Origin of the sequence: Capilliphycus salinus ALCB114379 (assembly GCF_047276495.1) — a bacterium.
GTDB classification, from domain to species: Bacteria; Cyanobacteriota; Cyanobacteriia; order Cyanobacteriales; family Microcoleaceae; genus Capilliphycus; species Capilliphycus salinus.
The window spans coordinates 7,168,874-7,284,216 of the sequence record NZ_CP178543.1; the positions used below are offsets into that span (position 1 = coordinate 7,168,874).

The following is a 115,343-nucleotide window of genomic DNA, read 5'->3' on the forward strand; positions in this document are numbered from 1 at the left end:
CGAATGTAAATCTCATAGTCCGGGGTACCGTCAGCCTTCATTTTCTCATATTCCTTGGCCGCTTTGCTGCGTTCAACGGCGCGTTTGGAGGGTTTGGCTTGCGGTTGAGTCTTTCCGAATCCTTGTTTGGTTGGCATGGTTGTTAAACGTTAAATGTTATACTTTAATAAAAGTTTACAACCTTTTCAGAAATTTGTCTCCCCTCGCCTCAAGCTTGGAACTGAGACAGCAGCCAAGTGCTGACTTTACCGTGATTCATTTGGCGACTGCGGCGTAACGCTTCTTCTAAGAGTGCAATTTCTAAACCTGCAAAAACTTGAGACTGTTCAATTCTATAACTTCCTCGATTCTCAATTTTAAAGGCAATAATTTGAGCGGCTTTGACATCAATAATCCAATATTCTCCGACTCCCAAAGATTCATAAAGTAAACGTTTTTCTCCTTTATCATCGGACAGGGAAGAATAGGCAACTTCTATCACCAAATCCGGCGCAGGATAAGTATTAAGATCGATAATTGTTGCTTCCCAAGGCACAATTTCAGCTTTGGAACCGACATAAAAAGAAACATCGGGTTGTGCTTCTTCATAGCCGACTTTGCGATAAGTGCAGTTATCGTGAACATCTAAGTCTAAACCTCGAAGACTTGCATATAAATAAAGAAAGCCAATCACTGCTGCATGGTCGCGAGAATGGGGATTTCCAAGGGGAGACATTTCTAACCTCATACGTCCGTTAAAATAATAACCTCTGGCTTGTTCATAAGCCGGGTTTTCGATAGCGAAAAGGTATTCTTCCCAGGTTGCATTCATCCAAGTATCGGTTAATAATTGAGTTTTTAGCTGAGTCATAACTGTTCCATTGGAAGCAATCAATTCTATTATAACTGACGGGGAATTTTATGTAAATCATAAAAATAGAGATGCCCCCGACATCTCTACAATTAGTTTGAGTTGAAGACTAGAAACTTATCGGTGACATCACATTCCAGTACAAAAGTATGGGAATAAAAAACAAAGCCGCCAAAGTAGTTAAGGTGTAGTGCAATCGTCCGAAATTCGACCAATTTTTATTTTGCCAAACTTTGAGGGTTAAAAAGGGTAAACCTAGCGATAAAATGGCTGAAATTGGTGGGATAAAGAGCAAGGCTTTAATGATGACGGGTTTACCGTAAGCGAGTTTCCAGGGTGCAATTAACCAAAAACTCAAACCGAAACCAACTAAAAAGATAATGTACAGTAAACAAACCGCCATTGCTAACCCAGAAGGTGCTGAAAGATTCCCTTTAATTACGGTTCTCAGTCCCACTAAAACCGCAGAGAAAAAGATTAATACACAAATTCCTGCCATCCAAAGTTGAAAGACAATTGTAGCCGATGGAGACACTTTTTCAAATGCACCAATTTTTGTCCCAACGGGATTAAAAAGGTAAGTAATTTTTCCCTCTTCATCTTCTGCAAACGCCGAATATCCATCAGTATCGGCTCGTTTAAAGAGTAAAGGTTCAACGGGAATTAACTCTTTTGCTAAAACCTTTCCGGGGAAAAATAAACCGGGTGTTTCAATTCTTAAGGTGCCATTTTCATTGACTTTAACATGAACGTGTCCGAAGGGTGCCGTCAATTTTGCAAAGGTATCACGGGGATATTCAACATCTTGATAGGTTCCCGCAAACCGTTGAATATCATCTCCTAAATCTATTTTTTCCGGGTTAACTGAGGCGTTGGACTCGGGAAAATAACGGTGCAAAAATTGTTCCACAATTTTTCCGGGTGTGACGGGAGAATATTTATTAAAGGCAATAAATAAACCGACATTTTTTTCGGGAATCAAACTTAACATACTGGAATATCCAATCATATTTCCCGCGTGTCCAATTACCCGTAAATTATTAGTGACCCGTTCATGAAAACCGTATCCAGTTCCCGGTAATTTGGGATGATGAGTAAAGTGTTGCTCGTGCATCAACTCAACGGTTTCTGGCTCTAAAATTTGAGCGTTTTCGTAGCGGCCATTTTGCAGGTGAGTAATCATAAAATGTGCCATATCACTGGCTGTTGCTGACAAAGCTGCTGCTGGCGCGATATTAAGATACAAAAAAGGTAGGGGTTGAAATTCTCCCTTTTTGTATTGATAACCGACGGCTAAGTTAGAGGCTAAGTTTGAAGGTAAAGGTTGCTGAAAACTGCTATTTTGCATCGATAGCGGTTGCAGAATATTTTGATCAATATATTCTGTAAAGGGAACACCTGAAACACTTTCGACGATATAACCCGCCAGAGAAATTCCCGTATTAGAATAGGTATAAAGTTCTCCTGGTGGCCAAACAAACGGAGGCATTCGTTGGGGAAGAAATTCTTCTAGCGGTAACATTTTTTCGGGGGTATTTGCGGCGATTCCTAGCAGTCGTTGGCTGGTACCATCCGTTTGAGTCATTAAATTTGATAGGGTGACGGGTTCTTCAAAATTAGAGTCGATTTGAAACGTTTTTAGGTATTGATTAACATCAACATCTAACTGAACTGAACCCCGTTCATAAAGTTGCATCACTGCGGTATCGGTAAACAGTTTGGATAGGGAAGCAACCCGAAATAAAGTTGTATCTGCTTGTACCGGAATTTCTTCTTCAACGTTGGCGTAACCGTAGCCTTTTTCAAATACAATTGAGCCATCTTTTACCAACGAAACAACGCCCCCAGGAATATGTTGTTCCTGCATTTGTTCATTGAAGCGTTCATCAAAAAATTTGGCGATTTCTTCGGGGTTTGTCAGCTTATTAAGAGCAGGAGGAACCGTTTGGGGTTTTGGGGTGGGTTTCTGAGGTTCTGGTGATAAAAGTGGAACTTGATTTTGAGAATTTTGCGCGATAGGAATGGCTGCGAGTACACTAGAATAGGATAAAACCAGAATTAATGCTGTTACTGCACAGAGGAGAAACTGAGTAAACCGTCTCCAGTATTGAGCGTGAAAAAGACGCTTGAATTTGGAACTGTTCATAGATATCTGGATGAATTCAACCGAATGGTTTAACTTTAGAGAAAAAATCAGAGCCAGTCTTCCTACTGAGGTGAGAGAATTCCTTAAAAAGATGTTAAATTTTCTTTAGATACACTCTTTTTTGGGAATTTGACCTCTGATTATTCTGTTCTATTCATCCAGATATCCATTAACGGTCAAAAATTCGAGAGTTATTCCTCAGCAACTTATTCAACCGTTAACTTTGGGTTAGCGAGAACGAATGTTTTTTTCTTTCACCCATTCATCCTCATCGGAATCATAGCCACTATAATGCACGAAATATTTGGTTTTCTCATTTTTGACTTTGATATTTTGAATGGTGGCTTCATACCATTCGCCTTCGTTTTTATCCCAAACTTCTACCGTTTGACCGACGGAAAACCGACTGTTACTCGCCGTTGCTGCGGGTGAAAAACTGGGAGTAAAATTACCTGAAGCTGCGGGAAGTTCGGCTTGAATAGAAGCATAAGCATCGAGAATGAGTTTCCGGGTTACGGTTTGGATTCCGGTATGTTCATAATAGTTGGTCGTTTGGTCAAGCAATGCCGCCACCAAGTCTAAGTTATCATCGGCAATTTGAATAAAAGTTCCCACCTGGTCGAGAACAGACTGAGGCGTTACCCCGGTTTTTTGAACTAAATTATTCATCCAGCCTTGTATGGCGTTGAACCCTTGTTTGATAAACCCAAATTTATCCGAAGCATTATTACCGGGAATGGCGCCACTCACGGAATTGAAGACTTGATTTTGAGCGATAACACTACTATCAGCGCCATCAATCATTCCGTGAATTTTACCAATAAAATCGGGGCCTAACGGTAAAATTGCATCAATACAAACTAAGGCTTCCATCCGCATTAACGCCGCATCTTGATAGTTATTGGCTAACACCGTTGCAAAAACTTGCGGGTTCGGTTGGGGAATGCCGTTTAACTTACAAAAGGCGATAATTTCAACGGTAATTTTGAGCAATAAATCAATGGTTTGGGTTAAATCCGCTTTCGGGGTAAAATTGCTTAAAAAGGAGAGAAAACTAATTTTTTCACCTATTTTATTCGCCAAGGCTGCGGTCGCCATGACTGTATCGGCTGTATCGATGGTTTGATAAAGTTTGATCGCCGTTTGATAACCCTGTTGCGGATCGTGGTATAATGCGATTGCGCGATCGCGAATTCTTTGAATCCGTTGACTATCTGTTTCTCCAGTAATGCTGCGAATACTATTATCAAATCCGACTAAATTATTCCACTGACCGGGCATGATATAATCAAGCGCCTTTAACACTTTGACCGTAATATTATCGGTGGGAAGCGCGTCAGCTAACTGAATAATGGATTTATCCATGAGTCATTCCTCCAAAAAAACGTTCTAAAAATTACTAAGTTTTCACCCAGATGAGGCGATGACAGCCAAGTTTTCTCTCTCAAAAGACAACTCTGTTTTCCTCCCGAATCGCGAGCAGACGTTGAACCCCTCAGGGCGAAATTGAGAGAAAACTATCGCTTCAAAAGATTGAATATAGGCTGCATTGAGATCCTATTTTTCTCTACAATACATTTTAAACGATCGCTTGAGGAAATTGTAAATTTTATTTAAAGTATAACCCGATTCAATCTGTTTTATCATTATAACATCAATCTGTAAAACGATTAACCTTTAATCTGACTGACAGAAAAGTTACAAAAATCCTGTAAAATTACCCCATCTGTTATTCTGACTCACTCAACCCCATGAACTGCAACTACCTCGAACGAATTCTCACCGCTCGCGTTTACGATGTCGCCCAAGAAACGCCCTTAGAACCCGCTCCCAACCTCTCGAAACGATTGAATAATAAACTCCTCCTCAAACGGGAAGATATGCAGTCTGTTTTCTCCTTTAAATTGCGGGGAGCCTACAACAAAATGGCACAACTTCCCCCAGATTTACTGGCAGTTGGGGTGATAGCGGCATCGGCGGGAAATCACGCTCAAGGTGTTGCTTTGGCCGCCCGTCGTTTGGGAACAAAAGCGATTATTGTTATGCCTGTGACCACTCCCCAAGTTAAAATTGATGCCGTTAAAGCCAGAGGTGGCGAGGTGGTTTTACACGGAGAAACCTTTGATGAAGCTTATGACTATGCCCGCCAATTAGAAATAGAAAAAGGGTTAACTTTTATTCATCCTTTTAATGACCCCGATGTGATTGCCGGACAGGGAACAATTGGCATGGAAATTTTGCGGCAGTATCAACAACCGATTCATGCTATTTTTGTGGCAATTGGTGGCGGTGGATTAATTTCTGGAATTGCCGCTTATGTCAAACGATTGCGTCCAGAAATTAAAATAATTGGCGTTGAACCTGTGGATGCGGATGCGATGTCGCAGTCATTAAAAGCCGGACATCGGGTTAAATTATCCCAAGTCGGACTGTTTGCCGATGGGGTTGCCGTGCGGGAAGTTGGGGACGAAACGTTTCGCCTTTGTCAACAGTATCTCGATGAAATTATTCTCGTGGGAACCGATGATACTTGTGCCGCAATTAAAGATGTTTTTGAAGATACTCGTTCGATTTTAGAACCCGCCGGTGCCTTGGCAATTGCGGGAGCAAAAGCATATGTTGAACGGGAAAAAATTAAAGATAAAACATTAGTTGCAGTCGCCTGCGGTGCGAATATGAATTTTGACCGTTTGCGGTTTGTTGCCGAACGTGCTGAACTCGGAGAACGTCGAGAAGCCATTTTTGCAGTCACAATTCCCGAAAAACCCGGTAGTCTTCGCAAGTTTTGTGATTGTTTGGGAAAGCGCAGTTTAACCGAATTTAACTATCGAATTGCTGAGGAAAAAGAAGCGCATATTTTTGTCGGAGTTCAAATTGAAAACCGTGCCGATGCGGTTCAATTAATGGAAAGTTTTGAAGCGCAGGGTTTAAAAACTTTAGACTTAACCGATAATGAATTGGTCAAATTACATTTGCGTCACATGGTTGGCGGACGTTCCCCATTAGCTCACCATGAATTATTATATCGTTTTGAATTTCCCGAACGTCCCGGCGCTTTAATGAAGTTTGTCGCTTCCATGAGTCCCAACTGGAATATTAGCTTATTTCACTACCGAAATAATGGTTCAGACTATGGCAGAATTGTAGTGGGAATGCAAGTTCCTCCCCAAGAAATGGAACAATGGCAAGCGTTTCTTGATACTCTCGGTTATCGCTATTGGGATGAAAATCAAAATCCCGCTTATCAACTGTTTTTGGGATAATTCTCTGACAAAATTATGACTGATAACACCAAACTAGAAGCCTATATTCCCTATCGTCGCAGCGATATTATCGAACTCTGTCTCAAAGATGGCAAATTAAGCCGGGAAGATACTCAAACCTTTAAAGAGTTTTGTCAAATTCTATCGGCTTTTTACCACTTTCGTTTTCATAAAACCCTGGAAATTATAAAAGAGAATTACGCCGTTTTTAACCCCAATGCTGATGTTGAACCCTTAGAAGAACCCAATTTAGATCAATATAACCAAATGCAATCTAAAGTGGTTGAGGCGTTTAACCATATTTTAGAACGGGCTAATTATATTCGACTGTCAAAATCAATCGTTGATAAAGCTTTGGGACAAAAGTCTTTGATCAACTTACAAACTCACGTTGATTTTAATGACTTCGAGCAATTTCTCTGCTATTATCGGGGCGATACCACGACAACAACTAAAGTTAAAAAGTTCTTCTTTTGGGAGGAAGAAAAAACCATTGAGATTTTTGAACGGGTTGTTTTATTAATAAAATTTAAAGGAAAAGGATATTTTAGCCGCAAAGAATCCAACCCCAAAGCATTGGAGGAATTGAAATTTACGCCCGGAAAAATGTATGTTTACTTTTACAAAAATATTCCCAAGTTCGATCTTGACTTGCTGTTTCCGAATATTAAAACCAGTATGACCTGGAAAGATCGATTGTTGTTTGGAGTTCCCGCAGTGGGTGCGGCAATTCCTCTAATCTTAAGAACTTTACCGAATATTTTACTACTGATTGCTGCAATTTTACTGGTTTTCAATGCTAGAGATTTAATTCAGTCCTTAAATGTTGAACAAGATAAACTTCAAGATATCATGCCGGTTTTAGTAGCTACATTATCTTTAGGAATGGCTCTTGGAGGCTTTGCGTTTAAACAATATAATAATTACAAAAGCAAGAAAATCCAATTTCAAAAAGATGTCACCGATACGCTGTTTTTTAAGAACTTAGCCAATAATGATAGTGTCTTTCAGCGATTAATTGATATTGCCGAAGAAGAAGAATGCAAAGAAATTATTTTAGTTTATTATCATCTGTTAACGAGTCAAAATCCTTTGAACCCAGAACAATTGGATGCTAAAATCGAAAATTGGATGCAAGAAAAGTTAGGAATTGGGATTAACTTTGATATTCACGGCCCGTTAAACAATTTGCAAGAAATTAAAGGCAAAATAGAAGATAATTCCAATCAACCCGAAGTGCCGTTATTGTCCTATGATCAACAAGGATATTGTCACGTTATCCCTTTAAAACAAGCAAGAACTGTGATTGATTGGGTTTGGGATAACGCTTTTCAATATAATGGAAAAGCTTTGTAAAAAAATCGGAAACAGTCCTCAGGATGCAAAATCGGCATTCTAAACCCCTCGAAAACGGGATCAATCGGTGAAAAAGTTGGAAAACAAGCGGAGTATACAGCAATTGATAGTCAATTTTGCCATAAAAAAGCTAAATTCACAGAATCTTGACGATTAATTGTGAAAACTGCAACCATCCCAGGTTAGAATATACATTGTTGATCAATTGCAGATTGCAGTTCTGCCTAACACAGAACATTTTGATGCAGCAAAGGAGTCACAGCCCTCTTTCTAAACTGGTTATTTAACAAGCCCGTTTAGAAAAAAATCACTTGCTGAAGGTTCGTCGGCATTCTACCGCTTAGACACCCTTGTTGAGTCGAAATGGTGGCTTTTTAAAGCTGAATGTGTCAGGTTGAATCTTAAGCTGCAAATTTTTTTTCATTCAAGTCAAATCGTAAATTTCGTGCAATCTAATACTGTTAGTCAGGCGACTGTTACCGCCTCATCTCCCTCTACAAAAGAGTTACCGTTTACTCTGCAAGATGTAAAGGCGGCTATTCCCGCCCACTGTTTTGAACCCTCGGTTTGGAAATCTTTGAGTTATTTCTTTCTCGATATTTCCATTATTGCCGGCTTGTACGCGATCGCTTATAGCCTTGATTCTTGGTTCTTTTTCCCCATTTTTTGGCTGATGCAAGGAACCATGTTTTGGGCGTTATTTGTGGTCGGACATGATTGCGGTCACGGTTCTTTTTCTAAGCAAAAATGGCTGAATAATCTCATCGGTCATTTGTCTCATATTCCCATCCTCGTACCCTATCACGGTTGGAGAATTAGCCACAGAACCCATCACGCCAATACCGGAAATCTTGACACCGATGAAAGCTGGTATCCGGTTTCTGAAAGTAAATACAATCGGATGCCTTGGTATGAAAAGCTTTTCCGCTTTTATATTCCTTTATTGGCTTATCCAATTTATCTGTTTCGGCGATCGCCCGACCGTGCAGGTTCTCACTTTTCTCCTAATAGTCCCCTGTTTCGTCCTTCGGAAAAATGGGATATTATCACCAGTTCAACTTTATGGGTTTTAATGGTCGGTTTTCTCGGTTTTTTAACCTATGAATTTGGCTGGTTATTTCTGCTGAAATATTACCTCGTTCCCTATATCATTTTTGTGATGTGGTTGGATCTCGTTACCTATTTGCATCACACCGAAGCGGATATTCCTTGGTATCGGGGCGAAGATTGGTATTTCTTGAAAGGCGCTTTATCAACCATCGATCGCGATTATGGTTTTATTAATTCCATTCATCACGATATTGGTACCCACGTCGCCCATCACATTTTCTTGAATATGCCTCACTACCATTTAAAAACCGCAACGGAGGCAATTAAACCCATTTTGGGCGAATATTATCGCAAGTCTGACGAACCCATTTGGAAGAGTTTTATTAACTCTTATTTGGCTTGCCATTTTGTTCCCGATACGGGAAGCGGGGTTTACTATCAGTCCGGTTGGAAGTCGAAAGATTCCTCAAAAACAAACAAACCTGACTAACTCTATCATCTGAACTTTTTTAAGGGTGGGTATTCATTGCCCACCCTATTTAATTGGGTAAAACTTTTGTAGGGGCGGGTTCGGCAAAAATTTGTGTCTCCCATCAATAATTTATATAAACCCGCCCCATCTCCCCGAAGAAGCTTAGGAAAAATTATGTAAAATAAAGAGTAACGCCATCGGAGCGATCGCCATGACTCTCACAGTTGCAAAATGGACAATTAAAGATTATCATCGCATGATTGCTGCTGGAATTTTAGTTGGACGAAATGTTGAATTACTCAATGGTGAAATTGTAGAAATGGCACCCGAAGGCGAAATTCATGCTTATTCTAGCGATGAAGCCGGAGAATATCTGATTTATTTATTCGGCGATCGCGCTAAAATTCGCCAAGCCAAACCGATTACAATTCTTGCGAGTAATTCCGAACCGGAACCGGATATTGCCATTGTACAACGGTTGGGGCGAGATTATCGAGAACATCATCCCTATCCCGAAAATATTTATGGGTTAATTGAATATTCAGACTCCAGCTTAAACAAAGATTTAGAAGTCAAAACTAAGATTTATGCGGCTGCTGGAATTCCCGAATATTGGGTTATTAATTTACAAGCCATGCAGTTAATTGTGTTTCGTTCACCAACGGAGGATCGTTATCAATTCCAAGAAACGTTAACTCAAGGAACGATTTCTCTGTTAGCATTTCCCGATGTTGCTATTGCGGTTGAACGTTTGTTGGGAAGTTAGACAATTTTACATATAGTCCTTTAAATCTTAAAGCGGTACATCAAAGTCATCTGACATCCAAATTTTTTCTTTTAATAATCGGGCTTCACGCTTTTTTTTCGGGGGTTCGGGTTGGGGCGATGTTTGATATTCCTTTAAATCTTCCAAAGGTTGATCAAAATCATCAGACATGATAATTTGTCCAGCCCAACTCCCATAGCCATGATGCTTTTCAGTTTTTTCTTCCACGACTTCGGGTTGAGATTGCGATCCCGTTTTTGCATATTTCTCTAACAAAAAGTCAATATAGTGAACAACTTCCGTTTTCAGCGAGTCGGGAAGGGCTTCAAATTTCTCTAAAATTGTTGGTTCTATCATCGGTGTAACCCCGTCAGTGTCGAAGAACTTTTAAAGATTATTATAACAAACCCATTCAAACGATTTAACTTGAATACGCTAAACTTTATACAAACAGTTAGTAACCGAGGATAAGATTATGGTGCGATTAAAACCTTGGCAATGGGTGCTTCTAGCGTTACCCGTTGCTGCTGTTGTCATCTTCATCATGGTGACAGCAGGATATCAAATTAATCAATGGGGAATTAACTGGATCTGGGGAATTGTTACCCTAGTTTTTGTCGGTTGGCGGTGGTTGTTGGTGCGGTGGACAAAACCCGCGATCGCGCAAGTCGAAGCGGTAATGGCGGAAGTTAATAAAGATCTCGAAGCCAGTTTAGATAATGCAGAAACGCCGTTAACGGGAGATGCAGCCACCCAAAACATAGAAACCAAATTACAAGAAATTATCCAACAAACTCGCAATGATGCACCCGTTTGGGAAGACTGGGGAACCTTTTGGAAACGGTGTCAGGATGTGGTAATTACCGTTGCCAATACATACTATCCCGAAGTCAAATATCCTTTATTAAATATCTACATTCCCCAAGCTTACGGACTGATTCGCGGCACCGTTGATGATATGGATCGCTGGATGCAACAGTTATCGCCGGTTCTCAATCAAGTAACAGTTGGAAAAGCGTTTCAAGCCTATGAAATGTACCAAAAATTAGAACCTTCTGCCCGCAAACTGTGGCAAGTTTGGAATTGGGCATTGTGGGTGATTAATCCTGCTGCTGCTGCGGCAAAAGTCGCCAGCAAACGTTACAGCGATCAAGCCAATCAACAATTATTGGTAAACTTGAGTCAAATGTTGCGGGAGGCGGCGTTAAGAAATCTCTGCCGTCAAGCCATTACTTTGTATTCGGGAACTCAACTTCCTGCGTCCGTTTTTTCGACGCAAGAAACCCCAACTTTACCGAAAGCAAAAACAGCAACGCTACGAGAGATTTTTGAACAAGCCGAACCCACAGAAAAAGTTGAACAAAAACCGATTAATATTTTACTCGCCGGACGCACGGGGGCGGGAAAAAGTAGTTTAATTAATACGTTATTTCAAGCGGAAAAAGCGGAAGTAGATGTTTTACCGAGTACCGATAAAATTAAAAACTATCAGTGGGAAACGCCCACGGGTGAAACGTTAATTTTGTGGGATACTCCCGGCTACGAACAAATTAATCGCTCTGATTTTCGGGATTTAGTGTTAGATTTTCTGGGGAAAACGGATTTATTATTATTGGTGACACCCGCCCTCGATCCGGCGCTACAAATGGATGTAGATTTTTTGCAGGATATGAAAGCAGAAGTCGAAGATTTAAGAGCGATCGCAATTGTAACTCAAGTGGATCGTTTGCGTCCGGTGAGAGAGTGGGAACCGGCCTATAATTGGCAAGCGGGAAATCGTCCGAAAGAAGTTGCAATTCGAGAAGCAACCGAATATAGAAGTGAACGGTTAGGGGAGATTTGTAATAGCGTTTTACCCGTCGTTACGGGGGAGATAAACGGCAGTCGAAAACAATGGGGAATTGATGCGTTATCGATTGCTTTGGTTGAATTAATTCCGCCAACAAAACAACTGCGGTTGGCTAGATTTTTACGCAATTTAGATGCGCGTACTGTAGCCGCAGCCAAGATTATTGATCGCTATACTTTCCAAATGACTACAACTCAAGGTTTAACGGCATTACTCAAGAGTCCGATTCTTAAATATATTGCCACAATATCAACAGGTTCCCCGGCTTTGGCTTATTTACTCGCCGAACAAATTCCGGTTGAACAGTTACCTGTTGTCATTGGTAAACTGCAAATGGGATATGATTTGTTTTCCGTTTTAAATCCGGGCGAAAGCAACAATCGTCGCAATTTTGACTTGTTAACCCTCTGGCCGTTATTATTAGAAAATCCGGGTTCACCGGAACAAAATGCTTGGGCGTTTGGTCATGGGTTGGTGGAATATTGGACAAAAGATTTAACGATTGAACAATTGCGAGAACGGTTTGAATATTATTTCCAGCAAGTTAAGAGTCAAGGATAAATGATTGCAAGCTGATTCATTCTTGATGTTTTTGCACCTAGCAATAAGGCTAAACTCCTTACTGCTAAGTGATTTAATGATTGTCCATTAACTCGTGACTTCAAAACTGGCTTCAATCACTTCAGAGATTTCTTCTAACTCAGGTGTTTTATTTTCCCAAGAATTTTTAAAGGGAAGACTCGCAAAACAGCAAGATTCCCACTGACTCTGAACCGGGACTTGAAACAATTGACACAAGCCGCCCCGTCGTCCTTCCGGTTTATAGGCGCGGCAATTTTTGCAGGTCGATGGAAGAATTTTCTGTCTTTTCATTCAATATCTCCGCAGAGTTTATCATTCGATTGTTTCTCAAAACCAGAGTTCTGCTTTGTTGCATAATTTACAGTTTTACAATTATTAAAATAGTGAGATTTAAGTCGAGAATTAAAGAAAAAATTAATAAAAAATTAGACAAGGATAAAATATTACTTTTGTTTAACTGGTTATCCTTGCCTAAGTGATTATGCTGTGAAAATGCTCACAAAACTTACGGATTTCCGAAATTTTGTGAGCCAGTATAACCGGATAATTCGGCTAAATTCTCTAATCGTTGCACGCCCGAATATTGTTGACCGTTCACTACCCAGGTGGGATAACCCTTAATATTTGCGGCTTGACACAAATCGGGTTGAGCGTTTTTTCCTTTCGGATCGCATTCAATATAAGTCAGTTTCGTGACGGCTTCCTTTCCGAATAATTGCTTTTGAGTTTGACAATGGCTACACCAAAAAGCACCATACATCTTCGCTCCCACTTGAGTTAGATGTTCGGCTAAAGCGATATTAGCAGGATTAGATGCTGTGGTTACGCCGTAGGTTTCTTGACTATTTGCTTGCGGATTGTTGAGGGGCGCATAAATCGCCAAAGTCGCAATAATGGTAATCATCCCAACAATTAAACCCGTAAACACAAGCTGACCGAAATCTTCCCAAGAATGACCAACAATTGTTAACAGAAACAAGCCGATAGAACAAACAGCAGAGGCGATACAATATAAACAGAGCGATTGTATTTTAAACGCCATTAAGTACATTAAATAGCTGCTGAAAATCATCATGGAAACTCCGCCCACAAACATCAGCAACCAAGTCCAATTTTCGGCTTTTAGGCGCAATTCTTTCTGGGATTCAGGGTTAATTAACCAAGGCAAAACAGCCATTGTTCCCATCCCCGCATAGGCTAAAAATCCAAACAGCGCCAGGGGTAAACCGAAGACAACCGCGTAGGGACTCGATAACACTTTGTCACAGCCTGTTACCGGACAAGCGGCGCTTCCTCCGGTCAATTTCACAATCGTCAGATAAGCGGTAACAACGGCGCCAAAAGCGGCTATCGTTGCGATAATAAAACGAGATTTGCGTTGAATCCAAGGGGTAGAACGTTGACGAAACATAATTACGATTTTCTCTCCTCTATTGAGCCGTGTTTTCTATTTTGATGTGATATAATGGCGATCGCTAGGCCGATTAACTGGGCGATTAGATAATAGCTTTCCCATGAAAATCATCTCCCCGATTTTAACCTGTCTGATTTTAGCGGGTGTCATCAGTGCGATCGCCATTATCGCCGTACAAAATGCTACTCCGGTTTCAATTAAATTTTTTACCTTCGAGTCCATACAACTTCCGGTCGGAGTTGTTTTGGCGTTTAGTGTGGCTGTCGGCTTGATTTTCACTTCTATTTTAATTCCGATCTGGCAACGGGTCAGTTTAACAGGCGAAGAAGAATAGATCTCTGGTAGGGGCGGGTTCCCCAACAATCTATGTCTCCCATCAATAACTGATATAAACCCGCCCCTCAACCCGTTATCATCTCATACCATACACCCGACCCCTAAAACCATGTCCGGTTGATTAATGCGTGTTCTGGGGACGGGGCGGGTTTTTTTAATTTAGTAATGGGTTTCAGAGATGGTTTAGAACCCGCCCCTACATAATCATAATCGATTAGTCGGACATCATATAACACCTGTTAACATCGTTGAAAAACAACCGATAAATTATTAGCGGGCATGGGAATCGTTTCGATGTGTTTTAGAGCATGATTTTGGGCGATATCTATCACTTCCTCCAAGTCTCGAACTCCCCATTCCCGATTCGATAAACGTAGAGATTCATCGAACATTTTATTACTCTCTGCGGTGTGTTTTCCCCCTTGTTTAAAGGGGCCGTAGAGATATAAAATACCCCCATCGGGTAAAATTCGCCCCGCTCCGGCCATCAGCCCCAAACAAGCCTGCCAAGGCGCGATATGAATCATATTAATACAAACAATAGCGGTAATTGAATGATTTTCTAATCCGATTTCCTTCAATTGATCTGGTTCTTGAACCGGCCAAACAGAGGAGCGCACATCTAATGCTAACGGCGGATAAAGATTGTCTGACGGAAAATAACGTTGCCAAGCTTCAATACTTGCTCTATGATTAATATCCGGGTCAGAAGGTAGCCACTGAATCCCCTGAAGGCGAGGGGCGAAAAACGTGGCGTGTTCACCCGTTCCGCTGGCAATTTCTAAGACAATACCCTGACTCGGTAAAACCCGTTGCAACACCTCTAAAATTGGCTGACGGTTGCGTTCAGTGGCGGGGGCGTATTCTCGTAGATCTGGAGATTGATTCATAAAATGTTATCGGAGAAAAAATTGTTTAATATAAAAGAGTAACTGATTAATTTCCGATTGGTCGATAGAATGTCAAAGCCGATCTCTGAGTTGCGATGTCTATCAAGATTGTACCATTTATAAGCGGTAAATCTCATCCAATTTTCAATCAATTTTGAGAGAAAGTGAACAGCGATCGCAAAATTATGAAAGGATGTAAGAGGGGGTCATACCTACCGTCTGATCCAAACAGGGAGAACACAAAATGCCACATACAATAGTTACCGATGTTTGCGAAGGCGTTGCAGATTGTGTCGGCGCCTGTCCAGTTGCTTGTATTCACGATGGCCCGGGCAAAAATGCCAAGGGTACGGATTGGTACTGGATTGATTTTGATACCTGCATTGACTGCGGAATTTGTCTACAAGTTTGCCCCGTTGAGGGTGCAATTCTCCCAGAAGAACGACCTGGGTTGCAGAAAACGCCAAACTAATTGGTCGTTTTAATTCACTCTGGGGGCGTAAATTTTGCGCCCCTATTTTTAAGCTCAATTTACAACAGGTAAAACAACTTTTGAGGGAAAATTTCCCCCGCAGCGCAGGGTTAACGTGATAATTTTGGCATCAATTAAACGAGTTTGACTCGGAGGTTGACCCGTTCCCGGATTAACCGGATAAGCCGGAAAACAAGCCCCGCTTAAACTTAAACGGATGGCATAGGTTTGAGGGATTTTAATACAGGTGGCTTGCAGTTGAATTCTAACAGGATTTTCTCCAGATTCAACCCGAATATAACCCTGAGTAAAATTATAAACGCAGCCATCGGTTCGCACTTCAGAAAGAACCGCACAGAGATCAAAACTGGGTGTATCCGCTTCACAATAAACCTCAACAAAAACATCGCCAGCCAGATGTAAATCGGCTTTTAAAGGCGTCGAAGTATAGGTTAAAATATCGCTGCGACAGTCTAAGGCCGAACGTTCAAAAGCACCCGCAGGAAATGTGGAATGACCGCCCAAAGCCGGAACGGGTCGCCAAGGATCGTGAACGATAATATCAAAAGCTTCCGATTGAGTGATTTCCTGTTCTTCTATCTCAAATTCCGATATTTCTTCGAGTTTTATTGAGCCGGATATCGATAAATTATCATAAACTATAGTTGACTTTTCTTCAACCGCTTCCATCAGAAAACCCGCCGATTCTCTCATGCTTGCGAGTCCGGTACTCATCAGAAAATAGGAGCGATCATTTTCACCCGGCCACGAGTCAAATTCCCGCCATTGGTTACTTCCCATTTCAAATAACGCCAGGGGAGATTCTTCTAAAACTCCGGTATCTCTCCCTTTTAAAAAATAATCAAACCAACGAATTTGTAACTCATCAATGGGGTTATAAGCTTCGATTCCATAATCAATTTTTCCTACTTTTCTTCCCCAAGGAAGATGCGCCCAAGGCCCAATAATTAAATGTTGGGGATGTTGACTGCGGTTTGTAATTTCGTGATAAAAATTTAACGTTCCGCGAAGATAAGTATCAAACCATCCGCCAATATGAAGCATCGGTAAATCAACATGATCGAGATTTGGAGAAAGATTTTTCCAGTAAGAATCCGGTTGGTTGTGTTCGATCCAATCGTGATAATATGAATCGGGGGCGAACTGTTTTAAAATCTCGGGATTAGCGGGAATTGGGTCAAAAAAGGGTAAATTTCGAGAAGCTTGATAAAGCGCTAAATATGCCTTTTCATCTCCTTTTAGTCGGGCGGTTTCTGTGGCTAACTGTATCGCCCATCCTAAATTAGCTTGCAAACAAAATGCTCCCCCTTCATAGGCCCAGTCCGCATATAAATCATAACCAATCATCGCCGGACAAATGGTTTTTAAAGCAGTCGGACGGGTAGAAGCTGCATAAAGTTGGGTCATTCCTTGATAAGAAAACCCATACATTCCGACATTTCCTGAACTTCCGGGTAAATTAGCCGCCCAATTTATAGTATCTTCTCCGTCTGCAATTTCAGCAGAAAAAAGCTTAAATTCTCCTTGAGAAGTTCCCCGTCCGCGTACATCTTGAATAACGACAATATAACCCTGTTGAGCGTACCAAGTCGGATGGGCGTAAACAACCGTTGAAGCAATCGTTTTCCCATAGGGTTGTCGCATTAATAAAACGGGAAATTCCCCCGAAGCATCGGGTCGATAAATATCCGCATCCAAACGCACTCCATCCCGGGCGAATATCGATTCAGTTTGTTTAATAATTTTCATTTAGATATAATGGCAGTAGACTAGAAAAAATGATGTTGTCTAAAAATCGAACCCACCGATTATTATGGTACTTAGCTCTGGTTTCTTAGATTCTCTCCCCGCTTGGTTTGCAACGAATAATCCGGATAATCACACCCTCACCGAAGAACAAGCTTCCTCCTCTACAACTGTGTTGGCTTTTCAAGGCAATGATACCATTAATGGCTCGCAAAATGCAGATGAAATTTATGGGGGTCAACAAAATGATGAATTATTTGGACAAGCGGGTGCGGATACTTTATTAGGAAATAAAGACAGCGATCTTTTAGATGGAAGTCTGGGCGATGATTTGTTATTTGGCGGTGCCGGTTCGGATTTAATTGTAGGAGGAGAAGGCGTTGATATTTTAACTGGCGATCGCGAAGTTGATATTTATAAAGGCGGAGAAGGCGGCGATGTTTTTGTGTTGCGAACCGATCAAGCCGGACAAACTCAAGAGGTGAATTCTATCGTGTCTTTCCTTTCCGGAATTCCCGATGAAATTGAACTTCCTGATGCAATTATAACCGATTTTGACGCGGCTAATGATAGTATCGGATTAACAGAAGGATTAACCCGACAAGATCTTAGCTTTGAAACCTTTAACAGTCTGGAAACCTTTGGAGTTGGTCTTGACTTAATTATTCCGGTAATTTTGTCTAGCGTACCGTCAGGAACTGAGTTTTTAGAAAAAGGAAATATCACCATCGAAGATCTCGATCCGGATGGCGATGGAGTTCTGACCGGAACGGCGATCAGAATCGCTGGAAATAATCAGTTATTGGGATATGTCCTCAATACTGAACCAGAAGTTTTAGCGAATTTAGGAACCGATAGATTTGTGGCTTCAGAGGGATTCTTTTAAACCGAAGAAAAATGAATCATTGAAGCCGCAGCCAAACCATCAACCCGAGTCAATACTGTTAAATCTTCCTCATCTAATTCTACAGGTGTTCCCCGACGAATTAATTCCGCAAAATCTTCATTCGGAACCATAATACAGAGAGCATATAACCGAGTCGAACCTGTATTTTCAATCATATGGGTGCCAGTTGGGGGAACTAAAATGCTATTCCCGGCTTGAATTTTAACTTGTTTTCCATCGCAACTAACGACGCCTTCGCCTTTGAGAATAAAAAACATCTCAACGGCGAGTTGATGTCGGTTGGGTGGGGTTTTTCCACCGATATCAAAGATTTCCACACAAACCGTTATCGAAGTATTGGCGACATCGGGATCAAAAACCAACGCCAAGCGGTTGGTATCGTGAGGACTAATGCGATAAGCTTGGTAATCTTTCGGAGATTTGACAATGGGGATTATACAGCGATCGCTCATTTTTCGTTATCCTCATTTGTATCCGTTTCCATTGCTATTTTGACTCATTTTCCGAAAATGCGATCGCTATTTTCTCAAGTTTTATGAAGTAAAATTTTAATTTTTTGGGAATTTAAGCTAGTTTAAAAAGTTAACCGCAGATACAAATAAGCAAGAATACTTATCGCTAAAATTATAAGTTTTGTAAATTTTAAGATCGATCAAACTTGAAGTTTGACTAAAGTAGTTATCACCATACCAAACTAACTAACATCATGTATTGACAAAATAAAAAAAGTATGTATTTAACGTGACCAAAATCTAGATTTCCGAAGTTCACCCCGTTATGTAAAGATCAACTTTGAATATAACAAGTTTTTTTGAAGCTTCTGTAAACCTGTTCGATTCGGCTCACTAAAAAAGATGTTAAGAAGATGTATTGTCTTTGGTTCGTCAACAACTTATGGTTAAACCAGTTTAGTTCATCTTCAAGAATTCACCTCTAATTAACTCAAGATCACCCTGAAAATGTCTTGAGAAAAGTGTACAAATCATTAAAATAGTGGCATGAAATACAATGATACTGCCTTAGTCATTGATGATTTTCATCAAAGAAAAGTTTTTGGCAATTTAGAATCAAATCTAGATTTTCTAGAAAAAGCAAATCTTCTTAAACCCACCGATGCGATCCTAGAAATTGGAAGTGGAAATGGAAACCTCCTGAATAACTTGTATCGCCAAGGATATAACATCAGAGGAGTAGAAATAAACCCCGTTAGAATCGAAGAAAGTCAAACGCTGTATGGAAATTTACCCTTATCAAAAGTTCATTCAGAAGCTTTACCGTTTGCGAATGACTCCTTCGATGTGGTGATGAGTTTTGATGTGTTTGAACATATTCCCAACTCCGATCTCCATTTACAAGAAGTTCATCGAGTCTTAAAGCCAGAAGGCTTGTATATTGTTCAAACCCCAAACAAACTTACAAATAGTGTCTTTGAAACCATTCGATGGAAGAGTTTCACAAAATGGCAAGCCGATCATTGTTCCTTACATACCTATTGGGGAATGATTAAAAGGTTAACCAAAAATGGATTTGATTCGATAGAATTTTATGATGTTCCGACTGTCACCGACTTTTTTAAAGTTAAAGTCAAGACTTATCTGGGAGGGTTTGGCTTGGCTTCTTTAAAAGTTGTTAATCCTGATCGTTTCCCGTTGTATTTGAGAACCAATTTTTACCTAACTGCTAAAAAGTATACGTCAGTTGGAGAAGGCAATAGACAAGATAGCAATAGTTGAAATGACCAGTAAGATGGGTGACTCATTTCGCTATTTGATCAAGTTTTGTAAAGTTCAATAGGGCTTTTTTATCTCTCAAACAAAAACCCGGTTTTTCAAAAAAACCGGGTTTCTCGAATGGGGAGTGTTAATTTTTGCCCTCACCCACCTGACTAATTATTGCGATTTGATAACTCGGAATCTTTCATTTTATCGCGATCAGATGATCCATTTTTACCATTACCATTCTGATAAACATGACCATTCTGATGATGACCATTCTGATGATGACCATTCTGATGATGACCATTGCCATTGCCATTCCCATTTCCATTGCCATTCCCGTGCAAATCCTGAAAATGTCCGTTCATTTCTAGGGCGGGATTTAAGTCAGTTTCCGCCGATGATTTGCCAAACAAACTGAGTTGTAAATTTTGGGCGATCGCGTAGAAAACCGGAACAATATACAAACTCAAAATCGTAGAAACCAACATTCCACCCAACACGCACAACCCGATAGAAACGCGACTCGCCGCACCCGCACCCGTCGCCAAAGCCAGGGGAAGCACGCCAAAAATCGTCGAAAAAGCGGTCATTAAAATCGGTCGAAATCTTAACTCTCCCGCTTGCAAAGTCGCTTCATAAATAGACATTCCTTGCTGTCGCAATTGGTTCGCAAACTCAACAATCAAAATCGAGTTTTTCGTCGCCAAACCGATCAACATAATCAACCCAATGCGGCTGTAAATATTCAACTCCAATTGAGCGATCCACAGCGCCCCAAAAGCACCCAAAAGCGACAGGGGAACCGCCAACAAAATAATCACCGGATCGACATAACTTTCAAATTGTGCGGCTAAAGTCAGGAAAATAAACGCCATCGCCAAACCAAAAATTAACAGCGTCGCATTCCCCGCATCCCGAAACTCTCGCGCCTCACCCGATAAGTCGGTTCGCATCCCTTCGGGTAACACTTCATCCGCCAAGTTTTCCAAAGCGGCGATCGCATCTCCCAAACTCACACCCGCCGCCGGACTCGCTTCAATTTCTGCGGAACGAAAGCGATTAAAATGATTAATTTCCGGGGGAGTTGTGGTGGTTTTCACCGTGACCAAACTACTCAAAGGAATCATCTGTCCTTGTTCAGTTCTCACGTATAATTCCTGAAGATCATTCGGCGTGGAACGAAATTCTTTTTCACCCCGAACCATCACTTCATAACGCTGATTTCCCTGGTTAAAATTGGTAATATCTTCGCCGCCCAACATAATTTGTAGCGTTCGCGCAATATCCTGAACCGACACGCCCAAATTTCCCGCCAAAGCCCGATCAACTTCCAAAACTAACTCCGGTTTATTAATCTTTAAATCCGTGTCAACATTCACCACTTGCGGCAATTTTTGGGCTTCTTTTATAAACTCATCGGACACCGCAGCCAATTCTTCTAAATCCGTTCCTTGCAGAACAAATCTAATCGGTTGACCCCGACCCGCTCCCGGTAACGAACTGGGATTAATTGCAAACACCATCGCGTCGGTAATTTGGGAAAACTTACCAATTAATCGCTTTACAATTTCCTGCTGAGATTGACCGGGTTCGGTGCGTTCAGACCAGGGAATTAAACGGGTAAAAGCAAATCCCCGGTTGGCTTGAGAGGCGCCGCGACCAAAGCCGGATAGAGTAAAATAAGCCCTCATTTCGGGAACGTCCGCGAGGATTTCTTCGACTTGTCGAACCACATTATTTGTATATTCTACACTCGCCCCTTCAGGCGCATTAATCGGAATAAAAACCCGCCCCCGATCTTCGGTGGGTAAAAAGCCTTGGGGAATTTGTAGAAATAGCCATGCGGTTGCAGCCAGAGAGATTAAAAACACCAACAATACTATCGGTTTCATCCCCATCGCCAGCTTTAAAGAACGGGCGTAAGCCGTTTGAATTAGATTCAATCCCCATTCAATCATATCGAGGGGAATCGATAAAATTCTCAAGAAAGCATTGCGCTGTTCTCCCCGATTTGTAGGCTTAAGAATTCGCGCCGAAACCGCAGGCGCTAAAGTTAACGCCACGAAAGAAGAAACAATTACCGAACCCGCCAATGTAATCGAAAATTCATTAAATATTCTTCCCGTTGTTCCCCCGGAAAATCCCACCGGCACAAACACCGCCACCAAAACAACCGTTGTTGCGATCACCGCAAATACAACTTCTCCCACCGCATCCAAAGCCGCAGGGAGCGGTTTTAAACCCTTTTCATCGATGTACCGAACAATATTTTCTAAAACAACAATCGTGTCATCAACCACCAAACCGGTTGCTAAAGTTAGGGCGAATAACGTTAGCGTGTTGATCGAAAATCCGAGGATAAACATCACCGCCAACGCCCCAATTAACGAGACGGGAATGGTAATCGTCGGAATCAAAGTCGCCCGCCAATTTCGCAGGAAAACGAAGATAACGAGAACAACCAAAGCAATCGATAAAAACAAACTTTGCCAAACTTCATCGATAGCAATTTCCACAAATTCCGAATAGTCAACCGCGATGGTATAACTCATCCCTTCGGGAAAGTTTTTGGCAATTTCCGCCATTTTTGCTTTCACCCCGTTGGCGACTTCTAACAGGTTTGAACCCGAAAGTCTACTCACCCCCAAAGACACCGCAGGTAAACCCCGAAATCGAGCAATTGTTCGGTCATCTTGGGCGCCAATTTCCGCCCGTCCAATATCTCTTAAACGAATTTGTGAACCGTCGGGATTGCTTCTAATAATCAGGTCTTTGTATTCTTCCGGTCGCTGCAAACGTCCCAACGTTCTCACCGGATATTCGGTCATTTCTCCTTCAATTCGACCGCTCGGAATCTCTACGTTTTGTCGTCTTAACGCCTGTTCTACATCTAATGGAGTGATATTTCGAGCCGCCATTTTTTGCGAATCTAACCACAGTCGCATCGCATAACGGCGTTCTCCCCCGATAATAATACTCCCGACTCCATCAACGGTTTCGAGGGCGTTTTTGATAAATAAATCGGCGTAGTTACTCAGTTCTAAAGTGGTGAAATTTTCCCCCGAAATGGCGATCCACATGATTTGTTCATCGTCGCTGCTTTCTTTGGAAACAACGGGAGGATCGATATCGTCGGGAAGTCTTCCCACCACCTGGGAAACTCGGTTGCGAACGTCTTGAGTCGCTGCTTCTAAATCTCGTTCTAAGTTAAACTCAACTCGGATGGTACTGACGCCTTCCCGAGTCGATGACCTGAGGGTTTTTATCCCATCAACGCTGTTAACTTCGGCTTCAATAATTTCTGTAACTTCTGTTTCTACGACTTCCGGGTTTGCACCGGGATATGTTGTCCGAATCGTCACCTGGGGCGGATCAATACTCGGAAATTCCTGCACCGGAAGCCGACTATAACTGATCAATCCAATTAATATAATTAACAGGGAACAAACCGATGCAAAGACTGGTCTTTTTATAAAGAAATGGGTGAACATAATGGGTGATATCCATTGAAACTTTTACGTTGAGAGGTTAAGATGTTTTGCTCATTTCTCCCACATCAAACTTGAACAATTCTCTAATTTTTTAAGCCCGATTTTTGTAGATAAATTTATCAGTCTGATGAAATTTCCCTCAACAAATTTGGCGGTAAATAGTTTAATTAAATGGCTTTATTTAACCACTTCAATAACCGCCCCATCGGATAATTTTTGAGTCCCCGAAACAATTAATCTTTGTCCCGGCTTTAATCCCGAGATCACTTCCGCATTATCTCCCTGAACTAAACCCAATTTCACCTCTTGTTTTTTCGCGGTTAATGTCTCTCCCCCTTCGGCGATATAAATAAAGCGTTGATCGCCTTGAAAGGTAATCGCATTCACCGGCACAATTACTGTACCCGAACGTTCATTCCAAATTACGGTAGAACGGACAAACTGATTATCTCGCAGCCGTCCTTCTTGATTATCAAAGGTTGCTTTTGCCAGCAGGGTTTGAGAATTTTGATTCACCGTTGGCGAGATAAAACTAATTCTTCCGTCGGCGAGAAACTCACCTTGAGGATCGCTAATTTTTACAGGTAATCCTATTTTTAAATCCGGTTTTCGTTCAATCGGAATCGGTAAACGTAAATCAAGAATTTGATTTTCAGTTAAAGTTGTAATCGCGTCACCCTGACTCACAAAATCGCCAATTTTACCCGAAACATCTCCGACAATTCCCGTAAAAGGCGCCACAATAGCCGTTTCTTCGAGTTGCACTTCCAAAGCGCTAACCTCAGCGATCGCGGAGGCGACTTCAGCTTCAGCTTGAGCAATTTCTTCCGGGCGAGTTCCATTAATTAATTGATTCAATTCTCCTTGAGCTTCAGCAACTTCGGCTTCCACTTGAGCAATTTCTTCGGGACGCGCCCCATTTTCCAATTGTCGCAAAGCTTGACGTTCTTGTTCGACGCTGGCTTCGAGTTGCTCAATTTGAGTTTCTCGACTTTGTTGAAGTTGTACTAAACGCCTTTGGGATTCCTCCACAACCGCCTGCAAACGCCGTTGATTTTGTCGATATTCTTCCAATTCATCTTCAGAAATTGCGCCCTGGGCTTGCAAATTCTGATAACGATTAACCCGTTCATTCGCCAGTTCTAAATCGGCTTGATTGGCTTCAATTCTGGCTCGGGCTTGAGCAATTTCTTCTTCCAAACTTCCCGATCGCGCATCGGTTAAACGGGCGATCGCTTGGTTTAATCTGGCTTGAGCTTGAGCAACTTCTTCTGAACGAGTACCGGCTTCTAATTCATCCAAACGGGCGATCGCTTGATTTAACCTGGCTTCGGCTTGATCGATTTCTTCGGGACGAGTTCCCGCCCTCAGTTGCTCCAATCTGGCTCGAGCGCGAGTCACATTCGCCTGGGCGCGTCTGAGTTCGGCTTCGATACTATCACTTTTCAACCGGGCGATCGCCTGTCCGGTTCTGACCGTATCCCCCGACTCAACAAAAATGCGGGTGATCCGCCCTTCGGTTTCCGAGCGAATGTCTACCGAACGTTTAGCCTCCAACGTCCCGACAAACTCGGATTTTTCTTGTAGGGTTTCTCCCTCGATGGTGGCCAGTTTCACGGGAACTTTTCGAGCCGGGGGCGCTTCTTGACTCGCAGCTTCGACCGAGTTGGCCTGCTGAGTTTGCCACCATTTCCCCCCGACGAACCCGGCACCGAGGGCGATCGCGATCGCCATTAGCACCTGCACCCATCCGATCCCTTGGGAGGTGCTTTGGGGTTGAGGGGAGACTGTAGGGGAAACTTCGGGTTCTGAGGTTGCATCCGACCGGGTTGGGTTCAATGCACCCGAGGATGAATTGTGTTCCTTTTGATCTGTAGATTTCGACAGTGGAGCGTTTGACATAGATTTATCCAATCAGTCGTCATGGGTTTAGACGGGTAGTGCCTTTACAAAGTTTAATAAAATTTTAGAGATTTACTCATCTTTCCCGAGCATGAGATGAGAAACTTCTGATGTGCAGGGCAAAAATTGACACAGCCACTCAATTTCCGACTGTAACATCGCCTTCGCCCGATGCCAAATTGCCGCCTGATACGGGTCCGTAGGACGGTAAACGGCTTCTTCTTGATTGAGATAGGCTTGACGCTGGTAACAGACCGCTAGGCGGGCTTCTAACAGCTTGCGTCGGGACTGGGGTTCTAAATCACTAAAGAAAAAAAACTTAATCAAAAACCGCGAACGGCTTTTTACCCAGCTTTCTTGAGGCTGTTCCAGCATTTTGTACCGCAGCGCGATCGCGCCCTGAGGTCGTAATACTATAAATTTGGCGACAGGAGCCAGCATCTCCGGCTTCTTCTGCGATCACTTCCACATAACCTCGCTCTTCCAAGCGTTTCAGCAAGGGGTAAATTGCCCCATAATTGACGCTTAGGCAGTTTCCCATGAATAATTCAAGTTGCTGCTTGAGGCGATAGCCATGTAAAGGTTCTCGCTGTACAAGTCCTAACGCTGATAACTCTAACACTTCGCTGAATCTATACTAATATGATACGCTATTGAACGCTAAAAATTTTAACGCATTTTTTCTGGAAAGACAGAACCCGCAACCGGAAGCTGAGAACAGTTAACCGTTAACACCGGGTTGGTTTTTTCAGCGAACAGTTTTTTGCCGTTCTCATCTACGACTCAATTTCTTAACCGGTGAACTTCTCTATTCTACATTATGTTTTTTAGTGTTATTATTCCCACTTACAATCGCCTGCCGATTTTACAGAAATGTTTGACCGCACTCGAACACCAAAAGGATTGCTCAATTGTCGAAAATTATGAAGTCATTTTAGTTGATGATGGTTCCACCGATGGCACTTTAGAATGGTTCCAAGATCGTCAACTTGAATTTCCTCATCTTCGCTGCTGTTCTCAGTCTCATCAAGGCCCCGCTGCGGCGCGAAATTTCGGCGTTCACAAGGCAGAAGGGGATACTATTATTTTTATTGATAGTGATTTGGTCGTCACTGAAAATTTTCTCTCGGCCCATGCAGAGGCTTTAACTCGGGGTTATCAAAATAGCGATCGCGTTTTTACTTACGGTCGGGTAATTAATACTTGTAATTTTGAAAATCCAACTGCGGAACCTTATAAAATTACCGATTTTTCAGCCGCTTATTTTGCGACGGGAAATGTGGCGATCGCCCGACATTGGTTGCTCGAAGCCGGTTTGTTTGACACCCGTTTTCAACTCTACGGTTGGGAAGATTTAGAACTGGGCGTTCGCTTGAAAAAACTGGGATTAACCTTAATTAAATGCCCCGAAGCTGTGGGATATCATTGGCACCCGCCCTTTAGTTTAGAACAGCTTCCCAAATTAATCGAAAAAGAAATTCAGCGGGGAAGAATGGGGGTTTTATTTTATCAAAAACATCCGAGTTTAGAAGTCAAAATGATGATTCAAATGACAATTTTACATCAAATCCTCTGGGGAATCTTAACCGCAGGAGGTCGATTAAATGAACGGACAATGGCGGGGGTGTTACAATGGATTATTAGTCAGGGAAAACCGCAATTGGCTTTAGAAATTGCCCGAATTTTTTTAAACTGGTACAATGTAAGAGCGGTATATGCAGCCTATCGAGAACTCGAACGTTAGAACAAACCCCTTGATACTCAAGCGATCGCGTCTTTTTCAAGTGTTTAAAGTTGGGTTGACGAAGCGGATGGGCTTCATTCTCTATGTTATCTTAAATTAATCTGAAATTCCTAAGACCGAAAAACCCAAGCTCTAAGTCAATTTGAGCCAATTCACGACAACCAACCCACTTCCCCAGTCTAGCAGCAAAATTAGGTGAATTGCCAGGAGCGATCGGCGATCGCAGCTTTGAAGCCGAGAGGATTTGTTTTAAAATTCTTTACTCAACAGTAAACACTCATTGACTTGATCAAATCAAGCGTTAGAGTAGAATTCCCCACTATCTAAACTTTACACAGAATGGCTACCCTCGCAAATCAAAAACCAAAACCATCAGGTTTAGCGACTGTGCTAATCTTTTTCTCAAGCCGGCTAACCCGACTTGCAAAACGGATAGGGTTTATGAAATTCTGGACAAAAAGTTTTATGTCCAAACTAATCGTCTCATTCTTAGTCCTGTCGCTGGTAACAGGATGCAGTTTGGGAACGATCGCCTATCTGGATGCGAGATCTTCAATAATTCAGTTAGTTTTAGAAGAACTACAAACCAGCGCTACCCTCAAAGAAAAAGCTTTAAATCGTTGGTTAGAAAGTCATCGCAAAGCAACAGTTTCTTTGGCGTTACTTCCCGAAATCAAAACCCAAGCTGAAATTCTATTAACCCGCAATTCATCCGGTCCAGAATTTGCCACAGCTTACCGGGAAATGCAATCTTTAATGAGTGTCGCATTTGCCAGTCAATCCGATGTGCGAGACCTGTTGATTTTAACAGCAAATCAGGGAAAAATAATCTTTTCTACAAATCCTAACACAGAAGGTCAGTTGAGAAGCGCCGATGAATATTTTATCGAAGGACTCAAACAAACCTACGTTCAAAGCGTTTATCTTTCTCCGACAACCAACCAACCCACGTTAACCATTTCCACACCGTTATCCGGAGCAAATAAGCAAATAATCGGGGTATTAGCCGTTAACTTTAACCTAGAAACCGCCTCAGAAATTATTACCACAACCAACCCGACACGGAGCGAACAAACCTATTGGGTGAGTCGATTTAGAGTCCCGATCTATACCAATACTTCTTCTTCTCAAAAATTACCTCGCCGTTTAGAAAGCCAAGGATTAGAAGCCGCATTAAATCAAAAAAACGGCACTCATCAAGAATTAAATTATGCCGGAAAACCGATTTTAGGAGTCCATCGCTGGTTGGAACAATGGAACTCCGTTTTATTAGTCGAAAAATCCCGAAATCAAGCTCTAAAACCCGTTCAGCAATTGGCAACAACAATTATTTTGACCGGATTAAGCCTCAGCATCATTCTGGTTTTAATGATATATAAACTGGCTCGACATTTAACCCAACCGCTTTTCATCGCCACCAGTGGCGCGACTCATATTGCCAACGGAAAATTAAAGCTTGTTCCGCTCACCAGCACCGATGAAGTCGGAATCCTCGCCACCGCCTTAAACCGGATCAGCCGACAACTCTATCGCCTGCATAATGGGTTGGAAGATAATAAAAATAAAGCCGAGAAAACCGCGAAAGAAATTAAAGAAGAAAATAGCAGTTTAAACTCACAATTTTTAACTGAAAACCAAGAGATTGCCCCCGATAGCCAACTCAACAGCCAACACATTCATCAATTTTTAGAGGCGATTCCTGTAGGCGTTGTTGTACTCGATGCCCAAGGAAATCTTTATTATTCTAATCATCTTGCTCAAGAATTATTCGGCCCGGGTGCGGTTCCCCATGCCGATAGTCAAGCCGAAATTTATCCCAGTTATGTAGCCGGAACCGAGCAGATTTATGCCGAAAAAGATTTACCCTTAGTGCGAGCTTTGCGCGGAGAAAGCGTTAAAATTGATGATATTGAAGTTCATCAAGGAGAGCGGATTATTCCGATTCAAGCTTGGGGAACGCCCATCTACGATGAAGCCGGGAATATTGCCTTTGCGATCGCCGCTTTTCAAGATATTTCCGAACGCAAAACCGCCGAAGATGAACGGCAGAATTTTATCGAAGATATGTTTCAGATCAACTGCGATTTACAACTGGCTTTAGATCAAGAAGAACAACTCAATTATGTCGCCGAACGGTTTGTTCCCCACCAATTTTTAACCTTTTTGGGCTACGAAAGTATTGTTGAGGTTAAAATCGGGGATGCGGTCCAGCAAGAAATGTCAATTTTATTCTCTGATATTCGCAGCTTTACTCAGCTTTCTGAACAGATGAGTCCCGCCGATAATTTTAAATTTATTAATGCTTATCTCGCCCAGATGGAACCGGCGATTTTAGAAAATTATGGGTTAATTGATAAGTATATCGGAGATGGAATTATCGCCCTATTTGGTAGCGGTGCCGATCGCGCAGTCCAGGCGGGAATTGATATGTTAAAACGTTTGAGCGAATATAATTTAACTCGCTGTCGTCCGGGTCGTCCTCCCATTGAAATTGGAATTGGCATTAATACCGGAGATTTGATGTTAGGAATTGTCGGAGGGAAAGATCGGATGGATACGACGGTTATTAGCGATGCGGTGAATTTAGCCGCCCGTTTAGAAAAACTGACCAAACAATATCACATCCCTTTATTAATTAGTGAAAATACCTTTTTAAGTCTGCCCGATCCCACCGCCTTTTCCCTGCGTTTAATTGATAAAGTGTGTGTTTCGGGTAAATCTAAAAAAGTGTCGGTTTTTGAAGTGTTTGATGGCGATTTGCCGGAAATAAAAGATAAAAAATTGGCGACAAAAACAAAATTTGAACTGGGAATTACCTATTATTATCAAGAAAAATATCACCAAGCTACTCAACAGTTTTCAGAATGTCTGGCCGAAAATGCCACCGATGCCGTCGCTCAAATGTATTGGCAAAAAGCGATGAGTAGAATATGATAAACTAAAACCACGATAGAACACAACTGTTAAGCTCCGTAAACCCGAACATCTTTTATCCGTTCAACCTTGAAAACCCCCCTATTTTCTGATGAGTCAAATCTTTGGAGATTTTGTCGAGATTTCCTCAAGCGAAAATCAAGAATTTTTAGCGATTGGATTTTCTCCGGGTTCAATCCCCCTGCAACAACGCTGGCGAAATAATGGCTTATCCGCCAACTTTATGGCCGATTATGTCACCACCTTTTTTCCCAAAAGTGAAGAGGATTTCAGTACCCAACATCGACAGGCAGAAATTCAAAGTGCGGTGAGTTTTATCGCCAACGAACTGCTAGAAAACGCCATGAAGTTTAGCGATAACAGTTGTTCTTATCCGATTCAAATTAAAATCAACTTAAGCAGTGAATGGTTATCTTTTTGGGTGGTTAATAGTATTGCCCCCGAAAAGATTGAATCGTTCCAAGATTATATTCAAACCTTGTTAAATAGCGATCCGCAAGAAATGTATATTAATCAAATCGAAGAAAATTTAGAAGATGGGAACAGTTCCCGCTTGGGTTATCTTACCATGATTAATGACTATCAAGCAAATCTGGGATGGAAATTTGAAACCGTTAAAATGGACTCGGAAATATACATTGTCACCACCGTAGTCAAACTTGCGATTTAAGCACACTAACCCGAATACTGACCAAACGAGGATGTGATCAGCATGGACATTCAAGAGTTGAACACTGAAGAATATCAAGTTAAATATAATAACGAAAGCCGGACCATCTCTTTTGTCGGTTCTCTGAGACTGAGTGACCTAGAAGAAACGAATCCGATTGTTCAGCTACTCAACGATGTCCTGACCTTAGAACCCGATACCATTACCCTCAATTTACGGGCTTTAAAATATCTTAACAGTTCGGGAATTAATATGCTCTCAAAATTTGTGATTCAAGTCCGGCGCATCAAAACCGTTAACCTGATCGTTTTAGCCTCCAGCGAAATTCCTTGGCAAAGTAAATCCTTAAAAAACTTACAGCGATTGATGCCCAGTTTACAACTCGAAGTTGAATAAATTTAACCTAACCTCCCTTAATAAAATTGACTGCGAGTGTAGCGGGTACGCCTGAGTAAATCCTGCGCCTCTGCATTAACAGTTGTTCCCGGTTTGACCCCTTCGAGGGTATAAATAATATTAGCCAATTTTCGATTCATTACTCCAAAATCCAGATCGCTAGAGCGAGTTAACTCCCGCCATTCTGAAATTAATTGATTAGCCCTTTCCATTGCGGCTATCGACTCTTGTTCTTCATTTAACCGCCGTTTAACCGCCTTCAAATTCGATTTATATTCCGATAACTTTTCTTGCGCTTCTTGATAAGAAGAATGATCGTCAGAAACCTTTTCAAGTTGACGAATGGCTTTTTCCCACAAATCAACCGCCTGTTCCCATGTTTCCACCGGATGGGGAGGATCTTGACCCACCATTACCGCTTGAACCGCATATTGTTGAGCCGTTGCAATTAACGTTGTTCCTCTTTTTTCCCGAGTCGCGGCATCAACTTTTTGTTCAAAATCTTTCTGTGCAGTTAAAGAGCGATTTTCCGATTGACGTCCGGCCAAAGTATCCGAGGGAATTTGATCGAATAAATCAATAGCCGCCTGCCACGCCGCGATCACTTCTCTTTCCCCAGATTTCAACTTCTGATATTCTTGGCGAGCCGAACTTAACGCGGCTTCGGCAGTATTTAACCGCTTGTGAGCGTACTGTTCTTGAATAATTTTCGCTTCGATTTGCTGAATATTTTGGCGGGTTTCCTCATACTCTTTCTTGGTAAAATTCCAACTGCACTTAAACAAAGAACAATAAAATTTTGGCTCAAAATCTAAAAACCAAACCGGCAATCTCTCCAAATGTTCGTAAGCGGTTTTAATCTTCTCCTCGCCGATATCAATCTCAGCAATTGTAGTCGCAGAATCCACTAAAGTTTTCGTTTCTTCAGCCGTAGAAATCGCCTTTCCGTAGTGATAATTCATATTCATATAACTCGGAAACAGCAAAATCGGAGCCGTTTTACTGACGGGCCAGCGAATCAGAGGAAAAGGCAAATTCACAAACCACAGAAAAGCCATAACTCCCATAAAAATTAGACTTCCCCGCATCACCTGCTGGTAAACGATCGGTCTTCGGTTCGCTTGGGCCGCTTGAGTCAGCACCGGTTCGCTAAAATCGGGAAATTGATCGCCGACCAACTGACCCAATTCCTCATAAGAAAGCGGTTCGCCCTCTTGCGATCGCAGCTTCTCCAGCCGCTGCATGACAATTTTCCGACCCAATTCAGCCGCCAGGTTATCAGGAGACCCCCGATTAATTTCTTGAGTGAGAATCTTAAAAGCGCGATCGCCAAGCCGTTGCATTCACACACCCTCCGGGACTCATCTTAGAAAGGATACTTCACTCCTAAAATAGCGTATCTCATTCCAAAACACGGGGAAGTTTAACGACACATAATTAAAGTATTGGCGGAGATAAAACCCGCTACAGGTTCCACAATTTCTACCCAGTTGCGAGGTTCATTGTTCGGATCTCGAATCAGTTCGTAATCCTCAACCAAATAAACTTCTCGACCCGTCGGCACCCCTCCCACGCGAGACGAAAACCGAGAGGGCCTTTCCCGCACCGCCACACCCCGAGGTGCCGCCCGTCGGTCAATCCGACGACACAGAGAAGCGCTTTGTCGGGGCGGTTGAGAACTCACATCCTCCGAACACACCACTAAATTACTGCGTCCATCCGGATAGCCATTAGAAATAAATCCCCGGACCGGATAGGTCACTTCCACCCAAGTTCGACCTCCGGGGCCGCGAATTCCTTCATAATTGCGAAGTAAAGTCACCTCACCCTGATAACGAACCCCCCCAACCCGAGGAGAATTGGGAGTGGGTCGCTGGCGGATGGCTAACCCTTGCGGTTCAAGCACTCGGCGGCACAGATCCGCAGTCGTTTGAGCGACCCGGCCTCCTGAGGGTGAAAACTTAGACGGAGCGGCTTTTTCCTCCGCGATCGCCCCAGAGGGCATAGCGATCGCCAGCATCAACACACCAGACAGCCACCGAGATCCCGAAGACAAGCGATTCATCCGTTCAACTCCTGATACAACCCTGTTGGGGCGAGTGGGATCAATTGCTGCCATCCCACCCGCCGCCGATTTAGAATCCCTTAAAATTGTCTCAAAAAACGTAAATCGCTGGCATAAACCCGGCGAATATCATCAAGCTGATGCAAAACCATCGCAAACCGTTCCACCCCAAAGCCGGCCGCAAATCCGGTATATTTTTCAGGATCGTACCCCACCGCCTTAAACACATTGGGATCGACCATCCCGCAGCCGAGGACTTCCAACCATTTCCCCTGCCACTGCAAATCCACCTCGGCCGAAGGTTCGGTAAACGGGAAATAACTCGCCCGGAAACGAATCGGTAAATCGCCGAACATCTGGCGCAAAAACTCTTTAATCGTGCCTTTGAGGTCGCTAAACCGCAACCCTTCATCGACGGCCAACAGTTCGATTTGGTGAAACACCGCCGCATGGGTCGCATCAACGCTATCCCGGCGATAAACCCGACCCGGTACCACCACTCGCAACGGGGGTTGATGTTGTTCCATGTAGCGAATTTGCACCGGTGAGGTATGGGTTCGCAGCAAGTTGCCATCGGGCAGATAAAACGTATCCTGCATATCTCGCGCCGGATGATCCGGGGGCATATTCAAAGCTTCAAAGTTGTAATAATCACTCTCCATATCCGGCCCTGTAGCGACCGTATAGCCCAAACCGACAAAAATATCCAAAGCGCGATCGATAATGCCGTTGAGGGGGTGAATTTGACCTTGGGGGCGATAAATTCCCGGCATGGTCACATCGAGGGTTTCGCTTTGTAGTCTCGCGATCAGTTGGGCGGCTTGCAAGGCGGTTTGTTTGGTTTCTAACTCGGTTTGGATCGCCTGTTTGACTTCATTGGCCATCGCACCGACTCGGGGACGTTCGCTCGGATCGAGTTTCCCCATCGCGCCTAAAACTTTAGAAAGTTGCCCTTTTTTGCCGAAGTAGTTAATTCGCAACTGTTCGAGTTGATCGAGGCTTTGACAAGCGGTGATTTCGGTTTCGGCATTTTGACGCAGGTCTTGGAGTTGGGCGTCAATTTGGGTGATTGGGGTAGTCATATCCGGATTTTTCAGTAAACAACTTTTGAGTTTAAATCGGGGTTAACAGTGCAGATCGAATCAATTGCAATTTCAGTCGCCCAAAAATCGTAACATTGATTGATAGACAAAGACACTGACTATTTGGGATTACACCGGTTATTAAGCGCGAACCGCTTCGAGTTCTGGGTAGAATATCTTTACTGGCGCCATGTCACCTGCACGACCCTCTCAATCGATTGTATGAAACTTTTAATTAGCAATGATGACGGCATTTTTGCTCAAGGAATTCGTAGCCTTGCCAATCATCTGGCGGAAGCTGGCCATCAGGTGAAGGTGGTTTGTCCCGATCAGGAACGATCGGCCACCGGTCACGGTTTGACTCTCCATCACCCCATTCGCGCCGAAAAGGTGGAAGCTTGTTTTCATCCCCAGGTGGAAGCTTGGGCCTGTTCCGGGACGCCGGCCGATTGTGTCAAGTTGGCTTTGTTTGGTTTGCTGGACACCCCGCCGGATTTTGTTCTTTCCGGGGTGAATCACGGTCCGAATTTGGGAACGGATATTCTTTATTCCGGTACCGTTTCGGCGGCGATGGAAGGGATGATCGAAGGGATTCCCAGTATGGCCTTGAGTTTGGGGAGTTATTCGGCGCGAGAGTTTGGGGGGGCGGTTCGTTTTGCTGAACGTTTCCTCAACCAAGTCAAAGCCTCTCCTCTCCCTCAGCCGATGTTGCTTAATGTTAATATTCCTGCTGTTGCTGAAGCTGAAATTGTCGGCGTGGTAATGACTCGTCAGGGGATTCGTCGCTATATTGATACCTTTGAAAAACGGGTCGATCCCAGAGGGAAAACTTATTATTGGTTGGCCGGGGAAGTGTTAGAAGATGTTGAAGATCCACAACAGGCCGTGATTAATGATGATTTACCTACGGATGTGCAGGCTTTACGTCAGAATTATATTACGATCACTCCCTTGCAATATAATCTCACCCACACCACCGCATTAACGGACTTCCAAATCTGGCACAATAAAAATAGTGCAGATTGATATACCTTGGGATTTGCTTATAGATTCTATGCGTCGTTAACAATCGGTTTCAACTGCGGTCACACTCAACAATTCTCTCTAAAACAGCGCATTTTTATTGAACCCAAGCTTCAATTGACAACCACTAGCCCAGGGCTTCTCGGTTGTCGGTCGGTCTGAGTGGGGGAAGCCGACAGTCCGGGGTGATGGGCGCCACGTCAACCTCAAAAGGTCTCAAATTGACGTGTTGTATCCGTTTTGCAAAGCAGTTAGACTAGAGATAAAGAGCAATATTGTATGACATCACGCACGTGTTGCAAGCGTTGCTACTTTAGTTGCAAGGGGTCGTCAGTTTTGTCTATCCGAGTCATTTTAAGTTATTGTGTCTATGAACGCTGATACCTTTAATACATACTCTGTTACTTGCCCGATTTGTCATCAGACTAGCATTGTGTCTTCAATGGGGGTTTTGGGCGGACTGTTCACTTGTCCCCATTGTCACACTCATTTTGTGATTAGCAACAGTGGCCATTTTGTCCGCGATCCGTTTTGTTTGCGAAAGTGGGCGGTTGGGCAAATGTTACGGCGCCAAAGTCATCCCTTAGCGAGAATTCGTAGAGATTTATGGCTAACTCGACGTTTTCCCCTGGCGATTTTAGTCAGTGGGATTTTATTTATCAGTTTAGCGGTGGCGGCAACTAACCAATTGAGTTCCGAACAAAATACACTGGAGATACAGCAGTTAGAGTCGGTTTCCGAACCGGAATCCCCGTCTCAATCTTCCGAGGAAAATTGAGGAATTGTGATTAATTTTTAGAAGTTTTTTTAACAACTGTGAACGGTAATTTTTCAGAAGATTGAACCGATTGATTTGGGGAAAGCAGATCGGAAAACTGCTAACATCTACCGACCAAATTTGAAACGAGACTAATTTTCGGATGGGGTTGAAGCTTTAGTAATTCGTTGGCATAGATAGACTCTTTCATCGTCACTCATCTGGGTTTATTTTAGGTTGCGATTAACTAGATTGTTGATTTGTCAATGGACTCTGGACAGCAGGAATTCTCGGCGCTTTTGCTTTTGGTGATCAGCGTCCATCCCGAGACGGTACCGAGAGTTTTAACCTGCGGTCGTTGAAGTCGTTTTAAACTGGCATCATCGAGTAAAAAATAGGGGTGAGGAGAAACAGACCATTTTTGTTTTAACTCCTCATCCCCTAACGCTTTGATTTTGCGATCGCTATAAAAATTTAAGGAAGGGCGGGAGTAAGGATGAGAAGTATAAATGGAGTCTTCTACAGAAGTGTTTTGTTGAACTAATGCGGCGACGGGTTTAACGGGATAGTCTTCGGCGAGTTCCCAAACCCAATTATCGGAACTCACAAACAAAATTAAAGACACATACATTCCCCAAAATAAAACAATTAAAAATTGTCGATCTTTTCGATACAGTAACAAGGTGGTTAGGGCAAAAGTTAGCGATAATGCCGCCAAAGTTAATTGTAAATCGAACTCGGGTTGGGAAACAGCAAAAGCGGGAATTAAATTGGCAAAATACAGACAACCCAACAAACCGACAAGGCTTAAAAGCGCAAAAATTGGGGTAAATTTATCGGGTAAAGGTGCCGGTAAATCTTCCAGTTGCTTAACTTTTCCTTGCCACTGTCCGGTTTCGCGATCGCCCTCCCGCCAAACTTGGGCAAAATAAGCGCCCACCGCCAACGCCAAAGCCGGATAAACCGGGAGAACATACCAGGGAAGTTTGGTAGACATTAAAGAAATGGGAATTAAATAAACTCCCGTCCAAACTAAGATTAATTTAGCCCAACTAAAATTTCGGCTTTTCCAGGTAAAAATTAATCCGGGTATCCAAAACAGTTGCCAAGGCCAAGCATATTTTAAAATTTCCAGCAGATAATACCAAGGCGCCCCTTGATTGTTTTCTACAGAGTCCCAAATGCGCTGCCAAGATTGAGCGTTTAAATTAATTGTAAAAAACGCTTGACCGTATTCTTGCCATTGGGCAAAATACCAAAGTCCAACCGGAACCAAACCTAACAGTAAGCCAAGCCAAAGATATTTAGACTGCAACAGTCGGGGCGTATCCCAAAGTAAAAACAAAAAGGCGATCGCACCGAGTAAAATCGCCAGGAAAATACCTTTGGTTAGACATAAGAATCCAAAAGCTAATCCCGATCCCAGAGCGTAACGCAAATCTCTACGCGATCGCAACACACAACCGATCATTAAAATCAGCAAAAATAATACAGTCCCATCCAACATCGCCAAGCGTCCCTGTCGGACAACCGGAAGCAAAGTTAAATAAACCAAAGCCGAAAAAATAGCCGCAGTTCGTTGACGAAACAATTCCAAACCGACAAGATAAAGCAGAGGCACAGAAAGAGCCGTTAACAGCGCCGACGGGAAGCGGGCCATCCATTCGTTAATTCCGCCCAACCCGAAAGCCCAAGCGATGAAATTGTGAACCAGGGGAGGCTTGTTAAAATAGGCGTCACCGTGTAAAGTCGGATAAAGCCAATGGAGATCGCCTTGGGTAATTTCACGGGCAACTTGTGCGACAGTGCCTTCATCCCAGTCTCGCAGAGCCACACCGCCGAGATTGAGTCCAAACAGCAATAAAGCAATCAGCAGCAGTCCCACGATCCACAAAGAGTTAATCCAGCGATCGCGAGAATGAATCTGATTTCGAGGCCGACCTGTAGCAAAAATTTGACGGGACATACTTAAGGGAGAGAAAAGAGCAGACACAAGCGCGAGAAATACCCGCTAAAATCTACAGTGTAACTTTTGGAATCGAAAGGTTGTCAGTCGAATACCATATGGAAGTTTTAGAGATTAAACGCGAACTCGAAACGTTGTCTGAGCGCCTGGGTAAAACCCAGGACTATCTTTGACCTTCAGCTACTGAACGCCAGAGTAAAAGATTTGGAGCAAATTGCAGCCCAACCGGAGTTTTGGGACGATCAAAGCGCCGCTCAAAAAACGCTCCAAGAACTCAATGACCTCAAATCTATTTTGCAACAATATCAGCAATGGCACAAAACCATCGAAGATACCGGTGCCATTGTGGAGTTGTTGGAGATGGAAACCGATGAGGCGCTCTTAGCCGAGGCAGAATCGAATTTAAGCCGTCTCAATCAAGAATTGGAGCGTTGGGAACTCGAACAGCTTTTATCGGGTCTCTACGACAAAAATGGCGCGGTTCTGACGATTAATGCCGGGGCGGGCGGTACCGATGCTCAAGACTGGGCGGAGATGCTGCTGCGGATGTACACTCGTTGGGGAGAAGCTCACGGGTATAAGGTGCATTTGGCGGAATTGTCCGAGGGCGATGAAGCCGGGGTTAAGTCGGCGACTCTCGAAATTGACGGTCGTTATGCTTATGGTTATCTTAAGTGTGAGAAGGGGACTCATCGCTTGGTGAGGATTTCTCCGTTTAATGCCAATGGCAAGCGACAAACCAGTTTTGCCGGGGTGGAAGTCATGCCGATGATTGATGAAGGCGTGCAGTTGGAGATTCCTGAAAAAGATTTGGAAGTCACAACCTCCCGGGCGGGGGGAAAGGGCGGCCAAAACGTGAACAAGGTTGAAACTGCGGTGCGTGTGGTTCATCTTCCGACGGGAATTGCCGTTCGTTGTACTCAGGAACGTTCCCAGTTGCAGAATAAGGAAAAGGCTTTGGCGTTGCTGAAGGCTAAATTGTTGATTATTGCCCAAGAACAACGCGCCCAAGAAATCGCAGAAATTCGCGGAGATTTGGTTGAGGCGGCTTGGGGAAATCAAATTCGCAACTATGTTTTCCATCCCTATCAGATGGTTAAGGATTTGCGAACTTCTGAGGAAACGACTGCAATTGATGATGTGATGAATGGCGAGTTGGATGATTTTATCCAAGCTTATCTGCGTCAGGAAAATCAACTTGTAGCGAGTGAGTCAGCTTGAACTCGGATTTTGTTTTAGTTATAAAGGAAGGGAGGAATTTACCAATCCCTTCCAAAATTTAGATCTAAAATCTACAATCAAGTCAACTGATTTAGTTAAGAGTTGAGGAGCGAGAGGACGCAGAATGATGTCCAAGGTTTATAGTACCGATGAACTGATTGAAATTTTGAATTGTGAGCGCAAAGCCTGTTTGGATGGAGAGCGTCTCAATTTATCTGCGACTCCTGCGGTTGGGAATCCGGTGGTTGATTATTTTCTCAAGCCGGATGCCATTCAAAAGTTTACCGCTTATCAAGATTTTAAAGCGGCCGTTCATCAATATCAAGTTGATTACCAAGTTTCGGGGATTGTTTGGCGGGAAATTACCCTCAAGGGAAAAACGCTTTGTTATCCGAGAGTTGATGACCAATTGATGGCTTTACCTCAGGATATGGAAACTTTAAAAGCCGCCAAGTCTCAATTGCTTGAGTTTTGGTATGAGGTGACGGTTGACATGGATTTGTATTTGAGTTTAAATGCGGGTAAAGATTACCGTCGGGTTCATCCGGCTGAAGTCGATGCGATTGCCCAACGAACCGAATGGGCTTGTATTTTAAAGTGGGAAAAGTCCAATTTTTTAGAGGTTTTATTACAGTTGGGTTGGGGACAGCCGGGAGAGGCGTCTTATCGTCGGGGTTGGCCTCATTCGGGAAGCGAGTCCGTTCACGCGGTTAAACCCGGAAAGTCTCCGATTTGTTAATTGTTTTTTAGCCGTTCTTTTACCCAAGTTCTAAAGGTTTTTAACAGGGTAATTTCTCCTGTTATCTTGCTTTGTTCGAGAAATGGGGTAAGTTCTAGACTGGATAAAAAAGGAAAAGTTAGGCTGAATTCTGATTCTTGATAGTTTGGGTTTTGTAAGTGATAAAATTTTATAGTTTGTCCGTTGTATCTCCAGAGTTCGGTGACTCCTAATGCTGCATAAAGTTCGAGTTTGTTAATGGAACTGTGGGTAATGTCTATTTCTATCGCTAAATCTGGGGGTGGGTCAGTTTCCAAGTTGAAGGTTTGTTTGTCTTTGACTAAAGGTTCACTTTGAATATAATAACAGTTATCGGGTTCGATTCCTTTGCGTAATAATGAGCGTTTCAGTGTCATCGATCCAGCACTCTTTATTTCGATCTCCAGTTCTTCTGCTAAAATAGCCATGTACCGATCTAGCTGAACTCTTGGATTTTCATGTTCGTAGAGAGGACTCATAATTTCTAACACATCTCCATCATAAGCAAAACGATAACCTCGCTTGTCGCCTGTTTCTTTGAGTATCGCCTCAAAAGTAGACCAGCTAATATTTTTTAGAACCGTTCTTTGTTCGGGTATAGATGAAATTAAAACCATGTTGCAAGCTTCCTTTTCCCAAGCTATTCTTATAGTTTAAAACATTAAAACCCAATCGGACATGATATGATGAATAAAAAATCCTGTAGGGGCGGGTTCGGAACAAATGTATCTTTCTCCGAGATAACTTTTCTAAACCCGCCCTTCAACAGAAACGGGTTCCGAACAAATGTATCTTTCTCCGAGATAACTTTTCTAAACCCGCCCTTCAAACCGTTAATTTTTTGCTGTTTTTTTGAGTTTATATTATAGTCTAAAATCTTAGAGCGAATGTGGGCGCAAGCAAGAGCGCCCCTACGGTGGAAAATTCGGATTTTTGAATGAAATTAAAAATTACAAAAGGTTAAAATAGCAAAAATCTGAGAAACTTGTTAAGATTTGTAACGACAGCAAATCAGATTAACGAAAAATGAGCGATAAACGAGTTCTCATCTGGTATCGGAACGATTTACGAGTCCACGACCACGAACCCCTGCATTTAGCCACAAAAGCCCAAGCAGAAATCATCCCCGTATACTGCTTTGACCCCCGACAATTTGGAAAAACCTCCTTTGGTTTCCCAAAAACGGGAGTATTTCGGGGTCAATTTTTACTCGAAAGCGTAACAGATTTACGAAACTCCCTCAGAAAATTGGGAAGTGATTTAATTGTCCGTTACGATTTCCCAGAGACGGTTATTCCTGAAATCGTCAAACAATTAGAAATTGATGCAGTTTACTACTATCGGGAAGTCACCTCAGAAGAATTAGCCGTTGAAACCGCATTAGAAAAAGCGTTAAAACCGTTAGGCGTAGCGTTAAAATCCTATTGGGGTGCCACCCTTTACGATATTGATGATTTACCCTTTCCCGTTAACAGAGTTCCCGAAGTTTTCACCCAATTTCGGAAACAAGTTGAGAAAAACGGTACAATTTACGCCTCATTTCCCACACCCAAACGTTTACCGAGTTTACCGAAAATTGAACCCGGAGAATTGCCGACACTGCAAGAATTAGGTTTAGAAACTCCCCAGTTTGATGAACGAGCGGTTGTAAAATTTCAGGGCGGAGAAACAGCCGGAATTGCGCGGTTAACCGATTATATTTGGGAACAAGATTGTTTGAAAGAGTATAAACAAACCCGGAATGGAATGTTGGGGGCGAATTATTCTTCTAAATTTTCTCCCTGGTTGGCGCTGGGATGTTTATCCCCCCGGTTTATTTATGACCATGTACAGGATTATGAAGAACAACGGGTAAAAAATGATTCAACTTATTGGTTAGTTTTTGAGTTGCTGTGGCGGGATTATTTTCGGTTTATTTGTCTAAAACATGGCAATAAAATCTTCCGTCTGTCCGGGTTGCAAGGGGTTCCCATTCCCTGGAAAAAAGACTGGGAACGCTTTGAACGTTGGCGTACCGGAACCACAGGTTTTCCCCTCGTTGATGCGAATATGCGGGAAATTGCAGCAACGGGTTTTATGTCGAACCGAGGGCGCCAAAATGTAGCCAGTTTTCTGACTAAAAACTTAGGAATAAATTGGAAAATGGGGGCGGAATGGTTCGAGTCGCTGTTAGTTGATTATGATGTTTGTAGCAATTGGGGAAATTGGAATTATACCGCAGGTGTCGGAAATGATGCGCGAGGTTTTCGGTATTTTAATATTCCCAAACAGGCTAAAGATTATGACCCCAATGGCGATTATGTTAAGCATTGGTTGCCGGAATTGGCGGGTTTGCCGGCGTCAAAAGTTCACGAACCTTGGAAGTTACAACCCGTTGAACAAAAGCGGTTTGGTGTACAATTGGGGGTGGATTATCCTAACCCTGTTGTTGATTTGATGAAGTCCGTTCAAAGCAATCAAAAAACCTATGAGGCGGCTTTAAATAAAGCTAAACGTCCTCTGGGATAGGAAGTAATTTAGGATTTTCCACTCGATATAATACAAGAAAATACAATTAGCTAAACGTTCAAAAACCCGGTTTCTCTGAGAAACCGGGTTTTTCAGTCTGAAACCCTTACAGCGTCAGCATTTGACGGACTACAGTCAGCAGACAACTCAAAAATTTCAGAAGACCACTTGACAACTTTGTATTACGTGTGTAGGGCGGGTTTATGTCGGTGATGGGGTGGGAGACATACATCTGGACCGAACCCGCCCCTACAGAGGATTAAAAACCCGGTTTTTCAGTCCGAGGATAATTTCCTGAAACCCTTACAGCGTCAGCATTTTACAGACTAGAGTCAACCGAAAACTCAAAAATTTCAGAAAACCACTTGACAAGTTTGTATTATGTATGTAGTATGTAAATAACGCTTAAGACAAGCGAGGTGAAATTATGGTTCATATTCGGTTTGAAGGTCGTTCCTACGACGTTAACGAAAATCAACTTGAAATTACAAATCAAATGACTGATAACGCCATTAAACAACGGGTGGCGAAATATTTAGAAGTGAAATTTGATCGCCTTAATTTATACGTGGTTGATCATCGCCCAAGTGGAGATTTGATTATTCGTCCGGAAGCAGTTTACGGTTAGGTCTTTTATCTTCTTTATCCCTTTAAAAGATCGCTTATTCCTCTTTCAACTGTTCCCGAGTTTAATCAGATTCTCTCCACAAACTCGGACAGGAAACAGGCAATTCTGGAGGAGGGATTAACATGGCGATCGCATTAGAAAAAAAAGTCTATAACTTCGTTACATTAACGGCGAGTGTTGTGATCACATCGATGGGATTTAATGTGGTTTCATCGCTGAATTCTTACTCCAACTATACGCCCGAGAATGTAATTAAAGAAGCGGTAGAGTTGAATGTTAAATCGTCCAACCGACGCCCACCGACAGAACATGATGGCGGTAGTCGTTGGGTATCAGAGAATAAAAATAACCCAAATTTGAGAATGAAAACCAACTAAATTTTTGCATTATTGTCAATTGTTGATTCACTTCGTACCCTAACTCAAGAAGCTTACATACTAGCTCAATGGTAGAGCATTCGTCTATAGAACGATTGGTAGCAGGTTCAACTCCTGCGTATGAACAACAGCTTTTTTGACTTGTATGAAGTGCTTTCAACTCCCGTCCCGTATCCCGATCAAAACAGCCTACATCCATTTACCTAATAGGTGAAAAATAAAAGGTTCCTGCTGTTTAAACTCATACGGGACTCTCAAAAACCCGAAGAAACTCTAACTCAAAAATATCAAGTTGAGATTGGGTTTTTTAACCGACTATAAATTTAGAAAAAAATGGCGATCGCCGCACCCCAACCCGATAAGCTTACAAACTTAAGTTGATAAACTTGATCAGTTCAAAAGCTTATCAAACTTGTGCGGTTCATATAAAATTTTTAAAACTTATTCAATAGTTTTAATTCTGTGGCGATTGCCTCCTCAAAATTCCAAGGAGGTTGGTAAAATGGTAATGAATACAGCCGAACGTGATTTACGTTTAGAAATGCTAAATAGCTTGTTAACAACTCCCCACCGGAAGTTAGAACAAGTTGCAGAAATTCATCAATTAATTGTTGAACTTGACCCCATTTTTTACGGTCATTTGGCGGTTTGGTATCAACAAAACGGAGATGTTCGCGATCATCAAGAAGTGTTCATTGCTCATCTGTTAACGAGCGATATTAATGAACACCGAGATGCGGGTTTTATGATGTTACAAGAACTACCCCCTTATCAAGTTTCACGGGTGGTAGACTTTATGAAAATTCATCGGAATAAATTACCCCGTTCCGCTCGAACTGCTGTCCGTCGTTATCTCGAAAAACGCGAACAAAATATTAATTTATTTGACCGGGCTGCAATGCGGGGACGCAAAGCGATGAAGCATCTTTACGCCAGTTTGCACATCAAACCGAGCGAACGGGCGAATGCAATTTTGTTTCGAGAAGAACCGCCAGAAGGGTCATTAGCTGCGGTCATTAAGCAGTTAAATAAAGCAGAAACCTCCCTCGAACAAGCGCGTTTAATTGTTGAATTTAACATTCCTTACACCATCGCTGTGGGAACAATTAAACAGCTTACACCCCCGGTTTTGGTGGCGTTAATTAATTCGATGACTCCCCAAGAGGTGATTAATAATCTCAAATCCCTTAAAAATCGGGGTGCGATGGATAATCCCCAAGTCAAAGCGTTAATTGATGACAAGTTAGAACAGGCAAAAAATAGCAATCGCGTTTCTGCTTTTAAAGCAAAAGTTGCGGGAAATGTCGCCGAATTTGACACGGAAACCGCAGCAAAATTAGAACAAATTACCAACGAACAAGTTAAGCGTCGGGGTGCGATTACCAAACCCACTGCTTTGTTTGTGGATAAGTCCGGTTCTATGCAAAATGCGATTGAAGTTGGGAAACAATTGGCGGCATTAATTTCGGGGATTACTCAAGCGGAATTGTATGTTTTTGCCTTTGATACAATCCCCTATCCGATTGTTGCCAAAGGTCAAGAATTAAGTGACTGGGAACAGGCATTTAAACACATAAAAGCCGATGGAGGAACCAGTATAGGCTGTGCGTTAGAAGTGATGCGGAAAAAGCGTCAACTCGTCGATCAAATTATTTTGGTGACGGATGAAGGAGAAAATCAAACGCCTTATTTTCCCACCGTTTATAAGCAGTATTGCCGCGAATTGGGGGTAATGCCGAACGTGATTATCGTCAAAGTTGGTTATACAAATCATTGGATTGAACGCCAACTCAAAAATCAACAAGCCCCCGTTGAAACCTTCACCTTTGCGGGTGATTATTACTCGCTTCCGAACTTGGTTCCGATGTTATCTCGTCCGTCTCGGTTAGAGTTGTTGATGGAAATTCTAGAGACTGCTTTACCTGTACGGATAAACAAGTAAAAAAACAGTTGGCATTATTCATTATAATGATGGGTAATGCTTTTTTATTCGCCGTTTATCTAAAAAATTTAAGGGGATTAAAAATGGGAATTCATAACCCAAAACGTTTGGGTGAGTTGTGGGATAAAACTCGACTGGATGTTATTTTAGATGAGATTAACGCCATTAGCGATAAAGTTGTATTATCGGGCGGATGGGCTTGGCATTTTATGACGCCAGAAAATCATATCGAGTACAAACACGCTCACGATCATAAAGATGTCGATATTTTTGTTAAACCCGAAAATTTTGCTGAATTAATTACTCAGTTAAAACAACGGGGCTACGACAAAACTTGGACGAGATTTGATCGTTTACCTGGTTCTGAGACGTTCTCTCGTTATACGAAAATTGTTCAGTTAGACCGGGAAACAATTAAGGTTATTCTTGACGTTTTTGTTGGGAATGTTCCTACTGTAAACGTGAGAATTTTTACGCTCGTAGAACCGAAGTTTTTGTTGTCTTTATATGGCGTTAAACATAGTAGCGATCGCTGTTTTGCGGTTAAAATTGCTTCTGAACTTTTACAACAGGGAATCAACCCCATTGGACATTCAGAAATGGCAAATTATCAACCGTTTTTATCTCAATACTAAATTCGATGAAACTGCGAACCGAATCCTACCTTAACCAAGTTCAAAAATGGCCGCAAATCGGTTATCATATTTTGGCACAATTTGATGAAACATCGGTGATTGTTTATCAAGCTTACCGTTCCGAAATTGGTGATTTTGCGGCAAAACATGGCTATTTTGGCGGTGAATTTCGCCTCAACCGGATGAGTTGGATTAAACCCAATTTTCTCTGGATGATGTACCGTTCGGGATGGGGAACCAAAGCCGAACAAGAAGTCATTTTAGCGGTGAGAATACAACGAACTGCTTTTGATGATATTTTAAAAAATGCCGTTCATTCTAGCTTTATTCCTCACATCTATTCAACCCAAGAAAACTGGAAACAAGCGGTTCAAAATTCCGAGGTGCGTTTGCAGTGGGACCCGGATCATAATCCCATTGGAGACAAATTAGAACGCCGTGCGATTCAATTGGGACTGCGAGGGGAAGTTTTAAAAAAATATGCTCAAGAATGGATTGTTGAAATTGAAGATATTTCTAACTTTGTTCGCGAACAATATCAAGTTATTTGCGGGGGAGATTGGAGGGATTTAATAACTCCGACTGAAACCGTTTATCCCGCTGCTTCTGTAGAAGTTGCTCAAAAATTAGGACTTTCCAAACTTGACAAAATCGGATATAATAGTTGATATTGATTGCTGTTGTAGAGAATCATGCCAGCTTTAGATCTCTATCACGATGCTGTTAAAAATGCCTTAATTAAAGAGAATTGGACAATTACTCACGATCCCTTGCATTTGAGATGGGGAACTAAGGATATGTATGTAGACTTGGGTGCAAAACAACTACTCGCAGCCGAACTAGAAGACCGAAAAATAGCCGTTGAAATCAAAAGCTTTATCGGTTATTCTGATGTTGAAGATTTGCGAAATGCAGTTGGACAGTTTGTGATGTATCGTGCTGTTCTTCGTAAAACAGAACCGAATCGTGCATTGTATCTAGCTGTCCGTGAAACTACTTATAAGTCTACTTTTGAAGAACCAATAGGTCAACTTTTAATCGAAACCGAAAACCTAAATTTATTAATTTTTGAACCCAAAAAAGAGGTGATTGTTCGATGGATACCTTAAACCATGATAGACAAATCATTAAACAAGTTTTAGCTGCAAACGCCAAATTTTACACCCATGATGAGGTACAATACAAATTAGTTGTTGACTCCGAAACAGACAGTTATTTAATCATTAGTTTGGGATGGGATGGAGTTAAGCGAATACACAGTTGTATGGTTCACTTGGATATTATTGAGGGTAAAATTTGGGTTCAACGGGATGATACAGAAGATGGAATTACACCGGAATTAGTAGAAGCTGGAATTCCCAAAGATCGCATTGTTTTAGGGTTTCATCTTCCGGATGTTAGACCCCATACGGGGTTTGCATTGGCGTAACCTCTCAATAGGAGAATCGCTTAACCTAAAGATAATATTGTTTACCTATATAACTTAAATATAATCTTTGTAAACCTTCCGAAGTTGGCTAAAATGTTGATGTAGTTGGTTATATCGAGTCGAATTAAACCCTAACTACCGTGTTAAAACCTATTAGATCAATCGGAATTTTCACCCTGGCGCTTCCCCTAGTCGCTATTTTAGCAGCCTGTGGAGAAAATAAACTAGAAGCCTGTCGCATTTTGGAAATAGAAGATGCAGAAGCGGAAGTCGATTTCGGCGATGTGGATGTGGAAAGAGGCGAAGTTGAAATGATCTGTGGAGGTGAAGCGGTTGTCGATGTCACTTGGGGAGAATTTAGAGGTAAACTGGGTATTGATCCGGGTCGTTATCAGAATAATTTTAGACAATTTGAACAGCAAGTTTCTTGTTTTAAAGAAGATCGGGGTAAAAATGTTGTCTTTTGTCGTCGGGGAAATTCTAACGAAATGGTCAGTCTAAATTTTAGTTATGATGATTAGAAACCTGATTGTAGGGGCGGGTTCTGTACAGATGTATGTTTCTCATCAATAATCTATATAAACCCGCCCTCATATAATTATGGTGCGTCAATTTCTCTGATTTTTTTTCAAGAATTTCAAGATTTAGGGTTTGACGCACTTCACAACTGTCGTGATTGTAGGGGCGGGTTCTGTACAGATGTATGTTTCTCATCAATAATCTATATAAACCCGCCCTCATATGATTATGGTGCGTCAATTTCTCTGATTTTTCTCAAAAATTTCAAGATTTAGGGTTTGACGCACTTCACAACTGTCGTGATTGTAGGGGCGGGTTCTGTACAGATGTATGTTTCTCATCAATAATCTATATAAACCCGCCCTCATATGATTATGGTGCGTCAATTTCTCTGATTTTTTTTCAAGAATTTCAAGATTTAGGGTTTGACGCACTTCACAACTGTCGTGATTGTAGGGGCGGGTTCTGTACAGATGTATGTTTCTCATCAATAATCTATATAAACCCGCCCTCATATAATTATGGTGCGTCAATTTCTCTGATTTTTTTTCAAGAATTTCAAGATTTAGGGTTTGACGCACTTCACAACTGTCGTGATTGTAGGGGCGGGTTCTGTACAGATGTATGTTTCTCATCAATAATCTATATAAACCCGCCCTCATATAATTATGGTGCGTCAATTTCTCTGATTTTTTCTCAAAAATTTCAAGATTTAGGGTTTGACGCACTTCACAACTGTCGTGATTGTAGGGGCGGGTTCTGTACAGATGTATGTTTCTCATCAATAATCTATATAAACCCGCCCTCATATAATTATGGTGCGTCAATTTCTCTGATTTTTTCTCAAAAATTTCAAGATTTAGGGTTTGACGCACTTCACAACTGTCGTGATTGTAGGGGCGGGTTCTGTACAGATGTATGTTTCTCATCAATAATCTATATAAACCCGCCCTCATATAATTATGGTGCGTCAATTTCTCTGATTTTTTCTCAAGAATTTCAAGATTTAGGGTTTGACGCACTTCACAACTGTCGTGATTGTAGGGGCGGGTTCTGTACAGATGTATGTTTCTCATCAATAATCTATATAAACCCGCCCTCATATAATTATGGTGCGTCAATTTCTCTGATTTTTTCTCAAAAATTTCAAGATTTAGGGTTTGACGCACCCTACAACAAAGAAACCCGGTTTCTAATTTAACCGAGTAACGCTTTGACCTTGTTCATAATACCATCGGGATCAATACCTTGATGGGGATATTGTTCCCACAACCCGCCAGAACCTTCGTGATAAGTTGCTAAACTGGCGAACTTCGGTGAAAAACCCCGTTCTAACAACCAAGTTCCAAAACGGCTACCGAGTCCGGTTCGACGGTTAAACGCTTCAACAACAACAACCATTGGAGACTGACCAATTTTTGCCATCATTTCTTCATCAACAACATTCAACGTCGCCTTATTAATTAAACCGACATCAATTCCTTCTTGTTTGAGGCGTTCAACCGCATCGAGAGAACGGTACAAAGCATCTCCAAAACTAACAATATATCCGGCCGTTCCTTCGCGGATAATTTCATCTTTTCCGGGAGTAAACTTGTATCCTTCACCGAAGAAATTACCGCCATCGGTATTCAAAATATAAGGCACTTTTGAACGAGTTGAGAAAATAAACCGCAACCCCGGATCGGAAAAAACCGCCTCAACACAAGCCTTCATTTGGTTGGCATCTGCGGGGAAATATAACCGGGTTTCATAACCATCATCCAAGCCATTATCGGCGAACATATTATTCAAACCGAAGTGACAAGTATTATCGGCCATGTCATCAATACCGGAGTGGGAAAAATGGCAAAGCAAGTTAGAATAATTCAACCGCGCCATTGTAATTTCAGAAATACACATTTCTAAAAAGGCGCTGAACGTGGCGAAAATTCCTTGTTTGCCTTTTTCCATTCCAAAACCTGCGGCAGCCGAGAGGTTGCCCCGTTCCATAATTCCGGCTTTAATATAAATCTCGGGGAACGCTTCACCGATCGCTTTTAAACCGCAAGAACCCTCTAAGTCACTATCAATACACATGACTTTTTCTTTGCGTTCGGCGTCGTTCATTCCTTGCAAAACCGAAACCACCGCTTCACCAAATACATTCCGGTTCGACCCAACTTTATCACTCGAACCCATAAAAGTATAGGTTTGTTTGGGCTTTTCAATACTCTTGAGATAGTCTACCGCAGCAGTTCTACCTTTTGCTTCTAAGTATTTAATCGCCTTATCAACGGGAACAACATCGTGACCGTGTTCGGACCCTTCTATTCCTTCTATTCCAACAGCCATCGGACGTTTATTCACCACAGCAACCGGCCCGTCAGTATTCACGGCTTCGCAGATACGACGGTAGAGATCATCAATATCTTCGCCGTTTCCTTCTAAGATTTTCAGTCCGTGACCTTCCAAAGTTTTCGCAACACTAAAACCGGGAATATATTCAGAAGGATGTCCGGCAATAGTAACATCATTGTCATCAATAATTAGCTTAACGTTGAGGTTTTGAGAAACGGCCAAGCGTGCGGCTTCGGCGTCGTTTCCTTCCTGTTGTGACCCATCGGAACCCAAACAGAAAACCGTTTTATTGGGGTTCGCCCTCGCCACACCGTTAACATAAGGCCACATATGACCCAAACGACCGGAACTAAATTTTACCCCCGGTGTGAGTCCAAGTTCGGGGTGTCCGGGTAGGGTAGAACCGGCCATGCGATAATGAACGAGTTTCTCAGCCGGAAGTTCGCCCGCTAGCGTCGCCATCAAGTATTGAGTCGCGACTCGGTGTCCGGCTTCATCAAAGAAAATCGGTACAAATTTATCCGGTTTACCTCGGAATAGCGCATCGAGGATCATCACTTCCGGTACCGTATCATAAGGACCGCCCGTGTGACCGCCAACGCCTCTGGCTGCACCCGTCGCCGTGAAAAATACGATAGTATCGCGACAGAGTTGGATGTTGGCTTTGAGGGTTTCTCTCTGTTCGTCGGTTAGGGTAGAGTTGGCGGGGTCGAGTGAGAGGGGTTTGTAGGCCCCGAGGTCTATCGGAAAAGTAGCTTGAGTGACTGTCATCGGTAATACTTTATACGTTGGGTGAGTGTTTGGTCTTCGATAGAAGCAATTAACAGCAGCAATCGACTTTAATTAAAGCGTATAGATTTGGGTGACGTCTGCCAACCCTCTCAGTAAAAGTTAGGGGTCTCCTCGAAGGGGTAGTGAACTGCTGCTATTAGAAGTTTACCGTTATTTTGAGATTAAATACTATTGGATTTTGTACCTAATACCGCAACTGCCACTCCGGTTAAAATCACAATAGCACCCCCTAACACCGCTACTGAGGGAATTTCTTCAAAAAAGACATACCCCAAACCGCTCGCCCCCACCGGTTCAAATAATATTGCTAACATCACTAAAGTTGGAGAAGTCCGGTTAACCGCCCAACTAAAACTTGTATGTCCGACAAGTTGCGGTAAAATTGCCATTAAGATTAGGTAAACATACACTAAGTTCGGATAGCCGCTATAATTTGTTCCGAAGAAAAACGGTAACGGTAATAAAATTAAGGCGGCAACGGTATAAGCAACGGCTACATAACCGCCTATTTTAAATCCTCTTTGTTGGGCTTCTCGTCCGAAAATTAGATAAAAACTAATTGCCCAAGCGCCAATTAAAGCCAAACTATTTCCCAACGTCGGATTTTGACTCGCGTCTGTTGTATTTCCGTCTCCCAAAGCAATGATTATCCCGCCCGTTAAAGCAATAATTATCCCCAATATTGTTAGTTTTGACGGTTTCTCTTTTAACCAAATTGCCGATAAAATTGCCACCCAAATGGGGCTGGTTGTCACTAATGTTGTCGAAGCGGCGATTGAGGTGTAAGATAAAGATGTGATCCAGGTGGCAAAGTGTAACGCCAAACAAACCCCCGCTATTGCCGCATAAAATAACGCTCCGGGTTCTAGCGATCGCCAAGTTATTTTTCGCCAAGTCGGAACCAAAAGTAACGCCGCAAACGTTAGCCGGGAAGCCGACATCACCAAACTAAATCCTACACTATTAATCTCGGCGGTTGCTGTTGCCAAACGGACTAAAATTGCACCCGTCGAAACGCCAATTACTCCGATAAATACCACAAAACCGACTAACCAGGGCGAAGTAGAATTAGAGTGTTGCATAAAAATCTATTATCAAAAAAACCGTAGGGGCGGGTTCGGCCAAAATTTATCTTTCTCATCAATAATCTATATAAACCCGCCCCCCTTAATGTTAACTTCTCAATTGTTGCATAAAAATCTATCATTTATTCTCAAAAAAACCGTCGGGCGGGTTCAGTCCAAATTTATATGATATCCGGTTAATTAATATTGTTATGGGGGTGGGGCGGGTTGAAATCAATCTCGGAGTGGTCGTCAAAATCAATCCTGAACCCGCCCCTACAGCATGATTGTTGATTAGTGGGATATTAGGGGTGGGGCGGGTTGAAATCAATCTCGGAGTGGTCGTCAAAATCAATCCTGAACCCGCCCCTACAGCATGATTATTGATTACTCGGATATCATATAACTTCTCAATTGTTGCAGAAAAATCTATCATCTATCATAATATTCCTAGAAACCCGATTTCGCGAAAGTTACCGGATTTCTGAATACATTGTACAGGTTGAAAATTTATCATGGTTTCTACCGTTTTAATTACTGGCGCCTCTCAAGGAAGTGGGAAAGCAACCGCTTTACTGTTTGCTAAAAAAGGTTATAATGTCGTGTTAACAGCCCGCAATTTAGAACGTCTAGAAGCGGCTGCAAACGAAGTCCGAAATCTGGGCGGTTCGGCGTTACCAATTCCGGCAGATGTGGGAGAAGTTCAACAGGTTAAAGAGTTAGTTGAAAAAGCCTTAGATGCTTACGGAAATATTGATGTTTTGGTGAACAATGCCGGAATTTGTTTGACGGGTTCAATGGCAAAAACCACCTTGGAAGATTGGCAACAAATAATGAATACCAACTTCTGGGGTTATATCCATACCATTAACGCCCTTTTACCCCATTTTCTCGAACGAAAAAAAGGAACTATTGTTAACGTTGGTTCCGTTGGGGGAAAAATGCCCGTACCCGATATGACGGCTTACTGTGCGAGTAAATATGCTGTTACCGGACTAACAGAAACTTTGCGTTTAGAACTCGCTTCAAAAGGGATTCATGTCTGTGCGGTTCATCCGGGAGTTATTAACAGTAATTTCATGGAAAGAGCGCAATTTCGCGGCGAAAATGATAGCGAAGTTGAACAGCGTCGCCAACAAATGCAAAGCCTGTTAGAATCTTCTTTTGTTAGCCAACCGGAAGATATTGCTAAAGCCATTTGGGAAGCGGTGGATCAGAAAAAATCAGAAACCGTTGTCGGGTTGACGTCGTTTGCAACAGAAGCCTATCGGTTGTTTCCGGGGTTAATGCAGTTTATAATGGGTCAAGCCCAAAATCAGCGAAAATAAACTCAGTTCGTTGTCGCGCTTTAGCGCAAGAAAAGGACTAAAATTCAACAACAAGCAGTTAATTCGTTGTTGTGCTTTAGCGCAAAAAAGAAGGACTAAAGTCCAACAACAAGCAGTCAGTTTGTTACAATGGAAAAAGAGAGAAACAATCAAGTTCGTTATCGGGGGGTTTTGAGTCACCAGATGTAAAGTTGGGTTAAGAAAAGATGACTTAACAAAGAATTCCGTTTAACTTAACGAGAAATCGGTCAATAGGTCATTGATCTGTTGGCGAGAAACGGTGCTACTATAGACCTATTCTCGCTCTTGGTACTCAACATCATATTGTATTATGGCTCAGTATTTACTTAGCTTCTTTGCTGCATTAGTGATTGGGGTGGTGTTTAATTCCTCCGTCAAAGTCGTCAGTGGTGGAGATCAAGCCATTGTCGAAGGTTTAAATGGCCGCCACCGCACCCTAAAACCCGGAGTTCGTTATATTATCCCCTTTTTGGAAAAAGTCGTCCACTACGACACCACACGGGAACGGTTTATCGACATCAAACCTCAGGAAGTGATTACCGGGGATAATACTCCCTTAACCATTGATGCCGTTGTTTATTGGAAAATCGAAGATATCGAGAAATCTTACTATAACGTTGAACAAGTTGAACAATCAATTGCTAATTTAGTTCTGACAACCCTGCGAGCAAAAATTGCTACAATTGAGATGAGAGAACTGTTCTCGTCAATTAATGAAATTAACGATTTGCTCCTGAAAACTTTAGACGAAGCCACAGACAACTGGGGAATTAAAGTTATTCGGGTTAACCTCCAAAGTGTTACCCCGCCTGCGGCAATTATGAAATCAATGGAGCAGGAAAAAGCGGCAGAAAACAAAAAACGGGCTGAAATTAGTATTGCTCGCAGCGAAGCCGAATCAATAGAAATTTTGTCTAAATCTCTACAAATTCCGCCCAATAGTCGGGAGTTTATTCAATATTTGATTGCCAAACAATACGTTGAAGCTCATCAGAAATTAAGTGCAAGTAACAATTCCAAAATTATCTTTATGAATCCCGGTCAACTTAATGAAGCACTGGGGAACTTAATGGAGGAAGATCTCGAAAGTTCTCCCCGAGATAGTTCGGGGTCTAGAAAATTGAAAATCGTCAAGCCGGATATGAGCAAAAAACCCGATGATAATATCGGCAATAGCGCCAGCTAAATCCCCGTGAATTTAGGAGTCAAGACGATGGCCGCAACTCGAACAAAAGCGGTCTTCTGGCTTAACAGAAGCACCACATTGACTACAAAAATGTCGGGTGGGATGGGTTGATTGTTCGGGAGAATTCAAACGCATTTCCATATTTCCCATCCGCATTTCCATCGGCTCCATTTTCATCGGTTCCATCGGTTTCATCGGCTCCATTTTCATCGGTTCCATCGGTTTCATCGGAGACATTGTGGCGTTGGGAATACTAGAAACTTGTTGCAGTTGTAGCATCTGAGATTGATTTGTCGAAGGTGGATGATTTACCATCCCCATGCTATTTCCCTGCACATTAATATAGTATTTTCCCTGTGCCGTTTCAATTTCAATCGTAATTCCCCCGTTATGACGGTAAACCTGAGGAGGAGAAGTCCAACTTCCGGTGGTAAAACTGCTACTGGACTGCTGTTGTTGTCCGGGACTGCTGGTGACTGTCGTAACAACGGTTTGGTTGGCTTGAGAATCTAAGTAGACTTTCTGAGTTGAACTCAGTTCGCATAGATAAGCCATATTTGCCCCCTCTTGAACTTCACATCTAACTCAATTATAGTAAAGTCAGGTCAATTCCAATCAGACTTTCTTAATTATTGTGTTATAAATTTAGCCCAAAATAGAGAATAAATTCATCAACTCGAATTTTTGACCGCTCCTCAAGTCTCCTAAAAAAATTGCGATCGCCAATTCGCGAAAATTAAAATAACCTAAAGGCGCAGTTTTTGGTAAACTCAAAAAATGCCTCTGTTTGAACGAGCGATTAAACCATGAGTCAAGCAATTGAACAGCTACAATCGGAATGGAATGAGATTAAAGCACAACTCGATGAAATACAAGCTGAATATCGGGCTTTATGTGACAAACGTTCTTGTTTTTACGGGATGCTAATCTTTCCCAAAGACAACTCCCCAGAGGCTCAAGCCGAATTCGATCAACAATGTCAAACTCAAGTCACCCAATGGTCAGTGAATTTACCCGACTTAGAGCGAGAGATTAAAGCAATTCATTTAAAAATGAAAAAAATTCAAGCTAAACTCGCCGTTAAACAAGCAAAAATTTATGAATTGCAGGCGAAAGAAATTTGGTTGGAATTAGGTCAAAAAGCGCGAACCATTAATCAATTATCGCAGCAAATCAAACAGGAAGTTCAAAACTTTTGGCAATTTTCTCATAGTTTTCAACCCCGTTATCAAGATTGGCTACCCGAACCCCCTCAACTCGTTTACCGCGATCAAATTCCAACCGTTCCCGTGATTCAAGAAACGGAAAATGGGCTAGAATTAACCCATCAAGAAATTAATTTAGAGAAAGATTGAGCGCCGAGTCAATGATTAGGAAACGAATGATCGCCTTATTTTTAATTGTGGGTTCTCTCATCGTTATCGGCAGTTGGAAAACCGACATTTATAATATTTTAGTTTTCCGAGACTCCCCTATTTTTCTCTCAAAAAAAGCCAGTGTTGAAGCGAAACCCAAACCTGAGAAAACCCCTTTATTATCCGAGGTGCAACCCGCAAATTCTCCGCCAAATCCAGAAATAGACCCCGAACAAATTTGGAGTCATCTCGAAAGCCTAGTCGGAGAACGTTATACAGAAAATCATCGGGAATTTACCCGCAATTATTTAATCAAACAACTCAAACAATTTGGACTAACTCCTACCTTGCAAACCTTTGAACAAGGTGTTAATATAGTTGCTAAAACACCCGGTAACGATCCTCAAGCTCCCACTCTATTAATTGGCGCTCATTATGATACCGTGCCGAACTCACCCGGTGCCGATGATAATGCTAGCGGAATCGCCGTAATCTTAGAAGTCGCCCGGTTGTTCGGTTCAAAATCAACAGCAAATTCCTTAGAAATTGTATTTTTTGACCAAGAAGAACCCGGACTTTTAGGAAGTTTAGCCTTTACCATTCGCCCCGAAAATATACAAAATTTGCGCGATGTTATTATTTTGGATATGGTCGGTTATGCCTGTCGAGTTGAGGGCTGTCAACAGTATCCTCCCGGCTTAAATGTCGCACCTTTATTACAGGCAAATGGGGTAACTTCTCCCAACAAAGGCGAGTTTTTAGTCATCGTCGGAGAAGCCCAACACCGAGACTTGTTAGCATCATTTCAGGGGATATCTTCTCGCTTATCCAAACCCAATTTACCCCCCGTTGTTCCCTTACCCATCCCCTTAAAAGGCCTACTCACCCCCGATGTTTTACGCAGCGATCACGCCCCCTTTTGGTATCAAAATATTCCCGCCGTCTTAGTAACAGATACCGCCAATCTCCGCTCGCCTTATTATCATCAACCCACCGATACTTTAGACAATCTTGACCGAGAATTCCTGATGGGTTCGGCTCAAGTTATTGTCAATGTGGTGACTCGTTTATTAGAATATTAAATAAAAATTGGGACAAAATTGGGACAAAATTCAAGCGTTGACCATTCACCCAAACAATTAACGGATGAACCCCCGATATAAACTGAAAATCGTCTGATATAATAAGTTCACTCTCTAAAAAGGTAGGCTCTCTCTTTAGCTTTCTGATTCGGCAAACTTGACCCGTGAGATGAACATTCAACTCACACCAAAATTCTCCCGGATGGAAACAATTAATCATACACTCATCGAGACTTGACTCATGAACACAAAAGAAGACCTCCGCCAACTATTACTCGATCTCGACAACCGAGGTTATAAAGCATACAAAGATATTCTCGGTACTTACGAGTTTGATGACTTTACCCTAATTATTGATTACGTTCAAGGCGATCCCTTTGCCGCCCCCAGTAAGTTTCGAGTTCATATCCCGCCCAACGTCGCAAATTTTCCCCCCGAACTCTACAAAACCTCCATTCGAGAAATAGCTTTACGAGACTACCTCACCCGCCAATTTGACCGCAGTAGCCGAGATATTAGCAGCCGTCGGGGGACCGGAAAAAGCGGGATGATTGCGATTACAAAAATGGGACAAGAAGTCTTAGAACGCACCTCAGCCCGTTTTATTTATATTGCCCCTCCCGCACCCAAACTCACCGGCGGCAACCCCGCTTTACAACGGGCTAAACCCATGCCTTCCACCAAAGAAAAAGGCATCGAAATGCGCTTTTTTGTCGGACTTCCCGCCCGAGGACGACAAATTTTAGGGCGGCAAGCAGCGGCGATGATTTGTGATGATATTCCCCTAATTGTTGAACGTTCTCTTAAATATAAAAACCTCGATCCCGAAGTTTGTAAACGGCACGTTGAAACCGTCGAAGATAACGACTGGTTGCGTCAACAACTCGCCGAAAAAGGATTAGTTGCTTTCATTCCCAATGGTGCCATTTTACCCCGGCGCAGCGGCGTTGATTCCCGACCTCTACAAACCGATGTGGTCCCATTTCAATCGCCCGCATCTTTAGAAGTAGAATTTAATCGCCCCAATTCCGGCGAGATTAAAGGCTTAGGAATTCCCAAAGGAATTACCTTGATTGTTGGCGGAGGATATCACGGGAAATCAACCTTACTTCACGCCATAGAATTGGGCGTTTATAATCATATTTATGGCGACGGACGAGAATGTGTTGCCACCAGTTCCGATGCCGTGAAAATTAGGGCCGAAGATGGTCGCAGCGTTGCCGGGGTTGATATTTCTCCTTTTATTAATCAATTGCCTCAAGGACGCTCTACCCTAGAATTTACCACCGAAAATGCCAGCGGTAGTACCTCCCAAGCGGCGAATATTATGGAGGCTTTAGAGGTGATTGTTCGCCTCACAAATGACTCCGCTAACAAGGGGAATTCTCCGGTTTTATTAGTTGATGAAGATACCGCCGCCACTAATTTTATGATTCGCGATCGCCGAATGCAAGCCCTGATCGCCAAAGAACAAGAACCCATTACCCCATTTATTGATAAAGTTCGCCAACTTTACACCGATTATGGCGTGTCTACAATTTTAGTTATGGGGGGAAGTGGCGATTATTTTGATGTCGCCGATACGGTGATCGCAATGGAGAATTTTCAACCCCAAGAATTAACCGAAAAAGCCAAAGAAATCGCCGCCGAATTTACAACAGGTCGGACCACAGAAGGCGGCGAACAATTTGGTCATATTCGACCCCGAATTCCCATCCCAGACAGTTTAGATCCCAGTCGCGGACGGCGAGATGTCCGGGTGAAAGTTCGCGATATCGATGAAGTCACCTTTGGAACCGAAGATGTTGATTTGTCCGCCGTTGAACAGCTTGTTTCAAAAGATCAATTACGGGCGATCGCAGCGGCAATGGTTTATGCTAGAAAACAATATATTAATGGTGAATATACTCTGTCTGAAATTTTAGATCGAGTTATGGCCGATATTGCCGAAAAAGGATTGGATGTTATTACCCCTTTTCCTCAAGGAGATTTAGCCATGTTTCGACGATTTGAACTCGCCGCCGCTATTAACCGAGTCCGAACATTAGAAGTGAAATCTACACAAGAAATGAAATCTGTACAAGCAGTTGAATCTGTAGAAGAAACCGAATCTACACCTGCACCAACCCCGAACGAAGAATCCTAAAGGCTAAAATATAGAGGCGTTGTCTCCAACGTCTCTATCGAAATCTCAACAATAGCATTCAAACAGAAAATTGATGATAACTCAAAGAATTACTCCGCAATAAAACAGAATTTTGCTGTTGCGTTTTAGCGGTAAAATTAGCCGAAACTTGAGTAAAACCCCAGTAAGTTACTATTCCCATCAACCAACCTAATATTAAAAAAATTGCCACAGAATTATTAGTTTTATAGATGTGTTTTTTGGGTTTTAATGAAGATTGTAGTCGGGAAGAATGAGAACATTTGGAAACATTTCTAGATTGTAGAGGAGATGGTTTTGAGCCGGTTCTTAAGCGTTCAAGTTCTTGCTGTTGTTTGTATTCTGCCAAGCGTTGTGCGCGTTCCCATTGCATGATTTGAGCATACACCGAATAAGAACTTCTGCTGTTATCCTCCATAATTACCTCCCTTAAAAATTGTGAAATAATTGGCGATTAATCATCAATACTCTTTATACCAATTCTTTATGAAGCTGCATCTAATTGATCCCCCCGGCTATATCCTTCGGATAGGCAACGCCTTCGCCACCCCCCTTTCAAAGGGGGGATTAAGGGGGGATAAGGGAATCGTCAAAAGTTGCATGATTAGAAAGAAATGATATTAGCCTAAAATTTTTAACTGACCCGATTGCAAAAGTTCAATGATTAAATTGATATTTTGTAAATCTTCCGGTAATAATTCTTGAGTACCTCGAATAAAAAGAACCAACGTTTGTAAGTCAGAGCGAGTCATTTGATTCGTTGCGAAGATTGTTTGAAATATAGATTGAACCGAAGCCTGAAGTTGAGCATTTAAGACTTCATCTGTCATCTTGCATTTTCCTTCCTCTGCTGTTATTATTCAATATATCTTTTGCGATATTGGATTGAATTCACCTAACCGGGTGATCTTCGCGACTTGAGTGAGCGAACACACAAAAAAAAATAGCTCGGAGCCAAAAGCCAAGGCATCCAAGCTATTTTGAGGTCGTCATCATGTTTCGGATTTACTTTCTAACTTACCGACTCCTAGACCCCACCCACATCACCCAATAGAGTGATTGTGGCAAAATTGGCAATTCTTACCCCTTAAAGCAGCGGTTTGCGTAAATGCCAAGCCGTCGCCTGTTCGTAAGCGTAAGCCACTTCAAACAGTTTCGCCTCACCCAACACCTTCCCAATTAACTGCATACCGATGGGAAGTCCCTGTTCGTCAAACCCACAGGGGAGACTTAAACCCGGTAAACCCGCCAAATTCACCGGAATCGTCATCAAGTCCGACAAATACATACTCAACGGGTCGGAGGTTTTTTCACCCGCCTTGAAAGCCGTTGTCGGCGCCGTCGGACAGACCAACACTTCCACTTGAGAAAACGCCCGTTCAAAGTCCTGTTTAATCAGGGTTCGCACTTTTTGGGCTTTGAGATAATAAGCATCATAATATCCCGCCGACAGCGCATAGGTTCCCACCATAATCCGCCGTTTGACTTCCGCCCCAAACCCTTCGGCACGGGTTTTACAGTACATATCAATTAAATTTTCCGCATCGGGACTGCGAAAACCGTATTTCACCCCATCGTAACGGGCTAAGTTCGCCGAAGCTTCCGACGGTGCAATAATATAATAAGTGGGTAAACCATAGCGGAAACGGGGACAAGAAATCACCTGAATTTCGGCACCCAACTCCTGCAACGTTTCCACCGCCTTCGTCACCGCTTTTTCAACAACCGGGTCCAAACCTTCCCCAAAAGTTTCTTTGATGACACCTATTTTAACGCGACTTCTGGGTTTGAGCGTCGGTTTCAAAGCCGAGAGATAATCCGGGATTTGAACATTTAAGCTGGTGGCATCTTTAGGATCATAACCCGCGATCGCCTGTAATAAAACCGCCGCATCTTCAACGGTTCGGGCCAGCGGGCCAATTTGGTCTAAAGAAGAGGCGTAGGCCACCAAACCGTAGCGAGACACCAGCCCGTAAGTCGGCTTCAGACCCACAATACCACAAAAAGAAGCCGGTTGACGAATCGAACCGCCCGTATCCGAACCCAGCGCCACAACGCATTCATCCGCCGCCACCGCCGCCGCCGAACCCCCCGAAGACCCGCCCGGAACCCGTTGTACATCCCAAGGATTTGCGGTAACTTGATAGGCAGAATTTTCGGTGGAACTCCCCATCGCAAATTCATCTAAGTTCGTCTTCCCGACCATTATCGCCCCCGCTTCGGCCAACTTTTGCGTTACCGTAGATTCGTAAGGCGGGACAAAATTCTCTAAAATCTTGGATGCACAGGTGGTTCTAATTCCCTGAGTGCAGAGGTTATCTTTAATGCCGATGGGAATTCCGGCCAGCAAGCCGATTTCTTCTCCTGCGGCAATTTTAGCATCCACTTGTTGGGCTTGCTGCAACGCTCGATCTGCTGTTACACATAAAAAGCTGTTTAATTTTGAATCCAGTTGCTCAATGCGGTCTAACGCCTCTTGGACGATTTCTACAGCCGAGCGTTCCTTGTTAACCAGTTGTTGGTGCAACTCGCAGATGGACGCCATTCCCTATCCTCGCGTGTGTTAGTTTCTATCGATCAGAGTTTACCAAAAATAGGAGATGATTTTCCTGTAAATCGATTTTTCAGGGCAATTGTATAGATGACTTCATCGTTTTTTTGCCTCATCCTCTCGTTTCCAAGCCGGTTGGTGGAAAATCAATCACATTCTACAACATCCATTACCCAGTTGAACAGATCGAGTTTCAAATTAATCTTGATTTTTGCTAAAATTCCGAAAATTAAGTCCCGATCTCCCAGTTATTCCTCGTTAGAAAGGAGGAATTCCTAAAGAATATCAAAACTATTTCTAATCCCCGAATTAGCTGATCATTGAGCGTTCATCATTATTATAGCCAGCTTATTTATCTAATAAACGACAAATTAATTCACCCGCTCCATTTTTCTCAAACCGTTTTATCTTTCCCGAGCTATCAATTTTAGTCCGTCTGCGACAATTATAAATTTCAACAGGTGTTTTTTTGCCGTTAATACTCACAGACGCTCGATATTCCCAATGATATTTGGCGCTGCGTTTAATACTGAGAATACAAATTTTATTGTCATTGACAGTCCGACACATAGACGCTTGAACCGGTTGGGTAAACGTTAACGAAAAGTAGATTGAGAGTAAAACCGTTATCAAGAATTTCACCATAGATTCTTCAAAAAATAAGTTTACAGCTATTCTACCTTGTTTTTATGAAATTCTAAACTTTCGGGCGGGTTGATTACAGTTATCAGTTATTAGGGAACAGTTCAATAATTGATAATTAATAATGGATAATGGAGAATTACCTCGACCATTATGAAGAGGATTGATAGAGAGGAAATAATGGATAAGGAGAGGTCTTAAACCTCATTAATTAATGATCAATTATCAATTGTCAATTATCCATTGATAAGGTACATCCCAAAAACCCGGTTTCTTTGAGAAACCGGGTTTTTCAAGGCATCATCTGGGTTTTTGATTTTAAAATATAGAGTTTAACAGTCAGTTATCGGGGCGGGTTTATATAAATTGTTTCTTAGAAAATATAGATTAATTCGGAGGCGCGCCCCTACAAAAGTTTTAAATTCCTTTATTCCTACTTGTCAGAATGCAAAAATAATGGTTTGCTAGAGTTGACCGAACTGACCTCTATTTTTTCTAACCTATGTCTAACCCAACCCCGAAGCAAATTTTAGAAACACTGCTTCCTTATCTGCGAGTTGCAGCCGGTTATGCGCGTCAACTTCAACCCCTTATTCGCGCCCTTCCCGCTAAAGACGGAGATAACTTTTTCGCCGAAGCACTAACCGACGCAGACTTATCTATTCAAACCTTAGTTGAAGTCGCTTTGTTAGGAACATTTCCGAATATTCGTTTCTATGGAGAAGAACATGAACAGTCGGGAAATACAAAATATTTTCGCAGTATTGAACTCGGAGAAAAAGGGGATTATTTAGTTACCCTAGACCCTATTGATGGCACTAAATTTTATATGGACGGACACAACAACTATCAAATTATTCTCACCGTTCTTAACAGCGATGAATTTGAAGCCGTGTTAGCCATTTCTCCCGCTTTAAATACTTATTATTATGCGCTGCGAGGAGAAGGAACATTTACGGGTTCTCTCGAAGACGACTTAAACGCTTGTGTTCCGGTGAAATTAGACTCATCCGAACCGATTATTTTGTTGGGATGGGGAATGAGTCAATATAAACCCCTTTTACAAAAATATTATGATGTCATTGATGTTGGAAATGATTACAGTTTAGAAACTCAAATCCCCAACCATAACGGCATTTTAAGCGGTTGTATTTGCGGGGCTGTTACGCGATCTGCTAAATTTATTGATGGGGCTGCACTGGCATTTTTAGCCCAAGAAGCCGGATGTATTGTTACCACCCACGATGGCAGTTCTCCGCCTCCTTTAAACGCCTGTGAAAATTATAGTCGTCCCGGTTTATTGGTGGCGGCTACGGAGTCGGTTCACCGACATTTATTGGAAGCTGCAAAAACTCTAAAAAAGGCTTAGATTAGATTCAATTAAATCTTGAGTCGGACGTTTGGGCTGTAAGTTTGGGGCGCAATTTAGGTTGAGTTGGGCGCAAGTGTAAAGCAATTTGGGCGCAAACAGCAGCGCCCCTACATTTCAATTAATATGCTACGATAAAAATTACACGAATAGATTGAAAATATAGAACCGAATAATATTATGACAATTGCTCAAGACTTGGAACGTTCCCAAGAAGAATGGGTAGAAATAGAATATCCCCCGAGTGACTTAGAAAGTCAGGAGCCGCCTTTGGAAAGTTATTTACATCTACAACAACTTTTGTTACTGCTAAAATGTTTAGATTGGCTGTGGAAAGATAGACAAGATTATTTTGCTGCCGGCAATCTTACTATTTATTATAGTCCGAATCAAAAGAAATCTGAATACTTCCGAGGACCCGATTTTTTTGTTGTCTTGAACACCGAACGCAAACCCCGAAAAAGTTGGGTAGTTTGGGAAGAAGACGGAAAATATCCTCATGTTATTATCGAACTATTATCCAATTCAACCGCTAAAGTAGACCGGACAGAAAAAAAACAAATCTATCAAGAAATCTTCCGCACTCCCGACTATTTTTGGTTCTCTCCAGATACCTTAGAATTCCAGGGTTTTCATTTAGTAGATGGCAAATATCAAGACATTTACCCCAACGAACGGGGGTGGCTTTGGAGTCAACAGCTACAACTTTTTATCGGTATTTATGAACAAAAATTGAGGTTTTTTACTCCCGAAGGCGTCTTAGTTCCCACACCCGAAGAAGCCGCACAAACCGCACAAAAAAGAGCCGTTACAGCCGAAGAAGCAGCCCAAACTGCACAACAACAATTAGAACTTGAACGACAACAAAAAGAAAAACTAGCCGCAAAACTTCGAGAATTAAACATCGACCCCGATACCTTGTAAGATGAAATATTATCATCCCAAAAACCCGGTTTCTTTGATCAACTCTTTTGACTTATTCCAAAAACCCGGTTTTTCTTCGCAACCGAGTTTTGATTCTGACTCCCTTCTATATTATTCCAAAAACCCGGTTTCTTTGAGAAACCGGGTTTTTATTGGCAAAATCTCGCTAAACTAGAAATAATTCAACCAGCGCTTAAAATACTTTTTCCCCAACACTCCAACTATGACCGTTCTTTCTCCCCAACTACAAAAAACGTTATCAACTCCCCTCAAAATTGGTACGGTTGAGGTAAATAGTCGGGTGCTTCAGTCGCCGTTATCGGGTGTAACAGACTTGGTATTTCGGCGCTTAGTGCGGCGATATGCGCCCGAGTCAATGATGTATACTGAGATGGTTCACGCTTCCCAAGTTCGCCATCTCGATGAACTTCCGCAAATGATGGAAGTAGACCCCAACGAGCGCCCTATCAGTATACAACTGTTTGACTGTCGGCCGGATTTTTTAGCCGAAGCCGCCCAACGAGCGGTACAAGAAGGCGCCAATACCGTTGATATTAACATGGGCTGTCCGGTGAACAAAATTACCAAAAAAGGCGGGGGTTCCTCGCTGTTGCGACAGCCAGACGTTGCCGAAACTATTGTACAATCTGTAGTTAAAGCCGTAGATGTTCCCGTAACCGTAAAAACCCGTATCGGTTGGGATGACAACGAAATTAATATTCTTGATTTCGCCAAACGCATCGAAGACGCCGGCGCCGCCATGATTACCATACACGGACGCACTCGCGCTCAGGGTTATAATGGTAAGGCAAACTGGGAATGGATTGCTAAAGTTAAGCAAATTCTTTCTATTCCCGTGATCGCCAATGGTGATATTATTTCAGTGGAAAGCGCTCTCAATTGTTTGCAGCTAACCGGCGCCGACGGGGTGATGTGTTCGCGGGGAACGTTGGGATATCCGTTTTTGGTCGGGGAAATAGACTCGTTTTTGAAGACGGGAGAAATTAAACCCCAAGCCAATATTATTGAACGTCTCGAATGCGCCAAAGAACATCTCAAGGCTTTAGGAGAGTATAAAGGTCAGCGGGGAATTTATCAATCTCGCAAGCACATGACTTGGTATGCTCGGGGGTTTGCGGGGGCGAATGAACTTCGTAACCAGTTAGCGAAAATAGAGTCTGTAGAGCAGGGTTGTGATTTAATAGATCGTGCGATCGCTATTTTTTAAGGAACAGGGGACATGGGAAAGAAAAAATCGTTTTTCCCAGAAATTTCGCGATTTTTTTTTCGGCAGACCCCCTTGACTTTTTCGGGCGGCTTGGGGTATTATTTTACATAATGGGATGGTTGTGAAAAAAATATTTTTGTCAACCCTCGATTATACTAAATATTACTTCTAATCTATCAGAATCAGCCGCCCTTTGTCAACCCTCACACACCGGCGAATCTGAGATCAATAGAAAGGGAAATAGGGTCGAGTAAATAGGCTTTCCCCAAATACTCCGATTGCCCGATCAATTCCGAGTTTTGTATAAAGTTCACGATCGCGATCAACTTTAATCTATTAAAATGACACGAGAATGAGTGAGCGATCGCAAACGTTTCACAAAGCACTGACCACAGAAGATTGACAGGGCGACTATGGAATCACTGAAAGGACGAGATTTCCTGAGTTTGGCTGATGTGAGTATTGATGAGTTGTACTCGCTGCTAGGGTTAGCGTCGCAACTCAAGTCAGGAATGGTAAAAGTTCAACGAAATAAAGTGTTGGGCTTGATGTTTTCCAAAGCTTCGACGCGCACCAGGGTTAGCTTTACCGTAGCAATGTACCAGTTGGGCGGACAAGTCATTGACCTCAACCCGAGCGTTACTCAAGTCAGCCGGGGCGAACCTCTGGTCGATACGGCGCGAGTGTTGGATCGTTATCTTGATATTATCGCGATTCGCACCTTTGAGCAAAAAGATCTTGAAACCTTCGCCGACTATGCAAAAATTCCCGTTATTAATGCTTTAACCGATCGCGAACATCCCTGTCAAGTTCTCGCCGATTTAATGACGGTTCAAGAATGTTTTGGCAAGCTCTCCGGTTTAACGTTAAGCTATTTTGGCGATGGTGCCAATAATATGGCGCATTCGTTACTTTTGGGTTGTGCAATGGTGGGAATGAATGTGAGAATAGCCGCTCCCGCCGATCATCAACCGAATCGTGATATAGTCGATCAAGCGGTTGAAATTGCCCAAAGCAAAACAGAAGTTACCGTTACAGACGACCCCATCGCAGCGGCAAAAGATGCCCACGTTATCTATACTGATGTTTGGGCGAGTATGGGTCAAGAAGAAGAAGCCCGAACGAGAATTCCCGTTTTTCAACCTTATCAAGTTAACGAACAATTAATGGCAAAAGCGGCAAATAATGCCATTGTTTTACACTGTTTACCCGCCCATCGAGACGAAGAAATTACCGACGCTGTTATCGAAGGAAAACAGTCACGAGTTTGGGACCAAGCCGAAAACCGAATGCACGCCCAAAAAGCATTACTCGCCGTTTTATTGGGATAATTAAAAAACCCATTTTCGGGGAGAGTTCCAAACAGTTTTCAGTAATCCCTCATGTAGGGGCGGGTTCTAAATTAATTTATGTTTTCCCACTCTCAACTGATATAAACCCGCCCCGGAGTCAGAATTTAACACTTTTGCCTAGAAAATAAAAAACCCGGTTTCTTCTACGGCGCACCGAAAATAGACTTCGGTGTATTGTAAAAGAAACCGGGTTTTTGGCTTGATTTAACACGAAACTGGATTTTTGAGGATAAATTTCCTTATTCCTGTTGAGATTTAATATTTTCCGCAAACCCAAAATTCACCGTAGGCGGTTCCAAGTTGGGAACGATAATATCGATCCCAGGCGGTAACGGCGGTAATTTCGGGCTACCGGTATTCGCATCAAAGGTTTCTTGGGGTAACGCCGCAATAAAGCTTTGTGGGGGTAACTCTGCCGATCGCATTGTATTCAAAAGTTGAGCCAAAGCAAATTCGAGTTCATTTTGCGGGTTCACCGCTACCCAACCCTCACTGGTCAATTTCCGCAATTCAAAGTGTAAATGAGGCCCGGTAGACATCCCCGTACTTCCCACACGTCCGATCACTTCCCCCTGTTTAACCCATTCTCCGGGTTGTACAAACAATTCCGATAAGTGAGCATAAAGGGTTTCGTGAGATTTGGCTTTGTGATCGACAATCACCGCCAGCCCGTAACCGCCCAACCAGTCGGCGATGGTCACTTGACCCGAATAGGAAGCCACCACAGGCGTTCCCGTATCCGCCCCGATATCAATTCCGGTGTGGAAACGACCGATACCCAATATCGGATGATTTCGCCAACCAAATAACGACGTAATAGGCGCCGGAATACTCAACGGAAATAATAAATTCGTGTCGTTGTTTCCCGGAACCGCAGGCGGTCGCATCGTGCGATTATAATAACTCATCCCGGAATTGCTCATCCCACTCACGCTCACCGGGCCAACTTGAATCGGACTCAAACCCGCCACCGGGACCTGACTGGGCGATGCCCCATACCATTGGGGTGCGGGAGCCGGGGCGCTTTGCCAAGTTCCGCCACCCGCACCATAATAGGAATTGCCGGCGTAGCTGTTATCATTGCCGACATAAACGTTATTGTTATTAATTGAATTGCTATTTCTAACCAGAGGATTTCGGCTACCGCCCATATCCCCTGCGATCGCCGGAGGATAAGCCGGAGGATAAGGGAGATAATTACCATCTGCGGTGTAAGCCGGACTTTCAACGGGTAAACAAGCCCCATCGGGAACACCACCGCCGACGCCGACCGCAAATTCGCATCCGGTGGTTCGTTCGGAGAAAATGACGGTATCGGGGGATTGATAACCGCCTGTTGCCCCAATATTATATTCGGTTTGATCGATATAATTGTTTCCCGGTGGCTCTACATTCGAGTTTTCCGCTTGGGGAGACATCACGGGAGGCGTCGCAACGGGTTGTTTACCCGGAAGAACCAAGCCATCATTTTCGGGGGGAATCGTTGCTTCTTTAGTCGGTAATTCGATGGGTTTAGAAGGCGGAGGAACAATCGTCGGAATCTCCAACTGGGGCGGTTCGGCGTAGTATCTATCTACCGATGGAGGATCGGTCGCCGCCGGTTCAGGATAATAGGGTTCGGGTGCAGAGTAACTGTAGCCTCCCGTTGGCGCTTGATAATCCGGTGCGGGTGCGGGTGCGGGTGCGGGTGTCGAATAGTACCCCGATTGAGAATCGTAACCTCCCGAAGAATAACCATAACCGCCACTGGGTGCAGAGTAAGCTTCCGGTGCAGAATAACTGGGTGCAGAGTAACTGGGGGCGCTGTAACTGGGAGCGCTGTAACTGGGAGCGCTGTAACTGGGAGCAGAATAAGATTCCGGTGCGCTGTAACTGGGTGCAGAATAGGACGCACCCGTATCATAGGGTTGGGAGTCTATCGGAATCGAAAATTCTTGCGTGGCGATCGCACTACCGCCGAGCATACCCAAACTGGTCACACAGCCCAACCCTAAAATAGCTGAACTGCCTGCAATTAAACGAGAGCGTATTTTACCGATATCAGTCCGGGTAGATGATTGTTGTCGCTCGTTAGCACAATCTAAAGATCGAAGGCGTTGGTTAGAGTACCGAGATTCCGTCATTTTCCTCACACAACCGATGTGGATAGGTCAAGTTTTGATATGAAATGATTCTTCTGAACCATAGCCAAGACTTATTTTACCTGGCTCGATGCAAATTTCTTGGGCTTTATTGGCATCATCGGGTTTAAGCATAACCCGGAGTTCGCCGTTTGCATTGACTCCCACGATGACACCGCATCGCTGTGCTACTTTCACTTGCGACCCAATACAGGTTAAAAGCTGCGAGTAGGATTTTAACAAAGATTCTATTCCTACCGTTGATAACTGCCACAAACCAATTCTTAATCCTTGTAAAATCAGTGCGGCCAACATCTCTAACGAGTACACCCTGGGCGGATCGGGACTTTGAGCTAAGTAGGTTTGCAGGTTAATTCCCGTTTCGGGGATGGAGTTTGCCCAATTGATGCCGACCCCGATGACAGCTTGAATAATCTGCCCATTGCTCACCTTAGTTTCTGTTAGGATACCCCCTAACTTACGTTCTGTCAGGATTAAATCATTCGGCCATTTTAAACGAACGGGAATGTCATAATCTCGCAGAATTGTTGCAATTCCCCAAGCACTACAGAGGGTGAGTTGAGCTTGTTGACTGGCTAAAATTTTGGGATCGTAAGCCAAAGACAAGTATAACCCACCTTGGCTCGATTGCCATTGTCGTCCCCATTGTCCCCGCCCTGCGGTTTGTTGACTCGCAATCACGACGGTTCCCGCTTTCGCGCCGGTATTGATTAAATTCCACAGGGTTTGATTGGTCGAAGCAATACACTCGAATACCTGTATATTTAATTCCAAAAGCGGGGTGTTCTCGGTTGGGGCGAATCCCTGTAAGGTTTCTAAAGCGGCTTCTAAACGTTCACAATTGAGGGTCACGGTGGAATTAGAGTAAAATTCTTGGCTAAGATGAAAAGACTTGCGTTCGGACACCCAAATTTAACACCTTTTCCTATGTATAGTTGGTACTGGCATCAATGGCAAGATTTACCCTATCTCAAATGTAGTTTGCTCGATTCTTGGCCTCACGGTTTTTTTAGCCGCCATTTTAACCCCCGTCCTCCCGAGTCCTTGGTCGCCGTTTTAGAACCCGATGCTGCGGCTTATCGCGTTAAACAGGTACATGGGAATTTAGTCTTAAACACAGCCAATATTTCCCCTTTACCCTCGACAGACTCCACAGACTCGCCCGAACTTCTCGAAGCCGATGCCATCTTCGCCCAACATCCCAAACAAGCAGTTTGGGTCGCCAGCGCCGACTGTGTGCCGGTTTTAATTGCCGATACCGAAACCAAAAACGTCGCCGCCATTCATGCCGGTTGGCGGGGAACGGCGCTTAAAATTTTACCGCAAGCGATCGCGCAGTTTCAAGCGGCCGGCAGTGAATTAATTAACCTGCGAATTGCCCTCGGACCCGCTATTTCTGGGGATGTCTACCAAGTCTCCTCCGATGTCGCCCTCCAGTTGGGGGCCACGATTTTACCGATAGAAGCCACAACAGGCGTCGAGGAGGCGTTGGCGGCGCTGTTTGACTTGGCGGAGTCTCCGGTAAAACCGGACCCCGAACCCGATAAAGTCCGGGTTGATGTGCGTCGGGTGAATGCTTTACAGTTGGAGCAGCTTGGCATCAGTTCCGAACAGGTGGCGATTTCGCCCCATTGCACCTACCAGCAACCGGAATCTTTTTTTTCCTATCGCCGAGACCATCTCAAAAACGTTCAGTGGTCGGGAATTGTCAGCGTTGAGTCTTGAGAGCGACCCACCCCGAACGCCCCATCTTGAACGTCAGCTTGTATACTGGTCATTATGGACGAAATAGGTCTATTTTTACGGGTAAACTCCTTAAAGCGATCCTCTATATTGGGGGTGATCGCGTTAAGCTTAAATTAGTTAGAGAGAAAATTTAACAAACTGCGATGAGTGAGCAAAGTCCCTATGAACAGCTTGGGGTCACGGTCGATGCCTCCTTTGATGAAATTCAGGATGCACGCAATCGCCTCAGAGAACAATATAGTGGTGAGCGTCAGCTTGTTGAGTCCATTGAAGCGGCTTACGATGCTATTTTGATGGATAGACTCAAATTGCGTCAGGAAGGAAAAATTAAAGTTCCCGAACGCATCCGTTTCGCAGAGGAACGGGTCCTGCAAAAACAAAAAGCTTCGACCACTGTACAACAGTCTAATTCTTCCCAACCGCAATGGTTGCAGCGAATGCTCGATACTCCTACCCGCTCTGATGTTTTATGGACATCGGCGATGTACGGGGGATTGAGTGTTTTGACTCTTTATCCAGAAATGAATATTCAGTTGTTGCAACTTCCCCTGGCGCTCGGTGTCGGTGCGGGTCTCTATTTTCTTAATCGTAAAGAAAATCAATTTGGTCGGGCTGTGTTATTGACCGTTTCGGGTCTGATTATCGGCTTGATTTTGGGGAGTTTACTCAGTCCGATGGGGGGTTTATTGGAACCCGAACGGTTTATTACGTTGGTCACTTTGATTGTTTTATGGTTGGTTAGTTGTTTCCTCAAATAGTCTGCTAGTGCTTAAGTTCAACTGGAAAGTCTGAAGTTTTCCTTTTTTGGCGGTGGGAAACTTCGGGCTTTCTCGTTTTTGGTTGGGTTTTTATGGGTTTTCGGTTGGGTGGCGCTGCATTGGACCGAAATATTCTATATTTCTACAAGTGGGGTGGGTTAAACTCCTCATCTGATCATCGTTGAGCAAAAACGCTTCAAAGTTGACCCACCCCACTAAATACATTATGATATCGAAACACTTTTTGGACCGAAATATTCTATATTTCTAGAAAAAGTGTACTTAAAATTTTTTTTGGCGTGATGAAATCAATCAATCGTTTGAGATGGGTAGCTTTCGGCGCGGCTGTATTTCTCAGCGCTCACCTGTTCTCGACTTCCCTTGCTTTCGGTTGGCTCACCGCAAATCCCGCGATCGCCAGGACTCCGATTAATGATCAGGTTTCCTCTATTGTTATTTTAGCAGAAGATGGCGTTTTACAAGCGGATGTCCGGCAAGAATTTAATCAAAGCAGTCAAACTCCTTTTAACGCTCATAATTTTACAGGATTGGCGGGTCAATCGGTCACGATTACCGTAGAAAGTTCTGATTTTGTTCCGACTCTAATTTTACTCGACCCTCAAGGAGAAAAAATCGGTGCGAGTGGTCAAATTAGCCGCAATCAATTTAAGTCGGAACTGAAAGCTAGTTTAAATCAAAATGGCGTTTATACTCTCCGAGTTGGCGGGGAAACGTCTACAATAACATCCGGGAAATATTCGCTCAAAATTGCCAATTTAGAACCGCTATCGGTTTCTACAGAAAATCAAGACAATCAAAAACCGCCCTCAGTTGAAAATCAGAACAAACTGCAAAATTTAGAAGAAGAATTTCAACGCTCGGAACGATTTACATTATTAGCCCAAGCGGATCAATTTTACCGCAGTGGAAATAAAGCCAAAGCCGAACAACTGTATCGACAAGTTAAACAACCCTTTGAAGCCGAAAAATACTATCAATTTATCCGACCCGTTACCAATCCCAAACAGTTAATTCCCGAAGCGCAACCCCTATGGATCGAAGCCCAAGCGGTTTGGAAAGAAACCAGCGATCTGAGTTTATTACAGAAATTTGTTCAACAACATCCCGAATTTATTCCCGGTCATTTGCTCCTTTCTGAAGCTTATCAAAAACAAGATAAAACCGAATATTCTTTGAAAGTTTTAGAACAGGCAACCAGTTTATTTCCCGATGTTTACGAACTCATTATAGCACAAGTTCAAGCCTTAGAAGCCGATAGAAAATATTTAGAAGCATCTCTGGCGGCGCGTCAATTTACCCTGATAAAACCGGAACATCCCGAAACCCCCGCTTTACTCGAAAGTGCAGATAAGAACTTAGAAAAATTTCAGGGAAGATTGAAAGGACAAATGGTGAGGCGGGGAATTTTAGGAACTGCGGTTCGAGTAGGAGGATGTGTTCTTTTGGGCGGATGTAACCCCGTTGGTGCCGTTATCGGAGAAGGGGTAAAAATGGGTACACTTTTGGTACAAGGAGAGTCAGGAATTGGGAATCAAATTGCCGGAATGTATAAACGGGAATTACCCATTGTTCAAGAAGGTGCTGTCGTTGACTACGTGAACGAATTGGGAAATAAAATCGCGAAATACATGGGAAGAAATGACTTTGATTATGAATTTTATGTCGTTGACGATGAGGCGTTGAATGCGTTTGCTTTACCGGGAGGGAAGGTTTTTGTCAACACCGGAGCGATTTTAAAAACCAATTCCGAGGCGGAACTCGCGGGTTTATTAGCCCATGAAGTCAGTCATGCGGTGCTTTCTCACGGGTTTAAACAAGTGATTACCAGCAATATTTATAACAACCTGGGAGACATTGTGAATGCGGCTTTAAACAATACGGTTCCCCTCGGGAATATTATTGCCAATTTGATTAGTTTAGACTACAATCGCGACCAAGAACGACAGGCGGATTTAGTCGGAACTCGGGTATTAGCAACCTCTGGATATGCTGCGGATGGCTTGCATAATTTGATGATAACCTTAGGAGAAGAAAACGGTTCTCGGGGGGGTTTATCGTTCTTTGCGACGCATCCGGCGACCGGTGAACGGGTGGCTTATATTGAGGAATTAATTCAACGCAATGGTTACAACCGTTATGGGTTTGAAGGCGTAGAAAAACACGCCCAAATTCAAAAAGAAATCGGCAAACTCAATAAGAATCTCGAAGAAACAACTTAATTCAATATTTTTAGTAGGGGCGCATGGCAATGCGCCCTAAACTCGCTTATATGATGTGCGGGATTAATGGGTGTTATGACAGAATGATTGTTGATGAGTCGGATATCATCTTACTGATGTCCTAAACTTGCTAATATTATTAACAAAATTGAGGTAAATTTTATGATAAACTAAACCCTTGATGACCTCGATTAATAAATTGGTAATGTCTAATCTTTCGGACGAAGATTTAACGGCAATTCAAGACATCCATGAAAAATGGATTTTAGCCGAAAAACAGGGTAAGAGTATAGACGTGCTTCAATATTGTACTGAAGATGTTCGATGGATGGTGCCAAACTCAAGCATTTTAGAAGGAAAAAAAGCCGCTTCTTCCCTACTGAACGATACCTCAAGCGATATTATTGATATTAGTTTGGGAGAAGTTGAAATTAGCGGTTGTGGGAATATCGCCTACAAAATTTGTGAATACAAAACCCAATTTAAACTCAAGAGTAGCGAAGCAATAGAGGAAGTTTCAGGAACACATTTATGGATTCTCCACAAACAAGAAAATCAACAATGGAAAGTCGCATTAGTCACTTGGCAATTCTCAGCACCAGAATAAATAATCCCAAAGGATTTTATCCCCCCTCGCCCTTTTGCAAAGGGGGGAATTTCTGTTATTTATATTAAACTGTTGCGGGGACGGCGACAGATTTTGATGGGGTTCGTTTTCCATTCATCATCATTTTAATACCCCCAACAGGCGACAACGTTACTCCCCGACGTGCGGGTTTAACCGGAGTTTTTTCGAGTAAAGTTAAGTCATAATCCCGCAAAATTTGAGCCAGCGCCAACTTCATTTCAAACTGCGCCAACGCCATCCCAATACACTGACGCACACCCGCACCAAAGGGACAAAATTCGTAGGGAGAAAACTTGCGCTCTAAAAATCTTTCGGGTTTAAATTGTTTGGGTTCGGGATATAAATCTTCCCGGTGATGAAGTAAATAAATACAACCCACCAAAACCCCTCCTGCTTCTAATTGATATCCCATAAATTCGGTTGGTTCTTTGACAACTCGGGGAAAAGTTAACATTCCTACTGGATAAATTCTCAGCGCTTCATTGCAAACTGCGGTTAAATAGGGAAGCCGGAAAATCGTCATAGGGTCGGCATTTTCGGGCAAAGTTTCTAACTCTTGAATCAACTTTTCATAAACTTTTGGTTCTCGATAGACCCAATACAACGCCCAAGCCATTGCGGTGGCTGTGGTTTCGTGACCCGCAAACAGCAAAGTTAACAATTCATCCCGCAATTCTTCATCGGTCATCGGCTGTCCGTCTTCGTCCCGCGCCGCCATCATTAAACTCAAGATATCGGTGCGATTTTCATCCCAATTTTGACGACGTTCTTCGATTTCTGCAAACAATAACTTATCAACTTTTTGGCGGATGCGTAAAAATCGCCCCCAAGGACTCCAAGCACCCCAGTCTTTTTGTAGGGCGGTAAAAAATAATAAACTGGAACTCACGGGAGAATCTGTTACAGCCAGTAATGAGGTGATTAATTGTTTTAATTCGTCATAGCGCGACCCTTCGTAAATCCCAAAAACCGCCTGTAAAATTACCGCCAACGTAATTTCTTGCATCGTGTTTCGGGCGATAAACGCTTGACCCGGTTTCCATTTGGCGGCGGCTGACCGAGTGATTTTTTGGATTAATTCGCCATAATTTCGCATTCTTTCCCCATGAAAGGGAGGCATTAATAATTTCCGCTGTCGTTTATGGCGATCGCCATCTAATAGAATAACAGATTGATCGCCGAGTAGGGGTCTTAAAATCCCATTAACTGAACCGGGGGCAGAAAATTCTTTGGTATCGTGAGTGAGTAACTCTTGAATTCCTTCGGGACTATTAACAAAGATTAGTCCGCCTTTGCCGGTGACGGTGGTTTTGAAAATGTCCCTGTCTTCTTGGACGTTGGTTTCCATATATTTAACGGGATTGAATACCCATTGGAGTCGTTGAACTAAGGGATGAGTTTTAATGCCTTTTAATGTTTTCATGGTTGTTGAGATGGTGTTTGTTTAATCAGCAGTAATTGGGGAAAATGTTAAAGGTTTGCCTTTTTATGTTTTAACGGATTATGACGGTTATGGGTACTGCACAATGAAAATTTCTTGAAAATACCGACTTAACCGGGGTTTGACTGCTGTTAATTGTGCCATTTTCTCGATTGTCACAGGAATCACCATTCTATTTGTCTTCTTAAGTGTAGTATAAAATACTGAATTGGCTGCTCATGCTCGATTTCCTTTTATCCCTCCTCACCCCACTTGGCAGCGCCCCCTTTCCCCGCATCAGTCCCAACGTCTTGTTCATTAAAATAAAATAGTTCTGCTTTTCGGTGAGGTTAGAAGCGAACAAAAAAACATCACGAATCAACAATTAACCCTTTCAAAAGAAATCATGCTAGACCAAACAAAAACCCCCTTACTCGAAACGTTAAAGACCCTCGCCAACCAACCCCACGCCGCCTTTTATGCACCCGGACACAAACGGGGAAACGGCATCAATTTGTTATTACAAAATGTCTTGGGTTTACAAGTCTTTAAAGCCGACTTACCCGAACTTCCCGAACTCGATAATTTATTCGCACCCGAAGGCGTTATTGAGTCAGCACAACAACTCGCAGCAGCAGCATTTGGAGCCGAACAAACGAGGTTTTTAGTCAACGGTTCAACCGGGGGAATTATCGCTTCTATTTTGGCAACTTGCGGAACGGGCGATAAAATAATTTTGCCGCGAAATGTTCATCAATCTGTTATTTCTGGATTAATTTTATCGGGAGCAATCCCCCTGTTTTTACAACCCGAATATAATCCCAACTGGGATTTAACTTATTCTATCACTCCCCAAGCCGTTGAAACCGCATTAAAACAGCATTCCGATATCAAAGCCGTCTTAATTGTTTACCCAACTTATCAGGGAATTTGTGGAAACATTCAAAAAATTGCAGAAATTACCCATCAATATAATATCCCGCTTTTAGTTGATGAAGCGCACGGGCCGCATTTTTATTTTCATTCCGATTTACCCACAGCCGCCTTAACAGCAGGTGCCGATTTAGTTGTACAATCAATACACAAAGTATTGGGAGCAATGACCCAAGCTTCCATGCTGCACGTTCGAGGCAATAAAATAGACCGAAATCGTTTAAATCAAGCCCTACAAATGATACAATCGAGCAGTCCGAGTTATCTATTATTAGCGTCTCTCGATGCCGCCCGCCAACAGATGGCAACCCAAGGCAAAGAATTGATGACTCAAACCCTAAACTTGGCAAAAAAAGCGAGACTATCGTTAGAAAAGATACCCGGAATTTCCGTTCTAAAATTACCCGAAATCAAAACCGATTCATTTGCAGCCTTAGACCCAACCCGCCTCAGTGTAAACGTCTCAGACTTGGGATTAACCGGTTATCAAGCCGATGAAATTTTGCATCAAAAATTAGGAGTAACCGCCGAGTTACCCAATTTGAAGCATTTAACCTTTATTATTAGTTTGGGAAATACAGAAGCCGATATTCAACACCTGACAAACGGGTTTACAGAACTATCAACCCTCAGCAATTCTTCAACCCTCAGCCCCCAGTTTCCGCTTCCGCCTGTGTTTTCTCCGATTTTGAAAATTTCCCCTCGCGAGGCGTTTGAAGCCGCCAGCGAGCCGAGAAGCATCGATAGTTGTGTCGGTTGTATCAGCGCCGAAATCGTCTGTCCCTATCCGCCCGGAATTCCGATTATAATGCCCGGTGAACAGATTAGCGCTTTGGCGATCAATTATTTACAGAAAGTTTTGTCAGTTGGTGCGACAATAACAGGATGTAGCGATTCGAGTTTAGAAACTCTCAAAATATGCAAGCTATAGCGCCGAAGCACTCTTACAACAGGCAACAGGCAATCATGCGCTTAGGCAAGAGGCAAGAAAAAGCCCGTATAGTCAGGATTTTGGCTATTTTTCGTTCCGTGCATTTGTAAATATACGACTTCCGAAGCGCTTTATTAGCAAAATAAAAGAATCGAGAGCGTCTATTCTAAGAGATATATTCCTAATTCCCAGTTAGTTTTTCTATGCCTTCCCAACTTTGGCCCTACGTTACTCCCGGTATACCCGACGAACTGTTTGAACGTTTACCGGGTATTCCGATGAGTAAACGAGAAGTCCGCATTTTGTTAATCTCTCATCTGCAACTCCAACCCGACTCTATCGTTTGGGATATTGGCGCCGGTACGGGAACCATTCCGGTAGAAATTGGTTTATTATGTCCTCAAGGTCGAATTGTAGCCGTCGAACGAGATCCTGATGTTGCGAGTTTAATTCGTCACAATTGCGATCGCTTCGAGGTGGATAATGTAGAAGTTGTGGAAGGAAGCGCCCCGGACTGTCTGCAAAATTTATCATCGGTTCCCCATCGGGTTTGTCTGGAAGGGGGGCGGGATGTTAAGGCGATTTTAGCCGAAGCCTGGAAACATTTGCAACCCGGAGGTCGAATTGTTGCCACAGCGTCTAATTTAGAGAGTCTCTACGGTATCTCCGAAGGGTTCGCCCAGTTACAGGTTCGTAATGTTGAGGTTGTACAATCTTCGATTAACCGTTTAGAACGTCGGGGAGGAAGTCAATCTTTTGAAGCGATTAACCCGATGTTTATTCTCAGTGGGGAAAAACTCGATTAGAGAAAATTGTAACTTGTGGGCAGAATACCGTCATACTAAATGTTAGGGGATTCAGGGGCTTAACCGTTTAATCCCGCATTATGCCATATCATCAGTCCTATGTCTTGGTCTCGCGTCTTTAGTGGAATTGTTGCCATCACCGTCGCCCTTGCAATGATACTGTGGGGGGGATGGTACTTTACGATTGGCTTTGGGATAATTATCTATCTGGGTCAACTGGAATATTTTCAGCTTGTCCGGGCCAAAGGTATTGAACCGGCGGGGAAAACAACCCTGGCGGTGAGTCAAGCTTTGCTGATTACGGCAGCTTTTGCACCCAGTTTAGTTGATGCGATGTTTGCTTTGGCTGGAACATTGATTTGTTTTTATCTGTTATTTCAGCCCAAACTCTCTACAATTGCCGATATCGCTTCCTCAATTTTAGGGCTATTTTATGGCGGATATTTGCCGAGTTATTGGATTAGATTGCGAGTTGGAATTGAACACCCTTCGCTGTTAGTTAGCAGCGCTATTGTTAATCCTCAGCTTAACCTCGATTGGCATCAAGTTTGGACTCATCCCGGTACGCTGCCGGTGGGATTAACTTCAACTTTACTGGCGTTTTTGTGTATTTGGGCGGCCGATATTGGGGCTTATATTGTGGGTAAGTTTTTTGGGCGGACTCGTCTATCGGATATTAGTCCGAAAAAAACGGTGGAAGGGGCTGTGTTTGGCGTTCTTGGCAGTGTGGCGGTGGCAATTACCGGGGCTTGGTATTTGAAATGGCCTGGTTTTCCCGTGTCGGGGGCGGCGTTGGGTTTATTAATTGGAATTGCCAGTTTACTCGGGGATTTAACCGAGTCGATGATGAAACGGGATGCGGGGGTGAAAGATTCTGGACAGTTGATTCCGGGTCATGGAGGGATTTTGGATAGGGCGGATAGTTATGTGTTTACGGCGCCGTTGGTTTATTATTTCACCACGTTGTTGTTACCGATTCTTTCTCGGTTATTCTGAATTGATTTTTCTGGGAATTCAAAACCTTGTGGGAATTAAAAACCCGGTAACTCATCAGAAACCGTGTTTTTGGGGTTGGTGCGTCAAAGGGTTAATTGGGTGTTGAGTTAGCCAACTTTAAGGAAATTTGACGCACGCTACAGTAATTATTTTGTAGGTGCCTTTTGTAGGGGCGGGTTCAGTAAATATCTTTAACTAATACTCCAATATTGACAGAAACCCGCCCCATGCCAGAAGCCATAAAAAACCCAGTTTTGATAGTTTTTCGGGTTGGTGCGTCAAAGGGTTAATTGGGTGTTGAATTAGCCAACTTTAAGGAAATTTGACGCACGCTACAGTAATTATTTTGTAGGTGCCTTTTGTAGGGGCGGGTTCAGTAAATATCTTTAACTACTACTCCAAGATTGACAGAAACCCGCCCCATGCCAGAAGCCATAAAAAACCCAGTTTTGATAGTTTTTCGGGTTGGTGCGTCAAAGGGTTAATTGGGTGTTGAATTAGCCAACTTTAAGGAAATTTGACGCACCCTACAGGTTCTCTACTACTCCAATATTGACAGAAACCCGCCCCATGCCAGAAGCCATAAAAAACCCAGTTTTGATAGTTTTTCGGGTTGGTGCGTCAAAGGGTTAATTGGGTGTTGAATTAGCCAACTTTAAGGAAATTTGACGCACCCTACAGGTTCTCTACTACTCCAATATTGACAGAAACCCGCCCCATGCCAGAAGCCATAAAAAACCCAGTTTTGATAGTTTTTCGGGTTGGTGCGTCAAAGGGTTAATTGGGTGTTGAATTAGCCAACTTTAAGGAAATTTGACGCACCCTACAAGTTCAAAAAGGGGTTAAGGATGAACTTGAATTTGTCCTTGAAGTTCTAAAACTTCGGGAGTGATGTTTAATTGTTCGATATAGACATCTGTTCCCAGGCTAATAGTCATGTTTTCTAAATCCCAATATTGTTGCTGAGGAAGTTCTAAACGGCTAGAAGTGAGTAACAATTCTTGAGGACTAGCAAGGAGTAATTCGGTTTGAAAGCCAAACGGAATTAATTCACCGCTTGAGGATAAAATATCTGCTGTCAGTCGCAGTTGATTTTGGGCGGGAAAGACCATTTGCAGATTTTGCAAACCGTCAATCTGATTTGGGAAAGAAAAATTGCGGTTTTTTGTACTTTGGGATTGAATCAGGGGAAGAAGGAACCCGGCGATCGCATTAATTAGCAAAGGCGACTGCAAAGAGGTGTTAAAATCGGGGTAGAGCAGAGAAATTTGACAGTCAACCGGAAAAGGTTGGAGCAGTTTTAGAGGCTTGCCTTTGAGAACTTGACCGATATTAATGTGAATACCAGAGGCGCACAAATGAACTTGGCTGAGGTGCAACCCCCGGTAGATGGCAGAGGAAGCCTCAACTGTGACCTGAGAAATATGACCGGTCAGAATGGAACGATTATTCCCCGAGATGTGAATCTCTAAAGCATCTACCTGTTCAGCTTGTTTTCGCAGCCAGACCTTAACCGCCCGTGATAAAACCTTGCTAACCAGTTGTTTGGATGTCGCCTGAGTTGAAGCGATAGATTGAGTTTGCATTTTGCTAATTCCAGTGTAAACATCTGATGGTTTCTGTGGAGAAGTGGGTGAAGTCAGCAAAAAAATTCTTCCGTAGCAGACCTGTGAGGGGGTGCGCGACTACAAACCCGATACGGCCAACGGTTTGAGCGAGCGGAAACGTTTGAGTTGAGATTGCGTAGGAAGAATTACCGATTGCTGTAAGATTTGTACATAGTTTACCAAATTGTGCCAAAATTTAGCGTGGCAAGTCGATGAGAAGCTGTCTACGCCATTGTCAGGACTATGGATGAAAGGCTCCAAAAAATCATGGCGAGTTGGGGAATTGCCTCTCGCCGCCAAGCAGAACAAATGATTCTTGCCCAACGGGTGCGAGTCAATGGTAACATTGCTCATTTAGGACAAAAAGCCAATCCGTCATACGATTATATAGAAGTAGATGGGAAGCCAATCAAGCCCTCTCATCGACCCGTGCCAATCTACCTTTTATTAAATAAACCGACTGGGGTGGTTTCGACCTGCGCCGACCCAAGCGGACGGCGAACGGTCATCGATTTGTTACCTCGCCAACTCCGGATGGGAAAGGGGGTTCATCCGGTGGGACGTTTAGATGTAAACTCCACTGGAGCGTTACTGTTGACCAACGATGGTGAACTGACCAATCGCCTCACCCATCCTCGCCACCATGTCCCAAAAACCTATGAAGTTTGGGTAGAAGGTCATCCGCCGGAATCGGTGTTAGAAGCATGGCGAGTTGGGGTGATGTTGTCGGGTCGAAAAACACTACCTGCTCAAGTCAGACGGCTAAAACACCGAATAGGTTCTCAAACGCTCTTAGAAATTGTATTGTTTGAGGGGAGAAATCGACAAATTCGCAAAGTCGCCGAGCAACTGGGCTACCCGGTGGTTAAACTCCATCGCAGCGCCATTGGTTCAATTCAGCTTAATCGGCCTGGAGAACCCGAATTAGCATCCGGTCGCTATCGACCCCTAACCCCGTCGGAACTAGAATTTTTACAAACTCAGGTGAATCTCTAGCATCAATATGCCAAAAATCTTCTCAATCACTTATATAAATACTAAGGAGTCGTGCGTATGAAAGTGAGTTTACCGTTCTCAATGGTTAGAAAAAACTTGGCAAATAAAAATCGTTCAAGAATGACTATCGAACAAGCTCAGAGATTACTTGAGGTAGGTCAACAACTGCGTCAAACTCGCGAACATCATTCTCTGTCGTTGGATATGGTGGCCGCTTACACCATGATTCGCCGCCATTTGCTCCAAGCTTTAGAAGAAGGTCAAGTCGAAAACTTACCCGAACCGGTTTACACTCAAGGCTTAATCCGACGCTATGCCAACGCTCTCGGACTCGACGGCGAAGAACTGGCGAATTTCTTCCTCCCCGAACCGATAATTCCCTCCATCGAATCTAACACCTGGCTGTTGCCATTACCCCAGTTGCGACCCACCCATCTCTATCTCAGTTATATCCTGTTAATTTTGGCAACAATGCACGGCCTGGTCTACTTGATTAAATCTTCCCCCCAAGTGGAAGTCCTGCCCGAATCTACTCTAGCTCAAGGTCCGGCAACCAGTACCACTCAATCGGTGAGCGTTTCGACAGCCAACAATTCTACTGGCAATCCGGGCCAGTTGGTGTTACAAGCGACACAAACCGACCTTGAGAACAACTCCTCCAACTCCGGTTCAACCAACCCAAATCCGGTTAACCAAACCGTTGAAGTGGGAATTGTGGTTAAAGATGAATCCTGGGTTTTGATCGAAGTGGATGGAAAAACCGAGTTTCAGGGAATTTTATCGGGCGGAACCCAACGAACTTGGAAAGCCAAGCAAGAGTTAGTTGTCGTCGCCGGTAATGCCGGTGGGGTGATGGTGACGGTCAATAACGGCGAAAGCCGACGCCTGGGAGAACCCGGTATGGTCGAAGAGGTGGTCTTTAAAGCCAACCACCCCCAACCGAAAACGCCCAACTCTAACTCTTAGTCAGCAGTCGGCGCGAATTGTCCTTGAGATTGATCCTCCTGACTCACCCCTCCTCACACTTATCGGGGTAGTCGTCCGTAAGTTTCGGTTAACAATCTCAGGCGCGCGCGAAGTTCATCGGTAATGGCCCCGGGTTCAAACCGCCAAGCCCAGTTCCCTTCCGATGTACTCGGCTGATTCATCTTGGCCTCGCTTCCCAAGCCCAAAACATCTTGTAGGGGAATAATCGCTTGATTGGCCACCGATGCCAATGCCACCCGAATCAAATCCCAATGAATGCCGTGACCCATCGTTCCGCCCGCATAACTGATTACCCGCGCCTGTCCCTGCAAGGAGCGTTGATTGAACCAGCCCACTGTCGTGTCATTGTCGTGGGTGCCGGTGTAAACCACCCAGTTGGGCGTGGTGTAATTGTAGGGAAGATAGGGATTATCAGGCCCGGAATCAAAGGCAAATTGTAAAATCTTCATGCCCGGAAGTTCAAACTTATCCCGCAACGCTTCGACTTCTGGGGTAATTAAACCCAAGTCTTCGGCAATAATCGGCAATTTACCCAGCCTTTCATTTAACAGATTAAACAGGGCTTCTCCGGGTGCTTCGATCCAGCGGCCGTTAATCGCCGTTGTTTCGCCTTGGGGAACCGCCCAAAACGCCTGAAGTCCTCGGAAGTGGTCAATCCGCATAATATCGACACAATCTAAAATCGATTGCACTCGCTGTAACCACCAGTTAAAGCCATTTTGTTGGACTCGTTCCCAGTTGTAGACCGGATTTCCCCACAGTTGACCTGTGGCGCTAAAATAATCGGGCGGAACTCCGGCCATTAACGAGGCTTCTCCGGTTTCGCCATCCAAGCAAAAGATTTCCGGGTGAGACCACACATCGGCGCTATCGTGGGCGACATAAATCGCCACGTCTCCAAAAATTTGAATTCCCTGATCGTTGGCGTATTTTTTCAGGTGAGACCACTGACGGAAAAACTCAAATTGTAGGAATTTGTGAAAGAAGATTTCGTCAGCCAGTTTGTCGCGCCATTGTTGGATGGCTTCCGGTTTGCGCCGTGCAATATCTTCGTCCCATTTGTGCCAACTTTCCCCATCATGGGCTTCTTTAATTGCCATGAATAGAGCGTAATCATCTAACCAGTAGGATTTATTGCGGCAAAATTCCTCGAATTCCTTTTCTTCTTCGGTCAGGGTTTCTTTGAAATTTTTGCAGGCGATTTTAAACAGGTTCCATTTGAAGGCTTTAACCCCATCAAAATCGACTTTTTCGGTGTCAAATACGGGTACGTTCGCTACATCGGTTTCGGTGAGTAATTCTTGCTCTAATAACAAATCGGGGCTGATTAATAGCGGATTTCCCGCCATCGCCGAATAGGATAAGTAAGGTGAATTCCCAAATCCTGTTGGGCCAAAAGGCAAAATTTGCCAGAGTTGTTGTCCACTATCTCTCAAAAAATCAACAAATTGATAGGCCACCGGGCCAACATCTCCGATCCCATATCGACCGGGTAGTGAGGTGGGGTGAAGCAAAATACCGCTAGATCTTGGAAATGGCATGATAAACGCAACTGCAACTGTAATAAATACCTGAATACTTTAAAGGATCGTTGGCTTTGAGACATCCAGCTAATGGTCTAATTTTACTGGCTGATTTGCTGGACACAGTCAGTCCGTGTCCGTTTAGATCCTTTATTCATCTTACTCCTGTTCGAGACCGTCGTTAATGGTGATATCCCAAGATCTTTTTCTGGCGGGTAAGTTAATCCTGTGACTCTCATCGGGGAAAAATCCTCTCGATCTCCCCTTCAATTTCTATCAATTAATATTTTTTTTCTAAAAAAATCCAATTTTTAATAGAAATAACGGCCTTAAAAACAGATTCTATTTTCTTGATTCACCGACAAAATTAAAACAATGAAACAAGAATGAATAAAAGATGATTCATCTATGAAAAATGGCTAAAAAGTTGAGAAAATTTTTGCTTTTTGAGGAAGTTTTAGGTATAGTAATAACATCCGAGCAAATTTTAAGAATCTACACTCTATAAAATCTAGCAACAATATTATGTTAACTGCCTTCACAGCCGGACTCTTACTGATTACCCTCTCGGAACTCGGAGACAAAACCTTCTTTATTGCAGTAATTCTCTCGATTCGCCATTCTCGAAAACTGGTTTTTATCGGCGTTACCCTGGCTTTAGCCCTAATGACAATTTTATCCGTTTTTGTCGGAAAAATTGTATCTTTTCTTCCAGAAGTTTATATCCATTTTGCGGAAATTATCCTCTTTTGTGCCTTTGGGATTAAACTCTTGTATGATGCCAGCAAAATGAGCGCTAAATCCAGCAAAGATGAAGAACAAGAAGCGGTAGAAGCGGTTGAAAAAAGTCGGGGAAATTTTCCCAAACGTAAAACTTCATTGGGGATTATTTTAGAAGCATTTCTGTTAACCTTTACGGCAGAGTGGGGCGATCGCACCCAAATTGCAACCATTGCGTTAGCGGCGAGTTATCAGCCCTTGGGGGTGGTTTTGGGCGCTACTTTAGGTCATAGTATTTGCGCGGCAATTGCAGTGATTGGCGGGCGATTAATCGCCGGAAAAATTTCTGAACGGATGATTACGGCAATTGGAGGTTGTTTGTTTATTTTATTTGGTTTAGTCGCCATTTGGGAAGGAGTCGGAACACAAACAATTTAACAGTCACCAGTCACCATATGCGGGTATCTCCTTCGGAGACGCTGCGCGAACGGCAGTTGCTCCGATACGGAAACCGCCAAGTCCGCACTGCCGAACCCGTCACCAGTCACCAGCGCAAACTTGCGACCCGGCGGAATAGTCGGTAGCAAAGTTTGCAAGAGAGTGTTTACAGTTTACAGTTATCATCTAACCTGACACCTAGAGATTAAAAAACCCGGTTTCTTCTAAAACTTTCTGAACTTTCTGATGGGTATTCTAAAATAAACCGGGTTTTTGACTTCTTCTAAAACTTTCTGAAATTGGCGATGGGTATTGTAAAATAAACCGGGTTTTTGGCTTCAATTTTAACGGTTAGGTCGTTGAATAATTGTCTCAATTACCCGCCGTTTAGCTTGAGTATCAATCCCAATTAAACGGACATAATCATTGGGATGTTCCGACAGACAGCCCTCAATTGCATCCATAATATCCGATTGATGATTGCTATCAACCATTGAACAAGTTTTCCAAGAACCGGTTTTAAAACGACGGGGGTCAGCATATTCTAAACCAACTCGATATCCGCCCTCTAAAATGTGTTCAATTTGTTCGAGAACTTCTAAACTGAGTTTGGTTGTAACCGCCCGACCTTCACTAATAAAAGTTGACCCTTTGCTATCCCCTTGCATGACTGCGGTGACTTGGCTGTTAACCGCATGAGGCGGCATAATGGGATTATAAGGAAGATGAGGTTTTTGAGTATAATTGGTGGTTTTTTGAACCGTATTTGAGGGTTTTTGCGGTTGGGTTGCTTCGGGATGAAAGATACGATATTGGTTATATTCATCAACCAATCTTAACTCTTTAATACGTTGTTGTTCCCTCACCATTAGATGACCCATTTCTAACAAATGAGAAAAGTTAAAATTGGGTTTTTTAAATTCTGGCGGTTTTTCGACACTGTTAACAATTCGCTTGGAAATTTTATCAATTCCAACTTGACTGATAAACCGTTGAATCTGTTCGTCGTAAATTCGCGATCGCAATGCGCTAAAAAAGTCAATAGACTGTTCGGGAAATTCTTGAACTAACTTGATTATATCTTGTTTTAAGAGTTCTTTTTCAAAAATTCCCTCAACAATTTCTGTGCGTTCTTCGGCGGTCGGTTCCCAGTAGAACTTTTCCATCCGTCCATCTCGAATTAGGGGCGCATAAAGCGTTGAAAAATCATTTCCCGTGACAATAATGGGAATGCGTTGTAACGGGGTTTCGTCGTAACTTCCGGGTAGCTGAACATTGGTCGGATTATCCGCAATATTCATTAAAGTGGCGTTGACTAACTGAGTATTAACGGTGTATTGAGTTCCCGAGTCAAAACGTCCGGCGCCCGCATCAATATCATTAATAAACAACGCACACATTTGACCCCTCACCCGGCTTTGTTCCGATGCTTCCCGATAGCGAAGTCGAATTAATCTTGAAGGGTCTCCGGCGTCTGGACTTTCCAATTCTCCACCGGAAATGGTAACGGGTTCAAATCCCATTTTCTCAAATACCAATTCACATTGAAAGGTTTTTCCTTCTCCCTTGCGTCCGTGAATTCCTAAAATCAGGGGAACTCGCAAGTTAGAGATGTTTAAAAAGTTTTTGGTGATATGAACGGCTAATTTGTCAAGAAACCTGGGAGAGATATAATAAGACATACAAGGAGTAAGATCTGATTTGCCAGTCTCATTTTAAGATAAAACTGACCTTTTGAATTGCATTTAATTAAATTTTTGCAGCTTTACCCGTCAGTTCTTTCAATGTTTGTCTGTCCCTCAAGCCAATTTAAGAGGGTGTTCTAAGGGTTTGGGTTGAGGTAAAGGTTTACCCTCCTCTTGAGATTCTTGAACCAGCAATTCTAACACCTCTTGAGCATTATTTAATGCTTCTTCATAGGTATCACCATGCGTATGGAATTGTTGGGTTGGAAAATCAGGTAAATGCACTAAGTAACACCGATCTTCGTTTGACCACTGAATCACAATTGTATAATGAAGTTTCATTCATCTCCTCCTTGCTGTTCTTGAACTTTTTTCAACATCTCTAGTTTACTATTGACTTATTTTTCTATATAAGGTTTTGCATCATCTCCATCTTTTCCTGAAATAGTAATAGGTTGATCGGGGAGTAGAGGATGAATCCATCTGCTGTGACTACCCTTAGCGGATCGATAAATAAATCCAGCTTTTTGTAAGAGGCTTTTTAGTTCTCAAATTTTTTTAGGCATGACCAAGCATTTTGATATAAATTTTAGCATAGATTAATTAGTTTTTTCAAAACGGATTCCGAACAAAAGAAACTATGGTCTAACACAATCGAAGGATTTATTTTTTATATACAACGGTTAGCACAACCTCAATTTAGAAAAAATCTGTCAGAATAGAAAGAGTGTAATTTTCAAAATTTATAGATTTTTAGCTTATGTGCGGACGATTTACTTTAACCTGTTTAGGCGAACAACTTGCCGAAATATTTCAGTTATCAGAAGTTCCCGAAATAACGCCCCGTTATAATATCGCTCCCACCCAGTTGGTTGCAACAGTTAGCATCAATTCAAAGTCGGAAAAACGACAGTTAAACTGGATGCGTTGGGGGTTAATTCCCAGTTGGGCGAAAGATCAAAAAATGGGTGCAAAATTGATAAACGCCCGGGTCGAAACCGTCGCGGAAAAACCCTCATTTCGCCAAGCCATTCGCCAACGACGCTGTTTAATTGTCGCGGACGGGTTTTATGAATGGCAGAAAATAGAAGACCAAAAACAGCCCTATTATTTGCACGTTGAAAATCATCAACCGTTTGGGTTTGCGGGACTTTGGGAACGGTGGAAATCACCCGAAAATGAAGAAATTATTTCCTGTACAATTTTAACAACAGAAGCCAATAACGAAGTTCGTTCCATTCACCACCGACAACCGATTATTATTCCCGAAAATAATTATTCTCAGTGGCTTGACCCCCAACTAACCGAACCCCAGGAAATTTTACCTTTATTAACCTCTCAACCGCCTTTAAACTACTATCCCGTTAACGCCGTTGTCAACAACTCCCGCCACGACCAAGCGGACTGTATTGAACAAAAGGGATGAAAAATCTCAAGAATTTGTCATAATAAATAAAGAGCAAATCACAACAAGGAAAGCATATGACCTTACCAAACGGCCCCCAAACGCCTCGGGTTCTCAGACTGATAAAATTTGTTGCTCGTCCTATCGATTATTTAGAAGATTATTATCAGCGTTACGGCGACTTTATTCGCGTTGGAGATTCGGCAACTCCCCTAATTTATGTAAACCATCCCGCCGGGATTGAAAAGATATTTACCGGAAATTCTGAACAGTTTAGAACGGGAAATGCTGGAGGGGTATTACTCTTATTGCTGGGAGATAACTCCGTTTTTATGGTGGATGGAGAACGTCACCAACGTCAGCGCAAACTGTTAATGCCTCCCTTTCACGGCGAGCGCTTAAAAACCTACAATCAGCTAATTTGTGAGATTACCAAACAAGTGATGTCGCAAGTTAAAATCGGTCAACCGTTTCGAGTGCGGGCTGTCATGCAGGATATCACCTTAAGAGTGATTTTAAAAGCCGTTTTTGGACTGACCGAAGGCGAACGTTATGAAAAATTGCGACATCTTTTAAGTGCGATGATGGAGTCTATTGGTTCTCCTTTGGCTGCGACTTTAATGTTCTTCCCGATTCTGCGTCAAGACTGGGGAAACTGGAGTCCTTGGGGGCGTTTTTTGCGCTACAAACAGCAAGCCGATGAAATGATTTATGCCGAAATTCGCGAACGAAAACAAAAGAATGATTTTTCCGGCGATGATATTTTAACGCTGTTGATGTTGGCGCGAGATGAAGCGGGAGAAGCGATGACCGAAACCGAACTCAGAGATGAATTAATGACCTTATTAATAGCCGGACACGAAACCACAGCTTCTTCTTTAACTTGGGCGCTGTATTGGACGCATTATTTACCGGAAGTCAAAGATAAATTACAGTTTGAATTGGCAAATTTGGGGGAAAATCCAGACCTGGGTGAAATCGCTAAACTTCCCTATTTAACAGCCGTTTGTAATGAAACCTTGCGAATTTATCCCGTTACAATAACATCCGGCGTGCGAGTGTTGAAACAGCCCTTAGAAATGGGCGGTTATTCTTTTGAAGCCGGAACAGTATTATTTCCCTGTACCTATTTAGTTCACCAACGGGAAGATATTTATCCCGAACCCAAAACATTCAAACCCGAACGCTTTTTACAACGGCAATTTTCCCCCTACGAATTTTTCCCCTTTGGTGGGGGTCATCGTCGGTGTATTGGGAGTGCAATGGCCCTGTTAGAAATGAAGTTAGTTCTGGCAACTATTTTATCAGATTGGCAACTGAAACTTCCCAACAATAAAGCCTACAAACCCGTCCGTCGGGGCTTAACTTTATCTCCCCCCGCTGAATTAAGTTTAATTGCCCAAAATCGTTTAAACTGAATTCCATAAAAACAGTCTAACTTCTATTCGGGGTGAGGAGGAAAAAATTAAAACCGGATATTTTCAACGGACTCCCATTTGATTTTTAGAATTTTATTTCTAAAAATGTAGAGATTTGTCAGAGAACGTTTTACAATATCAGAAAAGAGAAATTTTCATCTATAGGCTGTATGGATACAAAAGCATTTAGAAGAACACTGCAAAAATCGGAATCCTATCACCGCAAAGGCTTCGGACACGAAGAAGAAGTCGCGGGCGTCATGCAGTCGGCTTATCAAAGCAGTTTAATTCAACAAATTCGCGAGAACAATTACACCCTCCAACGGGGAAATGTTACCATTCGGTTAGCCGAGGCGTTTGGCTTCTGTTGGGGCGTTGAACGGGCGGTGGCGATGGCCTACGAAACCCGCCAACATTTTCCCACAGAACGCATCTGGATTACCAACGAAATTATTCATAATCCTTCGGTGAATCAACATTTGTTGGATATGAAAGTAGAATTTATTCCGGTTATCGAAGGACAAAAGGATTTTTCCGGGATTGGTCTCGGAGATGTTGTGATTTTACCCGCTTTTGGGGCAAGTGTACAGGAAATGCAGCTTCTCAATGATAAAGGCTGCAAAATTGTTGATACCACTTGTCCTTGGGTTTCTAAAGTTTGGAACACGGTAGAAAAGCACAAGAAAAAGAGTTATACTTCGATTATTCACGGCAAATATAAACACGAAGAAACCGTCGCCACCAGTTCTTTTGCAGATAAATATTTGGTCGTGTTAAACCTCGAACAAGCCGAATATGTTTGCAATTATATTTTGAACGGGGGAAACCGAGAAGAATTTCTCGCCAAATTTAAACACGCTTATTCGGAAGGATTTGACCCGGATAAAGATTTGGAATGCGTCGGAATTGCCAACCAAACCACGATGCTGAAAACCGAAACCGAACAAATAGGCAAACTGTTTGAACGGACAATCATGCAGAAATACGGCCCCGACAAATTAACCGAACATTTCCAAAGTTTTAACACGATTTGCGACGCCACACAAGAGCGTCAAGATGCCATGTTGGGTCTAGTTGCAGAAACTCTTGATTTAATGATTGTTATTGGCGGTTTTAATTCTTCCAATACAACCCACTTACAAGAAATGGCAATTGAACGGGAAATTCCATCTTATCATATTGATAGCCCAGAACGAATTATTTCCGGCGATCGCATTGAACACAAACCCTTAGGAAAAGAAATCGAAATTGCCGAAAATTGGCTACCGGATGGCGAAATTGTGGTCGGAATTACTTCGGGTGCTTCCACTCCCGATAAAGCCGTCGAAGATGTCATCGAGAAAATTTTTGAGCTAAAAAGTAATGCAGTTGCAGTCTAAAACCCCCTCAGTTCATCAGTTCGTAGTAGTGCTTTAGCCCACCAAAAAAGCTGAAGCCCAACGACAACCCAGAAACCGAGTTTCTGATCAAAAGAAACCCGGTTTCTCAACTTATCCATTGGCTTTTACTCTTGAACTTCCGACTGTTCTTGTTGTTGCTGTTGTTTGCGTTCCTTGGTTTCTTTTAAAGCTTCTGCTTTTAACTTTTTAGAAGCTTTTAAAAATCCGGGAGCTTTTTCCATCGGTTCGCTTAACTGTTCGGTAAATCCAAACACATCCCGACCGGGAAGAAACTTAGCTTTAATCTGCACAAAATAGGTTTGACCTTGCTGTTCTTTTTCAAGTTTGGGATTAAATCTAAAGGGTCTAACGGGCGAATCTTTCCACAAAATCGGAATATGAGAAGCTTTCATAAACTTAACTTTCTTCGCCGCATCCGCTTCTTTTATCCAATTTAATCTCTCGGTATTAAAGTTCCGAAACACCGAAATACAAGGCGTTCTACAAACGGGAATAAATTGCCACAATCCTGAAAATTTGAATTCAAAATCTTGCAGTTCACTGTTCAACTGACTTTTCGACGCTTGAGACCCGACAAATCCGACCAGTTGAAAAGCGACTTGATGGGGTTGCTCTTTTTTCGGAAAGTGTAGAATTTTAGGATAAACAATTAACCTTAACGTTGTATTTCCTGTGGTTTCAATTTCTTTTTTCAGCGCATCATAGGCTTTCTTGCGTCTGTTGGGAATGTAAAACAACCGATATTCTTTATTGCCAATTGTGACAACCGAACGTTCTTCAGTTAACGTTACCTCTCCCTTAATGATGCCAATTCCTTGAAAATAAGCCTGAACTTTTTCTTCTTCAGAAGATTCCGATTGAGAGTCTGCGTTACTTGGAGTGCGGTCCGGTTCGGGAACCGATGGAGAATCCGAATCTTTGACCGTCGGGCTAGTTTTCGGCTTCTTATTGATAGATTTTTCGTCGCTCGATTTCAACTCCTGATTAACGGTTTCAGGCGTTGATGTTATCGATGATTGACTAGACCGCACAATTTCAATCGGTTTCGGTTTTCGATTTTGTTGTTTTTGAGGTTGAACCTCGGAAGATTTGGGTGCAGTGGGCTGAGGTTTGGGGGCGGTTCGCTGAGGTTTAGGAGTTAATGCAGGTTGAGGTTTTTCTTCAATTTTATCACCGGATTCGCCGCCAGTCTGATCGGCTTGCAACTTCGCCAGCAAATCTTCATACATGGCTTTGGTCTTGACATTTTTAGCCGTTTTGATTAACTGTTTAATTTTTTCGATTTGCTCTGACATTGTGATATCCTATAAATGAGCCAACAGTTCTAGTTTGGATTTAAAAACTCCATTCAACATACTGAGTATTATTGAGATTGGAAGCGCTGAAAGCGTCAGCTAGGTAAAATACTTAACTGTTCAGCCATATTAGCTTAATATTAGAACTTCTTACCAAAATTGAAGAGAGCCAACGGGCTAAAAACCGAAGCCATAAGTCTCCGCCACCCCACCCGCTTGGCAGAAGTGGCGTCGTCAGACTTAACAATCTGAAGATATCTAACTCCAGATAGTTGAGGCTCGAGACAATCTTATGGATTTTTAACAATTTTGCCGCTCACAATCGCCAATACCCACCCAAGAACTTGATTTTATCCCATCTGATCCACTATAGAACTCTTTTTTCCAGATGGGAGCGTTATGTTTGAGGGTATCAATCGCATATTGACAGGCTTCAAAGGCTTCTCGACGGTGGGGACAACCGACCGCCACCAACACGCTAATTTCCCCAATGGATAAGCGTCCGATGCGATGATGAATGGCAACCCGCCTCACATCCGGCCAATTTTGACGAATTTCGGCCGCGATTTGTTCAAACACCTTGAGGGCCATCGGTTGGTAAGCTTGGTATTCCAAAGCTTCCACAGATTGACCCTGAGTGTTATTGCGAACCATACCACTCATCACCACAACGGCACCGTTAGCCGGTTCATCGACCAAGGCGTAAATCTCCTCTACGGACAGAGGCGCGAGAGTAATGGCAAAATCGTCTGAAGATGAGACGGATTGATCGGGCGCTTGAATGGTTAAACTTGAATTGAACATGATTGCTATCGTTAACATCTGTCTATCTGTTTTTAAACAAATAGCCTATTGCAACGATAACTGATTATTTATCGACTGACTTGCAAATCGGAACTGATATCAGAGTTTGACTGTTGCTGAAGTTCGCTTTCTTGTTTGGCAATCTGTTCGTCGGCAATTTCCAAAAGTTCCGGTATTGTTACGAACCGATAACCTTGTTTTTTAAGTTCGGCAATAATATCCGGTAAAGCTTTTACGGTCTCCGCCCGATTTCCGCCCCCATCGTGTAGCAAAATAATCCGACCCGGTTGCGCCGAACTGAGAACATTTTGTTTAATACTAGAAGCTGAACTTCTCCAATCTTTAGAATCGGAAGACCACATAATATTAACGTAGTCTCGGCTAAAAGCGTAATTAACTAAACCGTTATCTTCCACACCTCCGGGCGGGCGAAAAATTGTTGTATTAATTCCAACCAATTCTTCAATCAAATTCGCCGTGTCTTCAATCTCTTTCGCCGCAGCAGAATGATTGTGATAGTGATAGCGATGATTCCAAGTATGATTGGCAATTACATGACCCTCGGCCGCGACTTTTTTGCCAATCTCTTTGAAATTATTTAAGGCTTGACCCACGACAAAAAATGTCGCTTTAATATTGTTTTCTCTTAAAATATCTAAAATTTGTTCTGTTGTTGTCGGCCAGGGGCCATCATCAAAGGTCAGCGCGATTACTTTTTCATCGGTATTGAGATCGATATATTTAACCGTTTTGCCTTTGAAACGATCCGGTATGGTATTATCAAATCGTTGAGCTTTTAAACGAGTCATTGCAGTTTGTACGCCTTCAACTCGTTGGGCAATCCCTTGTCCGACCGGGGGTAATTCTCGGGGATTAATTGCAGATGAGGGGACTGCCGGTCTATTCGACTGTTGACTTTCAGAGGGTTTCTCACTTTCAGAAGAAGGAGAAGGTTTTTCCTCCATTACAGGCGGTACAAACTCATCGGAAGACGATTTTTTCTCCGGTGTTTGAGTTGATTCTGGACTCGGCGTGACCCTCTGCGGTGAAGACTGGGGAACAGATGGCATCACTTGACGAGTTGTCCGCAAATTCCAAGGCAACATCACACCAATCATAAAACTTGCCACTGCTGAAATCAAAGCAAAACGGGATATCCGCTGCTGTTGCTGTTGCAGGCGTTTTAAACTCGCGTTTTGTACCACGTCATTTCTCCTTCACACCAATAAACTTAACCTCAAGGAAAATTCCTTGATTGAAAACTCCGATTCACCCCAATCTTGTCCGGAAAAAGGAGTGTGCATAGCATATTTTGTCAAAAATGTCAAGACAAAAAATTCTATCTTTCGAGGGTTGCACCCTCAAAAGCAAATCACTCCTCTAAGATATTAGGGCAAATTTGGGTTAATCTGTCAAAATTTTAAGTTAAATGACTGGTTTTCTGGTGATACAGACGAATAATCTGCTCTGTAACCTGTTCTATCGTCAAGCCGTCGGTTTGAATTTCAATCGCATCGGGGGCTTTTCGCAAAGGAGCAATAGAGCGAGTGCTATCTTTGTGATCCCGTTCGGCAATTTCCTGTTCGATCTGTTCGAGACTAATATCAGCCAGACCTTTCTGCTGTAATTCCAGTTGGCGGCGCTGCGATCGCTCCTTAACCGAAGCCGTTAAAAAAATCTTCAATTCCGCATCGGGAAAAACATAAGTCCCAATATCCCGCCCTTCGGCGACCACGCCCCCGGTACGCCCGTAAGCTTGTTGTTGCTCAACCAAACACTGACGCACAACCGGTTGGGCCGCGATCGCCGAGACATTAGCCGTCACCTGAGAAGAACGAATTTCGGCCGTCACATCCCGACCATTAATCAAAATCCCAAGCGGGTCTTTTTGAGGAACCAATTCAATTTGACACTGATGAACCAACTCCGCCACCGCCGGTTCATCCTCGATGTCAATCCCACTTTCAAGCACCAACCAAGTCACCGCCCGATACATCGCCCCGGTATCGAGAAACAACAAATTCAACCTTTCGGCCACTTGGCGAGTCACCGTTGACTTTCCCGCACCCGCCGGCCCGTCGATCGCCAAAATCGGTTGGCGGTTGCGTAAAATCAGATTATCAATCAAACGTGTAGTATTCACCCTCGCCGCGATCGCCAACAGTCCAACCTCCTCAACTTTTGTTAACGGTGTCATTGTATCGGGATCGACAAGCTGCAAATACTCCAATTTCACCTCGGGCGTGGTCGCCAGTTCAGCCTCTACCGCCGCAAAAATCGCGATCGCGTCACAATTCCCATCCAGAAAAACCTGCTTCCCTTTGCACAAAGCCCGGTAGAGTACCGCAGCCTGTTGCTGCTGTTGGGGAGTTAAATATTGATTGCGAGAACTATAAGCCAGTCCAGAAGCGTCTCGAACAATCTTACAAGCGACAATTTCAATCGGCCAGTTTAAATCCGTGACCATGCGTCGAATAATCGCCAACTGTTGGGCATCTTTGCGGCCAAAATAAACCCGATCCGGTTCAATAATATTAAAAAACTTGGCTACAATCGTCGTTACACCGGGAAAATGCCCCGGTCGAGTAGGCCCACACAACACCGCCATCAAACTCGACGGGGGAACAACAGAGGTTTGAGGTTGAGTCTGTTGTTTTCCTTTCGCCTGTTGAGATCGCCCGAAAATTTCCTCTGCATTCGGCGCAAAGACCAGATCGACCCCCGCCTGTTTGCACAGCGATAAATCGCGATCGAGAGAACGGGGATAGCGATCTAAATCCTCCTGCGGCCCAAACTGGAGAGGATTGACAAAAATACTGACCACAACAATTGCATTTTCCGATCTGGCCCGCTCAATCAAACTCAAGTGACCCAGATGTAGACTGCCCATCGTCGGGACAAATCCGATGGTAGCCTGGGTCATCTTTGAACGATGAAAGTTCAAGTAGCAGCGGACGGCTGCAATTGTAGTAAACAGGCGCATGACACAACCAGGCAAACAGTAATCGGTTAACACTAATCAGTGAACCGTTTTTTCTCCCAAGAGTCAACCGTTTTGTCGGGACGGATCGGCTAAGATGTTTCTGTTGAATAACTGAAGTTTAGACTCGCTCAGACTTAATTCTCTAGCACAGAGATTTTTGGGGGGAAACTTCTTTTCTCACTTGAAAACTTTATACCAATTATCGGAAGTCAAAGACCGGGCTTGCATCCCGGTTGATTCCCGCCAAAATTGGGCGGATTTGCCTAACATGGTATAAGAATAAAAAGAAAACACTTCATTATTTGTTTCAAAGCCGTGCCAAATCGGAGTTCTTTCCTGACCCTACTTCTGAGTCTCAGTGTGTGGAGTATTCCCAGTCCGGCGTCGAGCCAAGCACTGATTCCTTACACTTTGCAACTCAATCCCGAACAACTCGAACAAACAGGCTTAGGCTTGATTGAAGAAGCAGCCCAATTAACTCGATTTCAACAATATCAACTGGCCCTCCCCCGAGCCGAACTCGCAACACAGCTTGCTCCGAAAAGTTATCAGACTTGGGCATTACTGGGTAGCCTGTACATTCAAGTCGATCGCATCGATGAAGGAGTTACAGCCCTCGAACAGGCTCAAAAACTCGATCCCGAAAACGCTCCCGTCCGCTTTGTTTTGGGGGAAGCTTACTTTCGCAAAGGACAATATCAACAGGCCATCGAGCAAATCGAAGCCGGTTTGAAAGTCCGTTCCGATGTTCCCGGTGCGCTTTTTGATCTCGGGAATGCTTACTATATGCTCGGTAAATATGACCGGGCGATCGCCGAGTATGAAAAAGCATTTGCTCAGGAAAAAAATCTTTGGCCGGCGGTGAATAATATTGGTTTAGTTCGCTACGAGATGGGAGATGTCAAAGGAGCGATGGAAAAATGGCAAGAAGCGATCGCGATCGACGAAAAAGCCGCAGAACCGATCTTAGCAATGGCAGTGGCTTTGTATGCCCAAGGTCAACGCCGCGAAGCCCTAGCAATGGGAGAAACAGCCCTCGAACTTGATGCTCGCTATGCCGAGATCGAATTTCTCAGAGAAAACCTTTGGGGCGATCGCTTGATCAACGATACCCAAAAGTTTCTCAGTACCCAAGAGATGCAAGAAACCATCGCCCAACTGGAAAACTCACCTGCATCGGTTTCTCCCTAAGGGAAATGGCGATCGCAGCCGATCGCCTCGCGGCACGGGATCTGTGCTTGAAGAAAACATCCTTCTAGTCTTTGATAATAACAAAACTCCTCTCACTCCTCCGGTAGGAGTGACTTAATCTTGTCAACAAACTGCTGATGATCGATCACGGGTTTAGAAATATAATCATCGGCGCCACTTTGAGCCAGGAAATCTTCGCGATCGCCAGCCATAGCATGGGCTGTCACCAAGATAATCGGCAGCTTGGCCGTTTGAGGATCACCTTTGAGTATTTGAGTAATTTTAATCCCATCGATCGCCTTGCCCTCGTAGACACTGCGAGCCAGGGATACATCCATTAAAATCAAATCCGCCTCGCGAGAGCGAGCCATTTTGATCACCTCATCGACATTTTCTGTGTGCTTCACAGCTAACCCGCCCCGTTTTGTCAGGATTTTAGAAAAAACACGAGCATTAACCGGATCGTCTTCTACAATCAGAACGGTCTTCATCTGGGTCTCCCGCTGGACAAACTCTCCGATAAATCAACGATGTGTCATCATATCATGCTCTTTTCGAGCAAAGAAGAACTTTAAGTTCCTCTGGTTGGACGGCAAGTCAGGAAGACTCCCATCCAATTTTGGCAAACTCAGTTAAAAATTGCAGTTTCCCCTCGACTGATCATAACTTGAAAGCCGTCTTAGCTGAGTTGGAGACCGAAACAGGTCCTTTAACTTTCTGGCTTACCCTGTCCCCAATTTTGACAGGAGAGTTGACAACACTTTAGGTCTTGCTCAATCTTAGAGTCAACTGCCCCACCCACGAGGGGATGGGGCTTGTAACTAACCGAGAGAATCGGTTGAAACATCTGGCATATTGACTGATGCCTGCTCCTCCGTCCCGAGGGTAGAGGAGAGAATATAGTCATCTCTAACATTCAAAGCCGCGTTAAGATCCGCGTGTGTTTGATGTCCACAATTTTTGCAATAGAATCTGGATTTCTGACGATTTGTTCGCCGAATGTGCTTACAAATATTGCATTTTTGCGAGGTGTAACGAGGGTCTTGGTAAGTCACTTGCTTACCCAATGCTTCGGCCTTGTAAGTCAGAAATTGTTCTTGTTGGTAAAACGACCAACTTCCCAGCCATTTATTAATTTTCTTCCCCCGTCGCTGGGTGCGAATACTCGACAAGTCTTCTAGTACAAAAACTGCTATCCCTGGTTGGTTGGCTAGCTTTTTACTTACACAATGATTCGTGTCCCGCATGAACCGCTTCTCGCATCCAGACATTGCTTTTAAGCGACGCTTGGCGCTACGAGTGCCTTTTTGCTGGAGTTGACGACGATTGTATAGGTAACGTCTTTGTACTGCCCTGATCTGGGATGAACTAAAGAATTGCCCGTTACTGGTAACAGCTTGGTGATACAGTCCTCGGTCAATTCCTTGAATTTCCCCTTCTACTTGCTCTGGTGTTTCTGTTTCAAAAACCAGCCTCACCCAAAACTGTTTATTCTGCTTTGAGTAAGTCAGTGTAGCCACACAAAATTCCCAAGTTTCAAAGACTTCTTGGAAGTATTCCGGCACATTTAAGATGAGCTTTTCACGCTTGCCAATGCAACTAAGGGTTAGCTGATGTCCTCTTAGCGTCATGGTGCGCTTGTCGTAGCGCAATCCTGATGTCGGCTTTTTTCTGGGATACCGCTTGAACTTGGTAGCTTTGACTGCCTCCATTGCATTATCCCGAACCGTTTGCAGTAGTGCAGACGGTACATCCGGGTACTGCAATCTGATAAGAGCATACATTGTTTTGTGAGCCTTGTTTTTGTTGTACGTCCGTTCTTTCAATGCCCAGTCAACGTGCTGATTAAAGATGTCAGCACAAAACCCCATCAGGGGTAAAAACCTCTCATGGGGCAAATCGACGGGGATGGAAACGGTACGTTTCATCGGTGGTGGTATTACCTCCAAATCGTGATTATATTTAGAATAGCACAAACCTTATATGTTCAACGGGTAAACACCAATCTATGAAAATACTGTCTTCTTCCCACGCTCAACACTGTCTTGAATACCACATCATCGTAGTCCTAAATACCGCCCTTTACGTTCTTGAAGGCGCGGTAGAGGTGACAGGTACTCTGGCTTTAAAAGCCAGAGACGGCACGCACAAGAACCCCGAGTCGAGTTAAAACGTATTATTGGCGAAATCTGCAAGACCTATAACTGGACACTTCACGCACTGGAAATCATGCCCGATCATGTTCATGTATTCGTGCAAGTTGATCATATGACTGCTAAGAGTCGAAATTGCCAAAACCATGAAATCCATTTCTGCTGTACATCTGTTCAATACATTTAAAGAACTTAAAAAACGCCGATGATCGGGGGTCGGCGATGGGTCGCGAGGGTACGTTTTACTCGTCTGTGGGTGGAGCCTCGGAAAAGGCAGTACAACAGTACATTGAAACTCAAAAACAACGAGGTCATACAAAATCAATCGGCATCGAACCCATCCATTTTGTCGTGCTTTCATCCCCGTCCCTTGTGGGCGGGGATGAAAGCACGATTAATAAAACACTTTTGCTGACAAAAGACTGGGACGCTTGGTTTTGTACAAAACTTGCCCATCAATTTCTGTCTCAACAGTCAGATCTCAAACCATTGAGATGAGTCAGATCTACCACCCGAGAGCGCGCGCGCCTGATAAGATTAACCACCAACAGAAGAACGAAAAATGCCTAAAATGGCGGTCTTGATTTTCAGTTTCGACACGGAAGCGGAAAATTTGATCTCGGGTTTAAAACTTCTCTAACCTCTGACCAATCAACCGTTTGAATGCTCAGACTGAGCGATCAAAGTCGCTGAAAATTTCAAATCTGGAGATCTACACTCCATAATAGGGAAACAGAGTGTGTGAATGCATTCACATTCAACCCCTTTTTGATCTTGAACTTCTCTTTAGACGTGCCGGGGCGCGTCTAAACCCCCGCTAAACTCTCAACTTGATTCCTCATGGCTAGACAATTAAACCTACTCTCCGGGCAAGTCATCGCTACCCCACTCCATACCGAGATGCAACAGTCCTATCTCGAATACGCCATGAGTGTGATCGTAGGACGAGCCTTGCCCGATGTCCGCGATGGCTTAAAACCCGTTCACCGCCGCATTCTCTATGCGATGCACGAGTTGGGTTTAACGCCCGATCGCCCCTATCGCAAATGTGCCAGAGTCGTCGGTGATGTTCTCGGAAAATATCACCCGCACGGCGATCAATCGGTGTATGATGCCTTGGTGCGATTAGTCCAAGACTTTTCCAGCCGCTACCCCCTGCTGGCAGGACATGGGAATTTTGGTTCGGTTGATAACGATCCCCCGGCGGCGATGCGTTACACCGAAACTCGCCTCGCTCCCATTGGCAATGAAGGCTTACTCACTCAAGTCGGGGAAGCGACGGTTGATTTTATTAGTAATTTTGACAACTCCCAACAAGAACCGACGGTTCTTCCGGCCCAGTTGCCGTTTTTACTCCTCAATGGCAGTTCGGGTATTGCGGTGGGCATGGCCACCAATGTTCCCCCCCACAATTTGGGAGAAGTTGTAGATGGTTTGATTGCTTTAATTGATGATAGCGATCTTGGCGATGATGCCTTAAGAGAAATTATTCCCGGCCCCGACTTTCCCACCGGCGGCGAAATTGTCAGCACCGACGGCATTGCCGAAGCTTACACCACCGGACGGGGTAGTATTGTCATGCGGGGGGTTGCCAAAATTGAACAGGTTCCCACCGCCCAACGTCGCCGCACCAAAACGGCTATTGTTGTCACCGAGTTACCCTTTCAAGTCAATAAAGCCAGTTGGATCGAGAAAACTGCCAGTCTGGTCAATGCCGGACGCTTGGACGGAATTTCTGATATCCGCGACGAAAGCGATCGCGAGGGCATTCGTGTCGTGATCGAACTCAAGCGGGAAGCCTCTCCCCAAGTGGTCTTACATCATCTCTACCAACAAACGGACTTAATGTCCAAATTTGGAGCGATTTTTCTGGCGTTGGTAGACCAACAACCCCGACAGTTAAGCCTCAAGCAAATTCTCCAAGAGTTTCTCAATTTTCGCGAACAAACTCTGATTCGTCAGTATACTCACGAACTTGAAGCCGCTACTCATCGCTGTCACATCGTTGAGGGTTTGCTCAATGCTTTGGGTAATTTAGACGCCGTGATTGAGATTTTGCGAAATGCTCCCGATGGCGGCACGGCTAAAATTCACCTGGAAAATGATTTACAATTGAGCGATACTCAAGCCGATGCTATTTTAGCGATGCCGATGCGACGGCTCACCGGCTTAGAACGACAAAAGCTTCAAGAAGAATTTTCCGAACTCAACCAACAAATTCAACAGTTGCGACGGTTGCTTGATGAACGTTCCGAGTTGATGAAGGCTTTAAAGAAAGAATTGCGATCGCTCAAGCGTCAATATGCCGATCCCCGACGCACCCGCATTGTGGTTCAAGATAGCGAAGATCAACCCTCTCAACCTAGCCGCACTTCCGCCAACAAGTCGAAAAGAAAGGGTTCTTCGACTCGCGATCCGGAAATTTTACAACCGGTTGCGCCGGCCGAAGAAGAAACGTTTCTCGAATTTACCCATCGCGGCTATGTTAAACGTCTTTCGGCAAAAACCGGAGACTCCAAAAGCCGCAGTAAATCCGATCCGTCGGAGATCACGGTTGAAGAAGGTGACGATTTTACCGTCGGCAGTTATCTGACCACAACGGGTCAGAGTTTGGCGATTCTCACCCGCACCGGTAAGGCTTATCCGTTGAATGTGGGCGATATTCCCACCACTTCCGGGCGATCGCGAGGAACGCCGTTAATTACTTTACTCCCGCCTTCGGCAACCAAAGATGCTCCGATGAGTCTTCAAGAACTGATTTTAGCTCAATTTATTGGGGCCGAACATACGGATAAAACCGATGTGATTTTGCTGACGCAACAGGGGAAAATTAAGCGGTTGTCTCTAACTGAGTTAACCGATCTCACCAATCGGGGGATTACAATTATCAAGTTGAAAGATCAAGATGAACTGGCCTATGCCAGTTTAACCCGTCCCGGCGAACAGGTGATTTTGGCAACATCCGGCGGACGACTGTTGCGTTTACCGGTTAACGATGAACAGTTACCCCCGATGGGACGCACCGCCCAGGGTTCCCAAGTTACCCGTCTACGCAAACAAGAACGGTTGGTTAGTTGTGTTACCGTAGCGCCCAAAGCCGGTTTATTATTGGTTTCCCAACAGGGGTTTGCCAAGCGTATTTCTATAGAACGTGTCCGTTTAACCACTCGCGGCGCCATTGGTACTCAAATGTTCCAGTTTAAGAGTCAAAAGGATGCGCTGATCGGTATGGTATCGGTTAACTCGAATCAAGAGGCTTTTCTGATTACCAGCGAAAATCGTATTGTTCGGTTTTTGGTCGATGAAGTGACGCTGAAAAGTGAGGAAGCAACCGGCGATCGCTTATTTAAACTCAATCCCGGAGAAACGATTATTGGGGTTCGCGATCAATTATTAATTCATCATCCTTAGCAGTAAACAGTTTTTCAGTAACCAGTGTACAGTGAACAGTACCATGCTACTGATAATTGATAACTGATAACTGGTCACTGATAACTGATAACTGATAACTGGTGACTGTAAACTGCCTTTTGATCGCTAAACTCAATTTGGTTTAACTGATGGCTCAGGTTGTTTTAGAAAATATATATAAAACGTTTTCGGCTGCGGTTCGGGTGCGAGAAACCGACGAAGAATCCGTTTCGACTCCCGAACTGTTAACGTCTTCTGGGGCGGTTCTCCGACGAATTAATCTCACCGTTAATGATGGTGAGTTTATGGTGTTGGTCGGGCCGTCTGGCTGCGGAAAAAGTACGTTATTACGGTTAATTGCGGGCTTAGAATCGCTGACGGCGGGTAATATTTGGATCGGGAAAACTTTGGTTAATGATTTACCCCCAAAAGCCCGAGATATTGCGATGGTTTTTCAAAATTATGCCCTTTATCCCCATTTGAAGGTTTATGATAATTTGGCGTTTGGATTGCGGCGGATGGGGGAAAGTTTGGGGGAAAATCAAGAATTGAACTCCGACCAACAGCAGGATTTTTCTTCGCTTCTCCGCAGGTTTTCTGAGGAGGCTTTAGTTGTAATGACGCGATCGCTTAAGCCGGGTTTGCGTTATTTTTCGGATCGGGAAAAGGCGATCGCTGCCAGAGTGTTGGCGGTGGCTGAATTATTACAAATTGAATCGCTTTTGGATCGATATCCCAAGCAACTTTCGGGGGGACAAAAGCAACGGGTGGCGTTGGGACGGGCGATGGCTCGCAATCCCCAGGTTTTTTTAATGGATGAACCGTTATCGAATTTGGATGCTAAATTACGGACGGAAACTCGCGCTCAAATTGTGGAGTTGCAGCGTCAATTGGGAATTACAACGATTTATGTGACTCACGATCAAACCGAAGCGATGACAATGGGTTCTCGAATTGCGGTGATGAATCGGGGTCAAATCCAACAGGTGGCTAAACCCCTGGAGTTGTATAACCGTCCGGCGAATCGATTTGTTGCGGGGTTTATTGGTTCTCCGGGGATGAATTTTTTAACGGTTCAGTTTTCTGCGCCGCTATTAATTGTTCATCCTTTGTTTCGTCTGACTTTACCGGAACGATGGGGTTTTAATCTCAAAGCTTATGACGGTCAATCGTTAATTTTGGGGGTGCGACCGGAACATTTGAAAATGGGTTGCGCGGCTCCCCGAAATTTACCCGTACAGGTGGAACGGATTGAGGTTTTAGGACATGAAACTCTGTTATCGGTTCGTCCTTATTCGCGAGAGGAGAGTTCTTTTTCCTTAATCCAATTGCGGGTTCCGGGAGAGGTGAAAGTCAATCTCAAAGATCAAATTTGGATTGCGATCGCCGTTGAGCATATTCACTTATTTGATCCGCAGACAGAACAGGCGATTTTTCCTCGCTAATTCCCCAGGTAGATAGGGGAAACTGATGAGCCTGTTTTATCTGTTCCTTAGGACTTATATATGAAAAAATTGTCTCATTTGACTTGCAATTTCTTTACAACTTAGTTACATTTATTTACAGAGAGCAATAAGTTTCAAGAAAGGAGATTGCACAATGGAAACTCAAAATCGTATACCCCAAGGTCAAAATCGTCAACAATGGAACTGGGGCTTCACACCAGGAGCAGAAACTTGGAATGGTCGCCTTGCGATGATTGGCTTTATCTCTGCCGTAATCGTCGAATTGGCTTCTGGACAAGGTTTATTACACTTCTGGGGCTTGATGTAAGCTAAATGTAATGGAAAATAGCCCGAAAAGGGTAAACCCCATTACACTAGCTTTAGAATCGAGAGGCTTTAAGTTAGCCAGAAATCATAACGTAGAAGAATTTTAACACAGCTTGGGGGGTTTTAGAATCACTCTCCAGCTTTTTAATTTTTCCACAAAAAAGAGGGCAAAGTTGAAACAACGTCCTGACTTTGCCCATTCACGCCCGAGACGGCTTTAACCTTATGGGGAAATATTTTGCTTCTGTCTTGATGGAGTTAGAAGGGGACAATCCTAAACCTAGCGGCGATGGAAAGGTAGCCGGGATTGACTTGGGACAGAAGGATTTTGCAATTGTCAACGATGGAATAAAGACCTCTAAATTTGTCAACCCGAGACATCTATCAAAACAGGAGCGCAACCTAAAAAGGAAGCAGCAAAAATTAGCGAGAAAACAGAAAGGGAGCAGATCTAGAGAAAAGGCGAGATCGCTTGTTGCTAGAGTTCACGAACGAATTAGAAATGTTCGTCAAGACTACTTACATAAGCTGTCAAGGAAGCTTGTTGACGAGAATCAAGTCATCGTAGTCGAAAGTCTAAATACTAAGAGCATGGTTCGTAACCAAAAATTAGCCAAAGCAATTTCTGATGTAAGCTGGGGAACCTTTGTCAATTTCTTATCCTACAAGCTTGAAAAAGAAGGTAAGTTACTGATAGAAATTAACCGATGGTTCCCCAGTTCAAAACTTTGCTCAAACTGTCATTTTCAAGTCGGTGAAATGCCGCTAGATGTTAGAAGTTGGCGTTGCCCAAACTGCGGCACTCACCATGATAGAGACGAGAACGCCGCAATAAATATCAGAGCAGAAGGTATCAGAATTTTATCTGTCTCGGGAACCGGGACAGCTGCTGAGGTCGGGGAAGTAAGACCAAAGCCGGGACGAAAGTCTAAGCTAAGGCATTCCCCTGCGAAGTCAGAAGCCCACACCAAAAGCGAATAGCGTTGGTGCTGGGTAGTTCACCGAATGTATTCTTTTAAGATGCTGTTGCGGTTGGGATGGCGCAACTTTCTGAGAGCTTTTGCTTCAATTTGACGAATCCGTTCCCGAGTCACATTGAAGATTTGACCAATTTCTTCAAGAGTCTTCATGCGACCATCATCTAACCCGTAGCGCAAGCGTAAAACGTCACGTTCGCGGGGACTCAGGGTATCTAAAACACTTTCGAGATCTTCGCGCAGTAGGTTTTTAGAAACCTGATCTTCGGGAGTTTCTCCATCGGACTCAATAAAATCGCCCAGGCGAGAATCTTCTTCTTTACCGATGGGAGTTTCCAAAGAGATGGGGAGTTGAGCGGATTTGGCAATAAATCGCAGCTTCTCAATGGTCATTTCCATGCGAGTGGCGATTTCCTCTTCCGTCGGTTTGCGACCCATTTCTTGGGAAAGCAATTTTGTGGTCTTTTTAATCCGAGAAATAGTTTCGTACAGGTGAACCGGAAGCCGAATCGTCCGAGATTGATCGGCAATCGCCCGGGTAATGGCCTGACGAATCCACCAGGTGGCGTAGGTACTGAACTTGTAGCCTTTTTCGTGATCGAACTTTTCGGCGGCCCGAATCAATCCCAGACTTCCTTCTTGAATTAAGTCTTGGAATGATAAACCTCGGTTCATGTACTTTTTGGCAATCGAAACCACCAAACGCAGGTTAGACTGCACCATCTTGTCTTTAGCCCGTCTTCCCAAGAAAAGACGGCGGCGGAATTCGGGTAGGCCCATGTCTACTGCACTTGCCCATTCCTTATCCTCGGGTTCGCGATGGTTATGTTCGATTAATTTTTCGCGAATGCGCTCTAACTCAAGTAAATCCGCGATTTTACGGGCCAGTTCAATTTCTTCATCGGCTCGTAACAATCGAATCCGACCAATTTCTTGAAGATAGAGTCTAATCGAATCCTCGGTGTAATGTTTTTTCTTCGCCTGAGTCCGACGACGTGACTTAGCAACTCCATCCGACTTGCTTTCGTCTTCATCATCAGATTGAGATTCTAGATAGTCTTCATCTTGACTCTCATCCTCTTCTAGCAAAAAGTCAAATTCATTTTCCGGCGGGGTTTTGGTTGAGTTTTGAAGCAATTCTATCGGTTCCATCTCCGGCTGAATGGGGGTTGCGAGTCCGGTGTTCGTCTGGATCATGCCGCGTTCCTCATGCTCCTCAATGCAAGAATCAATCACTATAAACAATTAGTAGGTTTGTCTATTTCTAGACAGTTTAGCCAATTCTAACCGCAATTGCGGTGGGATTGGGATGCCGACTTCAAAGGGTGAACTCGACTTCACTCTGATTTCGACCAAAGTGTTTAAATAACACCGATTGGTGTGGGCAAAGTTGCAGTTAGACCTTTTTGATTGTAGCCTCTCTTACAAAAAATGCACGGGGTTGCTACAAATTCAAGGTTGCTAGGGGGATTAAAAGTGGAAATTCCTCAGATTTACCAGTTGGGTCTCAGCGGTAGAAACCCTCAGCATTTTCGGGTTAAGCGCATAGCGAGAAGGGTAATGGTTGTCATTCTTCGACACATACTGACTTTCATCTTTGGTGATGATCGGACTGTTTTTCTGATTTTTCCCTGGATAGGAATTGGCGATTGCCTGATGGCTGAGGTTCTCCGGGGTAGCTGTTTTGGGATTTTTGATTGGTGCCGGCCGCGTTTTTTTCAGCCTGTGACATCATCTTAACCCAACCAAGACAGCTTACTGTGTTAACCTAGCCCATCCATTCGGGAACGTGAATTGATTTTCACAACTTACAGAAAAAACTGTCTGAACATAAGTCCTTTTTTGTACGTTAACTCAAATCTCAAAAATTGGAGCCTACTCTAATGTTAAATCAAGTTAAGCTAATGACGTCAAATTCTCAGAAAAATCTTTCAAGTTGTTATATTGGTTTAAACTTCAACAAGCAAACCTAAAGATTACATAGAATATACATCTCTTTACATTCAGTCTGTTAATAATTACCCTATGGTTAGAGAAAAACAAAGAATCTATAGCGCTGGCGGTTAGCGTTGATTTCGGGTGCGGGGGTTAACCCAATCATTCAATCCTTCACCCACCAAGGATAATCCCACCACCATCAACGTCAGCGCCAACCCCGGAAAAAAAGCCGTCCACCAAATCCCGGTGGGCAGAGCCTCCAGCGCCAACCGCAAATCATGGCCCCATTCCGGGGTCTCAGGGGGTAGTCCCAACCCCAAAAATCCCAAACTTCCCAAAGTTAAAATCGAGTCGGCCGCATTCAGGGTAAACAAAACCGGTACACTTTGAATCACATTCAAAAACAAGTATCGCGATAACACGGTCCAAGTATTCGCCCCCATCGCTTGGGCTGCTTCAATAAATAATTCGGTTTTGACGCTGGTTGTATGATTGCGAACCACCCGATAATATTGGGGAACATAAGCAATACTTAAAGCGATAGCCGCATTAAAAATCCCTCGTCCAACCACAAACGCCAAAGTAATCGATAATAACAGTCCGGGTAAGGTATACACCGCATCCATCAAAAACAGTAAAACTCGGTCTAATTTCCCCCCCAAATAGCCGCTAACCAACCCCAGAGGGACCCCGATAATCAAACTTAATCCCGTCGCCAATAGCAATACTTTCCACGCCGCAGCAGCGCCAAATAAGGTTCGGGAAAACACATCATAACCCTGACCGTTGGTTCCAAACCAATAGTCTACTCCAGGGGGTTCGTGTATGGGGTTTGATAGAAATTCCATCGGATTTTCAATCCATCCCCAAGCTAAAAAAACCGGAGACAATAGTGCCATCAAAATAAAAATCAAGGTTATTCCCAAACCGACTAACATCATGCGAGTTGAAAGGTTTGGGTGTTTCCAGAGGGTGAGAAATTCTACAAAGCGAGATTTAGCCGCAGTCATTGACCAAAAAACAGATGAGTTCGAGATAATTGTCTCATAAATTGATAAATTTGCAGAGGTACACCGATAGGAGATTAGCAGTTGATTTCGGCGATGCGAGTCAGTCCTGGGTGTGGCGCATACGACTGTAGCAGAACTTAACACATTCTGTTGAATTTGACTAAGAAAATCACCTTTTCCAGTCAAGGATTAACTATGATGATAGTAGAGAACAAAAGGGAGAAACCCAGGAGCGTCATTATGATTGAAATCATTGGCAATCAACCGGATAATGTTCTCGCCTTTACGGGTCACGGTCGAGTCACTGGAAAAGACTACGAGTCTATTTTAATTCCGGCTGTAGAAAGCAAGTTAAAAGAACACTCCAAAATTTGCTTACTTTATCATTTAGGCGAGGATTTTTCTGGGTTTAATCTTCGGGCTTTATGGGATGATATCAAAGTGGGTCTTCAACATCCAAGAGCTTGGAAAAAAATTGCCGTTGTATCTGATAATAAATGGGTAATTGGAATGACAAAAATTTTCGGTGTGATTATTCCTTGTCCTGTAAAAAGATTTGATGTTCATCAGTTAACTGAAGCAAGTGAATGGCTCAAAATTTAACTATAAAAGGGGTTAATTTAGCAGAGAATTGGAGCTTGATTTTAGAGGAATTAGCCCTAGAATTAAAGTCTTGCTCCCCATTGGGAAGTCTGTAATGTTGACAATTCGGTTGATTTATCGTGATTCACTGACTTCATTTTTGATGAGGTCGGTGAATTTTTTTCCGGATTAATCTCAATATTTCAGGAATAATTGTCGGTGAAACTGTAGTAAAAGCTAACTTTAAAACCAAGCTTTGGTTTTGACTTCTATCCAACCGAAACATGAACAAACTTAAACGCCTCTGTTTTTATCCCTGGTCATACTTATTGCTTTTTTCTCCCTTATTCTTAACCGGATGTCAACTCAATATTTCCATTCCTGAACTTGAAGAAATGTCTCCTTTTGAGAGTAGCAACCAAGCCTCTTTTGTCATGCAAACCCTGACAACGGGACAACAGGCTTATTATCAAGCTAACGGTCGTTTTGCGAGTTCCTTAGAGACGCTTTCTTTAGATTTCAATATCGAAACGGCAGAATATCATTATAAACTGATTACAGTGGGCGATTCGGCTCAAACTGTAGTGATGACCGCCAGCGCCAAAACAGAGGAACTTCCCAGTTATGCGGGGGTGGTGACAGTCGGACAAACGGAAGGGGGAGTGATGGCGTTTGCGAACATCTGTCAAACCGATGAACCCTCCACCGAACCTCCCCCCCTTGCAACCACACCTATTCCCGGTGAAGGCTTGAAATGTCCTCCCGGTTCGAGTCCGGTGCGTTAGGCTAAAACAAAATCAACTTCGTCGGCGCCATCGGCTTCCCCTTGACCCGATGTGATTTTTTCGCCATTGACTTCGACCGCAAAAGGAGTATTATCTAAACCCGACATATTGTAGTCTGTTTTGTCGGGTGTATATCCGACACTGGCGATCATTTTACGCCCCGCATCGGTATATTGAAAAGCCATCATTTGGTTTTTATCTTTTTCGTTATCTCGCGCCCAAATGACCATGTATTGTCCGCCTTGATAGTCAAAAACTTTGGGCGAACGAGAGGGTACATAACGCCCCGGAGAACCAAAGCTTGCATCTAAAAACGATTGTACAGAATCATCTTGGACAACCGCATAACTGACTTGTTCGGGAGGGGTTTCTTCTTCGTTAACATCTCCTTCACTTTCGTCGGGGGCTTCTTCTTTGTTGCGGTTTCTGAAGTAATCAACTGCCATTTTTGTTCCAATTGCACCGACGGTAGCAATACCTGCACCAGCAAGAATCTTGCGAAGTCTACTCATAGTCTTTTCTGTGGATATACAATGGTTTTGTTGGCATCGATTGCAACCAACTTAAAAGATTGTATCAAACTTTGCAGAAAAAATCGCATTTTTTTGTTGAGAAATCTTTCAACGGGGCGGACTTTTTTCTTTCGTCGAGTGGATTAGAACTTTGGCCAATCTGGGAGAATTTTTAGGATTTTTTTATCTTTCCGCAACCGTTAAAGCCTACTCGCTGTATTTTACGGCTGTCCCACTGGCGGCCACCATCAACATACTTCCTCCGCCACTAGAGTTAATGGTTTCGTAATCTAAATCTATCCCAATAATTGCATTTGCGCCTAATGCGAGTGCAGCTTGTTGCATTTCTTTGATAGCTGTTTCTTTGGCTTCCCGCAAGGATTTTTCATAGGCGGCTGACCTTCCCCCCACCACATCTCGAATGCTGGCAAAAAAGTCTCGAAAAACGTTGGCTCCTAAAATCGCTTCTCCGCTAACAATCCCACAGTATTGGATAATCTGTTTGTTTTGGAGTGTGCTGGTTGTGGTTAAAATCATAAGCCGTTTTAACACCCATTTTTGCTTTCTCCTTATTTTAGAATTGAAAGCGCAAATTGTCAATCGATTTAGAGGCGAAATCAACGGTTTAAATTTTAGGGATTGAAAACGTCCATCCCAACTCAAACTAATCCCAACTCTGCCTTAATTTCAGTTAAGGGTCTTTCCCAATTCTCCTCGAACCGATAACTTAACAAAAATTGGGCGGTTTTTCCGAATTCTCGACCCCGACGAAGATTAGCAAAAATTTGCGGAATTTGTTGGGGGGCTAAAATGGGATAAAGCAGCCGTGCCATCACAAGGGAAAGTTTTAAAGTCCGGCTGTAGTTTTGTTCGGCAGCAAAGGCTAAAACCCCGATTTCTCCGGCGTAACTGGTATCAAAATCTAACAGCACATGAAACAAATCGTGAGTGATAGAATACCGCAGCGAAAATACATTTTTTTCGGCTATTCTGCTCACTTCCGGGCTAATTTCAAAGGGCTGAAGGTTGTTAATTTTCATATGTTGGGCGTACTGATAGCCCAAGGTTTCCGGTGGAAGTTGACTCAGTTTTTCTAAGTCGATTTTGGGATGATAACCGACCACCGACCGCATTTTTGATTCGAGTTTGGGGTTGAGTTTTACCCCAAAGGCTTCGGCTTTGAGAATGGCAACATCTCCTAAATAATCAGTATTTTTTGCGAGTTTAATAACCTGAAAAAACGATTTGATGTCCGGTTTCATTGGAGCATTCTCCCGCAGTTATAATAAATTCAGTTTCGGCTACTTGTTTCGGTTCTCCGGTTGATTGAAAATTCTATCAAACCAGTTTAAAAATCGTTCAGAGAGTCTGTATTCTCCGTTGACAATTTCATCGGAAATTACTAAAACACCGAATAGAATTGATAAGGTTAAAAATTCCATCGCTTGCTATCAAAGTTGACTTTATAGGATCAACTATCACCGAAAAATTGGGGTTAGACCAGGGAATATCGGAAAGTTAAGCGGAAAGTTAAGCGGGGAGAAGTTTATCCAGACAAAACCCCCAAAGACAGGAGTTAAGCGACTATCGGTAACTTCAGATTCTAAAGATTCGGGAATTTAGGTTAAACTAAATAAGCGTGACTAGGGTTTAGTCATCTGTTTCACCCGTAAATAGCAGGGAGCGAACTCAGTTAACTCTGTCGATAAATTGACTGGCTAAAAACCATCAATTACTGCTATCCTAGCTAACGGGTAACTGATACCTGTTATCTGATTTGTGATCAATGAGTCAGCAAAAGTCCAGACGCCGACGAGGGGTAATTTTAACAGCAGTTGGCTTGAAGCGGTTAAACACAGCTATTCAAGAGGCTGAGGTGTGGGAAAATGACGGAGAACGTTACACCTTAGAAAGCCTTTCTTATCGAATTGGTATCGATGCAAAAACCGTTTCTAAGGTTTTGGATGGTCAAATTGCTATCGATAAAAGAACGCTACAACGTTGCTTTTCTAGCTTTAATTTAGAACTCGATGAAGCCGACTATACAAAGCCTACACCAACCAAGCTAAAACGTCAACCCTTCCCCTCTCCCGCTTCAATTTTGACTCCTCAATCTAATCGGATTTTACCGGAAAATAACAAAACAAAAATAGATTGGGGTGAAGCGATAGATGTTTCTAATTTTCACGGACGCCAGGAAGAATTAAACACGTTAAAACAGTGGATTGAAATTGATCGCTGTCGGGTGATTGCAATTTTAGCAATGGGAGGAGCGGGAAAAACAGCGCTTTCGGTAAAATTAGCCGAACAATTACAAAATCAGTTTGATGCGGTAATTTGGCGAAGTCTGAGAAATGCACCGCCTCTATCTTTTATTGTAGACGATTTTCTGCAAATTTTATCGGGAGAAACCGACAAAAAATCTTTACTCATTCGTTCTCATTTTTCCGAGGAAAGTTACAGTTTTTCGAGCCAAATTTCTCAACTTTTAGAACAACTTCGTTCTCAACGATGTCTGCTAATTTTAGATAACTGGGAAACCCTACTTCGCAGCAGTGCGGGAACGTCGCGGGATATGGTCGGAGTTCACCGAGAAGGGTGGGAAAACTACGGGGAATTATTGCGTTTATTGGGAGAAACAAATCATCAAAGTTGTTTGCTATTAACCTCCCGAGAAAAACCCGCAGCTATCGCAACTTTAGAAGGAGAATATTTACCCATTCGCACGCTACAACTGACGGGTTTACCCTCAGAAACCGCCCGAGAAATTCTCACCGCCAAAGGGTTAAAAGGACAAACAGAAGATTATCACCGTTTAATTGAACGTTATCAAGGAAATCCTTTGGCTTTGAAAATTGTTTCTACAGCCATTCAAGATACTTTCGCCGGAGAGATTCAAGAATTTCTAACTCATAAAACCATTGTTTTTAACGGAATTAGAACCCTCATCGACCAACATTTTCAACGCCTGTCAAACCTGGAAAAAGAGTTAATCTACTGGCTGGCTATTAACCGCGAACCCATATCTTTATCAACCTTACAATCCGATTTAATTTTCCCGGTTTCGACGAAAAAACTATTAGAAGTGTTAGAATCTTTGCAGCGACGTTCCCTTTTAGAAACTCAACTGGCGGGTTCTTCTTCCAACCGCAAATTAACTCAATTTACCCTACAACCGGTAATTATGGAGTATGTCACAGATCGCCTCGTTGAACAAGTCGCCGAAGAAATAATTAATCAAAACTGTCATTTATTTAGAACTCATGCGTTAATACAAGCCACCGCAAAAGATTATGTTCGAGAAACTCAAATTAAACTGATTCTCGTTCCGTTAATAGCCGAACTTCTGACCCATTTAAGAACTCAAACCGCCATTATCGAACACCTCGATAAACTCCTCAAACAAGAACAGGAAAAACCCTTAAAAGAACCCGGATACATAGCCGGAAATATTCTCAATCTTTTTTGTAATTTTCAAATCGACTTAACCCAATATGACTTTTCTAATCTTACCATTTGGCAAGCCTATCTGCAAAATACACGCTTAACTGATGTTAATTTTAGCGGATCAGATTTGAGCCGTTCTGTATTAGCAAAAACCTTTGCACCCATTACAACAATTGCTTTAAACTCAGATGGGTTAATCTTAGCAACCGGTCATTTAGATGGCGAAGTTTATCTGTACAAACTCGAAACCGATCATAATTTATCTGTGGGGTTAAACTTTCACACCCAACAGGGAATCGTTTGGTCAGTTGCAGTTAGTCCGAATGGTAAAATATTGGCAACCGCAGGGGAAGACTTTACAATAAAACTCTGGGATATCAAAACAGGTGAATGTCTAAAAATCCTCAACCAACATACAAACTG

At 43.2% G+C, this 115,343-nt stretch carries 98 protein-coding genes, 1 tRNA gene and 3 pseudogenes (2 of these 102 running past the window's edge); 58 read left to right on the forward strand and 44 right to left on the reverse strand.

Going from position 1 to position 115,343, the window contains the following annotated elements; genetic code table 11:
• The 4 genes from ACL6C3_RS29130 to ACL6C3_RS29145 all read right to left on the reverse strand — a co-directional run.
• A protein-coding gene (locus ACL6C3_RS29130; protein ID WP_413163487.1) for an HHL1-like protein crosses the window boundary here: on the reverse strand, window positions 1-137 show its 5' portion. Its footprint begins 289 nt before the window's first position; only the first 137 of its 426 coding nucleotides appear in the window; it begins with the start codon at window positions 135-137; its stop codon lies beyond the left edge, outside the window.
• 71 nt (window positions 138-208) lie between these two features.
• Complete coding sequence (locus ACL6C3_RS29135) at window positions 209-850, reverse strand: Uma2 family endonuclease (RefSeq protein WP_413163488.1); 642 nt, start codon at window positions 848-850, stop codon at window positions 209-211.
• A gap of 109 nt (window positions 851-959) precedes the next feature.
• On the reverse strand, window positions 960-2,996 hold the full coding sequence (locus ACL6C3_RS29140) for a serine hydrolase domain-containing protein (protein ID WP_413163489.1): 2,037 nt from the start codon (window positions 2,994-2,996) through the stop codon (window positions 960-962).
• A gap of 228 nt (window positions 2,997-3,224) precedes the next feature.
• On the reverse strand, window positions 3,225-4,361 hold the full coding sequence (locus tag ACL6C3_RS29145) for a Tudor-knot domain-containing protein (protein ID WP_413163490.1): 1,137 nt from the start codon (window positions 4,359-4,361) through the stop codon (window positions 3,225-3,227).
• A gap of 386 nt (window positions 4,362-4,747) precedes the next feature.
• Between ACL6C3_RS29145 and ilvA the strand changes: the two genes are divergently transcribed.
• From ilvA to ACL6C3_RS29165, 4 genes are all read left to right on the forward strand, one after another.
• Entirely contained in the window at window positions 4,748-6,259 is a 1,512-nt protein-coding gene (gene ilvA, locus ACL6C3_RS29150) for a threonine ammonia-lyase, biosynthetic (protein WP_413163492.1), read from the forward strand.
• Window positions 6,260-6,274: 15 nt separating this feature from the next.
• Entirely contained in the window at window positions 6,275-7,615 is a 1,341-nt protein-coding gene (locus ACL6C3_RS29155; RefSeq protein ID WP_413163493.1) for a TMEM143 family protein, read from the forward strand.
• A gap of 445 nt (window positions 7,616-8,060) precedes the next feature.
• The gene (locus ACL6C3_RS29160) at window positions 8,061-9,155 is read left to right on the forward strand and encodes a DUF3474 domain-containing protein (protein ID WP_413163494.1); all 1,095 of its coding nucleotides are present in this window, start codon (window positions 8,061-8,063) and stop codon (window positions 9,153-9,155) included.
• Window positions 9,156-9,348: 193 nt separating this feature from the next.
• The gene (locus ACL6C3_RS29165) at window positions 9,349-9,903 is read left to right on the forward strand and encodes a Uma2 family endonuclease (RefSeq protein ID WP_413163495.1); all 555 of its coding nucleotides are present in this window, start codon (window positions 9,349-9,351) and stop codon (window positions 9,901-9,903) included.
• Between the two features lie 27 nt (window positions 9,904-9,930).
• Here ACL6C3_RS29165 and ACL6C3_RS29170 read toward each other — a convergent pair whose 3' ends face one another.
• The gene (locus ACL6C3_RS29170) at window positions 9,931-10,260 is read right to left on the reverse strand and encodes a DUF2281 domain-containing protein (protein ID WP_413163496.1); all 330 of its coding nucleotides are present in this window, start codon (window positions 10,258-10,260) and stop codon (window positions 9,931-9,933) included.
• Window positions 10,261-10,378: 118 nt separating this feature from the next.
• Between ACL6C3_RS29170 and ACL6C3_RS29175 the strand changes: the two genes are divergently transcribed.
• Window positions 10,379-12,313, forward strand: coding sequence for a GTPase family protein (locus ACL6C3_RS29175; protein ID WP_413163497.1), 1,935 nt, complete (start codon window positions 10,379-10,381; stop codon window positions 12,311-12,313).
• Window positions 12,314-12,400: 87 nt separating this feature from the next.
• On the opposite strand, the gene ACL6C3_RS29180 is transcribed toward ACL6C3_RS29175, so the two are convergent.
• Together ACL6C3_RS29180 and ACL6C3_RS29185 are read right to left on the reverse strand one after the other, a co-directional pair.
• Window positions 12,401-12,625, reverse strand: a complete 225-nt coding sequence (locus tag ACL6C3_RS29180) for a hypothetical protein (RefSeq protein WP_413163498.1) — start codon at window positions 12,623-12,625, stop codon at window positions 12,401-12,403.
• A gap of 214 nt (window positions 12,626-12,839) precedes the next feature.
• Window positions 12,840-13,745, reverse strand: a complete 906-nt coding sequence (locus ACL6C3_RS29185; RefSeq protein ID WP_413163499.1) for a vitamin K epoxide reductase family protein — start codon at window positions 13,743-13,745, stop codon at window positions 12,840-12,842.
• Window positions 13,746-13,848: 103 nt separating this feature from the next.
• On the opposite strand from ACL6C3_RS29185, the gene ACL6C3_RS29190 reads away from it, so the two are divergent.
• Complete coding sequence (locus ACL6C3_RS29190; RefSeq protein ID WP_413163500.1) at window positions 13,849-14,082, forward strand: LapA family protein; 234 nt, start codon at window positions 13,849-13,851, stop codon at window positions 14,080-14,082.
• A 241-nt stretch (window positions 14,083-14,323) separates the two neighbouring features.
• Here ACL6C3_RS29190 and ACL6C3_RS29195 read toward each other — a convergent pair whose 3' ends face one another.
• Window positions 14,324-14,974, reverse strand: a complete 651-nt coding sequence (locus ACL6C3_RS29195) for a DUF938 domain-containing protein (RefSeq protein ID WP_413163501.1) — start codon at window positions 14,972-14,974, stop codon at window positions 14,324-14,326.
• A gap of 244 nt (window positions 14,975-15,218) precedes the next feature.
• Between ACL6C3_RS29195 and ACL6C3_RS29200 the strand changes: the two genes are divergently transcribed.
• The gene (locus tag ACL6C3_RS29200) at window positions 15,219-15,446 is read left to right on the forward strand and encodes an indolepyruvate ferredoxin oxidoreductase subunit alpha (protein ID WP_413163502.1); all 228 of its coding nucleotides are present in this window, start codon (window positions 15,219-15,221) and stop codon (window positions 15,444-15,446) included.
• A gap of 54 nt (window positions 15,447-15,500) precedes the next feature.
• Here the strand turns inward: ACL6C3_RS29200 and ACL6C3_RS29205 are convergent, their stop codons facing one another.
• Window positions 15,501-17,216 carry a CocE/NonD family hydrolase gene (locus tag ACL6C3_RS29205; RefSeq protein ID WP_413163503.1) on the reverse strand — a complete coding sequence of 572 codons (1,716 nt, stop codon included), beginning with the start codon at window positions 17,214-17,216 and terminating at the stop codon, window positions 15,501-15,503.
• Window positions 17,217-17,280: 64 nt separating this feature from the next.
• Here ACL6C3_RS29205 and ACL6C3_RS29210 point away from each other — a divergent pair, with 64 nt between their 5' ends.
• On the forward strand, window positions 17,281-18,099 hold the full coding sequence (locus tag ACL6C3_RS29210; protein WP_413163504.1) for a calcium-binding protein: 819 nt from the start codon (window positions 17,281-17,283) through the stop codon (window positions 18,097-18,099).
• On the opposite strand, the gene ACL6C3_RS29215 is transcribed toward ACL6C3_RS29210, so the two are convergent.
• Window positions 18,096-18,572, reverse strand: a complete 477-nt coding sequence (locus tag ACL6C3_RS29215) for a cupin domain-containing protein (protein ID WP_413163505.1) — start codon at window positions 18,570-18,572, stop codon at window positions 18,096-18,098. The two genes, ACL6C3_RS29210 and ACL6C3_RS29215, sit on opposite strands and share 4 nt — an antisense overlap.
• A gap of 546 nt (window positions 18,573-19,118) precedes the next feature.
• Between ACL6C3_RS29215 and ACL6C3_RS29220 the strand changes: the two genes are divergently transcribed.
• Window positions 19,119-19,853, forward strand: a complete 735-nt coding sequence (locus ACL6C3_RS29220) for a class I SAM-dependent methyltransferase (RefSeq protein ID WP_413163506.1) — start codon at window positions 19,119-19,121, stop codon at window positions 19,851-19,853.
• Window positions 19,854-20,005: 152 nt separating this feature from the next.
• Here ACL6C3_RS29220 and ACL6C3_RS29225 read toward each other — a convergent pair whose 3' ends face one another.
• The 3 genes and pseudogenes from ACL6C3_RS29225 to ACL6C3_RS29235 form a co-directional block, all read right to left on the reverse strand.
• Window positions 20,006-23,329, reverse strand: a complete 3,324-nt coding sequence (locus ACL6C3_RS29225) for an efflux RND transporter permease subunit (protein ID WP_413163507.1) — start codon at window positions 23,327-23,329, stop codon at window positions 20,006-20,008.
• A gap of 177 nt (window positions 23,330-23,506) precedes the next feature.
• Window positions 23,507-25,231 (reverse strand): efflux RND transporter periplasmic adaptor subunit, encoded by a 1,725-nt coding sequence (locus ACL6C3_RS29230; RefSeq protein ID WP_413163508.1) that lies wholly within the window; start codon window positions 25,229-25,231, stop codon window positions 23,507-23,509.
• A 72-nt stretch (window positions 25,232-25,303) separates the two neighbouring features.
• Window positions 25,304-25,853 (reverse strand): annotated as a pseudogene (locus ACL6C3_RS29235) (PadR family transcriptional regulator).
• A 198-nt stretch (window positions 25,854-26,051) separates the two neighbouring features.
• Here ACL6C3_RS29235 and ACL6C3_RS29240 point away from each other — a divergent pair.
• The 4 genes from ACL6C3_RS29240 (at window position 26,052) to ACL6C3_RS29255 (ending at window position 30,975) form a co-directional block, all read left to right on the forward strand.
• Entirely contained in the window at window positions 26,052-26,975 is a 924-nt protein-coding gene (locus tag ACL6C3_RS29240; RefSeq protein WP_413163509.1) for a glycosyltransferase family 2 protein, read from the forward strand.
• A 465-nt stretch (window positions 26,976-27,440) separates the two neighbouring features.
• Window positions 27,441-29,909: an adenylate/guanylate cyclase domain-containing protein gene (locus ACL6C3_RS29245; protein WP_413163511.1), complete on the forward strand. Its 2,469-nt coding sequence runs from the start codon at window positions 27,441-27,443 to the stop codon at window positions 29,907-29,909.
• A gap of 91 nt (window positions 29,910-30,000) precedes the next feature.
• Entirely contained in the window at window positions 30,001-30,579 is a 579-nt protein-coding gene (locus ACL6C3_RS29250; RefSeq protein ID WP_413163513.1) for a slr1658 superfamily regulator, read from the forward strand.
• A 42-nt stretch (window positions 30,580-30,621) separates the two neighbouring features.
• Window positions 30,622-30,975, forward strand: coding sequence for a slr1659 superfamily regulator (locus tag ACL6C3_RS29255; protein ID WP_413163514.1), 354 nt, complete (start codon window positions 30,622-30,624; stop codon window positions 30,973-30,975).
• 17 nt (window positions 30,976-30,992) lie between these two features.
• Here the strand turns inward: ACL6C3_RS29255 and ACL6C3_RS29260 are convergent, their stop codons facing one another.
• The 3 genes from ACL6C3_RS29260 to pheS all read right to left on the reverse strand — a co-directional run bounded on the left by ACL6C3_RS29260 (window position 30,993) and on the right by pheS (window position 34,122).
• The gene (locus ACL6C3_RS29260) at window positions 30,993-32,318 is read right to left on the reverse strand and encodes a hypothetical protein (RefSeq protein WP_413163515.1); all 1,326 of its coding nucleotides are present in this window, start codon (window positions 32,316-32,318) and stop codon (window positions 30,993-30,995) included.
• Window positions 32,319-32,398: 80 nt separating this feature from the next.
• Window positions 32,399-33,094: an SH3 domain-containing protein gene (locus ACL6C3_RS29265; RefSeq protein ID WP_413163516.1), complete on the reverse strand. Its 696-nt coding sequence runs from the start codon at window positions 33,092-33,094 to the stop codon at window positions 32,399-32,401.
• 26 nt (window positions 33,095-33,120) lie between these two features.
• Window positions 33,121-34,122 carry a phenylalanine--tRNA ligase subunit alpha gene (gene pheS, locus ACL6C3_RS29270; protein ID WP_413163518.1) on the reverse strand — a complete coding sequence of 334 codons (1,002 nt, stop codon included), beginning with the start codon at window positions 34,120-34,122 and terminating at the stop codon, window positions 33,121-33,123.
• A gap of 222 nt (window positions 34,123-34,344) precedes the next feature.
• On the opposite strand from pheS, the gene surE reads away from it, so the two are divergent.
• Both surE and ACL6C3_RS29280 read left to right on the forward strand, forming a co-directional pair.
• Entirely contained in the window at window positions 34,345-35,148 is an 804-nt protein-coding gene (gene surE / locus ACL6C3_RS29275; RefSeq protein WP_413163519.1) for a 5'/3'-nucleotidase SurE, read from the forward strand.
• A 439-nt stretch (window positions 35,149-35,587) separates the two neighbouring features.
• Window positions 35,588-35,923, forward strand: coding sequence for a hypothetical protein (locus ACL6C3_RS29280; protein ID WP_413168432.1), 336 nt, complete (start codon window positions 35,588-35,590; stop codon window positions 35,921-35,923).
• A gap of 226 nt (window positions 35,924-36,149) precedes the next feature.
• On the opposite strand, the gene ACL6C3_RS29285 is transcribed toward ACL6C3_RS29280, so the two are convergent.
• The gene (locus tag ACL6C3_RS29285; protein ID WP_413163520.1) at window positions 36,150-37,868 is read right to left on the reverse strand and encodes an ArnT family glycosyltransferase; all 1,719 of its coding nucleotides are present in this window, start codon (window positions 37,866-37,868) and stop codon (window positions 36,150-36,152) included.
• Between the two features lie 98 nt (window positions 37,869-37,966).
• On the opposite strand from ACL6C3_RS29285, the gene prfB reads away from it, so the two are divergent.
• Both prfB and ACL6C3_RS29295 read left to right on the forward strand, forming a co-directional pair.
• Window positions 37,967-39,089, forward strand: a protein-coding gene (gene prfB, locus ACL6C3_RS29290) for a peptide chain release factor 2 (protein WP_413168433.1) whose coding sequence is annotated in 2 segments (ribosomal slippage) — window positions 37,967-38,038 and window positions 38,040-39,089 — 1,122 coding nt in all. Because the reading frame shifts where the segments join, the coding sequence is not laid out codon by codon here.
• A 127-nt stretch (window positions 39,090-39,216) separates the two neighbouring features.
• Entirely contained in the window at window positions 39,217-39,828 is a 612-nt protein-coding gene (locus ACL6C3_RS29295; RefSeq protein WP_413168434.1) for a hypothetical protein, read from the forward strand.
• Here the strand turns inward: ACL6C3_RS29295 and ACL6C3_RS29300 are convergent.
• Window positions 39,825-40,463 (reverse strand): Uma2 family endonuclease, encoded by a 639-nt coding sequence (locus ACL6C3_RS29300; RefSeq protein ID WP_413163521.1) that lies wholly within the window; start codon window positions 40,461-40,463, stop codon window positions 39,825-39,827. The two genes, ACL6C3_RS29295 and ACL6C3_RS29300, sit on opposite strands and share 4 nt — an antisense overlap.
• Window positions 40,464-40,872: 409 nt before the next feature.
• Between ACL6C3_RS29300 and ACL6C3_RS29305 the strand changes: the two genes are divergently transcribed.
• The 10 genes from ACL6C3_RS29305 to ACL6C3_RS29350 all read left to right on the forward strand — a co-directional run bounded on the left by ACL6C3_RS29305 (window position 40,873) and on the right by ACL6C3_RS29350 (window position 47,886).
• Window positions 40,873-42,354: a DASH family cryptochrome gene (locus tag ACL6C3_RS29305; protein ID WP_413163522.1), complete on the forward strand. Its 1,482-nt coding sequence runs from the start codon at window positions 40,873-40,875 to the stop codon at window positions 42,352-42,354.
• Window positions 42,355-42,781: 427 nt separating this feature from the next.
• Complete coding sequence (locus ACL6C3_RS29310) at window positions 42,782-42,982, forward strand: hypothetical protein (protein WP_413163524.1); 201 nt, start codon at window positions 42,782-42,784, stop codon at window positions 42,980-42,982.
• 122 nt (window positions 42,983-43,104) lie between these two features.
• Window positions 43,105-43,359 (forward strand): hypothetical protein, encoded by a 255-nt coding sequence (locus ACL6C3_RS29315; protein WP_413163525.1) that lies wholly within the window; start codon window positions 43,105-43,107, stop codon window positions 43,357-43,359.
• A 54-nt stretch (window positions 43,360-43,413) separates the two neighbouring features.
• Window positions 43,414-43,482, forward strand: a tRNA-Tyr gene (locus tag ACL6C3_RS29320).
• 379 nt (window positions 43,483-43,861) lie between these two features.
• Window positions 43,862-45,301, forward strand: coding sequence for a vWA domain-containing protein (locus ACL6C3_RS29325; RefSeq protein WP_413163526.1), 1,440 nt, complete (start codon window positions 43,862-43,864; stop codon window positions 45,299-45,301).
• Window positions 45,302-45,309: 8 nt separating this feature from the next.
• On the forward strand, window positions 45,310-45,936 hold the full coding sequence (locus ACL6C3_RS29330; protein ID WP_413163528.1) for a hypothetical protein: 627 nt from the start codon (window positions 45,310-45,312) through the stop codon (window positions 45,934-45,936).
• Window positions 45,937-45,941: 5 nt separating this feature from the next.
• Complete coding sequence (locus ACL6C3_RS29335; protein ID WP_413163530.1) at window positions 45,942-46,604, forward strand: DUF4291 domain-containing protein; 663 nt, start codon at window positions 45,942-45,944, stop codon at window positions 46,602-46,604.
• Between the two features lie 24 nt (window positions 46,605-46,628).
• A complete protein-coding gene (locus ACL6C3_RS29340; protein WP_413163532.1) occupies window positions 46,629-47,045 on the forward strand; it encodes an element excision factor XisH family protein in 417 nt (138 codons plus the stop codon).
• Window positions 47,033-47,365, forward strand: coding sequence for a XisI protein (locus ACL6C3_RS29345; protein WP_413163534.1), 333 nt, complete (start codon window positions 47,033-47,035; stop codon window positions 47,363-47,365). Before ACL6C3_RS29340 ends, ACL6C3_RS29345 begins: the two co-directional genes overlap by 13 nt.
• 140 nt (window positions 47,366-47,505) lie before the next feature.
• Window positions 47,506-47,886 carry a hypothetical protein gene (locus tag ACL6C3_RS29350; protein WP_413163536.1) on the forward strand — a complete coding sequence of 127 codons (381 nt, stop codon included), beginning with the start codon at window positions 47,506-47,508 and terminating at the stop codon, window positions 47,884-47,886.
• Between the two features lie 1,195 nt (window positions 47,887-49,081).
• On the opposite strand, the gene ACL6C3_RS29355 is transcribed toward ACL6C3_RS29350, so the two are convergent.
• Together ACL6C3_RS29355 and ACL6C3_RS29360 are read right to left on the reverse strand one after the other, a co-directional pair.
• On the reverse strand, window positions 49,082-50,995 hold the full coding sequence (locus tag ACL6C3_RS29355) for a transketolase C-terminal domain-containing protein (RefSeq protein ID WP_413163538.1): 1,914 nt from the start codon (window positions 50,993-50,995) through the stop codon (window positions 49,082-49,084).
• Window positions 50,996-51,177: 182 nt separating this feature from the next.
• Window positions 51,178-52,098, reverse strand: a complete 921-nt coding sequence (locus ACL6C3_RS29360) for a DMT family transporter (RefSeq protein ID WP_413163539.1) — start codon at window positions 52,096-52,098, stop codon at window positions 51,178-51,180.
• Window positions 52,099-52,595: 497 nt separating this feature from the next.
• Between ACL6C3_RS29360 and ACL6C3_RS29365 the strand changes: the two genes are divergently transcribed.
• Together ACL6C3_RS29365 and ACL6C3_RS29370 are read left to right on the forward strand one after the other, a co-directional pair.
• A complete protein-coding gene (locus ACL6C3_RS29365; RefSeq protein ID WP_413163541.1) occupies window positions 52,596-53,408 on the forward strand; it encodes an SDR family NAD(P)-dependent oxidoreductase in 813 nt (270 codons plus the stop codon).
• A 331-nt stretch (window positions 53,409-53,739) separates the two neighbouring features.
• Window positions 53,740-54,615: an SPFH domain-containing protein gene (locus tag ACL6C3_RS29370; protein ID WP_413163543.1), complete on the forward strand. Its 876-nt coding sequence runs from the start codon at window positions 53,740-53,742 to the stop codon at window positions 54,613-54,615.
• A gap of 12 nt (window positions 54,616-54,627) precedes the next feature.
• Here ACL6C3_RS29370 and ACL6C3_RS29375 read toward each other — a convergent pair whose 3' ends face one another.
• Window positions 54,628-55,170, reverse strand: coding sequence for a zinc ribbon domain-containing protein (locus ACL6C3_RS29375; RefSeq protein ID WP_413163544.1), 543 nt, complete (start codon window positions 55,168-55,170; stop codon window positions 54,628-54,630).
• 251 nt (window positions 55,171-55,421) lie between these two features.
• Here ACL6C3_RS29375 and ACL6C3_RS29380 point away from each other — a divergent pair, with 251 nt between their 5' ends.
• The 3 genes from ACL6C3_RS29380 (at window position 55,422) to ACL6C3_RS29390 (ending at window position 59,198) form a co-directional block, all read left to right on the forward strand.
• Window positions 55,422-55,970: a hypothetical protein gene (locus ACL6C3_RS29380; protein WP_413163546.1), complete on the forward strand. Its 549-nt coding sequence runs from the start codon at window positions 55,422-55,424 to the stop codon at window positions 55,968-55,970.
• An 11-nt stretch (window positions 55,971-55,981) separates the two neighbouring features.
• Window positions 55,982-57,052, forward strand: coding sequence for a M28 family peptidase (locus ACL6C3_RS29385; RefSeq protein WP_413163548.1), 1,071 nt, complete (start codon window positions 55,982-55,984; stop codon window positions 57,050-57,052).
• A 241-nt stretch (window positions 57,053-57,293) separates the two neighbouring features.
• On the forward strand, window positions 57,294-59,198 hold the full coding sequence (locus ACL6C3_RS29390) for an ABC-ATPase domain-containing protein (RefSeq protein ID WP_413163550.1): 1,905 nt from the start codon (window positions 57,294-57,296) through the stop codon (window positions 59,196-59,198).
• Between the two features lie 58 nt (window positions 59,199-59,256).
• Here ACL6C3_RS29390 and ACL6C3_RS29395 read toward each other — a convergent pair whose 3' ends face one another.
• The 4 genes from ACL6C3_RS29395 to ACL6C3_RS29410 form a co-directional block, all read right to left on the reverse strand.
• Window positions 59,257-59,634 (reverse strand): hypothetical protein, encoded by a 378-nt coding sequence (locus tag ACL6C3_RS29395; protein WP_413163551.1) that lies wholly within the window; start codon window positions 59,632-59,634, stop codon window positions 59,257-59,259.
• A 202-nt stretch (window positions 59,635-59,836) separates the two neighbouring features.
• Window positions 59,837-60,046 carry a hypothetical protein gene (locus ACL6C3_RS29400; RefSeq protein ID WP_413163552.1) on the reverse strand — a complete coding sequence of 70 codons (210 nt, stop codon included), beginning with the start codon at window positions 60,044-60,046 and terminating at the stop codon, window positions 59,837-59,839.
• 257 nt (window positions 60,047-60,303) lie between these two features.
• A complete protein-coding gene (gene gatA, locus ACL6C3_RS29405) occupies window positions 60,304-61,761 on the reverse strand; it encodes an Asp-tRNA(Asn)/Glu-tRNA(Gln) amidotransferase subunit GatA (protein ID WP_413163554.1) in 1,458 nt (485 codons plus the stop codon).
• A 354-nt stretch (window positions 61,762-62,115) separates the two neighbouring features.
• A complete protein-coding gene (locus ACL6C3_RS29410) occupies window positions 62,116-62,412 on the reverse strand; it encodes a hypothetical protein (protein WP_413163556.1) in 297 nt (98 codons plus the stop codon).
• Window positions 62,413-62,911: 499 nt separating this feature from the next.
• On the opposite strand from ACL6C3_RS29410, the gene ACL6C3_RS29415 reads away from it, so the two are divergent.
• The 4 genes from ACL6C3_RS29415 to argF all read left to right on the forward strand — a co-directional run bounded on the left by ACL6C3_RS29415 (window position 62,912) and on the right by argF (window position 67,261).
• Window positions 62,912-63,778, forward strand: coding sequence for an inositol monophosphatase family protein (locus ACL6C3_RS29415; RefSeq protein ID WP_413163558.1), 867 nt, complete (start codon window positions 62,912-62,914; stop codon window positions 63,776-63,778).
• A 180-nt stretch (window positions 63,779-63,958) separates the two neighbouring features.
• Window positions 63,959-64,702 (forward strand): Uma2 family endonuclease, encoded by a 744-nt coding sequence (locus ACL6C3_RS29420; RefSeq protein WP_413163559.1) that lies wholly within the window; start codon window positions 63,959-63,961, stop codon window positions 64,700-64,702.
• Window positions 64,703-64,925: 223 nt separating this feature from the next.
• Window positions 64,926-65,930, forward strand: a complete 1,005-nt coding sequence (gene dusB, locus ACL6C3_RS29425; RefSeq protein ID WP_413163561.1) for a tRNA dihydrouridine synthase DusB — start codon at window positions 64,926-64,928, stop codon at window positions 65,928-65,930.
• Window positions 65,931-66,343: 413 nt separating this feature from the next.
• On the forward strand, window positions 66,344-67,261 hold the full coding sequence (argF, locus tag ACL6C3_RS29430; protein ID WP_413163562.1) for an ornithine carbamoyltransferase: 918 nt from the start codon (window positions 66,344-66,346) through the stop codon (window positions 67,259-67,261).
• Between the two features lie 260 nt (window positions 67,262-67,521).
• Here the strand turns inward: argF and ACL6C3_RS29435 are convergent, their stop codons facing one another.
• Window positions 67,522-69,405 (reverse strand): peptidoglycan DD-metalloendopeptidase family protein, encoded by a 1,884-nt coding sequence (locus ACL6C3_RS29435; RefSeq protein ID WP_413163564.1) that lies wholly within the window; start codon window positions 69,403-69,405, stop codon window positions 67,522-67,524.
• A gap of 27 nt (window positions 69,406-69,432) precedes the next feature.
• Window positions 69,433-70,329 (reverse strand): biotin--[acetyl-CoA-carboxylase] ligase, encoded by an 897-nt coding sequence (locus tag ACL6C3_RS29440; protein ID WP_413163566.1) that lies wholly within the window; start codon window positions 70,327-70,329, stop codon window positions 69,433-69,435.
• Between the two features lie 21 nt (window positions 70,330-70,350).
• Between ACL6C3_RS29440 and pgeF the strand changes: the two genes are divergently transcribed.
• The 4 genes from pgeF to ACL6C3_RS29460 all read left to right on the forward strand — a co-directional run bounded on the left by pgeF (window position 70,351) and on the right by ACL6C3_RS29460 (window position 74,774).
• Entirely contained in the window at window positions 70,351-71,148 is a 798-nt protein-coding gene (gene pgeF, locus ACL6C3_RS29445; protein WP_413163567.1) for a peptidoglycan editing factor PgeF, read from the forward strand.
• Between the two features lie 164 nt (window positions 71,149-71,312).
• Window positions 71,313-71,927, forward strand: a complete 615-nt coding sequence (locus ACL6C3_RS29450; protein ID WP_413163569.1) for a CPP1-like family protein — start codon at window positions 71,313-71,315, stop codon at window positions 71,925-71,927.
• A gap of 302 nt (window positions 71,928-72,229) precedes the next feature.
• Entirely contained in the window at window positions 72,230-74,167 is a 1,938-nt protein-coding gene (locus tag ACL6C3_RS29455; protein ID WP_413163571.1) for a M48 family metalloprotease, read from the forward strand.
• Between the two features lie 205 nt (window positions 74,168-74,372).
• Complete coding sequence (locus ACL6C3_RS29460; protein WP_413163573.1) at window positions 74,373-74,774, forward strand: YybH family protein; 402 nt, start codon at window positions 74,373-74,375, stop codon at window positions 74,772-74,774.
• A gap of 64 nt (window positions 74,775-74,838) precedes the next feature.
• Here ACL6C3_RS29460 and ACL6C3_RS29465 read toward each other — a convergent pair whose 3' ends face one another.
• Complete coding sequence (locus tag ACL6C3_RS29465; RefSeq protein WP_413163575.1) at window positions 74,839-76,218, reverse strand: cytochrome P450; 1,380 nt, start codon at window positions 76,216-76,218, stop codon at window positions 74,839-74,841.
• Between the two features lie 403 nt (window positions 76,219-76,621).
• On the opposite strand from ACL6C3_RS29465, the gene ACL6C3_RS29470 reads away from it, so the two are divergent.
• The 3 genes from ACL6C3_RS29470 (at window position 76,622) to ACL6C3_RS29480 (ending at window position 79,881) form a co-directional block, all read left to right on the forward strand.
• On the forward strand, window positions 76,622-78,079 hold the full coding sequence (locus tag ACL6C3_RS29470; RefSeq protein WP_413163577.1) for an aminotransferase class I/II-fold pyridoxal phosphate-dependent enzyme: 1,458 nt from the start codon (window positions 76,622-76,624) through the stop codon (window positions 78,077-78,079).
• A gap of 203 nt (window positions 78,080-78,282) precedes the next feature.
• Window positions 78,283-78,885, forward strand: coding sequence for a precorrin-6Y C5,15-methyltransferase subunit CbiT (cbiT, locus tag ACL6C3_RS29475; protein ID WP_413163579.1), 603 nt, complete (start codon window positions 78,283-78,285; stop codon window positions 78,883-78,885).
• A 99-nt stretch (window positions 78,886-78,984) separates the two neighbouring features.
• Window positions 78,985-79,881 carry a phosphatidate cytidylyltransferase gene (locus ACL6C3_RS29480; protein WP_413163580.1) on the forward strand — a complete coding sequence of 299 codons (897 nt, stop codon included), beginning with the start codon at window positions 78,985-78,987 and terminating at the stop codon, window positions 79,879-79,881.
• 842 nt (window positions 79,882-80,723) lie between these two features.
• Here ACL6C3_RS29480 and ACL6C3_RS29485 read toward each other — a convergent pair.
• Window positions 80,724-81,467: a DUF2993 domain-containing protein gene (locus ACL6C3_RS29485; RefSeq protein WP_413163581.1), complete on the reverse strand. Its 744-nt coding sequence runs from the start codon at window positions 81,465-81,467 to the stop codon at window positions 80,724-80,726.
• A gap of 264 nt (window positions 81,468-81,731) precedes the next feature.
• Between ACL6C3_RS29485 and ACL6C3_RS29490 the strand changes: the two genes are divergently transcribed.
• Both ACL6C3_RS29490 and ACL6C3_RS29495 read left to right on the forward strand, forming a co-directional pair.
• Entirely contained in the window at window positions 81,732-82,484 is a 753-nt protein-coding gene (locus tag ACL6C3_RS29490) for a pseudouridine synthase (RefSeq protein WP_413163582.1), read from the forward strand.
• An 81-nt stretch (window positions 82,485-82,565) separates the two neighbouring features.
• The gene (locus tag ACL6C3_RS29495; protein WP_413163584.1) at window positions 82,566-83,450 is read left to right on the forward strand and encodes a helix-turn-helix domain-containing protein; all 885 of its coding nucleotides are present in this window, start codon (window positions 82,566-82,568) and stop codon (window positions 83,448-83,450) included.
• Between the two features lie 59 nt (window positions 83,451-83,509).
• Here the strand turns inward: ACL6C3_RS29495 and malQ are convergent, their stop codons facing one another.
• Window positions 83,510-85,012 carry a 4-alpha-glucanotransferase gene (malQ, locus tag ACL6C3_RS29500; RefSeq protein WP_413163586.1) on the reverse strand — a complete coding sequence of 501 codons (1,503 nt, stop codon included), beginning with the start codon at window positions 85,010-85,012 and terminating at the stop codon, window positions 83,510-83,512.
• Window positions 85,013-85,519: 507 nt separating this feature from the next.
• Here malQ and ACL6C3_RS29505 point away from each other — a divergent pair.
• Window positions 85,520-86,152 carry a TMEM165/GDT1 family protein gene (locus tag ACL6C3_RS29505; protein ID WP_413163588.1) on the forward strand — a complete coding sequence of 211 codons (633 nt, stop codon included), beginning with the start codon at window positions 85,520-85,522 and terminating at the stop codon, window positions 86,150-86,152.
• Window positions 86,153-86,496: 344 nt separating this feature from the next.
• On the opposite strand, the gene ACL6C3_RS29510 is transcribed toward ACL6C3_RS29505, so the two are convergent.
• From ACL6C3_RS29510 to ACL6C3_RS29520, 3 genes are all read right to left on the reverse strand, one after another.
• Entirely contained in the window at window positions 86,497-87,834 is a 1,338-nt protein-coding gene (locus ACL6C3_RS29510) for a ribulose bisphosphate carboxylase small subunit (protein WP_413163589.1), read from the reverse strand.
• 117 nt (window positions 87,835-87,951) lie between these two features.
• On the reverse strand, window positions 87,952-88,179 hold the full coding sequence (locus ACL6C3_RS29515) for a type II toxin-antitoxin system HicB family antitoxin (protein ID WP_413163591.1): 228 nt from the start codon (window positions 88,177-88,179) through the stop codon (window positions 87,952-87,954).
• Window positions 88,180-88,235: 56 nt separating this feature from the next.
• Window positions 88,236-88,352: a type II toxin-antitoxin system HicA family toxin gene (locus ACL6C3_RS29520; protein ID WP_413168435.1), complete on the reverse strand. Its 117-nt coding sequence runs from the start codon at window positions 88,350-88,352 to the stop codon at window positions 88,236-88,238.
• 245 nt (window positions 88,353-88,597) lie between these two features.
• On the opposite strand from ACL6C3_RS29520, the gene ACL6C3_RS29525 reads away from it, so the two are divergent.
• The 3 genes from ACL6C3_RS29525 to ACL6C3_RS29535 all read left to right on the forward strand — a co-directional run bounded on the left by ACL6C3_RS29525 (window position 88,598) and on the right by ACL6C3_RS29535 (window position 92,039).
• Complete coding sequence (locus ACL6C3_RS29525) at window positions 88,598-89,263, forward strand: SOS response-associated peptidase (RefSeq protein WP_413163593.1); 666 nt, start codon at window positions 88,598-88,600, stop codon at window positions 89,261-89,263.
• A gap of 56 nt (window positions 89,264-89,319) precedes the next feature.
• Window positions 89,320-90,660 carry a cytochrome P450 gene (locus tag ACL6C3_RS29530; RefSeq protein ID WP_413163594.1) on the forward strand — a complete coding sequence of 447 codons (1,341 nt, stop codon included), beginning with the start codon at window positions 89,320-89,322 and terminating at the stop codon, window positions 90,658-90,660.
• A gap of 170 nt (window positions 90,661-90,830) precedes the next feature.
• Entirely contained in the window at window positions 90,831-92,039 is a 1,209-nt protein-coding gene (locus tag ACL6C3_RS29535) for a 4-hydroxy-3-methylbut-2-enyl diphosphate reductase (protein ID WP_413163596.1), read from the forward strand.
• A 125-nt stretch (window positions 92,040-92,164) separates the two neighbouring features.
• Here the strand turns inward: ACL6C3_RS29535 and ACL6C3_RS29540 are convergent, their stop codons facing one another.
• From ACL6C3_RS29540 to ACL6C3_RS29555, 4 genes are all read right to left on the reverse strand, one after another.
• Entirely contained in the window at window positions 92,165-93,355 is a 1,191-nt protein-coding gene (locus ACL6C3_RS29540; RefSeq protein WP_413163598.1) for a hypothetical protein, read from the reverse strand.
• A gap of 300 nt (window positions 93,356-93,655) precedes the next feature.
• Window positions 93,656-94,159, reverse strand: a complete 504-nt coding sequence (locus tag ACL6C3_RS29545; protein WP_413168436.1) for a molybdenum cofactor biosynthesis protein MoaE — start codon at window positions 94,157-94,159, stop codon at window positions 93,656-93,658.
• Between the two features lie 68 nt (window positions 94,160-94,227).
• Window positions 94,228-95,364 (reverse strand): polysaccharide deacetylase family protein, encoded by a 1,137-nt coding sequence (locus tag ACL6C3_RS29550; RefSeq protein ID WP_413163600.1) that lies wholly within the window; start codon window positions 95,362-95,364, stop codon window positions 94,228-94,230.
• Window positions 95,365-95,579: 215 nt separating this feature from the next.
• Window positions 95,580-97,142, reverse strand: a complete 1,563-nt coding sequence (locus tag ACL6C3_RS29555; protein ID WP_413163602.1) for a bifunctional pantoate--beta-alanine ligase/(d)CMP kinase — start codon at window positions 97,140-97,142, stop codon at window positions 95,580-95,582.
• Window positions 97,143-97,457: 315 nt separating this feature from the next.
• Between ACL6C3_RS29555 and ACL6C3_RS29560 the strand changes: the two genes are divergently transcribed.
• Window positions 97,458-98,333 (forward strand): tetratricopeptide repeat protein, encoded by an 876-nt coding sequence (locus tag ACL6C3_RS29560; RefSeq protein WP_413163604.1) that lies wholly within the window; start codon window positions 97,458-97,460, stop codon window positions 98,331-98,333.
• A 92-nt stretch (window positions 98,334-98,425) separates the two neighbouring features.
• Here the strand turns inward: ACL6C3_RS29560 and ACL6C3_RS29565 are convergent, their stop codons facing one another.
• Together ACL6C3_RS29565 and ACL6C3_RS29570 are read right to left on the reverse strand one after the other, a co-directional pair.
• Window positions 98,426-98,824 (reverse strand): response regulator, encoded by a 399-nt coding sequence (locus ACL6C3_RS29565; RefSeq protein ID WP_413163606.1) that lies wholly within the window; start codon window positions 98,822-98,824, stop codon window positions 98,426-98,428.
• 330 nt (window positions 98,825-99,154) lie between these two features.
• Window positions 99,155-100,261 (reverse strand): RNA-guided endonuclease InsQ/TnpB family protein, encoded by a 1,107-nt coding sequence (locus ACL6C3_RS29570; RefSeq protein ID WP_413163608.1) that lies wholly within the window; start codon window positions 100,259-100,261, stop codon window positions 99,155-99,157.
• A 235-nt stretch (window positions 100,262-100,496) separates the two neighbouring features.
• Between ACL6C3_RS29570 and ACL6C3_RS29575 the strand changes: the two are divergent.
• The 5 genes and pseudogenes from ACL6C3_RS29575 to ACL6C3_RS29595 all read left to right on the forward strand — a co-directional run.
• Window positions 100,497-100,673 (forward strand): annotated as a pseudogene (locus ACL6C3_RS29575) (transposase); the annotation flags it as partial.
• A gap of 653 nt (window positions 100,674-101,326) precedes the next feature.
• Window positions 101,327-103,897, forward strand: coding sequence for a DNA topoisomerase (ATP-hydrolyzing) subunit A (gene gyrA, locus ACL6C3_RS29580; protein WP_413163610.1), 2,571 nt, complete (start codon window positions 101,327-101,329; stop codon window positions 103,895-103,897).
• A 149-nt stretch (window positions 103,898-104,046) separates the two neighbouring features.
• Window positions 104,047-105,342, forward strand: a complete 1,296-nt coding sequence (locus tag ACL6C3_RS29585; RefSeq protein ID WP_413163612.1) for an ABC transporter ATP-binding protein — start codon at window positions 104,047-104,049, stop codon at window positions 105,340-105,342.
• Between the two features lie 154 nt (window positions 105,343-105,496).
• A complete protein-coding gene (locus tag ACL6C3_RS29590; RefSeq protein ID WP_413163614.1) occupies window positions 105,497-105,670 on the forward strand; it encodes a chlorophyll A-B binding protein in 174 nt (57 codons plus the stop codon).
• A 227-nt stretch (window positions 105,671-105,897) separates the two neighbouring features.
• Window positions 105,898-106,650 (forward strand): annotated as a pseudogene (locus ACL6C3_RS29595) (RNA-guided endonuclease InsQ/TnpB family protein); the annotation flags it as partial.
• Between the two features lie 17 nt (window positions 106,651-106,667).
• On the opposite strand, the gene rpoD reads toward ACL6C3_RS29595, so the two are convergent.
• Together rpoD and ACL6C3_RS29605 are read right to left on the reverse strand one after the other, a co-directional pair.
• The gene (gene rpoD / locus ACL6C3_RS29600) at window positions 106,668-107,843 is read right to left on the reverse strand and encodes an RNA polymerase sigma factor RpoD (protein WP_413163615.1); all 1,176 of its coding nucleotides are present in this window, start codon (window positions 107,841-107,843) and stop codon (window positions 106,668-106,670) included.
• 866 nt (window positions 107,844-108,709) lie between these two features.
• Window positions 108,710-109,594: an ABC transporter permease gene (locus ACL6C3_RS29605; RefSeq protein WP_413163617.1), complete on the reverse strand. Its 885-nt coding sequence runs from the start codon at window positions 109,592-109,594 to the stop codon at window positions 108,710-108,712.
• Window positions 109,595-109,834: 240 nt separating this feature from the next.
• Between ACL6C3_RS29605 and ACL6C3_RS29610 the strand changes: the two genes are divergently transcribed.
• On the forward strand, window positions 109,835-110,197 hold the full coding sequence (locus ACL6C3_RS29610) for an STAS/SEC14 domain-containing protein (RefSeq protein WP_413163619.1): 363 nt from the start codon (window positions 109,835-109,837) through the stop codon (window positions 110,195-110,197).
• A gap of 263 nt (window positions 110,198-110,460) precedes the next feature.
• Window positions 110,461-110,961, forward strand: a complete 501-nt coding sequence (locus tag ACL6C3_RS29615) for a type IV pilin-like G/H family protein (RefSeq protein WP_413163620.1) — start codon at window positions 110,461-110,463, stop codon at window positions 110,959-110,961.
• Here the strand turns inward: ACL6C3_RS29615 and ACL6C3_RS29620 are convergent.
• From ACL6C3_RS29620 to ACL6C3_RS29630, 3 genes are all read right to left on the reverse strand, one after another.
• Window positions 110,958-111,473, reverse strand: coding sequence for a hypothetical protein (locus tag ACL6C3_RS29620; protein WP_413163622.1), 516 nt, complete (start codon window positions 111,471-111,473; stop codon window positions 110,958-110,960). The two genes, ACL6C3_RS29615 and ACL6C3_RS29620, sit on opposite strands and share 4 nt — an antisense overlap.
• A gap of 207 nt (window positions 111,474-111,680) precedes the next feature.
• Window positions 111,681-112,010, reverse strand: coding sequence for a heavy metal-binding domain-containing protein (locus ACL6C3_RS29625; RefSeq protein ID WP_413163623.1), 330 nt, complete (start codon window positions 112,008-112,010; stop codon window positions 111,681-111,683).
• Between the two features lie 122 nt (window positions 112,011-112,132).
• Window positions 112,133-112,735: a Coq4 family protein gene (locus ACL6C3_RS29630; RefSeq protein ID WP_413163625.1), complete on the reverse strand. Its 603-nt coding sequence runs from the start codon at window positions 112,733-112,735 to the stop codon at window positions 112,133-112,135.
• Window positions 112,736-113,259: 524 nt separating this feature from the next.
• Between ACL6C3_RS29630 and ACL6C3_RS29635 the strand changes: the two genes are divergently transcribed.
• On the forward strand, window positions 113,260-115,343 hold the 5' portion of the coding sequence (locus tag ACL6C3_RS29635; RefSeq protein WP_413163626.1) for an NB-ARC domain-containing protein. Its footprint extends 1,627 nt past the window's final position; the window shows 2,084 of its 3,711 coding nt (coding positions 1-2,084); the start codon lies at window positions 113,260-113,262; the stop codon falls past the right edge of the window.

What these genes read in the sequence shown, in the direction of transcription:
- ACL6C3_RS29135 (WP_413163488.1), bottom strand. Translation starts at nt 850, where the DNA reads ATGACTCAGCTAAAAACTCAATTATTAACCGATACTTGGATGAATGCA.
- ACL6C3_RS29140 (WP_413163489.1), bottom strand. Translation starts at nt 2,996, where the DNA reads ATGAACAGTTCCAAATTCAAGCGTCTTTTTCACGCTCAATACTGGAGA.
- ACL6C3_RS29145 (WP_413163490.1), bottom strand. Translation starts at nt 4,361, where the DNA reads ATGGATAAATCCATTATTCAGTTAGCTGACGCGCTTCCCACCGATAAT.
- ilvA (WP_413163492.1), top strand. Translation starts at nt 4,748, where the DNA reads ATGAACTGCAACTACCTCGAACGAATTCTCACCGCTCGCGTTTACGAT.
- ACL6C3_RS29155 (WP_413163493.1), top strand. Translation starts at nt 6,275, where the DNA reads ATGACTGATAACACCAAACTAGAAGCCTATATTCCCTATCGTCGCAGC.
- ACL6C3_RS29165 (WP_413163495.1), top strand. Translation starts at nt 9,349, where the DNA reads ATGACTCTCACAGTTGCAAAATGGACAATTAAAGATTATCATCGCATG.
- ACL6C3_RS29170 (WP_413163496.1), bottom strand. Translation starts at nt 10,260, where the DNA reads ATGATAGAACCAACAATTTTAGAGAAATTTGAAGCCCTTCCCGACTCG.
- ACL6C3_RS29175 (WP_413163497.1), top strand. Translation starts at nt 10,379, where the DNA reads ATGGTGCGATTAAAACCTTGGCAATGGGTGCTTCTAGCGTTACCCGTT.
- ACL6C3_RS29180 (WP_413163498.1), bottom strand. Translation starts at nt 12,625, where the DNA reads ATGAAAAGACAGAAAATTCTTCCATCGACCTGCAAAAATTGCCGCGCC.
- ACL6C3_RS29185 (WP_413163499.1), bottom strand. Translation starts at nt 13,745, where the DNA reads ATGTTTCGTCAACGTTCTACCCCTTGGATTCAACGCAAATCTCGTTTT.
- ACL6C3_RS29190 (WP_413163500.1), top strand. Translation starts at nt 13,849, where the DNA reads ATGAAAATCATCTCCCCGATTTTAACCTGTCTGATTTTAGCGGGTGTC.
- ACL6C3_RS29195 (WP_413163501.1), bottom strand. Translation starts at nt 14,974, where the DNA reads ATGAATCAATCTCCAGATCTACGAGAATACGCCCCCGCCACTGAACGC.
- ACL6C3_RS29200 (WP_413163502.1), top strand. Translation starts at nt 15,219, where the DNA reads ATGCCACATACAATAGTTACCGATGTTTGCGAAGGCGTTGCAGATTGT.
- ACL6C3_RS29205 (WP_413163503.1), bottom strand. Translation starts at nt 17,216, where the DNA reads ATGAAAATTATTAAACAAACTGAATCGATATTCGCCCGGGATGGAGTG.
- ACL6C3_RS29210 (WP_413163504.1), top strand. Translation starts at nt 17,281, where the DNA reads ATGGTACTTAGCTCTGGTTTCTTAGATTCTCTCCCCGCTTGGTTTGCA.
- ACL6C3_RS29215 (WP_413163505.1), bottom strand. Translation starts at nt 18,572, where the DNA reads ATGAGCGATCGCTGTATAATCCCCATTGTCAAATCTCCGAAAGATTAC.
- ACL6C3_RS29220 (WP_413163506.1), top strand. Translation starts at nt 19,119, where the DNA reads ATGAAATACAATGATACTGCCTTAGTCATTGATGATTTTCATCAAAGA.
- ACL6C3_RS29225 (WP_413163507.1), bottom strand. Translation starts at nt 23,329, where the DNA reads ATGTTCACCCATTTCTTTATAAAAAGACCAGTCTTTGCATCGGTTTGT.
- ACL6C3_RS29230 (WP_413163508.1), bottom strand. Translation starts at nt 25,231, where the DNA reads ATGTCAAACGCTCCACTGTCGAAATCTACAGATCAAAAGGAACACAAT.
- ACL6C3_RS29240 (WP_413163509.1), top strand. Translation starts at nt 26,052, where the DNA reads ATGTTTTTTAGTGTTATTATTCCCACTTACAATCGCCTGCCGATTTTA.
- ACL6C3_RS29245 (WP_413163511.1), top strand. Translation starts at nt 27,441, where the DNA reads ATGTCCAAACTAATCGTCTCATTCTTAGTCCTGTCGCTGGTAACAGGA.
- ACL6C3_RS29250 (WP_413163513.1), top strand. Translation starts at nt 30,001, where the DNA reads ATGAGTCAAATCTTTGGAGATTTTGTCGAGATTTCCTCAAGCGAAAAT.
- ACL6C3_RS29255 (WP_413163514.1), top strand. Translation starts at nt 30,622, where the DNA reads ATGGACATTCAAGAGTTGAACACTGAAGAATATCAAGTTAAATATAAT.
- ACL6C3_RS29260 (WP_413163515.1), bottom strand. Translation starts at nt 32,318, where the DNA reads ATGCAACGGCTTGGCGATCGCGCTTTTAAGATTCTCACTCAAGAAATT.
- ACL6C3_RS29265 (WP_413163516.1), bottom strand. Translation starts at nt 33,094, where the DNA reads ATGGCAGCAATTGATCCCACTCGCCCCAACAGGGTTGTATCAGGAGTT.
- pheS (WP_413163518.1), bottom strand. Translation starts at nt 34,122, where the DNA reads ATGACTACCCCAATCACCCAAATTGACGCCCAACTCCAAGACCTGCGT.
- surE (WP_413163519.1), top strand. Translation starts at nt 34,345, where the DNA reads ATGAAACTTTTAATTAGCAATGATGACGGCATTTTTGCTCAAGGAATT.
- ACL6C3_RS29280 (WP_413168432.1), top strand. Translation starts at nt 35,588, where the DNA reads ATGGGGGTTTTGGGCGGACTGTTCACTTGTCCCCATTGTCACACTCAT.
- ACL6C3_RS29285 (WP_413163520.1), bottom strand. Translation starts at nt 37,868, where the DNA reads ATGTCCCGTCAAATTTTTGCTACAGGTCGGCCTCGAAATCAGATTCAT.
- ACL6C3_RS29295 (WP_413168434.1), top strand. Translation starts at nt 39,217, where the DNA reads ATGTCCAAGGTTTATAGTACCGATGAACTGATTGAAATTTTGAATTGT.
- ACL6C3_RS29300 (WP_413163521.1), bottom strand. Translation starts at nt 40,463, where the DNA reads ATGGTTTTAATTTCATCTATACCCGAACAAAGAACGGTTCTAAAAAAT.
- ACL6C3_RS29305 (WP_413163522.1), top strand. Translation starts at nt 40,873, where the DNA reads ATGAGCGATAAACGAGTTCTCATCTGGTATCGGAACGATTTACGAGTC.
- ACL6C3_RS29310 (WP_413163524.1), top strand. Translation starts at nt 42,782, where the DNA reads ATGGTTCATATTCGGTTTGAAGGTCGTTCCTACGACGTTAACGAAAAT.
- ACL6C3_RS29315 (WP_413163525.1), top strand. Translation starts at nt 43,105, where the DNA reads ATGGCGATCGCATTAGAAAAAAAAGTCTATAACTTCGTTACATTAACG.
- ACL6C3_RS29325 (WP_413163526.1), top strand. Translation starts at nt 43,862, where the DNA reads ATGGTAATGAATACAGCCGAACGTGATTTACGTTTAGAAATGCTAAAT.
- ACL6C3_RS29335 (WP_413163530.1), top strand. Translation starts at nt 45,942, where the DNA reads ATGAAACTGCGAACCGAATCCTACCTTAACCAAGTTCAAAAATGGCCG.
- ACL6C3_RS29340 (WP_413163532.1), top strand. Translation starts at nt 46,629, where the DNA reads ATGCCAGCTTTAGATCTCTATCACGATGCTGTTAAAAATGCCTTAATT.
- ACL6C3_RS29345 (WP_413163534.1), top strand. Translation starts at nt 47,033, where the DNA reads ATGGATACCTTAAACCATGATAGACAAATCATTAAACAAGTTTTAGCT.
- ACL6C3_RS29355 (WP_413163538.1), bottom strand. Translation starts at nt 50,995, where the DNA reads ATGACAGTCACTCAAGCTACTTTTCCGATAGACCTCGGGGCCTACAAA.
- ACL6C3_RS29360 (WP_413163539.1), bottom strand. Translation starts at nt 52,098, where the DNA reads ATGCAACACTCTAATTCTACTTCGCCCTGGTTAGTCGGTTTTGTGGTA.
- ACL6C3_RS29365 (WP_413163541.1), top strand. Translation starts at nt 52,596, where the DNA reads ATGGTTTCTACCGTTTTAATTACTGGCGCCTCTCAAGGAAGTGGGAAA.
- ACL6C3_RS29370 (WP_413163543.1), top strand. Translation starts at nt 53,740, where the DNA reads ATGGCTCAGTATTTACTTAGCTTCTTTGCTGCATTAGTGATTGGGGTG.
- ACL6C3_RS29375 (WP_413163544.1), bottom strand. Translation starts at nt 55,170, where the DNA reads ATGGCTTATCTATGCGAACTGAGTTCAACTCAGAAAGTCTACTTAGAT.
- ACL6C3_RS29380 (WP_413163546.1), top strand. Translation starts at nt 55,422, where the DNA reads ATGAGTCAAGCAATTGAACAGCTACAATCGGAATGGAATGAGATTAAA.
- ACL6C3_RS29385 (WP_413163548.1), top strand. Translation starts at nt 55,982, where the DNA reads ATGATTAGGAAACGAATGATCGCCTTATTTTTAATTGTGGGTTCTCTC.
- ACL6C3_RS29390 (WP_413163550.1), top strand. Translation starts at nt 57,294, where the DNA reads ATGAACACAAAAGAAGACCTCCGCCAACTATTACTCGATCTCGACAAC.
- ACL6C3_RS29395 (WP_413163551.1), bottom strand. Translation starts at nt 59,634, where the DNA reads ATGGAGGATAACAGCAGAAGTTCTTATTCGGTGTATGCTCAAATCATG.
- ACL6C3_RS29400 (WP_413163552.1), bottom strand. Translation starts at nt 60,046, where the DNA reads ATGACAGATGAAGTCTTAAATGCTCAACTTCAGGCTTCGGTTCAATCT.
- gatA (WP_413163554.1), bottom strand. Translation starts at nt 61,761, where the DNA reads ATGGCGTCCATCTGCGAGTTGCACCAACAACTGGTTAACAAGGAACGC.
- ACL6C3_RS29410 (WP_413163556.1), bottom strand. Translation starts at nt 62,412, where the DNA reads ATGGTGAAATTCTTGATAACGGTTTTACTCTCAATCTACTTTTCGTTA.
- ACL6C3_RS29415 (WP_413163558.1), top strand. Translation starts at nt 62,912, where the DNA reads ATGTCTAACCCAACCCCGAAGCAAATTTTAGAAACACTGCTTCCTTAT.
- ACL6C3_RS29420 (WP_413163559.1), top strand. Translation starts at nt 63,959, where the DNA reads ATGACAATTGCTCAAGACTTGGAACGTTCCCAAGAAGAATGGGTAGAA.
- dusB (WP_413163561.1), top strand. Translation starts at nt 64,926, where the DNA reads ATGACCGTTCTTTCTCCCCAACTACAAAAAACGTTATCAACTCCCCTC.
- argF (WP_413163562.1), top strand. Translation starts at nt 66,344, where the DNA reads ATGGAATCACTGAAAGGACGAGATTTCCTGAGTTTGGCTGATGTGAGT.
- ACL6C3_RS29435 (WP_413163564.1), bottom strand. Translation starts at nt 69,405, where the DNA reads ATGACGGAATCTCGGTACTCTAACCAACGCCTTCGATCTTTAGATTGT.
- pgeF (WP_413163567.1), top strand. Translation starts at nt 70,351, where the DNA reads ATGTATAGTTGGTACTGGCATCAATGGCAAGATTTACCCTATCTCAAA.
- ACL6C3_RS29450 (WP_413163569.1), top strand. Translation starts at nt 71,313, where the DNA reads ATGAGTGAGCAAAGTCCCTATGAACAGCTTGGGGTCACGGTCGATGCC.
- ACL6C3_RS29455 (WP_413163571.1), top strand. Translation starts at nt 72,230, where the DNA reads ATGAAATCAATCAATCGTTTGAGATGGGTAGCTTTCGGCGCGGCTGTA.
- ACL6C3_RS29460 (WP_413163573.1), top strand. Translation starts at nt 74,373, where the DNA reads ATGTCTAATCTTTCGGACGAAGATTTAACGGCAATTCAAGACATCCAT.
- ACL6C3_RS29465 (WP_413163575.1), bottom strand. Translation starts at nt 76,218, where the DNA reads ATGAAAACATTAAAAGGCATTAAAACTCATCCCTTAGTTCAACGACTC.
- ACL6C3_RS29470 (WP_413163577.1), top strand. Translation starts at nt 76,622, where the DNA reads ATGCTAGACCAAACAAAAACCCCCTTACTCGAAACGTTAAAGACCCTC.
- cbiT (WP_413163579.1), top strand. Translation starts at nt 78,283, where the DNA reads ATGCCTTCCCAACTTTGGCCCTACGTTACTCCCGGTATACCCGACGAA.
- ACL6C3_RS29480 (WP_413163580.1), top strand. Translation starts at nt 78,985, where the DNA reads ATGTCTTGGTCTCGCGTCTTTAGTGGAATTGTTGCCATCACCGTCGCC.
- ACL6C3_RS29485 (WP_413163581.1), bottom strand. Translation starts at nt 81,467, where the DNA reads ATGCAAACTCAATCTATCGCTTCAACTCAGGCGACATCCAAACAACTG.
- ACL6C3_RS29490 (WP_413163582.1), top strand. Translation starts at nt 81,732, where the DNA reads ATGGATGAAAGGCTCCAAAAAATCATGGCGAGTTGGGGAATTGCCTCT.
- ACL6C3_RS29495 (WP_413163584.1), top strand. Translation starts at nt 82,566, where the DNA reads ATGGTTAGAAAAAACTTGGCAAATAAAAATCGTTCAAGAATGACTATC.
- malQ (WP_413163586.1), bottom strand. Translation starts at nt 85,012, where the DNA reads ATGCCATTTCCAAGATCTAGCGGTATTTTGCTTCACCCCACCTCACTA.
- ACL6C3_RS29505 (WP_413163588.1), top strand. Translation starts at nt 85,520, where the DNA reads ATGTTAACTGCCTTCACAGCCGGACTCTTACTGATTACCCTCTCGGAA.
- ACL6C3_RS29510 (WP_413163589.1), bottom strand. Translation starts at nt 87,834, where the DNA reads ATGTCTTATTATATCTCTCCCAGGTTTCTTGACAAATTAGCCGTTCAT.
- ACL6C3_RS29515 (WP_413163591.1), bottom strand. Translation starts at nt 88,179, where the DNA reads ATGAAACTTCATTATACAATTGTGATTCAGTGGTCAAACGAAGATCGG.
- ACL6C3_RS29525 (WP_413163593.1), top strand. Translation starts at nt 88,598, where the DNA reads ATGTGCGGACGATTTACTTTAACCTGTTTAGGCGAACAACTTGCCGAA.
- ACL6C3_RS29530 (WP_413163594.1), top strand. Translation starts at nt 89,320, where the DNA reads ATGACCTTACCAAACGGCCCCCAAACGCCTCGGGTTCTCAGACTGATA.
- ACL6C3_RS29535 (WP_413163596.1), top strand. Translation starts at nt 90,831, where the DNA reads ATGGATACAAAAGCATTTAGAAGAACACTGCAAAAATCGGAATCCTAT.
- ACL6C3_RS29540 (WP_413163598.1), bottom strand. Translation starts at nt 93,355, where the DNA reads ATGTCAGAGCAAATCGAAAAAATTAAACAGTTAATCAAAACGGCTAAA.
- ACL6C3_RS29545 (WP_413168436.1), bottom strand. Translation starts at nt 94,159, where the DNA reads ATGTTCAATTCAAGTTTAACCATTCAAGCGCCCGATCAATCCGTCTCA.
- ACL6C3_RS29555 (WP_413163602.1), bottom strand. Translation starts at nt 97,142, where the DNA reads ATGCGCCTGTTTACTACAATTGCAGCCGTCCGCTGCTACTTGAACTTT.
- ACL6C3_RS29565 (WP_413163606.1), bottom strand. Translation starts at nt 98,824, where the DNA reads ATGAAGACCGTTCTGATTGTAGAAGACGATCCGGTTAATGCTCGTGTT.
- ACL6C3_RS29570 (WP_413163608.1), bottom strand. Translation starts at nt 100,261, where the DNA reads ATGAAACGTACCGTTTCCATCCCCGTCGATTTGCCCCATGAGAGGTTT.
- gyrA (WP_413163610.1), top strand. Translation starts at nt 101,327, where the DNA reads ATGGCTAGACAATTAAACCTACTCTCCGGGCAAGTCATCGCTACCCCA.
- ACL6C3_RS29585 (WP_413163612.1), top strand. Translation starts at nt 104,047, where the DNA reads ATGGCTCAGGTTGTTTTAGAAAATATATATAAAACGTTTTCGGCTGCG.
- ACL6C3_RS29590 (WP_413163614.1), top strand. Translation starts at nt 105,497, where the DNA reads ATGGAAACTCAAAATCGTATACCCCAAGGTCAAAATCGTCAACAATGG.
- rpoD (WP_413163615.1), bottom strand. Translation starts at nt 107,843, where the DNA reads ATGATCCAGACGAACACCGGACTCGCAACCCCCATTCAGCCGGAGATG.
- ACL6C3_RS29605 (WP_413163617.1), bottom strand. Translation starts at nt 109,594, where the DNA reads ATGACTGCGGCTAAATCTCGCTTTGTAGAATTTCTCACCCTCTGGAAA.
- ACL6C3_RS29610 (WP_413163619.1), top strand. Translation starts at nt 109,835, where the DNA reads ATGATTGAAATCATTGGCAATCAACCGGATAATGTTCTCGCCTTTACG.
- ACL6C3_RS29615 (WP_413163620.1), top strand. Translation starts at nt 110,461, where the DNA reads ATGAACAAACTTAAACGCCTCTGTTTTTATCCCTGGTCATACTTATTG.
- ACL6C3_RS29620 (WP_413163622.1), bottom strand. Translation starts at nt 111,473, where the DNA reads ATGAGTAGACTTCGCAAGATTCTTGCTGGTGCAGGTATTGCTACCGTC.
- ACL6C3_RS29625 (WP_413163623.1), bottom strand. Translation starts at nt 112,010, where the DNA reads ATGATTTTAACCACAACCAGCACACTCCAAAACAAACAGATTATCCAA.
- ACL6C3_RS29630 (WP_413163625.1), bottom strand. Translation starts at nt 112,735, where the DNA reads ATGAAACCGGACATCAAATCGTTTTTTCAGGTTATTAAACTCGCAAAA.